Source organism: Pseudomonas sp. MF6396, assembly GCF_002018915.1.
Lineage (GTDB): Bacteria > Pseudomonadota > Gammaproteobacteria > Pseudomonadales > Pseudomonadaceae > Aquipseudomonas > Aquipseudomonas palmensis.
Genome location: NZ_MVOK01000004.1, coordinates 1 through 112,237, shown reverse-complemented (window position 1 = coordinate 112,237; position 112,237 = coordinate 1). Strand labels below are relative to the sequence as shown.

111 protein-coding genes, 2 tRNA genes and 3 pseudogenes (1 of these 116 cut by a window edge) are annotated in these 112,237 nt (G+C 63.6%); 67 read left to right on the top strand and 49 right to left on the bottom strand.

Annotated features, from left to right (window positions below; translation table 11 throughout):
- The 4 genes in view from MF6396_RS05375 to pilG are tightly spaced (at most 48 nt apart) and all read right to left on the bottom strand, a layout consistent with a single transcriptional unit that may run on beyond the window.
- Positions 1–75: the 5' end (the start) of a methyl-accepting chemotaxis protein gene (locus tag MF6396_RS05375; RefSeq protein ID WP_043862138.1), read on the bottom strand. Its footprint begins 1,974 nt before the window's first position; the window shows 75 of its 2,049 coding nt (coding positions 1–75); it begins with the start codon at positions 73–75; its stop codon lies off the left edge, out of view.
- Positions 76–90: 15 nt separating this feature from the next.
- Positions 91–645, bottom strand: a complete 555-nt coding sequence (locus MF6396_RS05370; RefSeq protein ID WP_078479846.1) for a chemotaxis protein CheW — start codon at positions 643–645, stop codon at positions 91–93.
- The gene (pilH, locus tag MF6396_RS05365; RefSeq protein ID WP_043862140.1) at positions 642–1,007 is read right to left on the bottom strand and encodes a twitching motility response regulator PilH; all 366 of its coding nucleotides are present in this window, start codon (positions 1,005–1,007) and stop codon (positions 642–644) included. The genes MF6396_RS05370 and pilH overlap by 4 nt, the downstream gene beginning before the upstream one ends.
- A 48-nt stretch (positions 1,008–1,055) precedes the next feature.
- Positions 1,056–1,466 (bottom strand): twitching motility response regulator PilG, encoded by a 411-nt coding sequence (pilG, locus tag MF6396_RS05360; RefSeq protein WP_043862141.1) that lies wholly within the window; start codon positions 1,464–1,466, stop codon positions 1,056–1,058.
- Positions 1,467–1,676: 210 nt separating this feature from the next.
- Here pilG and gshB point away from each other — a divergent pair, with 210 nt between their 5' ends.
- From gshB to MF6396_RS05290, 14 genes are all read left to right on the top strand, one after another.
- Positions 1,677–2,630 (top strand): glutathione synthase, encoded by a 954-nt coding sequence (gene gshB, locus MF6396_RS05355; protein WP_043862142.1) that lies wholly within the window; start codon positions 1,677–1,679, stop codon positions 2,628–2,630.
- A gap of 99 nt (positions 2,631–2,729) precedes the next feature.
- Complete coding sequence (locus tag MF6396_RS05350; protein WP_043862143.1) at positions 2,730–3,635, top strand: energy transducer TonB; 906 nt, start codon at positions 2,730–2,732, stop codon at positions 3,633–3,635.
- Between the two features lie 781 nt (positions 3,636–4,416).
- A complete protein-coding gene (locus MF6396_RS05345) occupies positions 4,417–4,986 on the top strand; it encodes a YqgE/AlgH family protein (RefSeq protein ID WP_043862144.1) in 570 nt (189 codons plus the stop codon).
- Positions 4,986–5,420 carry a Holliday junction resolvase RuvX gene (gene ruvX, locus MF6396_RS05340; protein WP_043862145.1) on the top strand — a complete coding sequence of 145 codons (435 nt, stop codon included), beginning with the start codon at positions 4,986–4,988 and terminating at the stop codon, positions 5,418–5,420. The genes MF6396_RS05345 and ruvX overlap by 1 nt, the downstream gene beginning before the upstream one ends.
- Positions 5,421–5,479: 59 nt before the next feature.
- Positions 5,480–5,998, top strand: coding sequence for a bifunctional pyr operon transcriptional regulator/uracil phosphoribosyltransferase PyrR (gene pyrR / locus MF6396_RS05335; protein WP_078479845.1), 519 nt, complete (start codon positions 5,480–5,482; stop codon positions 5,996–5,998).
- Between the two features lie 12 nt (positions 5,999–6,010).
- The gene (locus MF6396_RS05330) at positions 6,011–7,015 is read left to right on the top strand and encodes an aspartate carbamoyltransferase catalytic subunit (protein ID WP_078479844.1); all 1,005 of its coding nucleotides are present in this window, start codon (positions 6,011–6,013) and stop codon (positions 7,013–7,015) included.
- Positions 7,012–8,283, top strand: coding sequence for a dihydroorotase (locus MF6396_RS05325; protein ID WP_078479843.1), 1,272 nt, complete (start codon positions 7,012–7,014; stop codon positions 8,281–8,283). The genes MF6396_RS05330 and MF6396_RS05325 overlap by 4 nt, the downstream gene beginning before the upstream one ends.
- 143 nt (positions 8,284–8,426) lie before the next feature.
- Entirely contained in the window at positions 8,427–8,957 is a 531-nt protein-coding gene (hslV, locus tag MF6396_RS05320; RefSeq protein WP_078479842.1) for an ATP-dependent protease subunit HslV, read from the top strand.
- Positions 8,958–9,034: 77 nt separating this feature from the next.
- Complete coding sequence (gene hslU, locus MF6396_RS05315) at positions 9,035–10,372, top strand: ATP-dependent protease ATPase subunit HslU (protein ID WP_054915767.1); 1,338 nt, start codon at positions 9,035–9,037, stop codon at positions 10,370–10,372.
- A 101-nt stretch (positions 10,373–10,473) separates the two neighbouring features.
- Positions 10,474–10,851, top strand: coding sequence for a gamma-butyrobetaine hydroxylase-like domain-containing protein (locus MF6396_RS05310; RefSeq protein WP_078479841.1), 378 nt, complete (start codon positions 10,474–10,476; stop codon positions 10,849–10,851).
- A 350-nt stretch (positions 10,852–11,201) separates the two neighbouring features.
- Positions 11,202–12,881, top strand: coding sequence for a class II poly(R)-hydroxyalkanoic acid synthase (gene phaC, locus MF6396_RS05305; RefSeq protein ID WP_078479840.1), 1,680 nt, complete (start codon positions 11,202–11,204; stop codon positions 12,879–12,881).
- Between the two features lie 57 nt (positions 12,882–12,938).
- Positions 12,939–13,790 carry a poly(3-hydroxyalkanoate) depolymerase gene (gene phaZ / locus MF6396_RS05300; protein ID WP_043862152.1) on the top strand — a complete coding sequence of 284 codons (852 nt, stop codon included), beginning with the start codon at positions 12,939–12,941 and terminating at the stop codon, positions 13,788–13,790.
- 118 nt (positions 13,791–13,908) lie between these two features.
- The gene (gene phaC, locus MF6396_RS05295) at positions 13,909–15,591 is read left to right on the top strand and encodes a class II poly(R)-hydroxyalkanoic acid synthase (protein WP_078479839.1); all 1,683 of its coding nucleotides are present in this window, start codon (positions 13,909–13,911) and stop codon (positions 15,589–15,591) included.
- Between the two features lie 13 nt (positions 15,592–15,604).
- Positions 15,605–16,219, top strand: coding sequence for a TetR/AcrR family transcriptional regulator (locus tag MF6396_RS05290; protein WP_043862154.1), 615 nt, complete (start codon positions 15,605–15,607; stop codon positions 16,217–16,219).
- 142 nt (positions 16,220–16,361) lie between these two features.
- Here MF6396_RS05290 and MF6396_RS05285 read toward each other — a convergent pair whose 3' ends face one another.
- The 3 genes from MF6396_RS05285 to MF6396_RS05275 all read right to left on the bottom strand — a co-directional run bounded on the left by MF6396_RS05285 (position 16,362) and on the right by MF6396_RS05275 (position 18,054).
- Positions 16,362–17,147 (bottom strand): phasin family protein, encoded by a 786-nt coding sequence (locus MF6396_RS05285; protein WP_054915768.1) that lies wholly within the window; start codon positions 17,145–17,147, stop codon positions 16,362–16,364.
- Between the two features lie 10 nt (positions 17,148–17,157).
- A complete protein-coding gene (locus tag MF6396_RS05280) occupies positions 17,158–17,580 on the bottom strand; it encodes a phasin family protein (RefSeq protein ID WP_043862156.1) in 423 nt (140 codons plus the stop codon).
- Positions 17,581–17,778: 198 nt separating this feature from the next.
- A complete protein-coding gene (locus MF6396_RS05275) occupies positions 17,779–18,054 on the bottom strand; it encodes a polyhydroxyalkanoic acid system family protein (RefSeq protein ID WP_043862157.1) in 276 nt (91 codons plus the stop codon).
- 125 nt (positions 18,055–18,179) lie between these two features.
- Here MF6396_RS05275 and ubiE point away from each other — a divergent pair, with 125 nt between their 5' ends.
- The 14 genes and pseudogenes from ubiE (at position 18,180) to MF6396_RS29405 (ending at position 30,396) form a co-directional block, all read left to right on the top strand.
- Positions 18,180–18,950 (top strand): bifunctional demethylmenaquinone methyltransferase/2-methoxy-6-polyprenyl-1,4-benzoquinol methylase UbiE, encoded by a 771-nt coding sequence (ubiE, locus tag MF6396_RS05270; RefSeq protein WP_043862158.1) that lies wholly within the window; start codon positions 18,180–18,182, stop codon positions 18,948–18,950.
- Positions 18,950–19,573, top strand: a complete 624-nt coding sequence (locus MF6396_RS05265; RefSeq protein WP_078479838.1) for a ubiquinone biosynthesis accessory factor UbiJ — start codon at positions 18,950–18,952, stop codon at positions 19,571–19,573. The genes ubiE and MF6396_RS05265 overlap by 1 nt, the downstream gene beginning before the upstream one ends.
- Complete coding sequence (gene ubiB / locus MF6396_RS05260; RefSeq protein WP_043862160.1) at positions 19,570–21,174, top strand: ubiquinone biosynthesis regulatory protein kinase UbiB; 1,605 nt, start codon at positions 19,570–19,572, stop codon at positions 21,172–21,174. The genes MF6396_RS05265 and ubiB overlap by 4 nt, the downstream gene beginning before the upstream one ends.
- Before the next feature lie 72 nt (positions 21,175–21,246).
- Positions 21,247–21,639 (top strand): phosphoribosyl-AMP cyclohydrolase, encoded by a 393-nt coding sequence (hisI, locus tag MF6396_RS05255; protein ID WP_043862161.1) that lies wholly within the window; start codon positions 21,247–21,249, stop codon positions 21,637–21,639.
- A 1-nt stretch (position 21,640) separates the two neighbouring features.
- Positions 21,641–21,976 carry a phosphoribosyl-ATP diphosphatase gene (locus MF6396_RS05250; RefSeq protein ID WP_043862162.1) on the top strand — a complete coding sequence of 112 codons (336 nt, stop codon included), beginning with the start codon at positions 21,641–21,643 and terminating at the stop codon, positions 21,974–21,976.
- 23 nt (positions 21,977–21,999) lie between these two features.
- Complete coding sequence (locus MF6396_RS05245; RefSeq protein WP_043862163.1) at positions 22,000–22,269, top strand: twin-arginine translocase TatA/TatE family subunit; 270 nt, start codon at positions 22,000–22,002, stop codon at positions 22,267–22,269.
- Positions 22,270–22,273: 4 nt separating this feature from the next.
- Positions 22,274–22,690, top strand: a complete 417-nt coding sequence (gene tatB / locus MF6396_RS05240; RefSeq protein ID WP_043862164.1) for a Sec-independent protein translocase protein TatB — start codon at positions 22,274–22,276, stop codon at positions 22,688–22,690.
- Positions 22,687–23,472 carry a twin-arginine translocase subunit TatC gene (gene tatC, locus MF6396_RS05235; RefSeq protein ID WP_043862165.1) on the top strand — a complete coding sequence of 262 codons (786 nt, stop codon included), beginning with the start codon at positions 22,687–22,689 and terminating at the stop codon, positions 23,470–23,472. Before tatB ends, tatC begins: the two co-directional genes overlap by 4 nt.
- The gene (locus tag MF6396_RS05230; protein WP_043862166.1) at positions 23,469–24,176 is read left to right on the top strand and encodes a 16S rRNA (uracil(1498)-N(3))-methyltransferase; all 708 of its coding nucleotides are present in this window, start codon (positions 23,469–23,471) and stop codon (positions 24,174–24,176) included. Before tatC ends, MF6396_RS05230 begins: the two co-directional genes overlap by 4 nt.
- 139 nt (positions 24,177–24,315) lie before the next feature.
- Positions 24,316–25,377 (top strand): annotated as a pseudogene (locus tag MF6396_RS29420) (methyl-accepting chemotaxis protein); the annotation flags it as partial.
- Positions 25,360–26,232, top strand: coding sequence for a methyl-accepting chemotaxis protein (locus MF6396_RS29415; protein WP_411269358.1), 873 nt, complete (start codon positions 25,360–25,362; stop codon positions 26,230–26,232). The pseudogene MF6396_RS29420 and the gene MF6396_RS29415, both read left to right, overlap by 18 nt.
- A 176-nt stretch (positions 26,233–26,408) precedes the next feature.
- The gene (locus MF6396_RS05220) at positions 26,409–28,325 is read left to right on the top strand and encodes a methyl-accepting chemotaxis protein (RefSeq protein WP_078479836.1); all 1,917 of its coding nucleotides are present in this window, start codon (positions 26,409–26,411) and stop codon (positions 28,323–28,325) included.
- Between the two features lie 139 nt (positions 28,326–28,464).
- A pseudogene (locus tag MF6396_RS29410) lies at positions 28,465–29,541 on the top strand (methyl-accepting chemotaxis protein); the annotation flags it as partial.
- On the top strand, positions 29,524–30,396 hold the full coding sequence (locus MF6396_RS29405; RefSeq protein ID WP_373874881.1) for a methyl-accepting chemotaxis protein: 873 nt from the start codon (positions 29,524–29,526) through the stop codon (positions 30,394–30,396). The pseudogene MF6396_RS29410 and the gene MF6396_RS29405, both read left to right, overlap by 18 nt.
- 85 nt (positions 30,397–30,481) lie before the next feature.
- Here the strand turns inward: MF6396_RS29405 and MF6396_RS05210 are convergent, their stop codons facing one another.
- The 14 genes from MF6396_RS05210 to hutC all read right to left on the bottom strand — a co-directional run bounded on the left by MF6396_RS05210 (position 30,482) and on the right by hutC (position 47,610).
- On the bottom strand, positions 30,482–31,216 hold the full coding sequence (locus tag MF6396_RS05210; RefSeq protein WP_043862229.1) for an amino acid ABC transporter ATP-binding protein: 735 nt from the start codon (positions 31,214–31,216) through the stop codon (positions 30,482–30,484).
- Positions 31,209–32,171 (bottom strand): amino acid ABC transporter permease, encoded by a 963-nt coding sequence (locus MF6396_RS05205; RefSeq protein WP_043862170.1) that lies wholly within the window; start codon positions 32,169–32,171, stop codon positions 31,209–31,211. Before MF6396_RS05205 ends, MF6396_RS05210 begins: the two co-directional genes overlap by 8 nt.
- Before the next feature lie 76 nt (positions 32,172–32,247).
- On the bottom strand, positions 32,248–33,048 hold the full coding sequence (locus MF6396_RS05200; protein ID WP_043862230.1) for a transporter substrate-binding domain-containing protein: 801 nt from the start codon (positions 33,046–33,048) through the stop codon (positions 32,248–32,250).
- A 175-nt stretch (positions 33,049–33,223) separates the two neighbouring features.
- Positions 33,224–35,797, bottom strand: a complete 2,574-nt coding sequence (gene mdoH / locus MF6396_RS05195; RefSeq protein WP_043862171.1) for a glucans biosynthesis glucosyltransferase MdoH — start codon at positions 35,795–35,797, stop codon at positions 33,224–33,226.
- Positions 35,790–37,505: a glucan biosynthesis protein G gene (locus MF6396_RS05190; RefSeq protein ID WP_078479895.1), complete on the bottom strand. Its 1,716-nt coding sequence runs from the start codon at positions 37,503–37,505 to the stop codon at positions 35,790–35,792. The genes mdoH and MF6396_RS05190 overlap by 8 nt, the downstream gene beginning before the upstream one ends.
- 262 nt (positions 37,506–37,767) lie before the next feature.
- Positions 37,768–38,205 carry a D-aminoacyl-tRNA deacylase gene (dtd, locus tag MF6396_RS05185; protein ID WP_078479834.1) on the bottom strand — a complete coding sequence of 146 codons (438 nt, stop codon included), beginning with the start codon at positions 38,203–38,205 and terminating at the stop codon, positions 37,768–37,770.
- The gene (gene pip / locus MF6396_RS05180; RefSeq protein WP_078479833.1) at positions 38,202–39,173 is read right to left on the bottom strand and encodes a prolyl aminopeptidase; all 972 of its coding nucleotides are present in this window, start codon (positions 39,171–39,173) and stop codon (positions 38,202–38,204) included. Before pip ends, dtd begins: the two co-directional genes overlap by 4 nt.
- A 171-nt stretch (positions 39,174–39,344) precedes the next feature.
- Positions 39,345–40,148: an N-formylglutamate deformylase gene (gene hutG, locus MF6396_RS05175; protein WP_078479832.1), complete on the bottom strand. Its 804-nt coding sequence runs from the start codon at positions 40,146–40,148 to the stop codon at positions 39,345–39,347.
- Positions 40,133–41,365, bottom strand: a complete 1,233-nt coding sequence (hutI, locus tag MF6396_RS05170) for an imidazolonepropionase (RefSeq protein WP_058541645.1) — start codon at positions 41,363–41,365, stop codon at positions 40,133–40,135. Before hutI ends, hutG begins: the two co-directional genes overlap by 16 nt.
- Positions 41,366–41,380: 15 nt before the next feature.
- The gene (locus tag MF6396_RS05165; protein WP_058541646.1) at positions 41,381–42,775 is read right to left on the bottom strand and encodes an amino acid permease; all 1,395 of its coding nucleotides are present in this window, start codon (positions 42,773–42,775) and stop codon (positions 41,381–41,383) included.
- 93 nt (positions 42,776–42,868) lie between these two features.
- Positions 42,869–44,401, bottom strand: coding sequence for a histidine ammonia-lyase (hutH, locus tag MF6396_RS05160; protein WP_058541647.1), 1,533 nt, complete (start codon positions 44,399–44,401; stop codon positions 42,869–42,871).
- Positions 44,402–44,465: 64 nt separating this feature from the next.
- A complete protein-coding gene (gene hutU / locus MF6396_RS05155) occupies positions 44,466–46,142 on the bottom strand; it encodes a urocanate hydratase (protein WP_043862179.1) in 1,677 nt (558 codons plus the stop codon).
- A gap of 188 nt (positions 46,143–46,330) precedes the next feature.
- Positions 46,331–46,903, bottom strand: a complete 573-nt coding sequence (locus tag MF6396_RS05150) for a HutD/Ves family protein (RefSeq protein WP_058541648.1) — start codon at positions 46,901–46,903, stop codon at positions 46,331–46,333.
- A complete protein-coding gene (gene hutC / locus MF6396_RS05145) occupies positions 46,900–47,610 on the bottom strand; it encodes a histidine utilization repressor (RefSeq protein WP_162484873.1) in 711 nt (236 codons plus the stop codon). The genes MF6396_RS05150 and hutC overlap by 4 nt, the downstream gene beginning before the upstream one ends.
- Positions 47,611–47,753: 143 nt before the next feature.
- Here hutC and MF6396_RS05140 point away from each other — a divergent pair, with 143 nt between their 5' ends.
- Positions 47,754–49,118 (top strand): formimidoylglutamate deiminase, encoded by a 1,365-nt coding sequence (locus MF6396_RS05140; protein WP_078479831.1) that lies wholly within the window; start codon positions 47,754–47,756, stop codon positions 49,116–49,118.
- A 93-nt stretch (positions 49,119–49,211) separates the two neighbouring features.
- Here the strand turns inward: MF6396_RS05140 and MF6396_RS05135 are convergent, their stop codons facing one another.
- On the bottom strand, positions 49,212–49,787 hold the full coding sequence (locus MF6396_RS05135) for a lipocalin family protein (RefSeq protein ID WP_043862183.1): 576 nt from the start codon (positions 49,785–49,787) through the stop codon (positions 49,212–49,214).
- Positions 49,784–50,038: an outer membrane protein assembly factor BamE domain-containing protein gene (bamE, locus tag MF6396_RS05130; RefSeq protein WP_043862184.1), complete on the bottom strand. Its 255-nt coding sequence runs from the start codon at positions 50,036–50,038 to the stop codon at positions 49,784–49,786. The genes MF6396_RS05135 and bamE overlap by 4 nt, the downstream gene beginning before the upstream one ends.
- 229 nt (positions 50,039–50,267) lie before the next feature.
- On the opposite strand from bamE, the pseudogene MF6396_RS29400 reads away from it, so the two are divergent.
- A pseudogene (locus tag MF6396_RS29400) lies at positions 50,268–51,302 on the top strand (HAMP domain-containing protein); the annotation flags it as partial.
- Positions 51,300–52,160 carry a methyl-accepting chemotaxis protein gene (locus tag MF6396_RS29395; protein WP_370409076.1) on the top strand — a complete coding sequence of 287 codons (861 nt, stop codon included), beginning with the start codon at positions 51,300–51,302 and terminating at the stop codon, positions 52,158–52,160. The pseudogene MF6396_RS29400 and the gene MF6396_RS29395, both read left to right, overlap by 3 nt.
- 86 nt (positions 52,161–52,246) lie before the next feature.
- Here MF6396_RS29395 and MF6396_RS05120 read toward each other — a convergent pair whose 3' ends face one another.
- The 3 genes from MF6396_RS05120 to MF6396_RS05110 form a co-directional block, all read right to left on the bottom strand.
- Positions 52,247–52,843, bottom strand: coding sequence for a DUF924 family protein (locus tag MF6396_RS05120; protein ID WP_043862186.1), 597 nt, complete (start codon positions 52,841–52,843; stop codon positions 52,247–52,249).
- A 3-nt stretch (positions 52,844–52,846) separates the two neighbouring features.
- The gene (locus MF6396_RS05115) at positions 52,847–53,857 is read right to left on the bottom strand and encodes a class 1 fructose-bisphosphatase (protein ID WP_043862187.1); all 1,011 of its coding nucleotides are present in this window, start codon (positions 53,855–53,857) and stop codon (positions 52,847–52,849) included.
- A 141-nt stretch (positions 53,858–53,998) separates the two neighbouring features.
- Positions 53,999–56,449: a glycogen/starch/alpha-glucan phosphorylase gene (locus tag MF6396_RS05110; RefSeq protein ID WP_058541651.1), complete on the bottom strand. Its 2,451-nt coding sequence runs from the start codon at positions 56,447–56,449 to the stop codon at positions 53,999–54,001.
- A 200-nt stretch (positions 56,450–56,649) separates the two neighbouring features.
- Between MF6396_RS05110 and MF6396_RS05105 the strand changes: the two genes are divergently transcribed.
- Entirely contained in the window at positions 56,650–57,054 is a 405-nt protein-coding gene (locus tag MF6396_RS05105) for a YkgJ family cysteine cluster protein (protein WP_043862189.1), read from the top strand.
- A 157-nt stretch (positions 57,055–57,211) separates the two neighbouring features.
- Here the strand turns inward: MF6396_RS05105 and typA are convergent, their stop codons facing one another.
- Both typA and thiI read right to left on the bottom strand, forming a co-directional pair.
- Positions 57,212–59,032 carry a translational GTPase TypA gene (gene typA, locus MF6396_RS05100; protein WP_043862190.1) on the bottom strand — a complete coding sequence of 607 codons (1,821 nt, stop codon included), beginning with the start codon at positions 59,030–59,032 and terminating at the stop codon, positions 57,212–57,214.
- Between the two features lie 128 nt (positions 59,033–59,160).
- Positions 59,161–60,615 (bottom strand): tRNA uracil 4-sulfurtransferase ThiI, encoded by a 1,455-nt coding sequence (gene thiI, locus MF6396_RS05095; protein ID WP_043862191.1) that lies wholly within the window; start codon positions 60,613–60,615, stop codon positions 59,161–59,163.
- 331 nt (positions 60,616–60,946) lie between these two features.
- On the opposite strand from thiI, the gene glnA reads away from it, so the two are divergent.
- The 3 genes from glnA (at position 60,947) to ntrC (ending at position 65,256) form a co-directional block, all read left to right on the top strand.
- Positions 60,947–62,353: a glutamate--ammonia ligase gene (gene glnA / locus MF6396_RS05090; RefSeq protein ID WP_043862192.1), complete on the top strand. Its 1,407-nt coding sequence runs from the start codon at positions 60,947–60,949 to the stop codon at positions 62,351–62,353.
- 384 nt (positions 62,354–62,737) lie between these two features.
- Positions 62,738–63,823, top strand: coding sequence for a nitrogen regulation protein NR(II) (gene glnL / locus MF6396_RS05085; protein WP_043862193.1), 1,086 nt, complete (start codon positions 62,738–62,740; stop codon positions 63,821–63,823).
- Positions 63,820–65,256, top strand: a complete 1,437-nt coding sequence (gene ntrC, locus MF6396_RS05080; protein WP_058541652.1) for a nitrogen regulation protein NR(I) — start codon at positions 63,820–63,822, stop codon at positions 65,254–65,256. Before glnL ends, ntrC begins: the two co-directional genes overlap by 4 nt.
- 271 nt (positions 65,257–65,527) lie before the next feature.
- Here ntrC and MF6396_RS05075 read toward each other — a convergent pair whose 3' ends face one another.
- Positions 65,528–65,965, bottom strand: a complete 438-nt coding sequence (locus MF6396_RS05075; protein ID WP_043862195.1) for a hypothetical protein — start codon at positions 65,963–65,965, stop codon at positions 65,528–65,530.
- Between MF6396_RS05075 and MF6396_RS05070 the strand changes: the two genes are divergently transcribed.
- On the top strand, positions 65,964–66,419 hold the full coding sequence (locus tag MF6396_RS05070; RefSeq protein ID WP_043862196.1) for a tRNA (cytidine(34)-2'-O)-methyltransferase: 456 nt from the start codon (positions 65,964–65,966) through the stop codon (positions 66,417–66,419). The genes MF6396_RS05075 and MF6396_RS05070 overlap by 2 nt on opposite strands.
- Before the next feature lie 49 nt (positions 66,420–66,468).
- Here MF6396_RS05070 and secB read toward each other — a convergent pair whose 3' ends face one another.
- Genes secB through MF6396_RS05055 form a run of 3 tightly spaced genes read right to left on the bottom strand, consistent with a single transcriptional unit; the run spans position 66,469 to position 67,664 of the window.
- The gene (gene secB / locus MF6396_RS05065) at positions 66,469–66,957 is read right to left on the bottom strand and encodes a protein-export chaperone SecB (RefSeq protein ID WP_043862197.1); all 489 of its coding nucleotides are present in this window, start codon (positions 66,955–66,957) and stop codon (positions 66,469–66,471) included.
- 34 nt (positions 66,958–66,991) lie between these two features.
- A complete protein-coding gene (grxC, locus tag MF6396_RS05060) occupies positions 66,992–67,246 on the bottom strand; it encodes a glutaredoxin 3 (RefSeq protein WP_043862198.1) in 255 nt (84 codons plus the stop codon).
- A gap of 1 nt (position 67,247) precedes the next feature.
- Positions 67,248–67,664: a rhodanese-like domain-containing protein gene (locus MF6396_RS05055; protein WP_043862199.1), complete on the bottom strand. Its 417-nt coding sequence runs from the start codon at positions 67,662–67,664 to the stop codon at positions 67,248–67,250.
- A gap of 214 nt (positions 67,665–67,878) precedes the next feature.
- Between MF6396_RS05055 and gpmI the strand changes: the two genes are divergently transcribed.
- The 4 genes from gpmI (at position 67,879) to MF6396_RS05035 (ending at position 73,060) form a co-directional block, all read left to right on the top strand.
- Positions 67,879–69,414, top strand: a complete 1,536-nt coding sequence (gpmI, locus tag MF6396_RS05050) for a 2,3-bisphosphoglycerate-independent phosphoglycerate mutase (RefSeq protein WP_078479830.1) — start codon at positions 67,879–67,881, stop codon at positions 69,412–69,414.
- Positions 69,415–69,591: 177 nt separating this feature from the next.
- Positions 69,592–70,878 carry a murein hydrolase activator EnvC family protein gene (locus MF6396_RS05045; protein ID WP_043862201.1) on the top strand — a complete coding sequence of 429 codons (1,287 nt, stop codon included), beginning with the start codon at positions 69,592–69,594 and terminating at the stop codon, positions 70,876–70,878.
- A gap of 89 nt (positions 70,879–70,967) precedes the next feature.
- Entirely contained in the window at positions 70,968–72,287 is a 1,320-nt protein-coding gene (locus MF6396_RS05040) for a S41 family peptidase (protein WP_043862202.1), read from the top strand.
- Positions 72,287–73,060, top strand: coding sequence for a divergent polysaccharide deacetylase family protein (locus MF6396_RS05035; RefSeq protein ID WP_078479829.1), 774 nt, complete (start codon positions 72,287–72,289; stop codon positions 73,058–73,060). Before MF6396_RS05040 ends, MF6396_RS05035 begins: the two co-directional genes overlap by 1 nt.
- Positions 73,061–73,065: 5 nt before the next feature.
- Here MF6396_RS05035 and MF6396_RS05030 read toward each other — a convergent pair whose 3' ends face one another.
- The 8 genes from MF6396_RS05030 to MF6396_RS04995 form a co-directional block, all read right to left on the bottom strand.
- On the bottom strand, positions 73,066–77,706 hold the full coding sequence (locus tag MF6396_RS05030; protein WP_078479828.1) for a hypothetical protein: 4,641 nt from the start codon (positions 77,704–77,706) through the stop codon (positions 73,066–73,068).
- 95 nt (positions 77,707–77,801) lie between these two features.
- Positions 77,802–78,542: a substrate-binding periplasmic protein gene (locus MF6396_RS05025; protein ID WP_054915786.1), complete on the bottom strand. Its 741-nt coding sequence runs from the start codon at positions 78,540–78,542 to the stop codon at positions 77,802–77,804.
- A 124-nt stretch (positions 78,543–78,666) separates the two neighbouring features.
- A complete protein-coding gene (gene hisF, locus MF6396_RS05020; RefSeq protein ID WP_043862206.1) occupies positions 78,667–79,437 on the bottom strand; it encodes an imidazole glycerol phosphate synthase subunit HisF in 771 nt (256 codons plus the stop codon).
- Between the two features lie 10 nt (positions 79,438–79,447).
- Positions 79,448–80,185 (bottom strand): 1-(5-phosphoribosyl)-5-[(5-phosphoribosylamino)methylideneamino]imidazole-4-carboxamide isomerase, encoded by a 738-nt coding sequence (gene hisA, locus MF6396_RS05015; protein WP_043862207.1) that lies wholly within the window; start codon positions 80,183–80,185, stop codon positions 79,448–79,450.
- Between the two features lie 41 nt (positions 80,186–80,226).
- Positions 80,227–80,487: a DUF2164 domain-containing protein gene (locus MF6396_RS05010; protein ID WP_043862208.1), complete on the bottom strand. Its 261-nt coding sequence runs from the start codon at positions 80,485–80,487 to the stop codon at positions 80,227–80,229.
- Positions 80,487–81,125 carry an imidazole glycerol phosphate synthase subunit HisH gene (gene hisH / locus MF6396_RS05005; protein WP_043862209.1) on the bottom strand — a complete coding sequence of 213 codons (639 nt, stop codon included), beginning with the start codon at positions 81,123–81,125 and terminating at the stop codon, positions 80,487–80,489. Before hisH ends, MF6396_RS05010 begins: the two co-directional genes overlap by 1 nt.
- Positions 81,125–81,718: an imidazoleglycerol-phosphate dehydratase HisB gene (gene hisB / locus MF6396_RS05000; protein WP_043862210.1), complete on the bottom strand. Its 594-nt coding sequence runs from the start codon at positions 81,716–81,718 to the stop codon at positions 81,125–81,127. Before hisB ends, hisH begins: the two co-directional genes overlap by 1 nt.
- 185 nt (positions 81,719–81,903) lie before the next feature.
- The gene (locus MF6396_RS04995; protein WP_078479827.1) at positions 81,904–83,562 is read right to left on the bottom strand and encodes an OFA family MFS transporter; all 1,659 of its coding nucleotides are present in this window, start codon (positions 83,560–83,562) and stop codon (positions 81,904–81,906) included.
- A gap of 326 nt (positions 83,563–83,888) precedes the next feature.
- On the opposite strand from MF6396_RS04995, the gene MF6396_RS04990 reads away from it, so the two are divergent.
- The 11 genes from MF6396_RS04990 to MF6396_RS04940 all read left to right on the top strand — a co-directional run bounded on the left by MF6396_RS04990 (position 83,889) and on the right by MF6396_RS04940 (position 93,172).
- A complete protein-coding gene (locus tag MF6396_RS04990; protein ID WP_058541657.1) occupies positions 83,889–86,123 on the top strand; it encodes an AsmA family protein in 2,235 nt (744 codons plus the stop codon).
- Positions 86,120–87,187 (top strand): A/G-specific adenine glycosylase, encoded by a 1,068-nt coding sequence (mutY, locus tag MF6396_RS04985; protein ID WP_043862213.1) that lies wholly within the window; start codon positions 86,120–86,122, stop codon positions 87,185–87,187. Before MF6396_RS04990 ends, mutY begins: the two co-directional genes overlap by 4 nt.
- Entirely contained in the window at positions 87,184–87,456 is a 273-nt protein-coding gene (locus MF6396_RS04980) for an oxidative damage protection protein (protein ID WP_043862214.1), read from the top strand. The genes mutY and MF6396_RS04980 overlap by 4 nt, the downstream gene beginning before the upstream one ends.
- 91 nt (positions 87,457–87,547) lie before the next feature.
- A tRNA-Phe gene (locus MF6396_RS04975) sits at positions 87,548–87,623 on the top strand.
- A gap of 116 nt (positions 87,624–87,739) precedes the next feature.
- Positions 87,740–88,150 carry a hypothetical protein gene (locus tag MF6396_RS04970; RefSeq protein ID WP_054915790.1) on the top strand — a complete coding sequence of 137 codons (411 nt, stop codon included), beginning with the start codon at positions 87,740–87,742 and terminating at the stop codon, positions 88,148–88,150.
- A 99-nt stretch (positions 88,151–88,249) separates the two neighbouring features.
- Positions 88,250–88,684: a hypothetical protein gene (locus MF6396_RS04965; protein WP_043862216.1), complete on the top strand. Its 435-nt coding sequence runs from the start codon at positions 88,250–88,252 to the stop codon at positions 88,682–88,684.
- 313 nt (positions 88,685–88,997) lie between these two features.
- A complete protein-coding gene (locus MF6396_RS04960; RefSeq protein WP_054915791.1) occupies positions 88,998–89,771 on the top strand; it encodes an ABC transporter ATP-binding protein in 774 nt (257 codons plus the stop codon).
- Positions 89,772–89,784: 13 nt separating this feature from the next.
- On the top strand, positions 89,785–90,546 hold the full coding sequence (locus tag MF6396_RS04955) for an ABC transporter substrate-binding protein (RefSeq protein WP_078479826.1): 762 nt from the start codon (positions 89,785–89,787) through the stop codon (positions 90,544–90,546).
- Between the two features lie 55 nt (positions 90,547–90,601).
- On the top strand, positions 90,602–91,297 hold the full coding sequence (locus MF6396_RS04950) for an ABC transporter permease (protein WP_043862219.1): 696 nt from the start codon (positions 90,602–90,604) through the stop codon (positions 91,295–91,297).
- Complete coding sequence (locus tag MF6396_RS04945; RefSeq protein ID WP_043862220.1) at positions 91,294–91,983, top strand: ABC transporter permease; 690 nt, start codon at positions 91,294–91,296, stop codon at positions 91,981–91,983. Before MF6396_RS04950 ends, MF6396_RS04945 begins: the two co-directional genes overlap by 4 nt.
- Positions 91,964–93,172 carry a methyltransferase gene (locus MF6396_RS04940; protein ID WP_078479825.1) on the top strand — a complete coding sequence of 403 codons (1,209 nt, stop codon included), beginning with the start codon at positions 91,964–91,966 and terminating at the stop codon, positions 93,170–93,172. Before MF6396_RS04945 ends, MF6396_RS04940 begins: the two co-directional genes overlap by 20 nt.
- A gap of 227 nt (positions 93,173–93,399) precedes the next feature.
- Here the strand turns inward: MF6396_RS04940 and mdtI are convergent, their stop codons facing one another.
- Positions 93,400–93,729: a multidrug/spermidine efflux SMR transporter subunit MdtI gene (mdtI, locus tag MF6396_RS04935; RefSeq protein WP_043862222.1), complete on the bottom strand. Its 330-nt coding sequence runs from the start codon at positions 93,727–93,729 to the stop codon at positions 93,400–93,402.
- On the bottom strand, positions 93,723–94,082 hold the full coding sequence (locus MF6396_RS04930) for a multidrug/spermidine efflux SMR transporter subunit MdtJ (protein WP_043862223.1): 360 nt from the start codon (positions 94,080–94,082) through the stop codon (positions 93,723–93,725). Before MF6396_RS04930 ends, mdtI begins: the two co-directional genes overlap by 7 nt.
- 521 nt (positions 94,083–94,603) lie before the next feature.
- On the opposite strand from MF6396_RS04930, the gene MF6396_RS04925 reads away from it, so the two are divergent.
- The 8 genes from MF6396_RS04925 (at position 94,604) to MF6396_RS04885 (ending at position 98,683) form a co-directional block, all read left to right on the top strand.
- Complete coding sequence (locus tag MF6396_RS04925) at positions 94,604–95,182, top strand: hypothetical protein (RefSeq protein ID WP_043862224.1); 579 nt, start codon at positions 94,604–94,606, stop codon at positions 95,180–95,182.
- Positions 95,183–95,191: 9 nt separating this feature from the next.
- The gene (locus MF6396_RS04920) at positions 95,192–95,398 is read left to right on the top strand and encodes a helix-turn-helix domain-containing protein (protein ID WP_043862225.1); all 207 of its coding nucleotides are present in this window, start codon (positions 95,192–95,194) and stop codon (positions 95,396–95,398) included.
- A 17-nt stretch (positions 95,399–95,415) separates the two neighbouring features.
- Positions 95,416–95,796, top strand: coding sequence for a hypothetical protein (locus MF6396_RS04915; protein WP_043862226.1), 381 nt, complete (start codon positions 95,416–95,418; stop codon positions 95,794–95,796).
- A gap of 38 nt (positions 95,797–95,834) precedes the next feature.
- Complete coding sequence (locus tag MF6396_RS04910; protein ID WP_054915796.1) at positions 95,835–96,098, top strand: hypothetical protein; 264 nt, start codon at positions 95,835–95,837, stop codon at positions 96,096–96,098.
- Positions 96,099–96,193: 95 nt separating this feature from the next.
- Positions 96,194–96,269 (top strand) — tRNA-Thr (locus tag MF6396_RS04905).
- A 328-nt stretch (positions 96,270–96,597) separates the two neighbouring features.
- Positions 96,598–96,858: a DUF3077 domain-containing protein gene (locus MF6396_RS04900; protein WP_078479824.1), complete on the top strand. Its 261-nt coding sequence runs from the start codon at positions 96,598–96,600 to the stop codon at positions 96,856–96,858.
- A gap of 572 nt (positions 96,859–97,430) precedes the next feature.
- Entirely contained in the window at positions 97,431–98,411 is a 981-nt protein-coding gene (locus MF6396_RS04890) for an integrase domain-containing protein (protein WP_078479823.1), read from the top strand.
- Positions 98,408–98,683 carry a hypothetical protein gene (locus MF6396_RS04885; protein ID WP_078479822.1) on the top strand — a complete coding sequence of 92 codons (276 nt, stop codon included), beginning with the start codon at positions 98,408–98,410 and terminating at the stop codon, positions 98,681–98,683. Before MF6396_RS04890 ends, MF6396_RS04885 begins: the two co-directional genes overlap by 4 nt.
- A 174-nt stretch (positions 98,684–98,857) precedes the next feature.
- Here the strand turns inward: MF6396_RS04885 and MF6396_RS04880 are convergent, their stop codons facing one another.
- Genes MF6396_RS04880 through MF6396_RS04875 form a run of 3 tightly spaced genes read right to left on the bottom strand, consistent with a single transcriptional unit; the run spans position 98,858 to position 102,586 of the window.
- Positions 98,858–100,801 (bottom strand): AAA family ATPase, encoded by a 1,944-nt coding sequence (locus MF6396_RS04880; RefSeq protein ID WP_238596413.1) that lies wholly within the window; start codon positions 100,799–100,801, stop codon positions 98,858–98,860.
- Between the two features lie 29 nt (positions 100,802–100,830).
- Complete coding sequence (locus tag MF6396_RS28395; protein ID WP_153046063.1) at positions 100,831–101,352, bottom strand: hypothetical protein; 522 nt, start codon at positions 101,350–101,352, stop codon at positions 100,831–100,833.
- Positions 101,345–102,586 carry a hypothetical protein gene (locus MF6396_RS04875; protein WP_078479820.1) on the bottom strand — a complete coding sequence of 414 codons (1,242 nt, stop codon included), beginning with the start codon at positions 102,584–102,586 and terminating at the stop codon, positions 101,345–101,347. The genes MF6396_RS28395 and MF6396_RS04875 overlap by 8 nt, the downstream gene beginning before the upstream one ends.
- Positions 102,587–103,520: 934 nt before the next feature.
- Between MF6396_RS04875 and MF6396_RS04870 the strand changes: the two genes are divergently transcribed.
- A complete protein-coding gene (locus tag MF6396_RS04870; RefSeq protein WP_078479819.1) occupies positions 103,521–103,799 on the top strand; it encodes a type II toxin-antitoxin system RelE/ParE family toxin in 279 nt (92 codons plus the stop codon).
- Between the two features lie 12 nt (positions 103,800–103,811).
- The gene (locus tag MF6396_RS04865; protein WP_078479818.1) at positions 103,812–104,099 is read left to right on the top strand and encodes a HigA family addiction module antitoxin; all 288 of its coding nucleotides are present in this window, start codon (positions 103,812–103,814) and stop codon (positions 104,097–104,099) included.
- A 313-nt stretch (positions 104,100–104,412) separates the two neighbouring features.
- Here MF6396_RS04865 and MF6396_RS04860 read toward each other — a convergent pair whose 3' ends face one another.
- Entirely contained in the window at positions 104,413–105,240 is an 828-nt protein-coding gene (locus MF6396_RS04860) for a DUF2314 domain-containing protein (protein ID WP_078479817.1), read from the bottom strand.
- A gap of 181 nt (positions 105,241–105,421) precedes the next feature.
- Between MF6396_RS04860 and MF6396_RS04855 the strand changes: the two genes are divergently transcribed.
- Positions 105,422–105,919: an SMI1/KNR4 family protein gene (locus MF6396_RS04855; protein WP_043859806.1), complete on the top strand. Its 498-nt coding sequence runs from the start codon at positions 105,422–105,424 to the stop codon at positions 105,917–105,919.
- 143 nt (positions 105,920–106,062) lie between these two features.
- Here the strand turns inward: MF6396_RS04855 and MF6396_RS04850 are convergent, their stop codons facing one another.
- Both MF6396_RS04850 and MF6396_RS28390 read right to left on the bottom strand, forming a co-directional pair.
- Positions 106,063–106,416, bottom strand: coding sequence for a hypothetical protein (locus tag MF6396_RS04850; RefSeq protein ID WP_177346317.1), 354 nt, complete (start codon positions 106,414–106,416; stop codon positions 106,063–106,065).
- Positions 106,417–106,484: 68 nt separating this feature from the next.
- On the bottom strand, positions 106,485–106,781 hold the full coding sequence (locus MF6396_RS28390; RefSeq protein ID WP_153046062.1) for a DUF3077 domain-containing protein: 297 nt from the start codon (positions 106,779–106,781) through the stop codon (positions 106,485–106,487).
- A 450-nt stretch (positions 106,782–107,231) separates the two neighbouring features.
- Here MF6396_RS28390 and MF6396_RS04840 point away from each other — a divergent pair, with 450 nt between their 5' ends.
- From MF6396_RS04840 to MF6396_RS04830, 3 genes are all read left to right on the top strand, one after another.
- Positions 107,232–107,849, top strand: coding sequence for a LysE family translocator (locus MF6396_RS04840; protein WP_043859804.1), 618 nt, complete (start codon positions 107,232–107,234; stop codon positions 107,847–107,849).
- A 46-nt stretch (positions 107,850–107,895) separates the two neighbouring features.
- A complete protein-coding gene (locus tag MF6396_RS04835; protein ID WP_054915940.1) occupies positions 107,896–108,714 on the top strand; it encodes an AraC family transcriptional regulator in 819 nt (272 codons plus the stop codon).
- A gap of 378 nt (positions 108,715–109,092) precedes the next feature.
- Positions 109,093–110,472, top strand: coding sequence for an NAD(P)-binding domain-containing protein (locus tag MF6396_RS04830; RefSeq protein ID WP_078479816.1), 1,380 nt, complete (start codon positions 109,093–109,095; stop codon positions 110,470–110,472).
- 57 nt (positions 110,473–110,529) lie between these two features.
- On the opposite strand, the gene MF6396_RS04825 is transcribed toward MF6396_RS04830, so the two are convergent.
- The gene (locus MF6396_RS04825; protein WP_078479815.1) at positions 110,530–110,946 is read right to left on the bottom strand and encodes a hypothetical protein; all 417 of its coding nucleotides are present in this window, start codon (positions 110,944–110,946) and stop codon (positions 110,530–110,532) included.
- A 187-nt stretch (positions 110,947–111,133) separates the two neighbouring features.
- Between MF6396_RS04825 and MF6396_RS04820 the strand changes: the two genes are divergently transcribed.
- Both MF6396_RS04820 and MF6396_RS04815 read left to right on the top strand, forming a co-directional pair.
- Positions 111,134–111,319: a hypothetical protein gene (locus MF6396_RS04820; RefSeq protein ID WP_078479814.1), complete on the top strand. Its 186-nt coding sequence runs from the start codon at positions 111,134–111,136 to the stop codon at positions 111,317–111,319.
- On the top strand, positions 111,320–112,153 hold the full coding sequence (locus MF6396_RS04815) for a hypothetical protein (protein ID WP_078479813.1): 834 nt from the start codon (positions 111,320–111,322) through the stop codon (positions 112,151–112,153).
- Positions 112,154–112,237: the final 84 nt, after the last annotated feature.

The following is a 112,237-nucleotide window of genomic DNA, read 5'->3' as shown; positions in this document are numbered from 1 at the left end:
CACGATGAACAGTGCAGCGATCTGCGCGCTGCTGCGCGAGCCTTGTACCGAGGGGCGGGTCTTGAACTTGGTCACAGGTCTGGCATCCCTTTACAACGCCACATCGAGAAAGCCTGGCGCCTGGGCCAGGGCGAAGGGGCTGAAAATGCCCCAGCAGTGCTCGCGCTGAAAGTGCCCCTGCACGAAGGGGGCCGCAGCCGGCAGCAGCGGCGCCGGCGGCGACAGCTCCAGGCCGTGCAGGGCAAAGTGCTGCAGGCCCACCACTTCGTCCACCAGCAGCCCGGCGAACAGCTCCTCGTGGTCCAGCACCAGCACCCGCCGCTGCTTGCGCACCACCGACAGGCCCAGGCCGAGAAAACCGCACAGGTCCATCACCGGCAACAGCCGCCCGCGCAGGTTGGCCACCCCCGCCACCCATGGCTTGACCCCGGGAATGCGGCTGAGCCGGGGTTCCTGCAGCACCTCGGCGACCTCGCCCATGGGCGCCACGAACCAGTGTTCGGCCATGCGAAAGCCGATGCCGCTCCAGGTCTGCAGGCGGGTTTCCTGCAATGGCAGGTCGGCCGCCAGCAGGCGACAGCGCCGGTCGATTTCGAGCAACAGCTCGAAGGCGGTCAGCGATTCGCCCATGCGCCGCGTGGTCAAGCCTTGAGAACTTTGTTCAGGACCTGGATCAGGGTGTCTTCGTCCACCGGCTTGGTCAGGTAGTCGCTGGCGCCCTGGCGCTGGCCCCAGACCTTGTCGGTTTCCTGGTCCTTGGTGGTGACGATGATCACCGGGATGCCCTTGGTGACGTCGTCCTTGCTCAACTGACGGGTCGCCTGGAAACCGTTCATGCCGGGCATCACGATGTCCATCAGCACCGCATCGGGCTTTTCCTGGCGGGCCAGGGCCACGCCATCGGCGCCGTTCTCGGCCTTGAGCACCTGGTGCCCGTGCTTTTCGAGCATTCCGGTCAGTTTGTACATTTCGGTCGGCGAATCGTCGACGATCAGAACTCGGGCCATGCTGTTCCCCAATAAAGGCATGACGCCGCGGCCAGGAGGGCGGCGGCGTCAGGGTGCGGGTTGTTCTTCTGCGGCGAAACCCGGCACATGGGCGCGGATCGCATCCAGCAGTTCTTCCTTGCTGAAAGGTTTGGTCAGAAATTGATCAGAGCCCACCTGGCGGCTGAGCGCCTTGTCGAACAGGCCGTCGCGCGACGACAGCATGATCACCGGGATGTCCTTGAACGCGCTGTTCTGCTTGATCAGCAGGCAGGTTTGGTAGCCATCGAGGCGCGGCATCAGCACATCGACGAAGATGATCCCCGGGGTGTGGTCGACGATCTTGCCCAGGGCGTCGAAACCGTCGACTGCGGTGACGACTTCGCAACCGGCTTCGCCCAGCAGCTTTTCGGCAGTGCTGCGAATCGTCTTGGAGTCATCGATCACCATCACCTTCAACGCCGTGTCGGGCTGTACCATAATTGCTCTACCATCGCCTGGAAGGGCCTTGCAGGCCACGTGCCAGGCCTTTTTAGCACACTCTGGGGGTGCATTCCATCGAGCCTCGCCGCGCCCTGCGCCGATGCCTGCCGGCTGACGTTTCCCCTTGACCGCCAGCCCGCCGGGCGCCACCCTGACGCACTTCAATTCGAGCCACTGCGGCAGCACGCCGCCGAGAGGAAATACCCCATGAGCGTTCGCCTCGGGATTGTCATGGACCCCATCGCGCAGATCTCCTACAAGAAGGACAGCTCGCTGGCCATGTTGCTGGCCGCCCAGGCCCGTGGCTGGTCGCTGTTCTACATGGAGCAGCACGACCTGTACCAGAGCGAAGGCGTGGCCCGTGCCCGCATGCGCCCGCTCAAGGTGTTCGCCGACCCCGAGCACTGGTTCGAGCTGGAGGCCGAGACCGACGCCGCGCTGAGCGAGCTGGACGTGATCCTGATGCGCAAGGACCCGCCCTTCGACATGGAGTTCGTCTACAGCACCTACCTGCTGGAGCAGGCCGAGGCCGCCGGGGTGCTGGTGGTCAACCGTCCGCAGAGCCTGCGCGACTGCAACGAGAAGCTGTTCGCCACGCTGTTCCCGCAGTGCACGCCGCCAACCCTGGTGAGCCGGCGCCCGGACATCATCCGCGAATTCGCCGCCAAGCACGGCGACGTGATCCTCAAGCCGCTGGACGGCATGGGCGGCACCTCGATCTTCCGCCACCGCGTGGGCGACCCCAACCTGTCGGTGATCCTCGAGACCCTGACCGCCCTGGGCACCCAGCAGATCATGGCGCAGGCCTACCTGCCGGCGATCAAGGACGGCGACAAGCGCATCCTGATGATCGACGGCGAGCCGGTGCCGTACTGCCTGGCGCGCATCCCGGCCAGCGGCGAAACCCGCGGCAACCTGGCCGCCGGCGGTCGTGGCGAGGCCCGCGAGCTGACCGAGCGCGACCGCTGGATCGCCGCCCAGGTGGGCCCGACCCTGCGCGAGAAGGGCCTGTTGTTCGTCGGCCTGGACGTGATCGGCGAGCACCTGACCGAAATCAACGTGACCAGCCCCACCTGCATCCGCGAAATCGACAACGCCTACGGCACGCAAATCGGCGCGCAGCTGATGGACGCCATTGATCGCAAGCTCAAGGCACGCTGACCGCCGACAAGTGGCGGGCCCGCGTTGTGGGGTATCATGCCGGTCCATTCTCGACTGGCACCCCGCTGCGCCGGCCCTGCCCCGGCTGCTGGATAATCGATGACGCTTCCTGCCGACCTTCCTGCCGATTTTGCCCCGCCCCGTGTCCGCGCGGCGGACCGGCTGGGCTTTACCCTGTTCCTGGCGGCGCTGCTGCACCTGGCGCTGATCCTGGGCCTGGGGTTTACCTTCGCCAAGCCTGAAGAAATCCGCCGCACCATGGAAATCACCCTGGCCACCTTCAAGAGCGAGGCACCGCCGAAGAAGGCCGATTACCTGGCGCAGGACAACCAGCAGGGCAGCGGCACGCTGGACAAGAAGGCGGTGCCCAAAACCACCGAGATTGCCCCGTTCCAGGACAGCAAGATCAACAAGGTGACGCCGCCCCCGGCCGCGAAGCCCGAAGTGGCGCCCCAGCCGGCCCCGCCCAAGGCAGTGGTGGCCACCACCAGGCCCAAGCCGCAGAAGGTCGAGACCCGCCCCAAGGAGCAGCAGCCCAAGGTGCAACCCAAGGCGGCCACGCCGACGTTCGACAGCGCCGACCTGTCCAGCCAGATCGCCAGCCTCGAGGCGGAGCTGGCCAACGAACAGCAGCTGTATGCCAAGCGCCCGCGCATCCACCGCCTGAGCGCGGCTTCGACCATGCGCGACAAGGGCGCCTGGTACAAGGATGAATGGCGCAAGAAGGTCGAGCGCATCGGCAACCTCAACTACCCGGACGAGGCCCGCCGCCAGCAGATCTACGGCAGTTTGCGCCTGTTGGTGTCGATCAACCATGACGGTTCGCTGTACGAGGTGCTGGTGCTCGAATCTTCCGGGCAGCCGCTGCTGGACCAGGCGGCGCAGCGCATCGTGAGGCTGGCGGCGCCGTTTGCGCCGTTCACCGGGGACCTGTCGGATATCGATCGGCTGGAAATTGTTCGAACGTGGCGCTTCGCCCGTGGGGATCGGTTGTCGAGCAACTGATCGCCGAAGGTGTACTCGCCTGACATCGTCAAGCGGCTCAAGTAACACCTGTAAGTACGAGTGTTCGTAATCAAAACTACCGAAGCTGGCCAACAAAAAATGTTGTCGCGAAATTGAAGCAGGACCAGCACTTACAATAACTGCGAGGCATGCCTCAACTGCTAGACAGTGAGAAGAGTTTCAACTCGCCATGTCAGATCATTAACCTTCGAGTGGGTTGTTGACGGCAGTAGACCAGTTCAGGTTGTTGCCTACTGTGCCATCGTCTTCAAGATGCCTAACCGTAAATTGGTAGCCATGGTGAGGGTTTGGGCCAGGTGGCTTGAAGGTAATCGTGAAACACCCATTGTCGTACGTCTTACCCTTGCCGCAGTATTCTCCGGTCCCACTGACACAGACCAGATAAGCGCGATCGGGGTCACCGCGTCCTGTAAGCGTTACCTCACTAGTAAAGAAATTTCCGATTGCTTCGTTGATAGACATCCGAGTGATCATTGCACTTCTCCTTTAGATAAGCCAAATGCTCGGTTTGCGGTGAGACTATGAGTTGATCCAAACCACCTGTCACCTGACACAGTTACCAGTTGTAGGTCGCCGCGAAAAAAATGTACCCGCTTCAAAAAGCAGCGCAGTGCCGCGACATCAGCAACCGCAGGGTCACATAACTAGCGCCTCACACAGCAGCCCGTGCCGATTAGCACCGCCAAGAAACAGGCATAATCGGCCCGCAGGCTCGACACGCACCTTGTCAGCGTGGCCGCTCGCCGCCACACTAACCCCCATGAAAAACCTCAGCCCGAGTTACCTCAAGCATCAGTTCCTGATTGCCATGCCGCACATGGCCGACCCGAACTTTGCCCACACCCTGACCTACATCGTCGAGCACAATGCCAACGGTGCCATGGGGCTGGTGGTCAATCGCCCGCAGGAGCTGAACCTGGCCGATATCCTCGAGCAGCTGCGCCCGGACACCGAGCCGCCGGCCCGCTGCATCCACGTGCCTATCCATATCGGCGGCCCGGTACAGACCGACCGCGGTTTTGTGCTGCACACCAACGACAAGACCTTCCAGGCCACCGTCCAGCTCGACGGGCTGGCCCTGTCGACCTCGCAGGACGTGCTGTTCGCCATCGCCGACGGCGTGGGCCCGGCGCAGAGCCTGATCACCCTGGGCTACGCCGGCTGGGAAGCCGGGCAGTTGGAAGCGGAACTGGCCGACAACGCCTGGCTCAACTGCCCGTTCGACCCCGAGATCATCTTCGGCATGGCCTGCGAGCAACGCCTCGAAGCCGCCGCAGCCAGCCTGGGCATCAACCTCAGCCTGCTCACCAGCCAGGCGGGGCACGCCTGATGGCGGCGCTCAAACTGCTGCTGGGCTTCGACTACGGCACCAAGCAGATCGGCGTCGCCGTCGGCCAGGTGATCACCGGCCAGGCCCGCGAGCTGTGCACCCTGAAGGCGCAGAACGGCGCACCCGACTGGGCCCAGGTGGAAAAACTGTTCAAGGAATGGCAACCCGACGCGGTAGTCGTCGGCCTGCCGCTGAACATGGACGGCACGCCCAGCGAAATGAGCGCGCGCGCCGAGAAATTCGCCCGACGCCTGAACGGCCGCTTCAACGTGCCGGCCTACACCCACGACGAGCGCCTGACCACCTTCGAGGCCAAGGGCGAACGCATGGCCCGTGGCGGCCAGCGTGGCAGCTACCGCGACAACCCGGTGGACGCGATTGCCGCCGCCCTGCTGCTGCAAGGCTGGCTCGACGCCCACGCCGAACAGGCCTGAACCCGACCATCGGTTACACGCCGGGCCAGCTCTCTGCCCCGGCCTCTTGAGGAGCAAGCATGAGCCTACCCAACCCCGCCGAACTGATCCGGCAGATGGCCGTTGACCTTCGCGCCCACCTGCAACGCCGCGCCATCGCCGAACCGCGCTTCATCGGCATCCGCACCGGCGGCGTATGGGTGGCCCAGGCGCTGCTGGCCGAGCTGGGCAGCGATTCGCCGCGGGGCACCCTCGACGTGTCGTTCTACCGCGACGACTTCAGCCAGAACGGCCTGCACCCGCAGGTGCGCCCGTCCGAGCTGCCGTTCGAGATCGAAGGCCAGCACCTGGTACTGGTGGACGACGTGCTGATGAGCGGGCGCACCATCCGCGCCGCCCTCAACGAACTGTTCGACTATGGCCGCCCGGCCAGCGTGACCCTGGTGTGTCTGCTGGACCTGGATGCCGGCGAACTGCCGATCCGGCCAAACGTGGTGGGCGCCACCCTGTCGCTGCAAGCCCATGAACGGGTAAAATTGTCCGGCCCCGCGCCGCTCGAACTCGAGCGCCAGGACCTCGCTTCCGCTTCCGCCCTTTAAGAGTCCCCCGCGATGACGCCAATCGACGCCAAGCGCCCGCTGCAGCTCAATGACCAGGGCCAGCTGCGCCACTTCCTCTCGCTCGACGGTTTGCCCCGCGAACTGCTGACCGAAATTCTCGACACGGCCGACTCGTTTCTCGAAGTCGGCGCGCGTGCGGTCAAGAAAGTCCCGCTGCTGCGCGGCAAGACCGTGTGCAACGTGTTCTTCGAGAACTCCACGCGTACCCGCACCACCTTCGAACTGGCCGCCCAGCGGCTGTCGGCCGACGTGATCACGCTGAACGTGTCGACCTCCTCCACCAGCAAGGGCGAGACCCTGTTCGACACCCTGCGCAACCTTGAAGCCATGGCCGCCGACATGTTCGTGGTGCGCCACGCCGACTCGGGCGCCGCGCACTTCATCGCCGAGCACGTGTGCCCGGAGGTGGCGATCATCAACGGTGGCGACGGGCGCCACGCGCACCCCACCCAGGGCATGCTCGACATGCTGACCATTCGTCGCCACAAGGGCGGCTTCGAGAACCTCTCGGTGGCCATCGTCGGCGACATCCTGCACTCGCGGGTGGCGCGCTCGAACATGCTCGCGCTGAAAACCCTGGGTTGCCCGGACATCCGCGTGATCGGCCCCAAGACCCTGCTGCCGATCGGCATCGAACAGTACGGCGTGAAGGTCTACACCGACCTGGAGCAAGGCCTGAAGGACGTCGACGTGGTGATCATGCTGCGCCTGCAGCGTGAGCGCATGACCGGCGGCCTGCTGCCCAGCGAGGGCGAGTTCTACCGTCTGTTCGGCCTGACCACCGCACGCCTGACCGGGGCCAAGCCCGATGCCATCGTGATGCACCCCGGGCCGATCAACCGTGGCGTGGAAATCGAGTCGGCCGTGGCCGACGGCGCCCACTCGGTGATCCTCAACCAGGTCACCTACGGCATCGCCGTGCGCATGGCGGTGTTGTCCATGGCCATGAGCGGGCAGACCGCGCAACGTCAATTCGAGCAGGAGAACGCCCAGTGAGCCTGAGTATCCTCGGCGCCCGTGTCATCGACCCAACCAGCGGCCTGGACCAGGTCGGCGACCTGCACATCGACGCCGGCAAGATCGTCGCCATCGGCGCTGCCCCGGCCGGCTTCAAGCCCGCCCGTACCCTGGACGCCACCGGCCTGGTGGCCGCGCCCGGCCTGGTCGACCTGAGCGTTGCCCTGCGCGAGCCCGGCTACAGCCGCAAGGGCAGCATCGCCAGCGAAACCCGCGCCGCCGCCGCCGGTGGCGTGACCAGCCTGTGCTGCCCGCCGCAGACCCGGCCGGTGCTCGACACCTCGGCAGTCACCGAGCTGATCCTGGACCGCGCCCGTGAAGCCGGGCACAGCAAGGTGTACCCGATCGGCGCCTTGAGCAAGGGCCTGGAAGGCGAGCAACTGGCCGAGCTGATCGCCCTGCGCGATGCCGGCTGCGTGGCCTTCGGCAACGGCCTGAACAGCTTCACCAACACCCGCACCCTGGCCCGCGCGCTGGACTACGCGGCCACCTTCGACCTGACGGTGATCTTCCATTCCCAGGACCGCGACCTGGCCCAGGGCGGCCTCGCCCACGAGGGCGCGATGGCCAGTTTCCTCGGCCTGCCGGGCATTCCGGAAACCGCCGAGACCGTGGCCCTGGCCCGCGACCTGCTGCTGGTGGAACAGACCGGCGTGCGTGCGCACTTCAGCCAGCTGACCAGCGCCCGTGGCGCCAAGCTGATCGAACAGGCCCAGGCCCGCGGCCTGCCGGTGACGGCGGATGTGGCGCTGTACCAGTTGATCCTCACCGACGAGGCGCTGCGCGACTTCTCCAGCCTGTACCACGTGCAACCGCCGCTGCGCACCCGCGCCGACCGCGACGGCCTGCGTGATGCGGTCAAGCGGGGCGTGATCCAGGCGATTTCCAGCCATCACCAGCCGCATGAGCGCGACGCCAAGCTGGCGCCGTTCGGTGCCACCGAACCGGGCATCAGCAGCGTCGAGTTGCTGCTGCCGCTGGCGATGACACTGGTCGAGGACGGCCTGCTCGACCTGGCAACCTTGTTGCAGCGTTTGTCTGCAGGCCCTGCGGTGGCCCTGCGCCTGCCGGCCGGGCAGTTGCAGGTGGGTGCGGCGGCAGACCTGGTGCTGTTCGACCCGCAGGCCTCGACCGTGGCTGGCGAACAATGGCGCTCCAAGGGCGAAAACTGCCCGTTCATCGGGCACTGCCTGCCGGGTGCGGTGCGTTACACCCTGGTTGACGGGCACATCAGCCACGAAGCCTGAGTCAAACCCTTCGCCGGCAAGGCCGGCTCCTACCGATAGGAGCCGGCTTGCCGGCGAAGGGGCCGCAAAGGTTGAAATCTTTCCCCCCACCCCCATATGAGTCTGCATCAGGCATTTTCGCCTCGCTGCGTGGAGACTCTCCCTTGACCACCATCGTTTCAGTTCGTCGCCACGGCAAAGTCGTCATGGGCGGCGACGGCCAGGTTTCCCTCGGCAATACCGTGATGAAAGGCAACGCCAAGAAGGTTCGTCGCCTGTACCACGGCCCGGTCATCGCCGGCTTCCCCGGTGCCACCGCCGACGCCTTCACCCTGTTCGAGCGCTTCGAAGGCCAGCTCGAAAAACACCAGGGCCACCTCATTCGCGCCGCCGTCGAGCTGGCCAAGGAATGGCGTACCGACCGCTCGCTGAGCCGTCTGGAAGCCATGCTGGCCGTGGCCAACAAGGACGCCTCCTTGATCATCACCGGCAACGGTGACGTCGTCGAACCCGAAGACGGCCTGATCGCCATGGGTTCCGGCGGCGCCTACGCCCAGGCCGCCGCACGCGCCCTGCTGCAGAAAACCGACCTGTCGGCTCGCGAAATCGCCGAGACCGCACTGAACATCGCCGGCGACATCTGCGTGTTCACCAACCACAACCTGACCATCGAGGAGCAGGACCTGGCCGAGTAATTCAGCTGTTCTGGCGCCCGACCCCGACGGTCGGGCTTTTCCACGCTGAACACTTGCCCACAGGACCATCGACCATTATGTCCATGACCCCCCGCGAAATCGTCCACGAACTCAACCGCCACATCATCGGCCAGGACGATGCCAAGCGCGCCGTCGCCATCGCCCTGCGCAACCGCTGGCGCCGCATGCAGCTGCCCGAAGAGCTGCGCGTGGAAGTCACCCCCAAGAACATCCTGATGATCGGCCCCACCGGCGTGGGCAAGACCGAAATCGCCCGTCGCCTGGCCAAGCTGGCCAACGCGCCGTTCATCAAGGTCGAAGCCACCAAGTTCACTGAAGTGGGCTATGTGGGCCGTGACGTCGAGTCGATCATCCGCGACCTGGCCGACGCCGCGATCAAGCTGCTGCGCGAGCAGGAGATCGTGCGCGTGCGCCACCGTGCCGAAGACGCCGCCGAAGAGCGCATCCTCGATGCACTGCTGCCTCCGGCCCGCACCGGCTTCAACGAAGACCCGGTCAACAGCAGCGATTCCAACACCCGCCAGCTTTTCCGCAAGCGCCTGCGTGAAGGCCAGCTGGACGACAAGGAAATCGAGATCGAGGTGGCCGAAGCGGTCGGCGTCGACATTTCCGCGCCGCCGGGCATGGAAGAGATGACCAACCAGCTGCAGAACCTGTTCGCCAACATGGGCAAGGGCAAGAAGAAGAGCCGCAAGCTCAAGGTCAAGGAAGCGCTCAAGCTGGTGCGCGACGAGGAAGCCGGGCGCCTGGTCAACGAGGAAGAACTCAAGGCCAAGGCCCTCGAGGCGGTCGAGCAGCACGGTATCGTGTTCATCGACGAGATCGACAAGGTAGCCAAGCGCGGCAACGTCGGTGGCGCCGATGTGTCCCGTGAAGGCGTGCAGCGCGACCTGCTGCCGCTGATCGAAGGTTGCACGGTCAATACCAAGCTGGGCATGGTCAAGACCGACCACATCCTGTTCATCGCCTCCGGTGCGTTCCACCTGAGCAAGCCGAGCGACCTGGTGCCCGAGCTGCAGGGTCGTCTGCCGATCCGTGTCGAACTCAAGGCCCTGAGCCCGGAAGACTTCGAGCGCATCCTCAGCGAACCGCATGCCTCGCTCACCGAGCAGTACCGCGAGCTGCTCAAGACCGAGGGGCTGAACATCGAGTTCGCTGCCGACGGCATCAAGCGCCTGGCCGAGATCGCCTGGCAGGTCAACGAGAAGACCGAGAACATCGGTGCCCGTCGCCTGCACACCCTGCTCGAGCGCCTGCTCGAAGAGGTGTCGTTCAGCGCCGGCGACCTGGCCAGCGCCCACAGCGAAGCGCCGATCCGCATCGACGCCGAGTACGTCAACAGCCACCTGGGCGAATTGGCACAGAACGAAGATCTGTCGCGCTACATTCTGTAGCTCAGCGGCAAGCGCCAAGCGGCGAGCTGCAGGCCGGAGGTGCTGGACGCCTTCTCCTGCAGCTTGTAGCTTGCAGCTTGAAGCCCAAGAGCCTTATAGCCATGCCCCGTCTGCCTAACGCCATCAATCTGCACAAAGCCTCCAAGACCCTGAGCCTGACCTACGGGCCCGACGAGGTGTATCACCTGCCCGCCGAATTTCTGCGCGTGCACTCCCCTTCCGCCGAGGTCCAGGGCCACGGCAATCCGATCTTACAATTTGGCAAGCTCGGCGTCGGCCTGAGCCAGCTCGAGCCCGCCGGGCAGTACGCGCTCAAGCTCACCTTCGACGACGGCCACGACAGCGGCCTGTTCACCTGGGAATACCTCGAACAGCTATGCCTGCGCCAGGACCAGCTGTGGGCCGAGTACCTCGACGAACTGGCCAAGGCCGGCAAATCCCGCGACCCTTCCGAGTCGATCGTCAAGCTGATGCTCTAGCCCGGCACTCCGACGTTTTAGAGCGCATTTTCTAATTCTATTTGCTTGAATGCCCGTGCGCCGGCCAGCGATTGGCCGGCTTGCGCATTCCATGAAAGTCGGGTAACCAATGGATATGGCAAGTACCCTGCATGGGCGGGTTGATGCAGGGTCTGGCCGGTATGCCGAGGTCGCGAGCGAAAGCAGGTTGTCTTCACACGCATAAACCCGCAGGGCTCATCACCGTCGCGCATCCGGTCGCAGGACCGCAGTTCGTTATCACTGGTCACCCGAGCAGTAGTACCAGGCATTCGTCTGTGCAACGCCCACAGCCCAGCCGGTACTCGTCTCAGGACAACGGAGCGTCGTAGATGAGTAACAAGAACAACGATGACCTGCAGCGCCAAGCCTCTGAAAACACCCTGGGCCTGAGCCCCATCATTGGCCTGCGCCGAAAGGATTTGCTGTCTTCGGCCCGGATGGTGCTGCGTCAGGCCATCAAGCAACCGCTGCACAGTGCCAAGCACGTCGCGCATTTCGGCCTGCAGCTCAAGGACGTGATCTTCGGCAAGTCCGGCCTGCAGCCGGAGGGCGACGACCGCCGCTTCAGCGACCCGGCCTGGAGCCAGAACCCGCTGTACCGCCGCTACCTGCAGACCTACCTGGCCTGGCGCAAGGAACTGCACGACTGGATCGGCAACAGCAACCTGTCGGAGCAGGACATCAGCCGCGCGCACTTCGTCATCAACCTGATGACCGAGGCCATGGCCCCCACCAACAGCGCGGCCAACCCGGCAGCGGTCAAGCGCTTCTTCGAAACCGGTGGCAAGAGCCTGCTCGACGGCCTGTCGCACCTGGCCAAGGACATGGTGCACAACGGCGGCATGCCCAGCCAGGTCAACATGGACGCCTTCGAGGTGGGCAAGAACCTGGCCACCACCGAGGGCGCCGTGGTGTTTCGCAACGACGTGCTGGAGCTGATCCAGTACCGCCCGATCACCGAGCAGGTGCACGAAAAGCCGCTGCTGGTGGTACCGCCGCAGATCAACAAGTTCTACGTCTTCGACCTCAGCCCGGAAAAGAGCCTGGCGCGCTTCTGCCTGCGCTCCACGGTGCAGACCTTCATCGTGAGCTGGCGCAACCCCAACAAGTCCCAGCGCGAGTGGGGCCTGTCGACCTACATCGATGCGCTCAAGGAGGCCGTCGACGTGGTGCTGGCTATCACCGGCAGCAAGGACCTGAACATGCTCGGTGCCTGCTCCGGCGGCATCACCTGCACCGCGCTGGTGGGCCACTACGCGGCACTGGGCGAGAAGAAGGTCAATGCCCTGACCCTGCTGGTGAGCGTGCTCGACACCACCCTCGACACCCAGGTGGCGCTGTTCGTCGACGAGCAGACCCTGGAGTCGGCCAAGCGCCATTCCTACCAGGCCGGTGTGCTCGAAGGGCGCGACATGGCCAAGGTGTTCGCCTGGATGCGCCCCAACGACCTGATCTGGAACTACTGGGTCAACAACTACCTGCTCGGCAACGAGCCGCCGGTGTTCGACATCCTGTTCTGGAACAACGACACCACGCGCCTGCCCGCCGCCTTCCACGGCGACCTGATCGAAATGTTCAAGAACAACCCGCTGGTGCGTCCCGGTGCACTGGAAGTGTGCGGCACGCCGATCGACCTGAGCCAGGTCACCACCGACATCTTCAGCGTGGCCGGCACCAACGATCACATCACCCCATGGAAGTCCTGCTACAAGTCGGCGCAGCTGTTCGGCGGCAAGGTCGAGTTCCTGCTGTCCAACAGCGGGCATATCCAGAGCATCCTCAACCCGCCGGGCAACCCCAAGTCGCGCTACATGACCAGCAGCGAGATGCCGGCCCAGGCCGACGACTGGCAGGAGAACTCCACCAAGCACACCGATTCCTGGTGGCTGTACTGGCAGGCGTGGCTGGCCGAGCGCTCCGTCGCACTCAAGCCGGCACCCGCCAAGCTGGGCAACAAGGCCTACCCGAGCGCCGAAGCGTCGCCCGGCACCTACGTCCACGAACGCTGAAAACACCCGGCGCCGCCGCAGGCAAGGCGGCGCTGCTACTCACGACAGGGCTCGCGCATGCCGCAACCGTATCTCTTCAGAACCGTCGAGCTCGATGGCCAGTCCATCCGCACGGCCGTTCGCCCCGGCAAGCCGCACCTCACGCCGCTGCTGATCTTCAACGGTATCGGCGCCAACCTGGAGCTGGTGTTCCCGTTCATCGATGCGCTGGACCCGGACCTTGAAGTGATCGCCTTCGACGTGCCCGGCGTGGGCGGTTCGTCGACACCGCGCCGGCCCTACCGCTTTCCCGGGCTGGCCAAGCTGACGGCGCGCATGCTCGACTACCTCGACTACGGGCAGGTCAATGCCATCGGCGTGTCGTGGGGCGGAGCGCTGGCCCAGCAGTTCGCCCACGATTACCCCGAGCGCTGCAAGAAGCTGGTGCTGGCGGCCACCGCCGCCGGTGCGGTGATGGTGCCGGGCAAGCCACGGGTGCTGTGGCTGATGGCCAGCCCCAGGCGCTACATACAGCCGTCCCACGTGATCCGCATCGCCCCGGAAATCTACGGCGGGGCCTTTCGCCGCGACCCGAACCTGGCCGCGTCGCATGCGGCCAAGGTGCGTTCCTCGGGCAAGCTGGGCTATTACTGGCAGCTGTTCGCCGGCATGGGCTGGACCAGCATTCACTGGCTGCACAAGATCCAGCAGCCGACCCTGGTGCTGGCCGGCGACGACGACCCGCTGATCCCGCTGATCAATATGCGCCTGCTGGCCTGGCGAATTCCCAATGCCCAGCTACACATAATCGACGACGGTCACTTGTTCCTGATCACCCGGGCCGAAGCCGTTGCCCCGATCATCATGAAATTCCTGCAGCAGGAGCGCCAACGCGCCGTCATGCATCCACGGCCCGCCCCGAGCGCTTGAGCACCTCTATCGCTTGCACCCCCGGCAGGAGCGCCGGGGCATGTCAGCGCCAGTTCGGGTTGGTGTCGCTCTTGCATTGAAACATTGGTTGATGGCCTGACGACGGAGTGTTGCCTGGATGAAAGACAAGCCCGCGAAGCCCGGGGTACCGACCCCCGCTGCCTATCTCAACGTGCGCAGCGCCATCAGTGGCCTGCGCGGTCGCGACCTGCTGTCGACGGTGCACCAGCTGGGGCGCCACGGCCTGCGTCACCCGCTGCACACGGCGCGCCACCTGCTGGCGCTGGGTGGCCAGCTGGGGCGCGTGATGCTGGGCGATACCCCCTACCAGCCCTCGCCACGCGACACCCGCTTCAACGACCCGGCCTGGCAGCTCAACCCGCTGTACCGACGCGGCCTGCAGGCCTACCTGGCCTGGCAGCAGCAGACCTGCCAGTGGATCGACGAGAGCCAGCTGGACGACGATGACCGCGCCCGCGCGCACTTCGTGTTCTCGCTGCTCAACGATGCAATGTCGCCCAGCAACACCCTGCTCAACCCGGCGGCGGTCAAGGAGCTGCTGAACTCCGGCGGGCTGAGCCTGGTGCGCGGCTTGAACCACCTGCTCGACGACCTGCGCCACAACGACGGCCTGCCACGCCAGGTCAACCCGGACGCCTTCGAGGTGGGCAGGAACCTGGCCAGCACCGCCGGCGCGGTGGTGTTTCGCAACGAGCTGCTGGAGCTGATCCAGTACCGCCCGATGAGCGAAAAACAGTACGCCCGGCCCCTGCTGGTGGTGCCGCCGCAGATCAACAAGTTCTACATCTTCGACCTCAGCCCGACCAACAGCTTTGTGCAGTATGCCCTCAAGAACGGCCTGCAGACCTTCATGATCAGCTGGCGCAACCCCGACGCCCGGCATCGCGAATGGGGCCTGTCGAGCTACGTGGCGGCGGTCGAGGAAGCCATGAACGTGTGCCGCTCGATCACCGGCAGCCGCGACGTCAACCTGCTTGGCGCCTGTGCCGGCGGGTTGACCATCGCGGCCCTGCAGGGCCACCTGCAGGCCAAGCGCCAGATGCGCCGGGTGCACAGCGCCACTTACCTGGTCAGCCTGCTCGACAGCCAGTTCGACAGCCCCGCCAGCCTGTTCGCCGACGAGCAGACCCTGGAGGCGGCCAAGCGCCGCTCCTACCAGCAGGGCGTGCTGGAGGGCCGCGAGATGGCACGGGTGTTCGCCTGGATGCGCCCCAACGACCTGATCTGGAACTACTTCGTCAACAACTACCTGCTGGGCAAGGCGCCCCCGGCATTCGACATCCTGTACTGGAACAACGACAACAGCCGCCTGCCGGCCGCGCTGCACGGCGATCTGCTGGACTTCTTCAAATTCAACCCGCTGACGCACGCCGACGGCCTCGAGGTGTGCGGCACGCCGATCGACCTGCACAAGGTCACGGTGGACAGCTTCCACGTGGCCGGCAGCAACGACCACATCACCCCGTGGGACGCGGTGTACCGCTCGGCCCTGCTGCTGGGCGGCGAACGGCGCTTCGTGCTGGCCAACAGCGGGCATGTGCAGAGCATCCTCAACCCGCCGGGCCACCCCAAGGCGCATTTTGTCGAGAACCCCAGGCTGAGCAGCGACCCGCGGGCCTGGTACCACGATGCGCAGAAGGTCGAGGGCAGCTGGTGGCCGCAGTGGCTCGACTGGATACAGGCGCGCTCCGGTGCGCAGCGCGAAACCCGCCTGTCGCTGGGCAGCGCCAATTACCCTCCCATGGACCCCGCACCCGGCACCTACGTGCTGGTGCGCTGAGCAAGAAGAACGGATGAAGACCCGCGACCGTATCCTGGAGTGCGCCCTGCACCTGTTCAATCGTCAGGGCGAGCCGAATGTCTCGACGCTGGAAATCGCCAACGAGATGGGCATCAGCCCGGGCAACCTGTACTACCACTTCCACGGCAAGGAGCCGCTGGTGCTGGGCCTGTTCGAGCGTTTCGAGGAGGAGCTGACGCCCCTGCTCGACCCGCCCCTGGAGGTGCGCCTGGATGCCGAGGACTACTGGCTGTTCCTGCACCTGATCGTGGAGCGCATGGCGCAGTACCGCTTTCTGTTCCAGGACCTGTCCAACCTTACCGGGCGCCTGCCCAAGCTGGCGCGGGGCATGCGCACCCTGCTCAATGCGCTCAAGCGCACGCTGGCGGCATTGCTGGCGAGCCTCAAGGCGCATGGGCAGGTGACCAGCGATACCCGCGCACTGGGGCAACTGGTGGAGCAGATCAGCATGACCTTGCTGTTCTCGCTGGACTACCAGCGGATTCTGGCGCGCGAGGGCGAGGTCGGGATCGTGGTGTACCAGGTGATGATGCTGGTGGCGCCGCACCTGGAGGTGGAGTCACGCCTGGCGGCAGAGCAGTTGGCCTTGAGGTACCTGGAAGGCTGAAGAGCTTCGCCGGCAAGGCCGGCTCCTACAGACGGCGCGCTACCTGTAGGAGCCGGCCTTGCCGGCGATGAGGCCAGCACAGGCACTGCACATAAAAACGCCCGGCACACAGGCCGGGCGTTTTCTGTACAGCTACCTCGAGTCAGGCCTGGCTGGCCGGGCTCGAAGGTGCTGGTGCTGCCGACGCGGCTGGCGCCGCAGTGGCCGCCGGGCTTGGCGCCGGTGCCGCACTGGCACTTGGCGCTGCCGGTTTGGCCGCTGCGGGCTTGGCTGCAGCAGGCTTGGCCGGGGCTTTCTTCACCGCTGGCTTTTTCGCTGCTGCCGGCTTGGCGGCAGGTTTTGCGGCAGGTTTGGCCGCCGCTTTCGCTGCAGGCTTGGCGGCTGCGGTTTTCGCCGCGGCCGGCTTGGCTGCTGGCTTGGCCGCTGCCGGTTTGGCCGCCGCAGTTTTGGCCGCAGGCTTGGCCGCCGCTTTCGGTGCTGCCTTGGCCAGTGGCTTGGCCGGCGCCTTGGCCGAGACCGACTTGACCGAGGCACCGGTCAGTTTCTCGATCTGCTTGGTCAGGGTGTCGACCTGCTGGTGCAGTGCCTTGACCTCATTGCGGCTGGGCACGCCCAGGCGCGAGATGGCACTGTTCAGGCGCTTGTCGAAAGCCTCTTCGAGTTCGCTCCACTTGCCCAGTGCGCGGTCTTTCACGTCGCCTACGCGCGAGGTCGCAGACTTGGCACTGGCCTTGGCCGAGTTGACGCTGCCCTTGGCCTGCTTTTCAGCTTTCTCACCGTCCTTGACCAGGGTTTCGAAAAGCTTGCTGCCGTCCTGATCGATCTTGGAGTAGATACCCAAACCAGCCAGCCAGATCTTGCGGGAATACTTTTCGATCCCCCCGACCCAGGAGCTGCTCTCTTTCTCAGTTGTCTTTTTGCCAGCCATCCCGCTCTCCTTATTGTTTGCGTGCGACACGATCGAGCAACAGCGTCAGCTCTTCGAGCTTGGCAGAAAGTGCCTCCACGTCATGTTTAGACGGAATGCCGATGCGATTCAAGGCGCTGGCGACCCGTGTGTCGAAAGCCTTTTCGATTTTATCCAGCTGAACTTCGACCTTGCCCTTCACGCTGCCCAGTTCCTGCCTGGCGGACTGGATCTCGCTGTTGGCGGCATCGAGTTCGTGGTCGAGGCGTTTCTTGCCTTTTTTCTCCACGGTTTCGCCGGCCTTGACCAGCTCCTTCAGGTACTCGGCACCCTCCTGCCCGACCCGGGTGTAGGCCCCCAGGCCTGCCAGCCAGATCTTGCGCGCGTAGCCGCGCACCTCGCCCAGGGCCTTGCCCGGGGCGTCGTCGATTTTCTTCAGGGTCACTTTGGCCATGCTCTGCACCTCACGCTTGAACGGAAATGGAGTTACGCCCGTGAAAGTTGGGCTTGGGCACAAAGGTAGGGGGAAAAATTAGAATCCTCACCCTAAGGGCAGGATTTGCTGTGCAGCGAAGGCCCCTGTCGCGGATCAAGCCCGCGCCCACAGGGCCTGCAGTGAACCTGCGGGGCCGCTTGACCCTCTACAGCGGTTTCAGGCCAGGGCCTTGTCCAGGGCCCGCTCGATCTCGGCCTTGATCGTGCCGCCCATCATCGACAGCATCATCCCCAGCTTCAACTCCACCCGGATGCTGTCGTCGCCGATATCGATGCTGCCATTGGCACCGCTGCGCCTGACCTCTACCCGGTCACCGTTCCACTGCGCCTTGAGGTCGTACTCGCGGGTCAGCTTGTCCACCAGGGCTTCGGCCTTTTCCCGGGCCGCTGCGCGCCCCAGGCTGTGTTTGCGTTCGACGCTGATCTGGGTCATTCAATCAATCCTGGCTAGAAGGGCATACTCCCATTATGCCCCTGCCTCCGCCTGCGACACACCCCGCCAAGACAAATGCAGCCGCACGCCCTAGAATGGCCAGTAATTTTTTCCGGTGAAGCGATATGAACGACCAGCGCAAAGGCGAACACGCCGAACCCACCACCCACTTCGGCTACAAGGATGTCCCCGAAAGCCAGAAGGCCGAGAAAGTCGCCGAAGTCTTTCACTCGGTGGCCGCCAAGTACGACCTGATGAACGATGTGCTCTCCGGCGGCATGCACCGCCTGTGGAAGCGCTTCACCATCGAGCTGTCGGGCGTGCGCCCTGGCAACCGCGTGCTCGACATCGCCGGCGGCACCGGCGACCTGGCGCGCAAGTTCTCGCAGCTGGTCGGCCCCACCGGCCAGGTGGTACTGGCCGACATCAACGCCTCGATGCTCAAGGTCGGTCGTGACCGCCTGCTCGACAAGGGCGTGGCCGGCAACATCGAGTTCGTCCAGGCCGACGCCGAGAAGCTGCCCTTCCCCGACAACCATTTCGACTGCGTGACCATCGCCTTCGGCCTGCGCAACGTGACCCACAAGGACGACGCGATCCGCTCGATGCTGCGCGTGCTCAAGCCGGGCGGCCGCCTGCTGGTGCTGGAGTTCTCCAAGCCGACCAACAAGCTGATGTCCAAGGTCTACGATGCCTACTCGTTCGCCTTCATGCCGCTGGCCGGCAAGCTGATCACCAACGACGCGGACAGCTACCGCTACCTCGCCGAATCGATCCGCATGCACCCCGACCAGGAAACCCTCAAGGCCATGATGGTCGACGCCGGTTTCGACCGCGTCACCTACCACAACATGACCAGCGGTATCGTGGCCCTGCACCGCGGTATCAAACCCTGATGTTGCTGGCCGGGCTGCTCGCCAGCGTCGAACACGGTCTCAACCGTGTGTTGCGCATGGACAGCACTGCGCTGCCGCGCCTGGCTGCGCTCGAGGGCAAGATCATTGCCATCGACTGCCGCCAGCCGGCGCTGCAGCTGTACATCCTGCCCGGCGATGAAGGCCTGATGCTCGCCAGCCACTGGGAAACCGAGGCCGACTGCACCCTGCGTGCGCCGGCCAGCAGCCTGCTGCAACTGGCCCTGAGCCAGGACAAGCCGGCGGTGCTGCACAGCCCGCAGGTGGAACTCGAAGGCGACAGCGCGGTGCTGCTCGACCTGGTCGGCGTGCTGCAGGACCTGGAGCTGGACTGGGAGTACGAACTCTCGCGCTGGCTCGGCCCGGTCGCCACCCAGCTGATCGGCGACCACCTGCGCAGCCGCGCGCGCTGGACCCGCCAGGGCCTGGCCAGCCTCAACCAGAACCTTGGCCAATACCTGGCCGAAGAGGCCCGCACCCTGGTCGGCCAGCGCGAGGCCGAAGCGCGCTTCGCCGAGCTCGATGCCCTGAAAATCGATGTAGAACGCCTCGAGGCACGCATTGCGCGCCTTGCCCGATCCCTTGAATCCAGCGATAACGCATGAAGCTGCTTGCCGTCCGCCGTCTGTTGCGCATCCAGCGCGTCGTGATCCGCTACCGTCTCGATGACCTGCTGTTCGACCTGCCCCTGCCCTGGTGGCTGATGACCCTGCGCTTCGCCATGCCCTGGCGCTGGCTACCGCGCAAGCCGTCGCCCCTGAGCCGTGGCGCGCGCCTGCGCCTGGCGCTGCAGGACCTGGGCCCGATCTTCATCAAGTTCGGCCAGCTGCTCTCCACCCGCCGCGACCTGCTGCCCGCCGACATCGCCGACGAGCTGATGCTGTTGCAGGACCGCGTGCCGCCCTTCGACCCGCAAAAGGCCGTGGCGCTGATCGAATCGCAGCTCGGCGCCAAGGTGGGCGAGATCTTCAGCCGCTTCGACGTCGAACCGCTGGCCTCGGCCTCGGTGGCCCAGGTGCACGCGGCGCGCCTCAAGAGCGGCGAGGAGGTGGTGGTCAAGGTGGTACGCCCAGGCCTCAAGCCGATCATCGCGCAGGACCTGGCCTGGCTGTTCCTGATCGCCCGCGGCGCCGAGCGGGTGTCGGCCGATGCCCGCCTGCTGCACCCGGTCGAGGTGGTCAACGATTACGAGAAGACCATCTACGACGAGCTCGACCTGCTGCGCGAGGCGGCCAACGCCAGCCAACTGCGACGCAACTTCGAAGGCTCGGAGATGATGTACGTGCCCCAGGTGTACTGGGACCTGTGCCGGCCCAAGGTGCTGGTGATGGAGCGCATCTATGGCGTGCAGGTCACTGACCTTGCCACCCTGGCCGACCAGCGCACCGACATGAAGCTGCTGGCCGAGCGCGGCGTCGAGATCTTCTTCACCCAGGTGTTTCGCGACAGCTTCTTCCACGCCGACATGCACCCGGGCAACATCTTCGTCAGCACCGTCAAGCCGTGGAGCCCGCAGTACATCGCGATCGACTGCGGCATCGTGGGCAGCCTCACCCCCGAGGACCAGGACTACCTGGCACGCAACCTGTTCGCCTTCTTCAAGCGTGACTACCGTCGCGTGGCCCAGTTGCACATCGACTCGGGCTGGGTACCGGCGCAGACCAAGCTCAACGAATTCGAGGCGGCGATCCGCACCGTGTGCGAGCCGATCTTCGAAAAACCGTTAAAGGATATTTCCTTCGGCCAGGTGCTGATGCGCCTGTTCCAGACCGCGCGACGCTTCAACATGGAAGTGCAGCCGCAACTGGTGCTGCTGCAGAAGACCCTGCTCAACATCGAGGGCCTGGGCCGTCAGCTGTACCCTGACCTGGACCTGTGGAGCACCGCCCAGCCGTTTCTGGAGCGCTGGATGCGCGAGCGGGTCAGCCCGAAAAACGTGCTGCAGAACCTGCACAGCCAGGTCGAGCAACTGCCGCACCTGGCCGGCATGACCCGCGACCTGCTCGAACGCATGTCGCAACCGCACCTGAACGACCCGCCGCCACCCTGGCAGCAGCGCGATCGCTGGGCCCTGCGCCTGCTCGGTGCCGGCCTGCTGGCGGGCGGCGCAACCCTCGCCGCAGGCGCCGTGAGCCTCAGCGCCCCGGCAGCCTGGCCGGCCTGGCTGATGCTGGCCGGGGGCCTTTACCTGATCGTGCGCCGATAGCCAGCCTGCTGCGTGGCTGGCACACTAGCAGGTGGCATCGGTGCGGGACCGTGGCCTATTTTGGAGTCGAACATGAAAGACTGGCTGGACGAGATCAACTGGAACAGCGATGGCCTGGTACCGGCGATCGCCCAGGACCACAAGACCGGGCGCGTGCTGATGATGGCCTGGATGAACCGCGAGGCCCTGAGCCTGACTGCCGCCGAGCAGCGCGCCATCTACTGGTCGCGTTCGCGTGGCAAACTGTGGCGCAAGGGCGAAGAGTCCGGCCACGTGCAGAAGCTGCATGAAATGCGCCTGGACTGCGACGCCGACGTGATCATCCTGATGGTCGAGCAACTGGGCCACATCGCCTGCCATACCGGCCGTGAAAGCTGCTTCTACCGCGTGTACGAGAACGGCGCGTGGAAGACCGTCGACCCGGTACTCAAAGACCCGCATGCCATCTACAGCGCAGGACACTGACATGAGCGACACCCTGATCCGCCTGGCCGAAGTGCTCGAATCGCGCAAGGGCGCGGCCCCCGACACCTCGTACGTGGCCAGCCTGTACCACAAGGGCCTGAACAAGATCCTGGAAAAGGTCGGCGAGGAATCGGTCGAGACCATCATCGCCGCCAAGGACGCCGCCGTCAGTGGCGAATGCAGCGATGTCATCTACGAGACCGCCGACCTGTGGTTCCATAGCATGGTCATGCTCGCCGCCCTGGGCCAGCACCCGCAGGCCGTGCTGGACGAACTGGACCGCCGCTTCGGCCTGTCCGGGCACGACGAGAAGGCCGCCCGCCAGCCGTCGGCCTAACGAATTCAATCGAGGATTGCACCATGGGTATTTTTGACTGGAAACACTGGATCGTCCTGCTGGTGGTGGTAGTACTGGTGTTCGGTACCAAGAAACTGAAGAACCTGGGCAGCGACCTGGGCGAATCGATCAAGGGCTTCAAGAAGGCCATGAACGAAGAGGAAGACAAGCCGGAGCAGCCCACCGTACAGCCTGCCCAGCCGACCCCGCCGCCCGCCGCTGCACCGCTGAACCAGCCACAGACCTTCGATGGCCAGGCGCACAAGGTCGAAGAGCCGACCAGGAAAGAGTGAACACATGTTCGGGATCAGCTTCAGTGAGTTGTTGCTTGTCGGCCTGGTGGCCCTGCTGGTGCTCGGCCCCGAGCGCCTGCCGGGCGCTGCACGTACCGCCGGGCTGTGGATCGGCCGACTGAAACGCAGCTTCAACGCGATCAAGAACGAGGTGGAGCGCGAGATCGGTGCCGACGATATCCGGCGCCAGCTGCACAACGAGCACATCCTCTCCATGGAGCAGGAGGCCCGGCGCATCCTCAACCCGCAATCGGTACAGCCCGATCCGGCGCATACCCCCGGCGCGGAGCCAGCCGCCACCGCCACCGAGGCTGCGCCGGCGCCTGCACCAGAACCTGTGACTGCACCGACACCTGCACCTGCACCTGCCGTCGAAGCAGCACCGCCCACCGAACCGACACAGCCGCCGCGAGCCCCATGAGCGAAATCCCGGAAAACGACCAGCCGATGCCGCTGGTCTCGCACCTTACCGAGCTGCGCACGCGCCTGTTGCGCTGCGTCGCGGTCATCTTCGTGATCTTCGCCGGCCTGTTCGCCTTCGCCCAGCAGATCTACACCCTGGTCTCGGCACCGTTGCGCGCCCACCTGCCGGCCAACGCCACGATGATCGCCACCGACGTGGCCTCGCCGTTCCTCACGCCATTCAAGCTGACCATGATCGTCTCGCTGTTCCTGGCGATCCCGGTGATCCTGCACCAGATCTGGGGGTTCATCGCCCCCGGCCTGTACCGCCATGAAAAACGCATCGCAGTGCCGTTGCTGGTGTCGAGCATCTTCCTGTTCTATGCCGGCATGGCCTTCGCGTACTTCCTGGTATTCCCGCTGATCTTCGGTTTCTTCGCCAGCGCCACGCCCGAAGGCGTGTCGATGATGACCGACATCGCCAGCTACCTCGACTTCGTCATGACCCTGTTCTTCGCCTTCGGCGTGGCCTTCGAGATCCCGGTGGCGGTGATCCTGCTGGTGTGGATCGGCGTGGTCGACGTGAAGTACCTGAAGAAGATCCGCCCCTACGTCATCATCGGCTGCTTCGTGGTCGGCATGGTGCTGACCCCGCCGGACATCTTCTCGCAGACCCTGCTGGCCGTGCCGATGTGGTTGCTGTTCGAAGTCGGCGTGCTGTTCGGCGGGCTCATCCGCAAGCGCAGTGCCCCGGTGCAGGCCGACGAGCCTGACGACCAGCCGCCAGCCACCCAGCCGTGAACCTGCTGCTGCTCGAGGAGGCCGACTTCGTCGCGGCCGACCGTGTGGTGCTGGGCGACCGGCGCTTTACCCACATGCAGGAGATCCACCGCGTGGCGGTGGGCGACACCCTGCGCGTGGGACGCCTGGGGGGGCTGATGGGGCAGGCCGTGGTGCTGCGCCTGGAGGGCCATGAAGCCGAACTGTCGGTCGAGTTCACCCAGCCGCCGCCAGCCAAGCTGCCGCTGACCCTGGTGCTGGCCCTGCCGCGCCCGAAGATGCTGCGCCGAGTGTTCCAGACCGTGGCCACCATGGGCGTGGGCAAGCTCATCCTGGTCAACAGCTACCGGGTCGAGAAGAGCTTCTGGCAAACCCCCTTCCTGGAGCCTGCGGCAATACGCGAGCAACTGGTGCTGGGCCTGGAGCAGGCGCGCGACACCGTGCTGCCCGAGGTGGTGATCGAGAAGCGCTTCAAGCCCTTCGTCGAAGATCGCCTGCCAGCGATTGCCGAGGGTACCCTGGGCCTGGTCGGCCACCCTGGCAACCACCCCCCCTGCCCGCGCGCATTGACCGAGCCGGTGACCCTGGCGATCGGCCCGGAAGGTGGCTGGATCCCGTATGAGGTCGAGCTGCTGGGCAAGGCCGGGCTGAACCCGGTACAGCTGGGCGAGCGCATCCTGCGCGTGGAGACGGCGGTCACCGCCCTGCTGGCGCGGTTGTTCTAGCACCGCGTCCGCTGCTGTGCGTAGGAGCCGGCCTTGCCGGCGACGCCTTTCATACACACCTTCAGTTTTGTGACCCCAGGCCGATGCATTGGCCACAGACCACGCATCCGCCCCCGCCTGACCGCAATGGAGTCACCCCATGTACCGTTGGTTCGCCCACCATCTGGGCAATTTTAGCGTCACGCTCAAACTCGGCATCGGCTTCGGCACCGTGTTGCTGCTGACCCTGCTGATCGCACTCACCGGCTGGCAGGGGCTCAACGGTGTCACCCAGCGCGGCGACACCCTGGGCGAGATTTCCAGGATTCACCAGATCACCCAGGACCTGCGCATCGCCCGCCAGACCTATGAGCACAAACGCGATGCCGCCAGCGCCGACGCGGTAGAAAACGCCCTGGTAGAGCTGGATCGCCAGCTCAAGAACGTGGAACAGCACATACCGCCCAGCGAAAACGGCGACCGCCTGCAACGCCAGAACGAGGCGGTTGCCCAGTACCAGCGCGCCTTCGCCGACCTCAAGCAGGCGGCCCAGGCCCGCGAGGCCAGCCGTGCGACCATGAGCAGCAGCGCGGAAAAGACCGCCGCATCGCTGGATCAGGTAGAGCGCGGGCTGCTGCAAGGCGGCGATACCCAGACCTTCAACAGCGCCGTGCAGGCCAAGGCGCTGATGCTGCAGGCCCGCTTCCACGTGCGTGGCTACATCTTCAGCGGGCAGGCCGAGCTACAGCAGACCGCCCTGCAGGCCATCGACCAGGCCCTGCGCGTCATCCGCAGCCTGCCGGCCAAGGTGCCGGCCGAGCATGCCGATGCCCTGGCCGCCGCCACCCAGGCGCTGGCCACCTACCGCAACGCGGTGGAGCAGTTCAGCCAGTCCCAGGCCGCCAATGACGCGGCCCTGCAGCACATGGCCGAACAGGGCACGCTGCTGATCGACCTGAGCCAGCAGATGAGCCGCAGCCTCACCCAGCTGCGCGACGACGAATCGCAGCACGCCCAGTCGATGCTGGCCCTGGCCACGGCGCTGGCGCTGTTCTTCGGCATCCTCGCCTCGTGGGCCATCACCCGCCAGATCGTCGTGCCCCTGCGCCACACCCTCGGCGCCGTGGACCGCATCGCCAGCGGCGACCTGCGCCACGACCTGCGCGTGGAGCGCAGCGACGAACTCGGCCAGTTGCAGCACAGCATGCAGCGCATGACCGTGAACCTGCGCCAGCTGATCGGCGGTATCGGCGATGGTGTCACCCAGATCGCCAGCGCCGCCGAGCAGCTCTCGGCCGTCACCGAGCAGACCAGCGCCGGGGTCAACAATCAAAAGGTCGAGACCGACCAGGTGGCCACGGCCATGAACGAGATGGCCGCCACCGTGCAGGAAGTGGCGCGCAACGCCGAAGAGGCCTCGGAGGCGGCGCAGATGGCCGACCAGCAGGCCCGCGAAGGCGACCGCGTGGTGGGCGAGGCCATCGACCAGATCGAGCGCCTGGCCGCCGAGGTGGAACACTCCAGCGAAGCCATGGGTCAGCTCAAGGCCGAAAGCGCCAAGATCGGCAGCGTGCTCGACGTGATCAAGTCGGTGGCCCAGCAGACCAACCTGCTGGCCCTCAACGCCGCCATCGAGGCCGCTCGTGCCGGCGAGGCCGGGCGCGGTTTCGCGGTGGTTGCCGATGAAGTGCGCAGCCTGGCCCAGCGCACACAGCAATCGACCGAAGAGATCGAGGAGCTGATCGCCGGCCTGCAGAACGGCACCCAGCAGGTCGCCACGGTGATGGACAACAGCCGCAGCCTGACCGGCAGCAGCGTCGAGCTGACCCGCCGCGCCGGCACCTCGCTGGAAACCATTACCCGCACCGTGTCCTCGATCCAGGCCATGAACCAGCAGATCGCCGCCGCTGCCGAGCAGCAGAGCGCAGTGGCCGAAGAGATCAACCGCAGCGTGATGACGGTGCGCGATGTGTCCGACCAGACCAGCGCCGCCAGCGAAGAGACCGCCGCCTCCAGCGTCGAGCTGGCGCGCCTGGGCACCCACCTGCAGACCCTGGTCGCCCGCTTCAGCCTGTAACCCCCCACCCTGCCGGCAGCGGCGTTGATCGCTGCCGGTGTCCGGCCCCCTGTGGCCGTCGAACAAATAGCGAAAAGTCCTACAGCGTTTGCAGGTCCAGACCTTGGCGCTCCAGCCGATGCGTTCGCATTGGCGCACCCACGGGTGCGTCTGAACCTCGTACCTGGAGAGCCACCATGCTTGTGACGATGAATCGGATGCTGGGCAACCTGAGCATTCAACTGAAACTGGCCCTGGGCTTTGCCCTGGTTCTGTTGCTGACGCTGGGTATCGCCCTGATCGGCTGGACCACCCTGGAAGACCTTGCCGACCGCAGCGACAAGCTCACCGACATCGGGGCGGTGAACAAGGAGATCCAGGATGTGCGCAACCAGCGGCTGGTCTACGAGCGCAACCTTGAGCCTGCCGTCTGCCAGCAGATGGACAAGGAGCTGGACGACGTGGCCGAGCGCCTGGCCTACCTGCAGCGGCGCCTCAACGTGCCCGCCAACCTTGCCCGGGTACAACGCCAGGAAAACACCCTCGACCAGTACCGGCGCACCTTCGCCGAGCTGCAGACCACGGTGCAGGCGCGCCAGCAGGCACGCGACGCCCTGGGCAGCAGCGCCGAACGTGCGGTGGCGCTGCTGGCGCCAGTCGGGCAGGCCCTGCGCGAGCGTGCCGACTTCAGCGCCTACGCCAGCCTGGTGACGGTGGACCAGCAGATCCAGCAGGCCCGCTTTCACCTGCGCGGCTACACCTACAGCGGCCGCGCCGAATTCGAGGCACCGGCACTGGCCGCCATCGACCAGGCGGCCAGCCAGCTTGACGCACTGCCCGACAGGCTACCGAGCACCTATCGCGACACCTTGCGTGCCGCCGCGGGGGCACTGGCCGACTACCGCGCCGCCGTGCTCGACTTCAGCGCGGCGCGCAGCGCCAGCGACTCGGCCCTGCAGCACCTGGCACAGCTGGGCGACAGCCTGCTGGCGGTGAGCGACGAGCTGACCCAGTCGCAGACCGAGCTGGTCGACCAGCAGGCCCTGCAGGCACGCTACAACCTGGGCCTGGCGATCGCCGTTGCGCTGCTGCTGGGCATCGCGGCCGCGTGGGTGATCACCCGCCAGATCACCACGCCCCTGCAGCAGACCCTGCGCCTGGTCGAACGGGTGGCCGGCGGCGACCTGAGCCAGACCCTGGTGGCCGAGCGACGCGACGAGCTGGGCGAGCTGCAGCGTGCGATGCAGCGCATGACCGTGAGCCTGCGCGAGCTGGTCGGTGGCATCGGCGAGGGCGTGACCCAGATCGCCAGCGCCGCCGAGCAGCTCTCGGCCGTGACCGAGCAGACCAGCAGCGGGGTCGGCACGCAGAAGGTCGAAACCGACCAGGTGGCCACTGCCATGCATGAAATGGCCGCTACCGTGCAGGATGTGGCGCGCAATGCCGAGCAGGCCAGCGAGGCCGCCACCCTGGCCGACCAGCAGGCCGGCGAAGGCGATCGGGTGGTCAGCGAGGCCATCGACGAGATCGAGCGCCTGGCGGCGGCGGTCGACCACTCCGGCGAAGCCATGGCCCAGCTCAAGGCCGAAAGCGACAAGATCGGCAGCGTGCTCGACGTGATCAAGTCGGTAGCCCAGCAGACCAACCTGCTGGCGCTCAACGCGGCCATCGAGGCCGCCCGCGCCGGCGAGGCCGGGCGCGGCTTCGCCGTGGTCGCCGACGAGGTACGCGGCCTGGCCCGACGCACCCAGCAATCCACCGAAGAGATCGAAGGCCTGATCGCCGGCCTGCACCGCGGCACCTCCGAGGTCGCCGGGATTCTGGACAACAGCCGCGAGCTGACCCTGAGCAGCGTCGAGCTGACCCGGCGCGCCGGCACCTCGCTGGCCACCATCAGCACCACGGTGTCGTCGATCCAGGCAATGAACCAGCAGATTGCGGCCGCGGCGGAACAGCAAAGTGCAGTGGCCGAGGAAATCAACCGCAGCGTGATCAACGTGCGCGACGTGTCCGACCAGACCAGCGCCGCCAGCGAAGAGACCGCGGCCTCCAGCATCGAGCTGGCACGCCTGGGGGTTCAATTGCAGGCGCTGGTCGGGCGCTTCCAGCTCTAGGTGGAATTTTCCGCCTGCAAGATGGGAATTTTCCTACAGCATTTGCAGGTCCAGCTTGGCCTCCAGTGGCCGATGAGCACAGGTAGCTGCGCCCGACCCTATCCAGGCGCTACATCCCTCATTTCACTGGAGAACCGTCATGTTCGCACCTTTGTACCGGATGCTTGGCAACCTGAGCGTCAGGCTCAAGCTGGCCCTGGGATTTGCCAGCGTCCTGCTGCTGACGCTGGCGACCACCCTGGGCGGCTGGCATGCACTGAACGAATCCATCGACAGCTCGCAGCGCCTCACCCAGATTGCCGCGATCAACGACCTGAGCAAGGACCTGCGTGCCGAGCGCATCACCTACCGGGTGCTGGCGGACGACGAGAGCAAGCGCAGGATCAGCGCGACCCTGACCGAACTGGAGCGCCTGCTGCAGAGCATGCTGGGGCAGTTCGACGATGCGGCCGACCGCCAGGTGATCACGGCCAATCAGCAGGTGGTCGGCCAGTTCGTGCGCGACTTCGACACCTTGCAGCAGGCCGTCGGCACGCGCCATACACACGAAACCGCCCTGCGTGAACAGGAGCAGCGCCTGCTCGACGGTATCGACACGCTGGAGCAGAAGACCCTGCTGGGCGAGCGCCAGGGCAGCGAACGGCAGGCCTCGGAGCAGCGCCTGTTCGCAACGCTTGCACGACACATCGAGACCGCCGGCCAGCAAAGCCGCGCCCCGGCCTATACCTTCAGCCCGCTGAGTGCCTTCGAACAGGTGGGTGCCAGCGCGCTCGGCGCCGCCCAGGCCAGCCTGGCCGATCTGAGGCGCAACCTGCCGCCCAGCGACCTGCAGGCCACTACCGCCGCGCTCGCCAGCTATGTGCAGTTGCTGGACCGCTACCGCCAGGCCGCCATCGCGGTAGAGCAGCTTCAGGGCGGGCTGGAGACCATGGGCAACCAGCTGCGCGATGCCAGTCGCGTACTGACCCGACACCAGATCCAGCTGCGCGACGAAGAAGCCCTCGAGGCACGCAGCATGCTCAGCGTCATCGCCTTGCTGGCGCTGGTACTCGGCAGCCTGGCCGCGTGGCTGATCACGCGCCAGATCACCGAACCGCTCAGACGCACCCTGCAAGCGGCGCAATGCATCGCCAAGGGCGACCTGCGCAGCGACCTGCGGGTATCACGCCAGGATGAGCTGGGGCAGTTGCAGAACAGCATGCAGCAGATGGCCCTGAGCCTGCGCGAGCTGATCGGTGGCATCGGCCAGGGCACCGGCCAGTTGACCGCTGCGGTGGGCGAGCTGTCGAGTGTCGCCGAGCGCACCCAGGTGATGACCGGCAACCAGAAGGACGAGACCGACCAGGTGGCCACCGCGATGAACGAGATGGCCGCCACGGTACTGGAGGTGGCGCGCAACGCCGAGTTCGCCTCGGCGGCAGCCACTGCCGCAGACAGCCAGGCGCGCGAAGGCAACCAGGTGGTCAACGACGCCATCGGGCAGATCGAGCAATTGGCCAGGCAGGTGGAGGAGTCGATCCTGGCCATGCAGCAGCTGGCCCAGGAGAGCGAGCGTATCGGCAGCATCCTGGATGTGATCAAGTCGGTTTCGTCGCAGACCAACCTGCTGGCGCTCAATGCCGCCATCGAGGCTGCGCGGGCGGGCGAAGCCGGGCGTGGTTTTGCGGTGGTGGCCGATGAAGTGCGCGGCCTGGCCCAGCGTACCCAGCAGTCCACCGAGGAGATCGAGGAGCTGATCGGCAACCTGCACAGTGGTACGGCGCAGGTGGTGCACCTGCTCGACAGCAGCCGCGACCTGAGCCGCGACAGCGTCGAACTGAGCCGGCGGGCGGGCGCGGCGCTGGGGCAGATCACCGAGACAGTGTCGAGCATCCAGGGCATGAACCAGCAGATCGCCACGGCCAGCGAAGAGCAGAGCTCGGTGGCCGAGGAGATCAACCGCAATGTGATGACGGTGAGGGATATTGCCGATCAGACGACCACGGCGAGCCAGCAGACTGCGGCGTCGAGCGTGGAGCTGGCGCGACTGGGGGGGCAGTTGCAGACGTTGGTCGGGCGGTTCAGCCTGTAACGGCCTCTTCGCCAGCAAGGCTGGCTCCTGCAGGTGCGGCGAAACCCTGCAGGAGCCAGCCTCGCTGGCGAAGGCCACGCTGCGATTACAGCACCTGGCGCAGGAACGCCTGGGCTCGTGGGTCCTTCGGCGCAGTGAAGAACGCCTCCGGTGGCGAATCTTCCAGCAACTTGCCGTGGTCGAAGAACAGCACGCGGTCCGCCACTTCCCGGGCAAAGCCCATTTCGTGGGTCACACAGACCATGGTCATGCCTTCCAGGGCCAGGGTCTTCATCACGTCCAGCACCTCGCCAACCATCTCCGGGTCCAGCGCCGAGGTCGGCTCGTCGAACAGCATCACCTTCGGCTCCATCGCCAGCGCACGGGCAATCGCCACGCGCTGTTGCTGGCCACCAGACAGGCGCGAGGGAAACTCGTTGGCCTTCTGCGCAATGCCCACCTTCTCCAGCAACGCACGCGCCTTGGCCTCACGCTCGGCCTTGCCACGCTTGCGCACCACCTTCTGCGCCAGGCACAGGTTCTCCAGCACGGTCATGTGCGGGAACAGGTTGAAGTGCTGGAACACCATGCCGACTTCACGCCGGTAGGCATTCACGTCGGTCTTCGGGTCGGCCAGTTGCAGGCCGTCGATGGCCACGGTGCCCTCGTCGAAGGTTTCCAGGCCGTTGAGGCAGCGCAGGAAGGTCGACTTGCCCGAGCCCGACGGGCCCAGCACCACCAGCACTTCGCCCTTGGCCACGTCGGTACTGACGTGATCCACCGCACGCACCACCTGCCCACGGGTGTCGAAGACTTTTACCAGGTCACGGACTTCAATCACTTTGCGCAAGCCTCCGCTCGAGCCGGCTGGCGAAATGCGACAGCGGCAGGTTGATCAGCAGGTACAGCCCGGCGACGCAGAACCAGATCTCGAACGTGGAGAACGAGGTGGTGATCGCCTCGCGGCCACTCTTGGTCAGTTCGGTGATGGCGATCACCGACACCAGCGAGGTGTCCTTGACCAGGCTGATGAACTGCCCGGCCAGCGGCGGCAGCACGCGCTTGAACGCCTGCGGCAATACCACGTGGCGCATCGACTGGCCGGCGCTCAGGCCCAGCGAACGGGCCGCCTCGCCCTGGCCGCGGGCAATCGACTGCACCCCGGCGCGCACGATCTCGGCGACATAGGCGCCGGTGAACAGCGCCAGTGCCGCCACCCCGGCAAACTCGCGGGACAGGTTGAGCACGGTGCCGATGAAGAAGTAGAAGATGAAGATCTGCACCAGCAGCGGCGTGCCGCGCACCAGCTCCACATACACCGTCGACAGGTCGCGCAGGGTCGGGTTGCTGGACAACCGGCACAGGCCGGCGAACAGGCCGATCACCAACCCCAGCACCCCCGCCGCCACCGAGATCCACAAGGTGGTGAACAGGCCCCAGGCCAGCGGCCCGGCGGCCCACTGGTGGGTCACGCCGATCAGGTCGCCCTCGGCCACGTCGTCGCCACGGTCCATCTGCAGGCTGGCCTGCTCGACGTTCAGCACCTGTTCGGCGCCGCTCTCGTCACGCAAGGTGACGCGGGCCATGTCGCCCTTGCGCTCGATCGCCTCGATCACGCCGTTTTCGGCGGCGCGCTGGGCAACTTCGGCCTGATAGGCAAAGTACTGCGGCACGCGGTTCCAGCGCCACTCGTAGGAGATCACCGAGGTTGCGTAATACAGGCTCAGCGCCAGGCCGATCAGGACCAGCGCCGTCAGCCCATGCCAGGGCCACTGGGCTTTCTTGTGTTTGATCACGGGGGTACTTCCGTAAAAGCGAACGCGCAGGGCCAGCCTGCGCGTCGGGTTTCGAACCGGGCGTGGGGCCGCGGCCTTATTCCATGTCCTTCAGCCAGGCGGTGTCCTTGAACCACTTGTCGTGGATTCGATCGTAGGTGCCGTCGTGCTTGATCTGGTGCAGGAAGTTGTTGATGAAGTTCAGGCTGTCGTAGTCGCCCTTCTTCAGGCCGAAGGCCAGCGGTTCGAAGGTGAACGGCTCGTCGAGGAACAGCAGCTTGCCGGCGCCGGCCTTGTTCACTGCCACCACGTTGTACGGGGCGTCGTAGACGAAGGCGTCGGCCTTGCCGTTGACCACGTCCATCACCGCTTCCTGCTCGTTGTCGTAGCCGTGGTACTTGGCCTTGCCGATCAGCTTCTTGGCGACCATTTCACCGGTGGTGCCGAGCTTGGAAGTCAGGCGGTACTTCTCGTTGTTCAGGTCCTTGTAGGTCTTGATCTCGCCGGCCAGCTCCTTGCGGATCAGCAGGGTCTGACCGACCACGATGAAGGGTTCGCTGAAGTTGAGCTTGAGGTTGCGCTCCTGGGTCAGGGTCATGCCGCTGCCGATCATGTCGAACTTGTCGGTCATCAGGGCCGGGATGATGCCGTCGTAGGCGGTGGAGACGGTTTCCAGCTTGACGCCCATGGACTTGGCCATGGCCTTGAGGATATCGACTTCGAAGCCGATGATCTCGCCACGCTTGTTGGTCATCTGGAACGGCATGTAGGTAGGGTCCATGCCTACGCGCAAGGTGCCGCGCTTGACCGCGTCATCGATGGCGCCGGCTGCCTGTGCAGCGTTCACCGTCATCAGTGCCGCGACGCCGATCATCAGCATCGACAGATACTTTTTCATCATCACCAGATCCCCCAGCAGGAAAACTTCGAGTTTTATTATCGGGGGGGATGCTAACGCATGGGGGGCGTTGTTGGTATCAGAAAAAGGAGTGAAACATCGCCGGCAAAGCCGGCTCCTACAACGGCACGGATGACCTGTAGGAGCCAGCGTTGCTGGCGAAGGGGCCCGCAGATCAGGCCCCGGCGAGTGCGGCCTGCCCCTCGTGCTGCGGGTGCAGCGGCAACAGCGGCGAGTGCGGGTCGTTGGCAATCGACTCACGCCACACATCCAGCCAGGCGCGGTTGTCTTCGGCCCACACGCGGCTGTGCAGCCGTGCCAGGGCGACCGGGTCGCTGAGCAGCGCCAGGCGCGTGGCGCCATCCAGCGCGGCCGGGCCGACTTCCAGAGCCTTGGCGATGCGCTCGGCGCGGTTGCGCTCGACCACCTCCGCCACGCCATGGCGCGCGGTCGCCAGGGCACAGGCCAGGGCGTTCTGTTGCGGGTCGACCACGGCCCGCACAAAACCGTCCTTCAGCGCATGCCAGCGGTTTTCGTGGGTGTACTGGTCGGTGGCCAGCAGCTCCTGCGGCGTGGCGTATTCCTCAGGGATCAGGAACAGCTTCTCGTCCTTGGCGCGCAGGCCCAGGTTGGTGCGGCTGGAAATCACCGACACCGGGATCGACAGCATCAGCGAGCCCACGATCGGCACCAGCCACCACAGAAAGCTTGGGTTCAGCCACGCCACCAGCAGCGCCCAGGCCACGCCCAGCAGGGTCTGCGGGCCATGCCGGCGCACCGCTTCGCTCCACGGGGTGGAGTCGTCGTCACGCTGTGGCGAGTTCCAGGTCGCGGCCCAGCCCAGGAACGCGGCCAGCACGAAGCGGGTGTGGAAGATCATGCGTACCGGCGCCAGCAGCATGGAGAACAGCATCTCCAGCAGCATCGACAGGGTGACCTTGATGCGCCCGCCGAACTCCTTGGCGCCCTTGGCCCAGATCAGGATGATGCTCAGCAGCTTGGGCAGGAACAGCAGCACGATGGTGGTGGAGAACAGCGCGATGGCTTTTTCCGGGTGCCACTGCGGCCACAGCGGGTAGAGCTGACGCGGTTCGAGGAAGTACTGCGGCTCCATCAGGGTGTTGGTCGCCAGCAGCGCGGTCGACAGCACCAGGAAGAAGAACCACAGCGGCGCCGACAGGTACGACATCACCCCGGTGAGGAACACCGCACGGTGCACCGGGTGCATGCCCTTGACCAGGAACAGGCGGAAGTTCATCAGGTTGCCGTGGCACCAGCGCCGATCGCGCTTGAGCTCGTCGAGCAGGTTGGGCGGCAACTCTTCATAGCTGCCCGGCAGGTCATAGGCGATCCACACGCCCCAGCCGGCACGGCGCATCAGTGCGGCTTCGACGAAGTCGTGGGACAGGATCGCACCGGCGAAGGCGCCCTTGCCCGGCAACGGCGCCAGGGCGCAGTGCTCGATGAAGGGTTTCATGCGGATGATCGCGTTGTGGCCCCAGTAGTGCGATTCGCCCAGCTGCCAGAAGTGCAGGCCGGCGGTGAACAGCGGGCCGTACACCCGGGTGGCGAACTGCTGCATGCGCGCATACAGGGTATCCATGCCCGACGCCTTGGGCGCGGTCTGGATGATCCCGGCGTCGGGGTTGGCTTCCATCAGCCGCACCAGGCTGGTGAGGCATTCGCCGCTCATCACGCTGTCGGCGTCGAGTACCACCATGTAGCGGTAGTCCGCGCCCCAGCGACGGCAGAAGTCGTCGAGGTTGCCGCTCTTGCGTTTGACCCGGCGACGACGGCGACGGTAGAAGATGCGCCCGAAGCCCTTGGCCTCGCGGCATACGTCCAGCCAGGCCTGCTGTTCGGCCACGGCGATGTCGGTGTCGTTGGTGTCGCTGAGCACGAAGAAGTCGAAGCGGTCCAGGTTGCCCGTGGCCGCCACCGACTCGAAGGTCGCACGCAGGCCGGCGAACACCCGAGCCACGTCTTCGTTGCAGATCGGCATCACCAGTGCGGTTCGCGCCCCGGCCTCGATCGGTTCGTTGCCGGCGCTGCTGCCAGAGATCCGGTACTTGTCACGCCCGGTGAGCAGTTCCAGAAAGCCCATCAGCGCGGTCCAGAAACCGGCCGACACCCAGCAGAACAGAATGCCGAACAGGATCAGGATGCTGGTCTGCAGCGCATACGGCCACACCTGGGTGACGGTCTGCATGAACGACTGGTGCATGATTTCGTCGAGGTCGACGAACGACCAGCCCTGGTACGGCAGGATGCCCTTCATGTACCAGCCGGCGACCACGGTCTGGCCGAGCATCAACGCCAGCAGGATGTAGCGGCGCATCGAACCCACCCAGCGCCAGCGCGCCTTGGGCAGCTCGCGCTGTTCAGGCGCCGGCGCGTTGGTACGTCCGGTGACCCGGCGCCAGGCGCGCACCAGGATGTTGGTGCGCCATGGCTCGGGGATCACCCGGGTGCGGTGGATCGGCGGGGTGGCCTTCAGGCACACCCGGCCACTGGCGTCGAGGGCGAGCATCTCGGCCTCTTCCAGTTCCGCAGCGCTGTCCAGGGTCAGGCGGCTGCCCACCGAACCCTGTACCGAACCGTTTTCACCCACCGGCGGCTGCGCCGACAGGCGTCGGTGCAGCTCGCTGAACGAATTGCAGCTGGCCAGTTCGGCGCGCTGCTCGTCGCTCAGGGGCAGATGGGCCAGGTACTCGCCAAGCGATTCCGGCCTTTGTGAAGAGTTACTCATCGGCAGGCAACTGATAGCTCCAGGTCTCGGTCAACACCTGTTCGGTGGTGGCCGGTGTCCCGGTGGTGGTCGCCGCATCGGCGGCTGGCGGCTGGGCAGGTTTTTCCTGCTTGGCGTGCTTGGCAGCGGCCTTGTCCTGCTTGGCAGGCTTGGCCGGCTTGGGCTGTTCGACCGGCACGTCGCGCAGCAGCGCGGCGCGCATTTCGGTGGCCTTGCTCGGGTCTTTGACCTTCAGGCGCAGGGTCAGGCGCCAGCCCTTGATCTCGGGGTTGTAGCGCAGGTTGTTCTCGACCACTTCGGCGTTGTCGTCGGTGGTCACCTGGCTGCGCACGTTGGCATCTTCCGGCAGGGCGGCCAGCACCGGGCCCTCGAAGTCGACCAGGAAGGCGATGCTGCCATCGGGCTGGCGGATCAGGTTGGACTGCTTGACGTCACCGGTGGAGCGCAGGGTCTGCTTGACCCAGCCCAGGTTCGGCGAGTGGAACTCGGACTCGTCGATGGTCCAGTGCAGGCGGTAGTTGAATTCGGATGCCACACCGGGCTCAGGCAGTTTTTCCGGGCTCCAGAAGGCCACGATGTTGTCGTTGGTCTCGTCGGCGGTCGGGATCTCGACCAGGTCGACGGTGCCCTTGCCCCAGTCGCCGCTCGGCTCGATCCAGGCGCTCGGGCGCTTCTGGTAGTTGTCGTCGAGGTCTTCGAACTGGCTGAACTCGCGCTGGCGCTGCAGCAGGCCGAACCCACGCGGGTTCTCGACGCTGAAGTTGCTCACGGCCAGGTGCTTGGGGTTGTTGAGCGGGCGCCACAGCCATTCGCCGTTGGCCGCATGGATCGACAGGCCTTCGGAGTCGTGCAGCGCAGGGCGGTAGTTGGGCACCTTGGACGGCTGGTTGCCGCCGAACAGGAACATGCTGGTCAGCGGGGCGATGCCCAGGCGGCTGACGTGGTCACGCAGGTACACCCTGGACTTGACGTCGACGATGGTGTCGGTGCCCGGGCGCAGGGTCAGCTTGTAGGCGCCGGTGGAGCGCGGCGAATCGAGCAGCGCGTAGATCACCAGGTGCTTGTCGGTCGGCTTGGGCTTCTCGACCCAGAACTCGGTGAAGCGCGGGAACTCCTCGCCCGACGGCAGCGCGGTGTCGATGGCCAGGCCACGGGCCGACAGGCCATACACATGGCCCTTGCCGACCACGCGGAAATAGCTGGCGCCAAGCAGGGTCATGATTTCATCCTGCTTGTCGGCCTTGTTGATCGGGTACAGCACGCGAAAGCCGGCGTAGCCGAGCTTGTCGGTGGCCTTGGGGTCGAACTGCACGTCGCCGAAGTCGAAGCGGCTCGGGTCGTACTTGATCTCCTGCACCTTGTTGGCGGTGACTTCGTTGATGCGTACCGGCGTGTCGAAGTGCATGCCCTGGTGGTAGAACGACAGCTTGAACGGGGTCTTGTCCTGGGCCCACTCGGCCTTGTCCTGCAGGAAGCGGATCTTCTGGTAGTCGCCGTACTTCATGTCACGGAACACGGCCGGCAGGTTGCTCTTGGGTGCTTCGTACTTCTGCCCGGCCAGGTCTTTGGCCTTGGCTGCCACGTCGTCGAGGTTGAACGCCCAGAGCTGGCCCGCGCTGAGCAGGCAGACCAGTGCAGAGGCTGCCACGAAGGCCTTGCGCAGCCGATTGGCGGAAGTTCTTGGTGCATTACAGGGACTTACAATCACGAGCAACCCTCGCCGAAAACAGATCAAAGAACCAACGGCCAGCGACGTATGCCGGGTTGGCGAGCACTGTTCGGACTCCGAAAGGGCACAATGATTCCCCAAACGGTTCCGGACGATGCTCAAGTCAGAGTAAAACGGGCCTGCGAACGCAGGCCCACATTTCGCGCGATTATCCAGCAGGCCGCGTTACAACGCATCAGGGCCAAGCAACTATTTATGCTGAAAAGCCGCTGTTTTCATGCAAGCAGCGGCCTTTTCACCTTCATATTTGTAGCATAAATGTCACAGGGCCATCATTGACCAGGTGAACCTGCATGTCCGCACCGAAACGCCCGCTCGCCACCTTGGGGTGCTTGAGCCTCGCCTGGGCCAGCAGATAGTCGAACAGTTCGGCACCGAGTGCCGGTGGCGCGGCGGTGGAAAAGCTCGGACGCAGGCCGCTCTGGGTGTCGGCAGCCAGGGTGAACTGCGATACCAGCAGCAGGCCGCCGTCGATGTCCTTGAGCGACAGGTTCATCTTGCCCTGGTGGTCGCTGAACACCCGGTAGTTGAGCAGCTTGTGCAGCAGCTTGTCGGCGTGGGCCGGGGTGTCGCCGGGCTCGACGGCGACCAGCACCAGCAGGCCCTGGTCGATGGACCCGACGATCTCGCCGTCGACCTCTACCCGCGCGCCACGCGCGCGTTGCAGCAGGCCCTTCACGCTTCTTCCAGCGGCAGGTCGAGCAGGCGCCGGGCCATCTGGTCGGCGGCGCGCACCAGCGCATCGGTGATGCCGGGCTCGGAGGAGGCGTGGCCGGCGTCGCGAATCACTTTTAGCTCGCTGTTGGGCCAGGCCTGGTGCAGCGCCCAGGCGTTGTCCAGCGGGCAGATCACGTCATAGCGACCGTGTACGATCACCGCCGGCAGGTGGGCGATACGCGGCATGTCGCGGATCAGCTGGTCGGGCTCCAGGAACGCGTTGTTCATGAAGTAGTGGCATTCGATGCGGGCAATCGACAGGGCGCGTTGCGGCTCGGAGAAACGGTCGACCACCAGCGGGTTGGGACGCAGCGTCGCGGTGCGGCCCTCCCAGGTGGACCAGGCCTTGGCCGCATGCATCTGGGCGATCTGGTCGTTGCCGGTAAGGCGCTTGTGGAAGGCCTTGACCAGGTCGTCGCGCTCGTCGGCGGGGATCGGCGCGATGTAATCCTGCCAGTAGTCGGGGAACAGTCGGCTGGCACCCGCCTGGTAGAACCATTCGATTTCCTGCGGGCGGCACAGGAAGATGCCGCGCAGGATCAGCCCGTGCACGCGCTCGGGGTGGGTCTGGGCGTAGGCCAGGGCCAGGGTCGAGCCCCAGGAACCGCCGAACAGCACCCATTTTTCGATGTTCAGGTGCTCGCGGATACGCTCGATGTCTTCGATCAGGGCCTGGGTGGTGTTGTTCTCCAGGCTCGCGTGCGGGGTGGAGCGACCGCAGCCGCGCTGGTCGAAGGTGACGATGCGGTACAGGTTGGGGTCGAAATAGCAGCGGCTTTGCGCATCGCAGCCGGCGCCCGGGCCGCCATGAATGAACAGCACGGGCAGACCTTCCGGGGAACCGCTTTCATCGACGTACAGTACATGCGGTGCTTCCACGGCCAGATCGTGCCGGGCGTAGGGTTTGATCTGCGGGTACAAGGTCTGCATTACGCACTCCGTGTGGGGAAATAGGCTGCCGTTGGGCATCATAAACCCGAAATGCGCTTTGAGCATGTACCTGTGTTCGGCTTTCGGGCCCCTTCGCCGGCAAGGCCGGCTCCTACCGGTTCGCAACCGTCTGCAGGAGCCGGCCTTGCCGGCGAAGGCAGCGCCGCGGTCCTATGCCGGGTAACGCTCGCGCCCCCACCCCAGCATCGCCACCAGCATCTGCTCCAGCACCCGCTGGGTCGGCTGCGCCAGATCGTCGCGGTAGGTGAACGGCGCCACCTCCTCCATGTAGTTGCACTGCGCCAGTTCCATCTGCACCGCATGCACGTTGTTGGCCGGGTCGCCATAGTGACGGGTGATGTGCCCGCCCTTGAAGCGCCCGTTGAGCACATGGCTGTAGCCCTGCGCGCCGGCCGCCACCGCCCTGACCCGCTCGGCCAGCGCCGCGTCGCAGCTCGCGCCATTGAAGGTGCCGATGTTGAAGTCCGGCAACGTGCCGTCGAACAGATGAGGGATCACCGAGCGGATCGAGTGCGCATCCCATAGCAACGCATAGCCGAACTGCTCGCGCAGGCGCGCCAGCTCGCCGGTGAGGGTGTCGTGATACGGCCGCCAGATGGCCTCCAGGTAGCCCGCCCGCTCGGCCGCACTCGGCTCCAGCCCCGCCTTGAACAGCGGCTGCCCTTCGAACAGCGTGGCCGGGAACAGCCCGGTGGTGGCGCCGGCATACAGTGGCTGGTCATCCTCGGGCCGGTTCAGGTCGATGACGAAGCGCGAATACTCGCCCACCACCACGCTGGCGCCCAGCTCACGGGCAAAGGCGTACAGGCGCGGAATGTGCCAGTCGGTGTCCGGCAGGCCCCTGGCCTCGTCCACCAGCCCGGCCTCGACCGCCGGGGTCAGCCTGAGCCCGGCATGGGGAATGCTGACCAGCAGCGGCAGCGTACCCTGGTGAAAACTCACGACCTTGTCCATGCAGCCTCCCCTTTATCGGTCAGTTCAACGCCGTGGCGCACCACCCGCTTGTGCAGGTCGCCGCCCAGCCAGTAGGCCAGGTCTGCCGGCCGTTCGATGTCCCAGGCCACGAAGTCGGCCACCTTGCCGACCTCCAGCGAGCCATGGCTGTCGCCCAGCCCCAACGCCGTGGCGGCATGCACGGTGACACCGGCCAGGGCTTCTTCGGGGGTCATGCGAAACAGGGTGCAGGCCATGTTCAGCATCAGGCGCAGCGACAAGGCCGGCGAGGTGCCGGGGTTGAGGTCGCTGGCAATCGCGATCTTCACGCCGTGCCTGCGCAGCGCGTCCATCGGCGGCAGCTGGGTTTCGCGCAAGAAGTAGAAAGCCCCCGGCAGCAGCACCGCCACCGTACCGGCCTGGGCCATGGCGATGGCATCGGCCTCGTCCATGAACTCCAGGTGATCGGCCGACAGTGCCTGGTAGCGCGCCGCCAGGCTCGAACCGTGCAGCGACGACAGCTGCTCGGCATGCAGCTTGACCGGCAGGCCCAGCTCGCGGGCCTTGAGAAACACCCGCTCGACCTGCGCCGGCGAAAACGCCAGGTATTCGCAGAACGCATCCACCGCGTCCACCAGCCCTTCGCCAGCCAGCGCCGGAAGCATCTGCTCGCAGATGTGAGTGATGTAGTCGTCGGCGCGCTCGGCGTACTCGGGCGGCAAGGCATGCGCCGCCAGGCAGGTGCTGCGCACGGTCAGCGGCAGCGTTTCGCCGAGCCGGCGCGCCACCTTGAGCATCTTGCGCTCGTTGTCCAGGTCCAGGCCGTAGCCGGACTTGATCTCCAGGGTGGTCACACCATCGCGCATCAGGGCCTGCACCCGGCGCAGGGCGCTGGCATACAGCTCGTCTTCGCTGGCGGCGCGGGTGGCGCGCACGGTGCTGGCGATGCCCCCCCCCTGGGCGGCGATCTCGGCGTAGCTCACGCCCTGCAGGCGCTGTTCGAACTCGCCGCTGCGGTTGCCGCCGAACACCGCGTGGGTGTGGCAGTCGATCAGCCCGGGGGTGACCCAGGCGCCGCCCAGGTCGACCGTGCTGTCAGGCACAGGGCCTGCCAGCGCCTGGCGCGGGCCGATCCATTCGATGCGCCCGGCGCAGGTGACGATGGCCGCGTCCTCGATGATCGAGTAGGCGCCGTGCGCCATGCTTGCCACATGGCAGTGCTGCCAGAGGGTTTTCATGCACAGTCTCCGTAACTATTGAGGCGTCGACACCGGCTGCGTGACCGTGCCACGCGGCTTGCACCACAGCCAGTAGGCGGCCACCAGGAACACCACCCACACCACGCCGACGATCAACGCCGCCTGGGTGTCGGGGAAGTAGCCCAGCACACCGAACACGAACAGCATGAAGGCGATGGCTGCGGCCGGCCCATACGGCCAGAACGGTACCGGGAACTTCAGTTGCGCGACCTCTTCGCGGCTCATGCTGCGGCGCATGGCCACCTGGGTCACCAGGATCATCAGCCACACCCATACCGTAGCAAAGGTGGCAATGGAGGCGATCAGCAGGAACACGTTTTCCGGAATCAGGTAGTTGAGCACCACGCCACCGAGCAGCGCAGCGCCCATCACCAGCACGGTCATCCACGGCACGCCGTGGCGCGAGATCTTCGAGAAGCCTTTGGGCGCGTGGCCCTGCTCGGCCAGGCCGTACATCATGCGCCCGGCACCGAAGATATCGCTGTTGATGGCCGACACCGCCGCCGAGATCACCACGATGTTGAGCACCGTGGCCGCCGAACCAATCCCCAGGTTGCTGAAGATCTGCACGAACGGGCTGCCCTGGCTGCCGATCTGCGGCCAGGGGTACAGGCACATCAGCACGAACAGGGTGAGCACATAGAACAGCAGGATGCGCAGCGGCACGGCGTTGATCGCCTTGGGGATCACGCGCTGCGGGTCCTTGGCTTCACCGGCGGTGATACCGATGATCTCGATGCCGCCGAAGGCGAACATCACCACCGCGAACGAGGCGATCAGGCCGCCGACACCGTTGGGCATGAAACCGCCGTGATCGAACAGGTTGCCGATGCCCACCGTGTTGCCCGCCTCGGCATTGGCCAGGCCGAAGGCCATGATGCCGAAACCGGCCAGGATCATCGCCACGATCGCGCCGACCTTGAGCAGCGACAGCCAGAACTCCATCTCGCCGAACACCTTGACGTTGCACAGGTTGAGCCCGCCGATCAGGAACACGATGCCCAGCACCCACACCCAGCGCGCCACATCGGGAAACCAGAAGCCCATGTAGATGCCGAAGGCCGTGACGTCGGCCAGGCACACGATGATCATTTCAAAGGCGTAGGTCCAGCCCAGCACGAAGCCGGCCATGGGCCCCAGGTAGGTGCTGGCGTATTTGCCGAACGAGCCGGACACCGGGTTGTGCACGGCCATTTCACCCAGTGCACGCATCACCATGAACACCGCCGCGCCGCCGATCAGGTAGGCCAGCAACACCGCCGGGCCGGCCATCTGGATGGCCGCGGCCGAACCGTAGAACAGCCCGGTGCCGATGGCCGAGCCCAGTGCCATGAATCGAATGTGCCGGGCCGTAAGCCCGCGCTTGAGACCTTGTGCTTGAGATTGCATTTCGCGTTCCTGTTTTTTTTGTAGGCGAAAAGCAGCGCGAACCCGCCAGGGTTCGCGCGGCAGACGGCTGGCCTGCACGGCCAGCCGGTGGCGTCAGAGGCTGGGCAGCACCTTGGCCGGCAGCAGGCCGGTCAGCGTGCCCGCAGCCAGCAGGGCGATGGCCACCTCGATGTCGGGGGCGAAGAAACGGTCCTTGTCGTAGTGCGCGACCTGGCCACGCAGGGCCTGGCGCGCCTGCTCCAGCTTGGGCGAGGTCTTGAGGCCGGTGCGCAGGTCCAGGCCCTGGCAGGCGGCCAGCCATTCCACGGCCAGCACACCGCGGGTGTTCTCGGCCATTTCCCACAGGCGCTTGCCGGCGGCCGGGGCCATCGACACGTGGTCTTCCTGGTTGGCCGAGGTGGGAATGCTGTCGACGCTGTGCGGGTGCGCCAGCGCCTTGTTCTCGCTGGCCAGCGCGGCGGCGGTGACCTGGGCGATCATGAAGCCGGAGTTGACCCCGCCGTTGGCCACCAGGAACGGCGGCAACTGCGACATGTGCTTGTCCATCATCAGCGAGATGCGCCGCTCGCTCAGCGAACCGATTTCGGCGATGGCCAGGGCCATGTTGTCGGCGGCCATGGCCACCGGCTCGGCGTGGAAGTTGCCACCGGAGATCACGTCACCCTCCTTGGCGAATACCAGCGGGTTGTCGGACACCGCGTTGGCCTCCACCACCAGTACCTCGGCGGCCTGGCGCAACTGGGTCAGGCAGGCGCCCATCACCTGTGGCTGGCAACGCAGGGAGTACGGGTCCTGCACCTTGCCGCAGTTCTGGTGCGAGGCCGACACTTCGCTGCCGTCGCCCAGCAGGTCGCGGTAGCAGGCGGCCGAGTCGATCTGGCCACGCTGGCCGCGGGCCTGATGAATACGGTCATCGAAGGGCGAGCGCGAGCCCAGCACCGCTTCGACGGTGAGGCTGCCGCAAGCAACGGCGGCAGCGAACAGGTCTTCACCTTCGAACAGCCCGCGCAGCGCATAGGCGGTGGACGCCTGGGTGCCGTTGAGCAGGGCCAGGCCCTCCTTGGCGGCCAGGGTCAGCGGCTCGAGGCCGGCCACCGCCAGCGCTTCGGTGGCCGACAGCCATTGGCCCTTGTGGCGGGCCTTGCCTTCGCCCAGCAGCACCAGCGACATGTGCGCCAGCGGTGCGAGGTCGCCGGAGGCGCCCACCGAGCCCTTGAGCGGAATGTGCGGGTAGACCTCGGCGTTGATCAGGGCGATCAGCGCGTCGATCACCTTGCGCCGTATGCCGGAAAAACCACGGCTCAGGCTGTTGACCTTGAGCACCATGATCAGGCGCACCAGGGCGTCGTCCAGCGGCGCGCCGACGCCGGCGGCGTGGGACAGCACCAGCGAGCGCTGCAGGTTCTCCAGGTCGTGGCTGGCGATGCGGGTCGAGGCCAGCAGGCCGAAACCGGTATTGATGCCGTAGGCGGTGCGGTCCTCGGCAAGGATCTGCTCGACGCAGGCCACGCTGTCTTCGATCTGCTGGTCGGCGCTGGCGTCCAGTTGCAGGGTCAGCGGTTGCTGGTAGATCGCACGCAGCTGAGCCAAGGTCAGGGTGCCAGGCTTCAGGGTCAGTTGGGTCACGTTATTGCTCCGTCTCGAAAGGCGTTCACGCCCGTCATGAATTCAGTATCGACCAGGGCGCCGCTCAGCGCGTGATCATCGGCAGGTTCAGGCCCTGCTCTTTCGCACAGTCGATGGCGATCTGATAACCGGCATCGGCATGGCGCATCACGCCGGTGGCCGGGTCGTTGTGCAGAACGCGGGCAATACGCTCGGCGGCTTCGTCGGTGCCGTCGCACACGATGACCATGCCCGAGTGCTGCGAGAAGCCCATGCCCACCCCGCCGCCGTGGTGCAGCGAGACCCAGGTCGCGCCGCTGGCGGTGTTGAGCAGGGCATTGAGCAGCGGCCAGTCGGACACGGCGTCGGAGCCGTCCTGCATGGCTTCGGTTTCACGGTTGGGGCTCGAGACGGAGCCGGAGTCCAGGTGGTCGCGGCCGATCACGATCGGTGCCGACAGCTCGCCGCTGCGCACCATTTCGTTGAACGCCAGGCCCAGCTTGGCGCGCAGGCCCAGGCCGACCCAGCAGATACGTGCCGGCAGGCCCTGGAAGCTGATGCGCTCGCGGGCCATGTCCAGCCAGTTGTGCAGGTGCGCGTCGTCGGGGATCAGCTCCTTGACCTTGGCGTCGGTCTTGTAGATGTCCTGGGCGTCGCCCGACAGCGCGGCCCAGCGGAACGGGCCCACGCCGCGGCAGAACAGCGGGCGGATATAAGCAGGTACGAAGCCGGGGAAGTCGAAGGCGTTGGTCACGCCCTCTTCCTTGGCCATCTGACGAATGTTGTTGCCGTAGTCGAAGGTCGGGATGCCCTGCTTCTGGAAGTCGAGCATGGCCTGCACGTGCACGGCCATCGACTGCCTGGCAGCCTTGACCACCGCCGCCGGTTCGGTCTGCGCGCGGTCGCGGTACTGCTCCCAGGTCCAGCCGGCCGGCAGGTAGCCATTGAGCGGGTCGTGGGCGCTGGTCTGGTCGGTGACCATGTCGGGGCGCACGCCGCGCTTGACCAGCTCGGGCAGGATTTCGGCGGCATTGCCCAGCAGGGCGATGGAGATGGCCTTGCCTTCGCCCGTGTATCTGGCGATGCGCGCCAGGGCGTCGTCCAGGTCGGTGGCCTGTTCATCCACGTAGCGGCTGCTCAGGCGGAAGTCGATGCGGCTCTGCTGGCATTCGATGTTCAGCGAGCAGGCGCCGGCCAGGGTCGCGGCCAGTGGCTGCGCGCCGCCCATCCCGCCCAGGCCTGCGGTGAGCACCCACTTGCCCTTGAGGCTACCGTTGTAGTGCTGGCGGCCGGCTTCGACGAAGGTTTCGTAGGTGCCCTGCACGATGCCCTGGCTGCCGATGTAGATCCAGCTGCCGGCGGTCATCTGGCCGTACATGGCCAGGCCCTTGGCATCGAGTTCGTTGAAATGTTCCCAGTTGGCCCAGTGCGGCACCAGGTTGGAGTTGGCGATCAGTACGCGCGGGGCGTTGCTGTGGGTCTTGAACACGCCGACCGGCTTGCCGGATTGCACCAGCAGGGTCTCGTCGTCATTCAGGTGGGTGAGGCTCTCGACGATCTTGTCGTAGCACTCCCAGTTGCGCGCGGCGCGGCCGATGCCGCCGTACACCACCAGCTCCTTGGGGTTCTCGGCAACTTGCGGGTCGAGGTTGTTCATCAGCATGCGCAGCGGCGCTTCGGTCAGCCAGCTCTTGGCGGTGAGCTGGGTGCCGCGCGGGGCGCGAATTTCGACGTCACGGAATTTATTGTGCTTGTTCGTCACGTAAGGGCTCCTCGAGCGAAAGGCGAATTCGGGATGGCACTGCCATGGATGCAATACAAACATATATTTACTTGTATGTACAAGTACAGGCAACCAAAAAACAGTGTCGTCCGCTTCGCCGGCAAGGCCGGCTCCTACACGCAAAAAAAGAACAGGACCTGCAGGAGCCAGCCTTGCTGGCGAAGCCCTTAACGTTCGGTCAGCTCGATCAGGCAGATCTGCCCACTGACCTCGAACTCCAGCAACCCGTGGTTGCCGTCCAGCCGCAGGCAGTCATAGCGACCCAGCCACTGCTCGGCATGCCCTGCGACCTTGACCCGCACCCGCTCGTGCGCCGCGAACACCAGCAGCGTCTGGGCCGAGCTGTACACCCGGCTTTCACCCGGCAGCCACTGCAACCGCGCGGCAAACCGCTGCGGCGCATAGATCAGGTTGAAGTCGCGAATCGGTCCGCCCAGCAGGTTGCAGCTCACTGCACTTTCGCCGCTGAAGGCGAAGGCATCGAACGCCAGCAGATCGCGGCTGGCCTGGCCATCCACCATCAGGCGCATGCCATCGCCTTGCAGCACGCTGATCACGCGCTGATACCCGGCAAAGCTGGAGAACCCGCCCGACTCGGCGATGTCGGCAATCGACAGGCGCCAGCCAAAGCCCTCCAGGCCGGCCCCGCCATCGCGGGTGATCTCTTCGGTACTGCCGCCGCCGTTCTTCCACGGCATGCGCGGGTAGTCGGCGGCACGTAACAGGGTCAACGAACTCATTTGCTGAAGCGTCCTTCCAGGCGGTGACGGGAACCGGGGTGAATCAGGCGCGCCGCCGTGACCGGCTGGCGACCCGACCAGGTGCGCCGGCGGATCAGCAGGCACGGCTCGCCCGGCTCGATCTGCAGCAGGCGGCATTCCTCGGGTTCGGCCAGGATCGCCTCGACCACGTGCTCGCCTTCGGTCAGCGGCGCCACCTGGGACAGGTAGGCGTAGGGGGTCTGGCGGGTGAAGTCCTGCTTGAGGTAGTCCGGGGCGACCTGGGCGTTGACGAAGCGGTCCTCGATCTGCACCGGGATGCCGTTTTCGTAGTGCACGATCAGCGAATGGAACACCCGCTGCCCTTCGCGCATGTCCAGCGCCAGCGCCCGCTCCGAGCCTGCCGCCTCTTCGGTCAGGGTGATCACCTTGCAGCTGTGCTGGTGGCCGCGCGCGGCGATCTCGTCGGCGATGTTGTTGACCTCGAACAGCGCCGAGCGGCTCTTGGGCTCGGCGACGAAGGTGCCGACGCCCTGCATGCGCACCAGCAGGCCTTCGGCGGTCAGCTCGCGCAAGGCGCGGTTGATGGTCATGCGGCTGAAGCCCAGCTCGGTGACCAGTTCGCTCTCGGACGGTACGCGGTGATGCGGCGGCCAGCTGCCGTTCTGGATCTGCTGGGCGATCATCTGCTTGACCCGCGCATACAGCGGCGCCGGGCCCTCGCCCATGTGGGCAACCAACGCGGAGACAGGAGGTGTCGACACGGCAAAAATCCTTGGTGATGAGTATGACCGGTAGAGTGCCGCAGTTTACCGGGCAGGCAAACGTCTGTATATGTATATACAAATAACCAGAAAAGGGTGGCGTACCGATGTCCGTGTTCTTTGCCGAACGTGCTTTGTTGCCTACAGGCTGGGCAGAAAACGTGCGAATCGAGACAGGCCCCGACGGCCTGTTGAATAGCGTACAGCCAGGCGCCTCGGCAGATGGCGCCGAGCGCCTGGCCGGGCCGTTGCTGCCGGGCATGCCGAACCTGCACTCGCACGCCTTCCAGCGCGCCATGGCCGGCCTGGCGGAAGTGGCCGGCAACCCCAACGACAGCTTCTGGACCTGGCGCGAGCTGATGTACCGGCTGGTGGGCCGGATCAGCCCCGAGCAACTGGGCATCATTGCGCGCCAGCTGTACATCGAGATGCTCAAGGCCGGCTACACCTCGGTGGCCGAATTCCATTACGTGCACCATGACGCCCAGGGCAAGGCCTATGCCGACCCGGCCGAACTGTCGCTGCGCATCAGCCAGGCCGCCGCCGACACCGGCATCGGCCTGACCCTGCTGCCGGTGCTGTACAGCCACTCGGGTTTCGGCGGGCAGGCGCCCAATGACGGGCAACGTCGCTTCATCAACGGCACCGAGCAGTACCTGCACCTGCACACGCAACTGGCGCCGCTGCTCGCCCAGCAACCGGCGCAGCGCCTGGGGCTGTGCTTTCACTCCCTGCGCGCGGTCACCCCGCAGCAGATCGCCCAGGTCATGGCTGCCGGCGACAAGGCCTGCCCGGTGCATATCCACATTGCCGAACAACAGAAGGAAGTCGACGACTGCCTGGCCTGGAGTGGCCGCCGGCCATTGCAGTGGCTGTATGAAAACGTCGATGTCGACCAGCGCTGGTGCCTGGTGCACGCCACCCACGCCGAGCCCGACGAAGTCAGCACCATGGCGCGCAGCAAGGCGGTGGCCGGCCTGTGCCTGACCACCGAGGCCAACCTGGGCGACGGCATCTTCCCTGCCGTCGACTACCTGGCCCAGGGCGGGCGCATGGGCATCGGCTCGGACAGCCATGTGTCGCTGAGCGTGGTGGAGGAATTGCGCTGGCTCGAATATGGCCAACGCCTGCGCGACCAGCGGCGCAACCGGTTGCATGGGGCCGATCAGCCGATGGTGGGGCGCACCCTGTTCGATGCGGCCCTGGCCGGTGGTGCGCAGGCGCTGGGGCAGCCGGTTGGCGAACTGGCGGTGGGCAGGCGGGCCGACTGGATCGTGCTGGATGGGGCCGATCCGTATATCGCCACGGCGAGCGGGGACGGGGTTCTCAATCGCTGGCTGTTTGCCGGCGGCGACCGGCAGGTGCGCGATGTGATGGTGAATGGCAATTGGGTGGTCAAGCAGGGTCGGCATGCGGGTGAAGAACAGAGTGCGCGGGCGTTTGCCGGGGTGCTTCGCGAAGTGCTGGGCTGAGCCAGAACCACGCCGTGATTATCGCGGGTCAAGCCCGCTCCCACAGGGTTTATGCTGATCCTGTGGGAGCGGGCTTGACCCGCGAAGAGGCCCTCACTGACTGTGCGCGATGTCCCTGTCCGAAACCCGCCAGATCAGCCGCGTGGTGTCATACCCCTGCTGACGCGCCCGCGCCAGCAGGCTCTCGCGCTCCAGCGCCGGAATCGTCGGCGTGCGCGACAGTATCCACAGGTACTTGCGGTCCGGGTTGCCCACCAGTGCCGTCTGGTAGTCCTTGTCCACGTACAGCACCCAGTAATCGCCCTTCGTCACCCCCGGCAGCAACCGCGAGAACCAGTTGTCGAACTCCACCCACAGCTTGTCGGTCTTGCCCTGCACCTGTGGCGTCGCCGTACCACTGGCCTCCTCCCACTCGCCCTCGAGCGTGATGCAGCGGTTGAGCACGCCCACCGTGCCGTCCGGCTTGAGGTTGTAATGCGCTTCGCTCTGCGCGCAATTGCGCTGGAAGAACATCGGCAACCGCGCCAGCTCGAACCACTTGCCCTGGTAACGCTTGAGGTCGACGCTGTCGACGGTCTTGGGCGGCAACGGCCCGTCGTCGCGCGAATGCGCACAACCGGTCAGCAGCAGGCCGGCGCACAGGCTCAACAGCAGGGGCAGGCGTTTCATTTGAGACCCTGCCCCGAGTACATCAGCACCTTGTCGGCGGCGTACTGCACGCTGATGAAGGCTTTCTGGTCGCCCCAGGTACAACTGGTCATGCCCAGCGCGCCGGAACACTCGGTGGGGCTGCCCAGCAGTCGCTCGACCTCGGCCTTGGGCATGCCGGCCTGGAGCTTGGAATAGTTTTCCTGGTTGATCTTGCTGCATGCGGCCAGCAACACGCACAACGACAACAAGGCGAGGGAACGCAACGACATGGGGTCACTCCTGAACATGAGGGTGCAAGCACGGGGCCTGACTCGAGCTTAGAAGCAAAAACCCCTATCCGGTTCCCGGCAACCCCAATTACCTGCACGGTTATCGTTGCCATTTGTCGACTAGTCGCACATCCGCCTCATTTTTTGCCCGGCGCGGACGACACAGGAGGGCGCTGCGACGTTTCGCCGCGCCCTCCCCGTTGACCGCCTTGTGCAGACAGACCTCGCAATGACCAAAAACCTGAAGTTCAGCCACAAGATCCTGCTGGCCGCCGCCCTTGTGGTCGCGGTGGCGTTTACCTGTTTCATCCTGTTCAACGATTACCGCCAGCGCCAGTCGCTGCGCAGCAACACCGAGGCCACGATGCAGGAGCTCGGCAGCCTTACCACCAGCAACATCCAGACCTGGCTGCAGAGCCGCATCCAGCTGCAGCATTCGTTTGCCCAGCAGGTGGCCGTGGATGGCCCCGGCAAGCCGAGCCTGGACCGGCTGATGGCGTTGCCGGTGTATGCCAGCAACTTCACCCTGACCTACTTCGGCGGCCAGGACGGCAGCATGCAATCGGTGCCCACGGGCAACCGCGCCGCCGACTACGACCCGCGGGTACGCGGCTGGTACAAGGGCGCCAGCGAGGCCGGGCGCAGCATCGTTACCGAACCCTACGTCTCGGCCTCCTCGGGCAAGCTGGTGATCACCATTGCCACCCCGGTGCAGCAGGCTGGCCGCCTGATCGGTGTCAGCGGTGCCGACACCGACCTGGACACCATCAGCAGCATCATCAACTCGCTGAACTTCGACGGCCACGGCCTGGCGTTCATCGTCAATGCCGAGGGCAAGATCCTGATCCACCCGGACAGCTCGCTGACCCTCAAGCGCCTGGCCGATGCCTACCCGCAGGGCACGCCGCAGCCGGGTAGCGGCCTCAAGGAAGTCGAGCAGGACGGGCGCCGGCAGTTCATCAGCTTCACCCGCGTCAACGGCGTGCCTTCGGCCGACTGGTACGTGGCGATGGTGGTCGACCAGGACTACGCCTTTGCCATGCTCGGCGAGTTTCGGACCTCGGCCATCGTGGCCACGGCCATCGCCGTGCTGATCATCATCGCCTTGCTCGGCGTGCTGATCCGCGTCCTGATGGAGCCGCTGCATGTGATGGGCCGCGCCATGCACGATATCGCCGAAGGCGAAGGCGACCTGACCCGGCGCCTGCGCATTCATGCCCATGACGAGTTCGGCGCGCTGGGCTCCTCGTTCAACCGCTTCGTGGAACGTATCCACAACTCGATCAGCGAAGTGTCCTCGGCCACCGGTCGGGTCAATGAAGTGGCCCTGCGCGTGGTCAGCGCCTCGAACGCGTCGATCCACAATGCCGACCAGCAGTCGGGCCGCACCAGCAGCGTGGCGGCGGCGATCAACCAGCTGGGCGCCGCCGCCCATGAGATCGCCCACAACGCCGCCCTTGCCTCACAGCACTCCAGCGAAGCACGCAACCTGGCCGAGGACGGCCAGCAGGTGGTCGACCAGACCATTGCGGTGATGAACCAGCTGTCGAGCAAGATCAGCGACGCCAGCACCCATATCGAGACGCTCAACGCCAACACGGTGAACATCGGCCAGATTCTCGAGGTGATCAGCGGCATTTCCCAGCAGACCAACCTGCTGGCACTGAACGCGGCCATCGAGGCGGCACGTGCCGGCGAGGCCGGTCGCGGGTTTGCGGTGGTGGCCGACGAGGTGCGCAACCTGGCCCACCGTACCCAGGACTCGGCGCAACAGGTGCAGAAGATCATCGAGCAGTTGCAGGCCGGCGCACAGGTGGCGGTGGGCACCATGACCGAGAGTCAGCGCCAGAGCGAGCACAGCGTGGGCATTGCCAACCAGGCCGGCGAGCGCCTGGGCAGCGTGACCGTGCGCATTGGCGAAATCGACGGGATGAACCAGTCGGTGGCCACCGCCACCGAAGAGCAGACGGCCGTGGTGGAATCGATCAATGTCGACATCACCGAGATCAATACGCTGAATCAGGAAGGGGTGGAGAATTTGCAGGCGACGCTGCGGGCCTGCAATGACCTGCAGAGCCAGGTGGACAGGTTGAAGCAGCTGGTGGGCAGCTTCAGGATCTAGGGTGAAACAATCGCGGGTCAAGCCCGCTCCCACAAGGACAGCGATAGTCCTAGTGGGAGCGGGCTTGACCCGCGATTGGGTTCAGCTCAGAACCGCGAGCCCGGCTCCAGCAGAAAGTCCATCTCTTCATCGGTGCTCGGGCGCCCCAGCACCAGGTTGCGGTGCGGGAAGCGGCCAAACCGCGCAATCACCCGCTGGTGCTGCTCGGCATAGTCCAGGAAACCTTCGAACAGGCGCCGGTCACTGTCCGGCTGCGCATCCAGCAGCAACTGATAGCGCTCGATGCTGATGTTCTGCCAGTCCAGCACCTCGGCATGCTCCAGTACCAGCAGGATGAACACCCGCTGGATCGGCAGCAGCTGGTAGTCCCAGGCCTTGTCCAGGCCCTGCATCACCAGCACCTGCGCACGCCGGTCGCCATCGAAGGCGTGCTGCGTGTCGCGGTGGATCATGCGGGGCAGCTGGTCCAGCAGCAGCACCAGGCCCAGCCAGCCCTGGGGGCTTGCCAGCCATTCGTCCAGCTCGCCGGCCAGCGCCTGCGCGGCCAGCTCGCCGAAGCGCTCGCGCGCCTCGTCGTCGTGGTGCTTGCCGAACCACAGCGTACTCTTCTCGTCAGCCACGGCCTGGGGGCTGGTGCCCCAGCCGAACCACCACTCCAGCAACGGCTGCCAAGGTGCGAGCATGATTTACTCCTGGTGATAACCGGTGACGCGCTCGACTTCCTGCTTCGAACCCAGGAACACCGCCACACGCTGGTGCAGGCTCTCGGGCTGGATGTCGAGGATGCGCTGGCGACCGTCGGTGGAAGCACCGCCGGCCTGTTCGATGATGAACGACATCGGGTTGGCTTCGTACATCAGGCGCAGCTTGCCCGGCTTGGATGGCTCGCGCGCATCGCGCGGGTACATGAACAGGCCGCCACGGGTCAGGATGCGGTGCACGTCGGCAACCATCGAGGCGATCCAGCGCATGTTGTAGTTCTTTTTCAGCGGGCCGGTCTCGCCAGCCAGCAGTTCGCCCACATAGCGGGTCACCGGGGCTTCCCAGTGGCGCTGGTTGGACATGTTGATGGCGAACTCGGCGGTGGTTTCCGGCACCTGGATGTTCTCGTGGGTCAGCACGAAACTGCCCAGCTCGCGGTCCAGGGTGAAGCCCTTGACGCCGTTGCCCAGGGTCAGGATCAGCATGGTCTGCGGGCCGTAGATCGCGTAACCGGCGGCCACCTGCTTGGTGCCCGGCTGCAGGAAGGCCTGTTCGTTGAGGCTTTCGTTCTGGCTCAGGTACTCGTTGGGGCAGCGCAGTACCGAGAAGATGGTGCCGACCGAGACGTTGACGTCGATGTTCGACGAACCGTCCAGCGGGTCGAATACCAGCAGGTAGGCACCCTTGGGGTACTTGCCCGGGATCTGGTAGGCATTGTCCATCTCTTCGGACGCCATGCCGGCCAGGTGGCCGCCCCACTCGTTGGCTTCGAGCAGGATGTCGTTGGAAATCACGTCCAGTTTCTTCTGGACTTCGCCCTGCACGTTTTCAGTGCCCATGCTGCCCAGCACGCCGCCCAGGGCGCCCTTGGACACGTTGTGGCTGATTTCCTTGCACGCACGCGCCACCACTTCGATAAGGAAGCGCAGATCGGCAGGGGTGCTGTTGCTGCGGGTCTGCTCAATCAGATAGCGACTCAGGGTAACGCGGGACATGTAAGGCTCCGGAGGATGGGGTAGAAAAAACCCACGCAGTTTACAGGGAGAGTGAAGCGCTAGCGAGCAATAGGACATGCTCGCCCGATCAGACGACACATCGGCCCGAAGGTTCACGCCCCCGGGCCCGATGCCAGGCGCCTACTCCAGCGCGTTCCAGATCTCCCCGGCGTATTCGCGAATGGTGCGGTCCGACGAGAACCAGCCCATGCGCGCGGTATTGAGCACGGCCGAGCGCCACCACTGCTGGGGGTCGTGCCACAGCTCCTCGACGCGGCGCTGGGCCTCCCAGTAGGCATCGAAGTCGGCGCACACCAGGAAGCGGTCGTACGGCACCAGTGAATCGATCAGCCCCACGTAGCGCGCCGGGTCGTCCGGCGAGAACACCCCGCCGCGGATCGCCTGGAGCACGTCGTTGAGCCGGTACGAGGCGCCGATGGCGGAGCTGGCACCGAAATCGCCGCTGCGCTTGCGCGCCTCCACCTGCTGGGAGGTCAGGCCGAAGATGAACATGTGCTCGGCCCCCACCTGCTCGCACATCTCGACGTTGGCGCCGTCCAGGGTGCCGATGGTCAGCGCGCCATTGAGGCCGAACTTCATGTTGCTGGTGCCCGAAGCCTCGTAGCCGGCGGTGGAGATCTGCTCGGACAGGTCCGCCGCCGGGATGATGCTCTCGGCCAGGCTCACGTTGTAGTTGGGCAGGAACACCACCTTGAGCAGCCCGCGCACGGTCGGGTCGTTGTTGACCACCCTGGCGATGTCGTTGGCCAGCTTGATGATCAGCTTGGCCTGGTGATAGCTGGCGGCGGCCTTGCCGGCGAAGATCTTCACCCGCGGCGCCCAGTGCGTGCCCGGCTCGGCGCGGATCGCCTGGTACAGCGCCACGGTATGCAGCAGGTTGAGCAACTGGCGCTTGTATTCGTGGATACGCTTGACCTGCACATCGAACATCGCCTCGGGGTCGACCGTGATGCCCAGGCGCTCCTGGATCAGGTTGGCCAGGGCCTTCTTGCTGTGCAGGCGCTGCTGGGCGAAGGCCTTGCGAAACGCCGGCTTGTCGGCGAACGGTTCGAGGCGCCGCAGGTGCTTCTCGGGGTCGTCCAGCACCTCGGGCCCCAGCGCCTCCACCAGCATGCGGGTGAGCGGCGGGTTGGCCTGGTACAGCCAGCGGCGGAAGGTGATGCCGTTGGTCTTGTTGTTGATCCGCTCGGGGTAGAGCTTGTGCAGTTCGGCGAACACGGTGCTGCGCATCAGCTTGGTGTGCAGCCCCGACACGCCGTTGACGCTGTGCGACCCGAGGAACGCCAGGTTGCCCATGCGCACCCGCCGGCCGTTGTCCTCCTCGATCAGCGACACCGCGCGCAGCACGTCGAAGTCATGGATGCCCTTGGCCCGCAGCGCGTCGATATGAAAGGCGTTGATCAGGTAGATGATCTGCATGTGGCGCGGCAGCATGCGCTCCATCAGCCCCACCGACCAGGTTTCCAGCGCCTCGGGCAGCAGGGTGTGGTTGGTGTAGGCCAGGGTGTCGACGGTGAGCTGCCAGGCGGTGTCCCACGGCAGTTCGTGCTGGTCCACCAGCAGGCGCATCAGCTCGGCCACGGCAATCGAGGGGTGGGTGTCGTTGAGCTGGATGGCGGCCTTTTCGTGCAGGTTGAGCAGCGTGGGGTTCATGTTCAGGTGGCGGCGCAGCAGGTCCTGCAGCGAGGCCGAGACGAAGAAGTACTCCTGGCGCAGGCGCAGCTCCTGGCCGGCCTCGGTGCTGTCGGCCGGGTACAGTACCCGCGAGATGCTCTCGGCGCGGGCCACTTCGGCTACCGCGCCCAGGTGGTCGCCGGCATTGAAACGCTCCAGGTGCAGCTCTTCCAGGGCCCGTGCGCGCCACAGGCGCAGGGTATTGACGCTGGCACCACGCCAGCCCACCACGGGCGTGTCGTAGGCCACCGCACGCACCGTTTCGGCCGGCCACCACACCTGGCGCGGCTGGCCGGATTCGTCGTGCCGGGTCTCGACGCTGCCGCCGAAACTGATCGGGTAGATCACCTCGGCACGCTCGAACTCCCAGGGGTTGCCGAAATCCAGCCAGTTTTCGGTCTGCTCCTGCTGCCAGCCGTCGACCACGGCCTGGCGAAACAGCCCGTGCTCATAGCGGATACCGTAGCCGTGGGCGGCAATGCCCAGGGTCGACATGCTCTCCATGAAGCACGCCGCCAGGCGCCCGAGGCCGCCGTTGCCCAGCGCCGCATCGGGTTCGAGCAGGCGGATGCGCTCCAGGTCCACGTCCAGCCCGGTCATTGCTTCACGGGCGATGTCCAGCAGGCCGAGGTTGCTCAGGCTGTCGTACAGCAGGCGGCCGATGAGAAATTCGAGGGAGAGGTAATAGACGCGCTTCTGGCTCTTGCGGTAGATCTGCCGCGTGTGGTCCATCCAGTGGTCGACCATGTGGTCGCGGGCGGCCAGGGCAATGGCCTCGAACCAGTCGTGGTCGAAGGCGTGCTCGGGGTCCTTGCCGACGGCATAGGTCAGTTTTTCCAGTACAGCGGTGCGAAAGGCAGCCACCTGTGCGTCACGTGCGAGTGGTTCCTGAGACATACGACGTCCTCGGGCAAGTTGACGAATGCGGATGGGGATTTCTCAGCCTAGACGGTTCGACCGGGCGCGGTAGCGCGGGTTCGTTTGTTTCTGTGCAAAAGCGGTACCGGGTTGGCACGAACCCGGCAAATGGTTGTTCACATTTTGACCAACTCCGGTATGATCGCGCGCCCACCCGACCATCTGAAAAACCGAACCTGATGAAACCGACCCTGATTGCCGCCGCCGAACTCGACCGCCTGGATACCTGGCAGAGGTATTCCAGCCACATGTGCGGGGGCTGCATGTCCAGTTGCTGCACCTTGCCGGTGGAGGTCAAGCTCACGGATCTGATCCGCATTGGCGTGGTGGACGAATTCGAACGGGGCGAGCCGCCCAAGAACATCGCCAAGCGCCTGCAGAAGGATGGGATCGTCGAGCGCTTCAACCAGAAGTCCGGGATCTTCACCTTGCAGCGCATGAGCAACGACGATTGCCTGTACCTGGACCGCAAGACGCGGTTCTGCACCATTTACGACAAGCGCCCCGACACCTGCCGCAACCACCCAAGGATCGGCCCGCGGCCGGGGTACTGCGCGTACAAGCCAAAGCCCGTGGCCCGCTGAAAAGCATCGCGGGTCAAGCCCGCTCCCACAAGGTTGTGCATTTACCTGTGGGAGCGGGCTTGACCCGCGATTCGGCCAGCGCAAGTTTCAGGCCTTGCACAAACAAAAACGCCCCCGGCCTTTCGACCGGGGGCGTTTTCATTCAGCCTGAGCTAACTCAGTTCTTGGCTTTCTTGGCAGCGCGGGTACGCTCGCCTTCGTCCAGGATCTTCTTGCGCAGACGGATCGACTTGGGGGTGACTTCGCACAGCTCGTCGTCCTGGATGAATTCCAGGGCCTGTTCCAGGGTGAAGCGAACAGGTGGTACCAGAGCGATGGTTTCGTCTTTGCCCGAAGCACGCATGTTGTCGAGCTTCTTGCCCTTGGTAGGGTTGACGCCCAGGTCGTTGTCACGGCTGTTCAGACCGACGATCTGACCGTTGTAGATCTCCTGGCCGTGCTCGACGAACAGCTTGCCGCGCGCCTGCAGGGTTTCCAGCGAGTAGGTCAGCGCCTTGCCGGTCTCTACCGATACCAGTACGCCGTTCTGACGGCCGGACATGTGGCCGGACTTCATTGGCGCGTAGCGATCGAAGATCGAGGTCAGGATGCCTGCACCGTTGGTCAGGGTCAGGAACTGGTTGCGGAAACCGATCAGACCACGGGCTGGAATGTTGTATTCCAGACGTACACGGCCCTTGCCATCCGGCACCATGTTGGTCAGGTCGCCTTTACGCAGGCCCATTTCTTCCATGACCTTGCCCTGCGAATCTTCAGGGATGTCGATGGTGACGTTCTCGAACGGCTCGTGCTTGGCACCGTCGATTTCGCGGATGATCACTTCCGGACGACCAACACCCATTTCGAAGCCTTCGCGACGCATGGTTTCGATCAGTACCGACAGGTGCAGCTCACCACGGCCCGATACCTTGAACTTGTCGGCCGAGTCGCCTTCTTCAACGCGCAGTGCAACGTTGTACAGCAGCTCCTTGTCCAGACGCTCCTTGATGTTGCGGCTGGTGACGAACTTGCCTTCCTTACCGCAGAACGGCGAGTCGTTGACCTGGAAGGTCATCGAAACGGTCGGCTCGTCGACGGTCAGCGGCTTCATCGCCTCGACTGCGTCCGGGGAGCACAGGGTGTCGGAGATGAACAGCTCGTCGAAACCGCTGATGCAGACGATGTCGCCAGCCTGGGCTTCTTCGACGTCGACGCGGTGCAGGCCGTGGTGACCCATCAGCTTGAGGATACGACCGTTGCGGCGCTTGCCGTCAACGTCGATGGCCACAACCGGGGTATTCGGCTTGACGCGACCACGGGCGATGCGGCCAACACCGATCACGCCCAGGAAGCTGTTGTAGTCCAGTGCCGAGATCTGCATCTGGAACGGACCGTCGCGGTCGACGCTTGGCGCTGGCACGTTGTCGACGATCGACTGGTACAGCGGGGTCATGTCTTCGGCCATTTCGGTGTGGTCCAGACCGGCAATGCCGTTCAGGGCCGAGGCGTAGACGACCTTGAAGTCCAGCTGTTCGTCGGTGGCACCCAGGTTGTCGAACAGGTCGAAGATCTGGTCCAGAACCCAGTCAGGACGCGCGCCCGGACGGTCGACCTTGTTGATCACCACGATCGGACGCAGGCCGGCTTCGAAAGCCTTCTTGGTCACGAAACGGGTTTGCGGCATAGGGCCGTCCTGGGCGTCTACCAGCAGCAGCACGGAGTCGACCATCGACATCACACGCTCTACTTCACCACCGAAGTCGGCGTGGCCCGGGGTGTCCACGATGTTGATGTGGTAGCCGTTCCAGTTGATGGCGGTGTTTTTCGCCAGAATGGTAATGCCGCGCTCTTTTTCCTGGTCGTTGGAGTCCATCACGCGCTCGTCGTTGAGCTCGTTGCGCTCCAGGGTGCCGGACTGACGCAGCAGTTTGTCTACCAGGGTGGTCTTGCCATGGTCAACGTGGGCGATGATGGCGATGTTGCGTAGATTTTCGATCACTTGTGTATCTCGATCAGAGGATTCGGGTTGCCGCCCAGTCTAGGCGGCGAATGTGAATGAACGGCGCTCAACGGGCTCGTCGGTCGGGAGGGCGATGGCGGATACTGCCGCCATACAACCCCGGCATCTTATGTCGGACGATAAACGCGCACATTGGCATGCCCCTCACTCAGTAGATGGTGGGCATGCAGGCGACTCATCACTCCCTTGTCGCAATACAGCAAGTACTGGCGCGTGGGGTCCAGCTCCTTGAAGCGACTGTTGAGGGCGTAGAACGGCAAGGCCTTGACCTCGATGCCGTCCAGTTCCAGAGGCTGGTCTTCCTGGGCGTCGGGGTGACGAATGTCGATCACCACCTGCCCGGCCAGCGCCTGGCTGACTTCTTCGATCTGGATATCCTGGCCCAGTTCATCGATCACGTGGTCGATGGACACCAGGCGGGCGCGTTCCAGGGCGCGCTCGAGCACGGCCATGTCGAACTGCTTCTCTTCATGGTCGACGCGGTGACGCTTGGCACAGGTGGTCGGGTTCACCGAGATCACGCCGCAGTACTCGGGCATGTGCTTGGCGAACTCGGCGGTGCCGATTTCATTGGCCTGGTCGATGATGTCCTGCTTGTGGCTGGCCAGCAGCGGGCGCAGCACCAGCTTCTCGGTGGCCGAGTCGATCACCGCCAGGTTGGGCAATGTCTGGCTGGACACCTGGGAAATCGCCTCGCCGGTGACCAGCGCGTCGATCTGCAGGCGGTCGGCGATGTTGGTGGCGGCGCGCAGCATCATGCGCTTGAGGGTCACGCCCATGTAGCTGTTGTCGACCTTGCCGAGGATCTCGCCCACCACCTCTTCGAACGGCACGCTGACGAACAGCACGCGCTGGCTGCTGCCGTACTTCTTCCACAGGTAGTGCGCGACTTCCATCACGCCCAGCTCGTGGGCACGGCCGCCCAGGTTGAAGAAGCAGAAGTGGGTCATCAGGCCGCGGCGCATCATCTGGTAGGCCGCCACGGTGGAGTCGAAGCCGCCGGACATCAGCACCAGGGTCTGCTCCAGCGCGCCCAGCGGGTAGCCGCCGATGCCCTTGTGCTGGTTGTGGATCACGTACAGGCGCTTGTCGCGGATCTCGATGCGCACTTCCACTTCGGGGTTGCGCAGGTCGATGCCGGCGGCGCCGCACTGCTGGCGCAGCTGGCTGCCGACATAGCGGTCGACGTCCATCGAGCTGAAATCATGGTGGCCGCCGCGCTTGCAGCGCACGGCAAAGTGCTTGCCGGCCAGCAGGTGGCCGAAATGCGTCTTGCACTTGGCGACGATATCGTCGAAGTCGCCCAGCGGGTACTCATCGACCTGGAGGAAATGCGCGATGCCCGGCATGCAGCTCAGGCGCTCGGTCATTTCGCGCAGCACCTTCTCGTCGTCCAGGCGGGTGACCACCTCCAGATTGTCCCAGACACCATCGACCGCGAGCGCAGGATCCAGGTCCTTGAGCACGGTGCGGATGTTGCGGCCCAGTTGACGGATGAAGCGCTTTCGAACCGGGCGGCTCTTGATGGTGATCTCTGGAAAGACTTTGACGATTAGTTTCATGAAAACAGCGCGCGCGTGGCCAGCCGAAAAAGAAGGGGCGCGGATTATAGCGGAATTCGCTCAAGCTTTGAGCAACTTTTGTACAGAAGGTTTCACGCGCACCATTTTGGGTCACTCAAACGAAAAAACGCCTCCTAAGAGTGCAGGAAAAACCCCTGAAGCGCCGTTGGCACCCGTAAACGCGTGAGAATGGGGCGAAAAACCCAACTCGGGGCACTGGCATGCAATTTGCTCCCTTGTGAGGCAGGTTGCCTTGGCCGACTATTCGCGCCCGGCATCACCCAAATTACAAGGGCTGCACAGGCACGCTCTACCCCACCCGGAGGACACCATGTCGAAGTCGGTTCAACTCATCAAAGATCATGACGTTAAATGGATTGATCTGCGCTTCACTGACACCAAGGGCACCCAGCACCACGTCACCATGCCAGCCCGTGACGCGCTGGAAGACGACTTCTTCGAAGCCGGCAAGATGTTCGACGGTTCCTCCATCGCTGGCTGGAAAGGCATCGAAGCCTCCGACATGATCCTGATGCCGGACGACTCCACCGCCGTGCTCGACCCGTTCACCGAAGAGCCGACCCTGATCCTGGTCTGCGACATCATCGAACCGTCGACCATGCAAGGCTACGACCGCGACCCGCGCGCCATCGCCAAGCAGGCCGAAGAGTTCCTGCGCTCCACCGGCATCGGCGACACCGTATTCGCAGGCCCTGAGCCTGAGTTCTTCATCTTCGACGAAGTGAAGTTCAAGTCCGACATTTCGGGCTCGATGTTCAAGATCTACTCCGAGCAGGGCTCGTGGATGTCCGACCAGGACGTGGAAGGTGGCAACAAGGGCCACCGTCCAGGCGTCAAGGGCGGCTACTTCCCGGTTCCGCCGTTCGACCACGACCACGAGATCCGTACTGCCATGTGCAACGCACTGGAAGAAATGGGCCAGGTCGTCGAAGTGCACCACCACGAAGTGGCGACTGCCGGTCAGAACGAAATCGGCGTCAAGTTCAACACCCTGGTGAAAAAAGCTGACGAAGTTCAGACCCTGAAATACGTCGTGCACAACGTTGCCGACGCCTATGGCCGCACCGCTACCTTCATGCCAAAACCGCTGTACGGCGACAACGGCTCGGGCATGCACGTGCACATGTCGATCTGGAAAGACGGCAAGAACACCTTCGCCGGCGAAGGCTATGCCGGCCTGTCCGATACCGCCCTGTACTTCATCGGCGGCATCATCAAGCACGGCAAGGCCCTGAACGGCTTCACCAACCCGTCGACCAACTCCTACAAGCGTCTGGTCCCGGGCTTCGAAGCCCCGGTCATGCTGGCCTACTCGGCACGCAACCGTTCTGCCTCGATCCGCATTCCTTACGTGTCGAGCCCCAAGGCCCGCCGTATCGAAGCGCGCTTCCCGGACCCGGCGGCCAACCCGTACCTGGCCTTCGCTGCGCTGCTGATGGCCGGCCTGGACGGCATCCAGAACAAGATCCACCCAGGCGATGCCGCCGACAAGAACCTGTACGACCTGCCGCCTGAAGAGGCCAAAGAGATCCCGCAGGTCTGTGGCAGCCTGAAGGAAGCCCTGGAAGAGCTGGACAAGGGCCGTGCGTTCCTGACCAAGGGCGGCGTGTTCTCCGACGAGTTCATCGATGCCTACATCGCCCTGAAAAGCGAAGAAGAAATCAAGGTGCGCACCTTCGTACACCCACTGGAATACGAGCTGTACTACAGCTGCTAAGCCAGTGACGCTCGCTCACGCGGCGTAACGAGAGAGGCCTCCCATTCGGGAGGCCTTTTTTTTGCGCTGACTTCATCGCGGGTCAAGCCCGCTGCCACAAACCAGTGGGAGCGGGCTTGACCCGCGATGAAGTCAGCAGTGCTCTACAATGGTGCACAAGGCAGCGCTACCCCTGCACCAACAGCCCATTTTGGTTCAAAAACAGCCTGCAACCTGTTAACCCAGTCATTTTTTGCGCAGCCAAGGCCCGGTTTCAGGGAATTGCGCTTCTTTTCGGAGCCTTGGTTTGGTTCTTGCATTTTCCTGGCATCAGCCGATTACCAGCGCGCGCCACCCTGGCCCCGATCAGGGCGGTACTGTGCCAAAAGAGGTCAACGACGCCCCATGACCATCAGCGATGCACTGCACCGACTGCTACTGGACAACCTGACCACTGCCACCATTCTGCTCAATGCCGAATTGCGCCTGGAGTACATGAACCCGGCAGCGGAAATGCTCCTGGCCATCAGCGGCCAGCGCAGCCACGGGCAGTTCATCAGCGAGCTGTTCACCGAATCGACCGAAGCGCTCAACTCGCTGCGCCAGGCCGTAGAGCACGCGCACCCGTTCACCAAGCGCGAAGCCATGCTCACCGCCCTCACCGGCCAGACCCTGACCGTCGACTACGCCGTCACCCCGATCCTCAACCACGGCCGCACCCTGCTGCTGCTCGAAGTGCACCCGCGCGACCGCCTGCTGCGCATCACCAAGGAAGAGGCGCAGCTGTCCAAGCAGGAAACCACCAAGATGCTGGTGCGCGGCATGGCCCACGAAATCAAGAACCCGCTGGGCGGCATCCGTGGCGCCGCGCAGCTGCTGGCCCGCGAACTGCCCGACAACGGCCTCAAGGACTACACCAACGTCATCATCGAAGAGGCCGACCGCCTGCGTAACCTGGTCGACCGCATGCTCGGCTCCAACAAACTGCCGTCGCTGGCCATGACCAACATCCACGAAGTGCTCGAGCGCGTGTGCAGCCTGGTGGAGGCCGAAAGCCAGGGCGGCATCACCCTGGTGCGCGACTACGACCCGAGCCTGCCCGACGTGCTGGTGGACCGCGAGCAGATGATCCAGGCCGTGCTCAACATCGTGCGCAACGCCATGCAGGCCATCAGCGGGCAGAACGAACTGCGCCTGGGCCGCATCACCCTGCGCAGCCGCGCCATGCGCCAGTTCACCATCGGCCACACCCGCCACCGCCTGGTGGCGCGCATCGAAATCATCGACAACGGCCCGGGTATCCCCGCGGAACTGCAGGACACCCTCTTCTATCCCATGGTCAGCGGTCGCCCGGACGGTACCGGGCTGGGCCTGGCCATCACCCAGAACATCATCAGCCAGCACCAGGGCCTGATCGAATGTGACAGCCACCCTGGCCACACCACCTTCTCGATCTTCCTGCCGCTGGAACAAGGAGCCACTTCTTCATGAGCCGAAGCGAAACCGTCTGGATCGTCGACGACGACCGCTCCATCCGTTGGGTCCTGGAAAAAGCCCTGCAACAGGAAGGCATGACCACCCAGAGCTTCGACAGTGCCGATGGGGTCATGAGCCGCCTGGCCCGCCAGCAGCCGGACGTGATCATCTCCGACATTCGCATGCCCGGTGCCAGCGGCCTGGACCTGCTGGCGCAGATCCGCGAGCAGCACCCGCGTCTGCCGGTGATCATCATGACCGCGCACTCGGACCTGGACAGCGCCGTGGCCTCGTACCAGGGCGGCGCGTTCGAGTACCTGCCCAAGCCATTCGACGTGGACGAGGCGGTGTCGCTGGTCAAGCGCGCCAACCAGCACGCCCAGGAACAGCAGGGCATGGCCGAGCCCCAGGCGCTGACCCGCACCCCGGAAATCATCGGCGAAGCGCCGGCCATGCAGGAGGTGTTTCGCGCCATCGGCCGGCTCAGCCATTCCAACATCACCGTGCTGATCAACGGCGAATCGGGCACCGGCAAGGAGTTGGTGGCCCACGCCCTGCACCGTCACAGCCCGCGCGCCGCCTCGCCGTTCATCGCACTGAACATGGCGGCGATCCCCAAGGACCTGATGGAGTCCGAACTGTTCGGCCATGAAAAGGGCGCGTTCACCGGCGCGGCCAACCTGCGCCGCGGGCGTTTCGAGCAGGCCGACGGCGGCACGCTGTTTCTCGACGAGATCGGCGACATGCCGGCCGACACCCAGACCCGCCTGCTGCGCGTGCTGGCCGATGGCGAGTTCTACCGGGTGGGCGGGCATGTGCCGGTGAAGGTGGACGTGCGCATCATTGCCGCCACCCACCAGAACCTGGAAACCCTGGTGCAGGCCGGCAAGTTCCGTGAAGACCTGTTCCACCGCCTGAACGTGATCCGCATCCACATCCCGCGCCTGGCCGACCGCCGCGAAGACATCCCGACCCTGGCCCGGCACTTTCTGGGGCGTGCGGCGCAGGAGCTGTCGGTGGAGCCCAAGCTGCTCAAGCCGGAGACCGAGGAGTTCATACGCAACCTGCCGTGGCCGGGCAACGTGCGCCAGCTGGAGAACACCTGCCGCTGGATCACGGTGATGGCCTCGGGGCGCGAGGTGCATATCGGCGACTTGCCGCCGGAGCTGCTGAACCTGCCGCAGGACGCGGCGCCGGTGACCAACTGGGAGCAGGCGCTGCGCCAGTGGGCCGACCAGGCGCTGAGCCGTGGCCAGTCGAACCTGCTGGACAGCGCAGTGCCGAGTTTCGAGCGGATCATGATCGAGACGGCGCTCAAGCACACCGCCGGGCGGCGGCGCGATGCAGCGGTGCTGCTGGGCTGGGGGCGCAACACCCTGACGCGCAAGATCAAGGAACTGGGCATGAAGGTCGACGGCGGGGACGACGAGGGCGACGACGAGGCATGACTCAGGGGCCTCTTCGCCGGCAAGGCCGGCTCCTACAAACGCCGCCATACCTGTAGGAGCCGGCCTTGCCGGCAAAGGGCTTGCCCCATTGCTGCACCATGCCTGCCCCCGCTGCACCGCCTGAAGGCAAAAACACCCCTCACAACCGCATCAAACCCTGCAAAACCCCTGGTTCCATTGCCCCAGGCCAACTTGGCACACCCCCTGCATATACCTAAGCACAACCCAGTTTTGGGGACCTTGGTACAGGCAGGCCGGGGAATCCCCTCTTTTATTCGTGCAGTTTCACCTGCACCCTCCAGCGGCCCTGCAGCGGCTCGCCGGCCCAGTCGCCGCGCAGCGGCCGGGCCGCCACCAGGCTCAGCAACAGGCCCTGGTCGCTGTTCTGCAGGCGCCAGCTCACGGGCTTGCCCGCCAACTGCAACTGACCCTTCTGGCTCCGCCCACTGGCCTGGAACACCAACGCCAGCGTGCCCTCGACCTCCTCGCCATGCAGTTGCGGCTCTTCGTTGAACCACAGGTTCAGGCCATCGGCCACCACCTCCACCCGCTCCAGTACCCGTGGTTCAGGCGCGGTGAGGCGGCCGATCATCAGGCCCACCAGCATGCCGAACAGGGCCATGGAGAACAGCACCCGCGGCCACAGTTTCGAACGCGGGTCCGGTTCGGGGGTAGAATGCTCGTCATCTTTATGCTCGGAGCCGTGCATGTTTCACGTCATCCTTTTTCAACCGGAAATTCCACCGAATACCGGCAACATTATACGGCTGTGCGCCAACAGCGGCTGCCAGCTGCACCTGATCGACCCGATCGGCTTCGAACTGGACGACAAGCGCCTGCGCCGTGCGGGCCTGGATTACCACGAGTACGCCACCCTCAAGCGCCACAGCGACCTGCCCAGCTGCCTCGAGAGCCTGGGCAACCCGCGCCTGTTCGCCTTCACCACCAAGGGCTCGCGGCCGTTTCACGACGTGGCCTTCGCCCCCGGCGACGCCTTTCTGTTCGGCCCTGAAAGCCGTGGCCTGCCGCCCGAAGTGCTCGACCCGCTGGGCAGCGACCAGCGCCTGCGCCTGCCCATGCGTGAAGGCTGCCGCAGCCTGAACCTGTCCAACACCGTGGCCGTGGCGGTGTACGAAGCCTGGCGCCAGCAAGGTTTTGCCTGAGGCATGAAAAAAGCGCCCCGAAGGGCGCTTTCAACGTACCGCAGTCAGCTTACTGCAGCGAAGGCGCTTCGCCTGCTTCCTGCATGCGCTGCATCTCTTGCGCGTACAGGGCATCGAAGTTCACCGGCGACAGCATCAGGGCCGGGAACGAACCACGGGTCACCAGGTTGTCCAGCGCTTCACGCGCATACGGGAACAGGATGTTCGGGCAGAACGCGCCCAGGGTGTGGCTCATCGAAGCCGGGTCGAGGTTCTTGATCAGGAAGATACCCGCCTGCTGAACTTCGGCGATGAAGGCAACCTCTTCACCGTTCTTGACCGTGACCGACAGGGTCAGCACGACCTCGTGGAAGTCGCCTTCCAGGCCTTTCTGCTTGGTGTTCAGGTCCAGCGCGACGCTCGGTTCCCACTGCTGGCGGAAGATCGCCGGGCTTTTCGGCGCTTCGAACGACAGGTCACGCACATAGATGCGCTGCAGGGAGAATTGCGGGGAGCTTTCGTCGGCTGCCGCAGCGCCGTTGTTCTGTTCTTCAGTCATGACAGATCCTTCTTTGCAGGGTCTTGTAGGGAATTCAGGCCTTGAGCAGCGCGTCGAGCTTGCCGGCGCGCTCAAGGGCAAACAGGTCGTCGCAACCGCCGACGTGGGTGCTGCCGATCCAGATCTGCGGCACCGAGGTGCGGCCGGCCTTCTGGCTCATCTCTGCGCGCAGCTGGGGCTTGCCATCGACCTTGATCTCTTCGAAGGCCACACCTTTGCTGGACAGCAGCTGCTTGGCACGCGAGCAGTAAGGGCAGTAGTCGCTGGAGTAGACGATGACGTTGCTCATGTCACTTCACCAGCGGCAGGTTGTCGGCCTTCCAGCTCGACACACCGCCCGACAGCTTGGCGGCGTTGAAGCCGGCCTTGAGCAGGTCGCGGCACACGGCGCCGGCATGCTGGCCCAGGTTGTCGACCACGATCAGGGTCTTGGTCGCCTTGTGCTTTTCCAGCTCGCCGATACGCGCGGCGAACTTGTCCTGCGGGATGTTCAGCGCACCGACGATGTGCCCGGCGGAGAACTCCTTGCTGGCACGGATATCGATGACCAGGCCCTTGTCGGCGTTGACCAGCGCGGTCAGTTCGCCGTTGCTCAGGCTGCGGCCGCCCTTGCGCGCTTCGGTGACGATCAGCAGGACCAGCAGAACGACGAAGATACCAACCAGCAGATAGTGAGATGTCGCGAATTCGATCAGGTGAGCAACCATCAGAGGGTTCCGGGCCGTTAAAAATGATGGGCAGTATACACAGCACCCAAGGCCGGCCAAAGCCCACCGGCACTGGTTGTCGACAGTAATTCTCATTGCCGGGCTGCTACCCGTCGGGCGGCAATGGCGGGCGCGCAAGGTTAATTCGTCACTGCTGACCAATTTGCCCTAAAATGCGGGTCTTTATCACCTGACAAAAGCGCGAGTGGGATAGATGACTAGCACGCCAAAACCCTTGGTCCTGATCATCCTGGATGGTTTCGGTCACAGCGAAAGCCACGAATACAACGCCATCTATTCGGCCACCACGCCGGTTTACGACCGCCTGCGCGCCACCCAGCCGCACGGCCTGATCTCGGGCTCGGGCATGGACGTGGGCCTGCCCGACGGGCAGATGGGCAACTCCGAAGTCGGCCACATGAACCTGGGTGCAGGGCGCGTGGTGTACCAGGATTTCACCCGCGTGACCAAGGCCATCAAGGATGGCGAGTTCTTCCAGAACCCGGTGCTGTGCGACGCCGTGGACAAGGCTGCCGGTGCCGGCAAGGCCGTGCACATCCTCGGCCTGCTGTCCGACGGTGGCGTGCACAGCCACCAGGACCACCTGGTGGCCATGGCCGAACTGGCCGCGCAACGTGGCGCCGAGAAGATCTACCTGCACGCCTTCCTCGACGGCCGCGACACCCCGCCCAAGAGCGCACAGTCTTCCATCGAACTGCTCGACGCCACCTTCGCCCGCCTGGGCAAGGGCCGCATCGCCAGCCTCATCGGCCGTTATTTCGCGATGGACCGCGACAACCGCTGGGACCGTGTCAGCGCCGCCTACAACCTGATCGTCGACAGCACCGCCGAATTCAGCGCCAGCACCGCCACCGCCGGCCTTGAAGCCGCCTATGCACGCGGCGAGAGCGACGAGTTCGTCAAGGCCACCCGCGTGGGCGAGGCCGTCAGGGTCGAGGACGGCGACGCGGTGATCTTCATGAACTTTCGCGCCGACCGCGCCCGCGAGCTGTCGCGGGTATTCGTCGAGCCGGACTTCAACGAGTTCCCGCGGGCACGCCTGCCCAAGCTGGCCGCCTACATCGGCCTGACCCAGTACTCGGCCAAGATCGCCGCCCCGGCGGCGTTCGCCCCAGGCAGCCTGAACAACGTACTGGGCGAGTACCTGGCCAAGAAGGGCAAGACCCAGCTGCGCATCGCCGAAACCGAAAAGTACGCCCACGTCACCTTCTTCTTCTCCGGCGGGCGCGAAGAACCGTTCGAAGGCGAAGAGCGCATCCTGATCCCGTCGCCGAAGGTCGCCACCTACGACCTGCAGCCGGAAATGAGCGCGCCGGAGGTCACCGACCGCATCGTCGAGGCCATCGAACAGCAGCGCTATGACGTGATCGTGGTCAACTACGCCAACGGCGACATGGTCGGCCACAGCGGCGTGTTCGACGCTGCGGTCAAGGCCGTGGAGGCCCTGGACCTGTGCGTGGGCCGCATCGTCGAGGCCCTCGACAAGGTGGGTGGCGAAGCGCTGATCACCGCCGACCACGGCAACGTCGAGCAGATGGAAGACGAGTGCACCGGCCAGGCCCACACCGCCCACACCACCGAGCCGGTGCCGTTCATCTATGTCGGCAAGCGCAACCTCAAGGTGCGTGAAGGCGGCGTGCTGGCAGACGTGGCGCCGACCATGCTCAAGCTGCTGGGCCTGGAAAAACCGGCCGAAATGACCGGTACTTCGATTCTCGTAGACGTCTGAACTGCACGCCCCACGCTGCACGGTTCAAGCTGCAGGAGCCAGCGCCACGTGCGCTGCGCCTCTTGCGGCGTGCAGCTTGAAACAGGCAGCTGAATCGCATCCCGCTTGAAGGTCGTTTTTTTTGATCGCCATGGCGGGCATACTAGGCCAGTCTCCATCCTGGGTTCCGCCTACTCCATGCTTCGCGCACTTATCCTCATAGCCCTGACCTGCCTGTTCGGCCCGGCATTCGCCGACGAGCGCGCGCAAACCCAGCAGCAACTGGACGCCACGCGCCAGGACATTGCCGAGCTGAAAAAACTGCTTGGCCAGTTGCAGCAGGAAAAGTCCGGCGTGCAGAAAGACCTGCGCGGCACCGAAACCGAAATCGGCAAGCTGCAAAAGCAGGTGGAGGCCCTGCAGCAGGAACTAAAAAAGACTGAAGGCGAGCTGGAGCGCCTCGACAAAGAGAAAAAAAAACTCCAGAGCGCCCGCGTTGAACAGCAACGCCTGATCGCCATCCAGGCCCGTTCGGCCTACCAGAACGGTCGCGAGGAATACCTCAAGCTGCTGCTAAACCAGCAGAACCCCGAGAAGTTCGCGCGCACCCTCACCTATTACGACTACCTGAGCCAGGCCCGCCTGGAGCAGCTGCGCAGCTTCAACGAGACCCTGCGCCAGCTGGCCAATGTGGAAAAGGACATCGCCCTGCAGCAGGCCCAGTTGCTGGCCCAGCAAGGCACCCTCGAAACCCAGCGCCAGGACCTGGAAAAGGTCCGCGCCGAGCGCCAGCAGGTGCTGGCCAAGCTCAACAGCGACGTCAAGGCGCGCGACCAGAAGCTGGCCGCCCGCGAACAGGACCAGGCCGACCTCGCCCAGGTGCTCAAGACCATCGAGCAGACCCTGGCACGCCAGGCGCGCGAAGCCGAAGAGGCACGTCAGCGCGCCCTGCTGGCCGCGCAGGAAGCCGAGAAGCAGCGCCAGCGCGAAGCCCTGGCCGCCAACCAGGACGCCACCCCGAAAAAGCCCAGGGCAGTGCCCGGGCCGCTGGTTTCCAGCGACGGCGCCACCTTCGGCGGCGCTTTTTCTGCAGCACGGGGCAAACTTCCATGGCCGGTCAATGGTCGATTGCTGGCACGTTTTGGTGAAACCCGCGGCGACGACTCGCGAGCCAAGTGGGACGGGGTGATGATCAGCGCCTCCGCCGGCAGCCAGGTACATGCGGTGCATGGCGGGCGCGTGGTGTTCGCCGACTGGTTGCGCGGCGCCGGACTTCTGGTCATTCTCGACCATGGCAACGGCTACCTGAGCCTGTACGGGCACAACCAGAGCCTGCTCAAGAATGCCGGCGACGTGGTCAAGTCGGGCGAGGCGATCTCCACCGTCGGCAACAGCGGCGGCCAGGACACCGCCGCCCTGTACTTCGCGATTCGCCAGCAAGGCCGCCCGAGCGACCCGACACAATGGTGCCGTGCCCAGGGATAGGGGCACATCGTTCATTTCACGCTAGCCCCGCCAACCGGTGCCAGCGACGCTCCCCCGGGGGCAAAACCAGGATCAGGAGTTCGTTCGACATGCTGCATACGCCTCGCCTTACCTCGCTGGCCCTGACCATTGCCCTGGTCATCGGCGCGCCACTGGCCCACGCGGCCGAGCCTGCCAAGCCAGCCACGGTGGCACCGACCACGGTCACTGCCCAGGCGCCGCTGCCGCTGGAAGAGCTGCGCACCTTCGCCGAGGTGATGGACCGCATCAAGGCCGCCTATGTCGAGCCGGTGGACGACAAGACCCTGCTCGAAAACGCCATCAAGGGCATGCTCAGCAACCTCGACCCGCACTCCGCCTACCTGGGCCCTGAAGACTTCCAGGAGCTGCAGGAGAGCACCAGCGGCGAGTTCGGCGGCCTGGGCATCGAAGTGGGCATGGAGGACGGCTTCGTCAAGGTGGTATCGCCCATCGACGACACCCCGGCCTCGCGTGCCGGCATCGAGGCGGGCGACCTGATCGTCAAGATCGACGGCCAGCCGACCCGCGGCCAGACCATGACCGAGGCGGTCGACAAGATGCGCGGCAAGATCGGCCAGAAGATCACCCTGACCCTGGTGCGCGACGGCGGCACGCCGTTCGACGTGACCCTGGCCCGGGCGGTCATCCAGGTCAAGAGCGTCAAGTCGCAGCTGCTCGAGGACGGCTACGGCTATATCCGCATCACCCAGTTCCAGGTCAAGACCGGCGAAGAGGTCGGCAAGGCCCTGGCCAAGCTGCGCAAGGACAACGGCAAGAAACTGCGCGGCCTGGTGCTGGACCTGCGCAACAACCCCGGTGGCGTGCTGCAGGCCGCCGTCGAAGTGGCCGACCACTTCCTGACCAAGGGCCTGATCGTGTACACCAAGGGCCGCATCGCCAACTCCGAACTGCGCTTCTCGGCCGACCCGGCCGATGCCAGCGAAGGCGTGCCGCTGGTGGTGCTGATCAACGGCGGCAGCGCCTCGGCCTCCGAGATTGTCGCCGGCGCCCTGCAGGACCAGAAGCGCGGCGTACTGATGGGCACCGACAGTTTCGGCAAGGGCTCGGTGCAGACCGTGCTGCCGCTGAACAACGACCGCGCCCTGAAGATCACCACCGCGCTGTACTACACCCCCAACGGCCGCTCGATCCAGGCCCAGGGCATCGTGCCGGACATCGAGGTGCGCCGCGCCAAGATCACCAGCGAGCAGGACAACGACAACTTCAAGGAAGCCGACCTGCAAGGTCACCTGGGCAACGGCAACGGCGGCGCCGACCGGCCTTCGGGCAAGGCCGCGAGCAAGAAGGACCGTCCGCAGGACGACGACTTCCAGCTCAGCCAGGCGCTGAACCTGCTCAAGGGCCTGAGCATCACCAGCGGCAAGTGATGCGCTATCTGCTGTTCGCCCTGCTCTGCCTGGCCGGCACCGCACACGCGGCACCGGCCAAGGCCTACCTCACGCTGATCATCGACGACCTGGGGCAGAGCCCTGCGCGAGATGCGCGCACCCTGGCCCTGCCCGGCCCGGTCACCCTCGCGATCATGCCCGATACCCCGCACGCCACCGCGTTCGCCCGCCAGGCGCACAAGGCCGGCAAGACGGTGATCCTGCACATGCCCATGGACCCGGCCACCGGCCCCTACGCCTGGCACCCGGACACCCCGCTGCCGGAGCTGGAACAACGCCTGGGCGCGGCCCTGGCCAAGGTGCCCTATGCCAGCGGCATCAACAACCACATGGGCAGCCGCATGACTGCACAGCCGCTGCCCATGGCCTGGCTGATGGGCGAGTTGCAGCGCCGCCATCTGTTCTTTGTCGACAGCCGCACCAGCGCCGCCACGGTCGCTGCGGCCAAGGCGCAGGAACAGGGGCTGGCAAGCCTGTCGCGGGATGTGTTCCTGGATGACGTGCGCACCCCCGAGGCGATTGCCGGGCCACTGCGCATCGCCGTGGAGCTGGCGCGCCGGCAGGGCTCGGCTGTACTGATCGGCCACCCCTACCCGCAAACCCTGGAGGTGCTCGAACGCGAGCTGCCTCGCCTGAAGGCGCAGGGCATCGAGTGGGTCGAGATCCACCAGATGATTGCCCTGCGCAGCAACCAGGCAATGGCGGCCCACGGTGCCGGCGGGCGCTATCGCGCCAGCGCCGGCGGCCAGTAAGGCGCCTACGCCAGGGGGCGTAGCGGAAACCAGCCCTTGATGAAGGCCGGGGTGAGGTCGGCGCGCCAGATCACGCCCATCTTGCCGGTGGTTTTCGCCTCTTCGAGCAGGTCGGCATAGCCTTTGGTGCGTTGCGCCTCCAGTTTGATGTGGCCCTTGCTGAACGCTGCCGTGGGCGTGTCCAGGGCAGGATAGTGCAGGTGCACGTACCATTTGTCGCCGCCCGCCACACGCACTTCGTACTCGTCGATGAAGTCGCCGGCCGCCAGGGCCTTGCGTGGCGCCTTGAATTCGATGTGCAGTTGCTTGCGCTCCCACAGATACAGCAGGTTGCGCGCGGTGGGCTTCTGCGCCTTGCACATGCTCAGGCGCAGGGCATCGGCTGCGTCCCTGAGCCCCTGGGCCTCCTGGCGCAGCTGGGCAACGGTGGCCTGCTCGGTATCGGGCAGGCCGCTGTGGCGCTCGAAGTCATCCGCCACGCGGATCAGCCGATCGGCCAGGATGGTCAGCGGGAACACGATATCCCCCGGTTGATGCCCGCTGCCGGACAACCCCTGCTGCTTGGCCTTGAGCGGGGCGACCTGATCGAGCACCTGGCGCGCCTCGCTGCGCAGGGCCTTGCGCGGCTTGAGGCCGACCGGCGTGGCGGGCAATACGGTCTTGATCGGGTTCCAGTCATCGCCGCCGTGCTCGCGGTAGGACGCCACGATGCGGTGGTTGGCATCCTCGATATCCACGATCGGCACCGGCTCGCCGGGCGATGGCGCCCGTACCCGCCCCACCACCACCCGGCGGGTACGCGTGACGATCACCTTGCGCTTGCGCGTCGGCCGGGGCGCCGTGCTGGTGGCCGGCACCGTGACCAGGCTGTCCAGTTCTGCCCTGGCGCTGGCATCGAGCTCGTCGAGGGTCTGCACGAACGCCGCCAGATAGTCCTTGCCGGGCACCGGCGCGAACAGGTCGCCCACATACTGGGCAACCGCCTTGGCCCGCGAGTAGCAGTGCGAGGCCTCGCGCAGCACCTGGATGCGCTCCTGGGGCGTGAACTCCTGGGCATCGATGCCCAGCTGCTCATGCGAAAGCACCCCGGCGACGATGTCCGGGTCCAGCAGCAAGTCCTTGTAGAACGGGCGCTGGTTGGCGTCCGCGATACGCGTGTCCAGGCTCATGTAGCCGAGGATTTCCAGATAGGCCGTACGGATGCGCTGGGCGCTGAACACCTTGAGCTCTTCACGCTTGGCCTCGCCATAGCGGATGATCTCGTCGGCCGTGGCCTTGACGGCCGGCTCGCGGCGAACCTCCTCGACCAGGGCGCTGCAGGCCTCGGCCTGCTCCAGGGCCAGCAGGTGGAACGTCTCGTTCTGCGTGTTGGCCTCCAGCAACGCGGAAAACGGCTGTGCGGTATCACCCAGAGTGACCTGGAACGCATTCTCGATCCAGGCATCGTGCAACGAGATCTTGAACTGCTTGCTGTGGTACTGGGCCTGCAACTGCAGGCGCGCCTGGAAGTTCATCCTGAAGTTCAGGTTCAGCGCCTTGCTGTAGTCGACCGCAGTGATATGGCCGTAGAAATCCGCCAGTTTCAGGGTTTCGCGGGCTTCGAGGGTGGTGCGCAGCAGGTCCTTGGCCACTTCGATGAAGGCGTCCTGCTCGACCTTGAGTACCTGCTCGGCCACTTGCGCACGCGTGCGTGCCTGCTTCATCGCTACCAGCCGGGTCGCCGTGCGATCGAGCTGGTACTCGCGCTGGGCCTTGAACATCGGGTCGAGCAAGGCGTTGAGCTCGTTGACCTTGGGGGTCATGGCCACAATGCGCCTGAGGCAATCCTGCTGCGCCGACTCCAGCGTGGCGTTGAGCTGCTGAAGCTGCAGCCTGTTCTGCGCCTTCTTCTCCTGCAGGCTCATGCGCTTTTTCGGCCCGCCCCCGCGCAGCCCCAGGCGCAGGTCCAGTTGCCAGCTGCCTTCGCTGCTACGCCGCAGCCACGGGCCACGGCGGCTGCTGTCGAGGGGGTCGACGATGCAGAAGCGCCCTTCCACTTCCAGCACGCGGTACCAGCGGTCATCGAGTTTTACATGCGCGTGCCCGTCGATCAGCGCCAGGCCGCGGCGCTCCCCCGTCTCGATCAGGCCGGTCGGCTCCTGGCCGGGCGTGACCTGCATCGGGCGCAGGAACGCACGCAGCTCGGGCGTCGCTTCGTTGCGCATGCCGCTCCAGGAGAAGTCCATGGCTGTCGGCAACGCACCGGCACTGCGCAGTTGCGGGCCCAGGGGCTGCTGCACCGGTACCAGCACGCCGGTCATTGGCAGCTCGCCGCGCACCGGCAACGTTTGCTGCAGCATCGAGGGCTGCACCTTGATCGGCGTCGCGCGCGCCATGCCGACCTCCCCGGCCCCGTGCATGAACACCGTGCTCAGGTTGAACAGCAGGTCGACCACGGCCTGGGCGCGCGTGGTGTCATCCCCCTCGCGCAGCGCCTTGAAGTCGCTGTCCAGGCTGCTGAGCAGTTGCACCAGCCATCCGGCGACAGCTGTCGGCCCACGCAGGTAGGGCAGCGCGATACTGAACAGCAGCCAGCCAGCCTCCTTGAAGCGCAGCCAGCGATCCTCGGCGTTGGATACCGATTGCCGGTCACCCAGGGTGATCAGCGCATCCACCGTACTGGTGTAGAAATGCGCCAGCAGGTCACCGGTCAGCGCAGCGCCGCCAAGACGCGGCACGTTCGCCCCCGGCACAGCCACCGGTTCATCCACCGTGATACCCAGGTGAGGGTTGGCAAAGCCGCCATTGGCATAGATGCGCCGGGCGTCCTGCCCCATCCAGCTCAGCACGCTGGCTTGCAGCTCGGGCTCCTCGAGGGCCTTGAACAATGCAGCCTCGCTGGCAAATTCGCGCAGCAGGGGCTCGAACAGCGGCCGGTACAGCACCCGCTCGGGCCTGCCGGGCAGGGCGAACACGAACATGTTGTCGACCACGTCGGGGCTGGCCCCTTCGCCACTGAGGAAGGTCAGCGGGCGCACCTCGACCCGGTCGGTCTGGTCGGTGCTCATGGCGTAGTCCACGCAGCGCAGGCCCTGGCGGGTGAAGCCCTGCTCGCCCCTGATCCGGTACTCCAGCGCCAGCAATGGCAGTTGTGCGCGCAGCGTGTCGGCGAACAGCTGCCGACGCTCGTCGGCCTGGCGTGCATCGGTGCGCATGGCCTGTTCGATCACTGCCAGGTAGTTGGCCCCGACATCCACGGCGGTGATGAGTGTCATCACATACTCGGCGCTCAGCCATGCGGCGATCTCGTCGCCATCGGCATGGGCAATGCTCATCGGGCCCTTGGGCAGGCCGGACAGGTTTTCCAGCGCGGCATCCACCAGCAGCAGCCTGACCGTCTCGACGAAGCCGAAGCCACCCTGGCCATAGGGCACCTGGAAGGTCAGCACCAGCTTGTAGGGGTCGTAGGTCGGCCCGCCCGGTTGATCTGCCGCCATGCGCTCGCCCAGCGCCTTGGCGGCATAGTCGCGCAGGGTCGGGATACCGTGGTCATAGGCCTTGCCGGCATTGTGCTGGTGCGCCAGCGCCATGCTCAGCCATTGCATGCGGTAGTCCAGGTAATCGGCCCCAGAAGCCTGCTTGAGCCATGCCGGCAGCTGGCCAAGCACCTGGGTGTCGGCAGGCGTCGGCACGAATGCCCGGTTGCCGGCCAGGCGCGCAGCCACATCGGACACCGTGGCAAACAACCCCTCGAGCTCAGTCACCGACTGCCCGCCCAGGCGCAGCGCCTGCACGTCGCGCAGTTGCTGATCGAGCAACGCCTCGGCCTGGACCCTGAACGGATTGCCTTCGACCTCCAGCAACTGCCACTGCAGCCCGACCAGCCGATAGGCGCCTTCGAGTTCGTCGGTCAACGCCTCGCCGAACGCCTTCAGCGAGGTGTGGGCGCTGACCTGACCTGCGGGCGTACAGCGCAGCACCTGCTCGCCGCGGACCAACACCAGATCGCTGAGCAGCATCTGCGTGCTGGTCAGGCTGGCGTCGAGCTGCAGTTGCACCAGGTACACCCGCACGGCCTGCTCGCCCTGGGCCTGACGCAGCGACCAGCGTGGCCATTGCAGCACCTGACCCAGCATCCCGGCCCAGGCCTGTTTGCCGCCGGCGTGTGGCACCAGGGCCTGGGCCAGGGTTCTGGCCAGCCAGCTCAGGCGCGGAACGCCTTCACTGCCCCTGGCCTGCCAGTAGTTCATCAGGGCCCGCTGGAACTCGGCCACGATGCCGTCGGCAAACACCTTGATCATTTCGCGCAGGGTGTCCGCATCAAGTGCATGGCCCTGCAGCTTGAGTTTCACCGCGTCGGCCTGGCCCAGAAAACCGGACAAGCCCCCCGCATGCATCTGCAACGGTTCCCAGGTGCACAGATTGTCCAGTGCAGCGTCCACCAGCGGGCGTACCTGATAGAACTGCGCGCTGCTGTCGGGCACGTACAAACGCAGCGCCTCCACATCGGCGGACAGCCCGGGGAAGTACTCGCGCAGCAAACGCTCCAGCAGCGTGACGCTGGCGCTGCGCAGGGTCGGGCGGCTGGCGAACTGCTCGGCCACCATGGCGGCGAGGGCATTGTCGGGTTCGGGCGTGGGCAGGTCTTGCAGGATATGCAGTGGCATCTAACACCTTCCATGAGTGATCGGGCTGTGCAATTCACAGCGACGATCCATCACAGCAGCCCGGTGCATGGCCGCGGCACTACATAGTTAGGCGCTTACAGGTAGCGGGCGAAGGTGGCGTCGACGAAGCCTTCGTCGCGCAACTGGTCCAGGCTGTGCTGGAGCTTTTCCACCACCGCATCGGGTACCTGGCGGTTGAGTGCCAGGTACAGCTGGGCGCCGTTGAAGCGCAGCACGGTCTTGAGCTGGGTGATACCGATCTGGCGGGCCAGGTAGCGCCCGGCGGGGTCACCGGTGGCCCACAGGTCGATCTGGCCTTCGAGCAGCTTGCGCGCGTTGTCCTGGTCGCGCAGCACGGTGATCGGCTTGAGCCCCTTGCTGCTCAGGTGCTGGGCGATGGCATCGCCTTTATAGGCACCGATCCGGTAGCCGCGCGCGTCGCCGAGGTGTTCGAGGGTGATGGGGCTGTCGGGGCGGGCCAGCAGAATCCAGTCGTCGGGGCCCAGCGGCCCGACCCACTTGAAGAGCTTTTCGCGGTCGGGTTGGCGGGCCATCACGAACACACCGTGGTTGGGGCTGTTCAGGGCCTGCTGGTACACGCGTTCCCACGGGAAGCGCAGGGTCATGCTGTAGGGGATGGCGGCGCGCTTGAACATCTCGCGAACCAGGTCGGCGGCGATGCCCTGGATCTTGTCTTCGCGGGCGAAGTTCTTGCCGTCGCTGGCCATGTTGTAGGGCGGGAAGTTTTCGGTGAGCAGCACCATCGGGTCCGCGGCGCGGACGGTGGCAGCGAGGGAGAAGAGGCTGACGAGCACGACGAGCAAGCGTGTGAACATAGGATGGACCCGATTCCCTGGCGATGTGCCTGCATTACCTTAACAGCAAATGCTTCGCCGGCAAGGCCGGCTCCTACAGGTTCGCTGCAGTGTAGGAGCCGGCCTTGCCGGCGAATGCGGCCGCTCAGCGCACGCAGATGCCGCGCTGCGCCATGTAGGCCTTGGCTTCAGGCACCGTGTACTCGCCGAAGTGGAAGATGCTGGCCGCCAGCACTGCGCTGGCATGCCCTTCCAGGATGCCGTCGGCCAGGTGCTGCAGGTTGCCCACACCACCGGAGGCGATCACCGGAATGCCCAGCGCGTCGCTGATGGCGCGGGTCACGCCCAGGTCGAAGCCGCTCTTCATGCCGTCCTGGTCCATGCTGGTGAGCAGGATCTCGCCCGCGCCCAGGCCTTCCATCTTCTTCGCCCACTCCACCGCATCCAGCCCGGTAGGCTTGCGCCCGCCGTGGGTGAAGATCTCCCAGCGCGGGGTTTCGCCCGGGCCGGAGACCTTCTTGGCATCGATGGCAACCACGATGCACTGCGAGCCGAAATGCTGCGCGGCCTCGCCCACGAACTCGGGGTTGAACACCGCTGCGGTGTTGATCGAGACCTTGTCGGCACCGGCGTTGAGCAGGTTGCGGATATCCTGCACAGTGCGCACGCCGCCGCCCACGGTCAGCGGAATGAACACCTGGCTGGCCATGCGCTCGACGGTATGCAACGTGGTGTCGCGGCCATCGACGCTGGCAGTGATGTCGAGGAAGGTGATCTCGTCGGCACCCTGCTCATCGTAGCGACGGGCGATTTCCACCGGGTCGCCGGCATCACGGATGTTCTCGAACTTGACGCCCTTGACCACTCGACCGTTGTCGACGTCCAGGCAAGGGATGATGCGTTTGGCCAGCGCCATGCCGTTCTCCTCAGCCTTTGTAGCTGTCGCAGAAGGCTTGCGCCTCGGCCACATCCAGCGTGCCTTCGTAGATCGCACGGCCGGTGATGGCGCCGATGATCCCCGGTGCCCTGGCGTCGAGCAGGGCCTTGATGTCACCCAGGTTGTGGATGCCACCGGAGGCGATCACCGGGATCTTGGTGGCGGCAGCCAGGGCGGCGGTGAACGGCACGTTGCAGCCTTGCATCATGCCGTCCTTGGCGATGTCGGTGTAGACGATCGCCGAGACGCCATCGGCCTCGAAACGCTTGGCCAGGTCGATGACCTGCACCGAGCTGACCTCGGCCCAGCCGTCGGTGGCCACGAAGCCGTCCTTGGCGTCCAGGCCCACGATCACCTTGCCGGGGAACGCACGGCAGGCTTCGGCCACGAACTCGGGTTGCTTGACCGCCTTGGTGCCGATGATCACGTAGCTGACGCCGGCCTTGACGTAGTGCTCGATGGTTTCCAGCGAGCGGATGCCGCCGCCGATCTGGATCGGCAGGTTCGGGTAGCGCTTGGCAATGGCAGTCACCACCTCGCCGTTGACCGGCTGGCCTTCGAAGGCACCGTTCAGGTCGACCAGGTGCAGGCGGCGGCAGCCACCGTCGACCCATTTGGCGGCCATGCTCACCGGGTCATCGGAAAATACCGTGGAATCTTCCATGCGGCCTTGGCGCAAACGTACGCAAGCACCGTCCTTGAGATCGATAGCGGGAATAATCAGCATCTGGGGAACCTGTCTATTCGGTAAACAGTGAGCTCGGGAAGTCAGTTCTTCTCGAGCGACCACAAGTCGCTTTCAATGCTTTCGAACCTCTCTTTGAGGTGCGCCTGCACATCGAAAATCGCCCTGTTGTAGTAATGCGGTGCAATCTCCTGGCTGAACAGCTCCAGCACTTCAGCCACCTCGAACGAACCCAGCTCAAGCTCGAAGCGGTCTTCGAGAAAACGCTTGAGCTTGGCCAGCGCCTCGCGCTCTTCTTCAGGCGCGAGGGTGAGGATCGGCCGCTTGGCGCGGGACTTGCCCATTACCGGCGACCATCCCAGCCGGCGAAGTTCTGCAGCAGCTGCAGGCCATGGGTATGGCTCTTCTCCGGGTGGAACTGCACGGCAAAGCGCGAGCCGTCGGCCAGCGCGGCGGCAAAGTCGACGCCATAGTGACCACTGCCCGCCACCTGCGCCGCGTTGGCGGCGGTGATGTAGTAGCTGTGCACGAAGTAGAAGCGCGCACGGTCGGGGATGTCGTGCCACAGCGGGTGGTCGATGGCCTGGGATACTTCGTTCCAGCCCATGTGCGGCACCTTAAGGTGCTCGCCGTCCTCGTGCAGGCCCTTGCCGAAAAAGCGCACATTGCCCGGGAACAGGCCGATGCAATCGACGCCGTCGTTCTCTTCGCTGTGGTCGAGCAGGGCCTGCATGCCCACGCAGATGCCGAGGAAGGGGCGGTCCTGGCTGACTTCACGCACCAGGCTGTCGAAGCCCAGGCGGCGAATCTCGGCCATGCAGTCGCGGATCGCGCCCACACCCGGGAACACCACGCGGTCGGCCTCGCGGATCACCGCAGCATCGCTGGTGATCAGCACCTTGCCAGCGCCCACGTGCTCCAGGGCCTTGGCCACCGAGTGCAGGTTGCCCATGCCGTAGTCGATAACGGCTACCGTCTGCATTACAGGCAGCCCTTGGTCGACGGCATCTGGCCGGCCATGCGCTCGTCCAGCTCGATGGCCATGCGCAGTGCGCGGCCGAAGGCCTTGAACACGGTCTCGATCTGGTGGTGGGTGTTGTGCCCGCGCAGGTTGTCGATGTGCAGCGAGACGTTGGCGTGGTTGACGAAGCCCTGGAAGAATTCCTGGAACAGGTCGACGTCGAAACCGCCCACGGTGGCGCGGGTGAAGGGCACGTGCATCTCCAGGCCCGGGCGGCCGGAGAAGTCGATGACCACGCGCGACAGCGCCTCGTCCAGCGGCACGTAGGCATGGCCGTAGCGGCGGATGCCCTTCTTGTCGCCGATGGCCTGGTTGAATGCCTGGCCCAGGGTGATACCGACGTCTTCGACGGTATGGTGATCGTCGATGTGCAGGTCGCCCTTGCACTCGATGTCCAGATCGATCAGCCCATGTCGGGCGATCTGGTCGAGCATGTGTTCGAGGAAAGGCACACCGATATCGAATCGGGCCTTGCCGCTGCCATCCAGGTTAATCGAGGCCTTGATCTGGGTTTCCAGAGTATTGCGCTCGACGCTAGCCGTACGTTCGACCATCACCAGCTCCGCAAAATCATTGGGCGAAAAAGGTGTCCATTATAGGCCTAGATACGCGTGGCTTGGAACGAAGAAGACAGTTGGCGGGGAATTTGCGTCAGCAGTACCGGCCTCATCGCGGGTCAAGCCCGCTCCCACACGGTCAGCAGAGATCCTTGTAGGAGCGGGCTTGACCCGCGATGCCTTTAATGGAACAGCACCGCAGTCTTCTGCAGGGTCACCCACACCCCCCACGCCAGCGGAACGCCCACCACCAGCCACGCGGCAATCACCAGCGGCCGGCTGCCCGGCGCGGCCTTCCACTCCAGCACGGTGCTGCCATTGGCGCCCTTGTCGTGCCCCAGCGCCTGTTCGGCCGCCAGTTGCGCATCGGTCATGAAGTACTTGTCGGCCACCGGCCGCACCAGCGCGTTGCACAAAAAGCCCAGCGCCAGCAGCCCGGCCAGGATGTACAGGGTCATGTCATACGCCGCCGCCCGCTCCACGCCCATCTCCAGCTGATATTCGCGCAGGTAGGTGATCAGCACCGGGCCCAGCACCCCGGCTGCCGCCCAGGCGGTCAGCAGGCGACCGTGAATGGCGCCCACCATCTGCGTGCCGAACAGGTCGGCCAGGTACGCCGGCACCGTGGCGAAGCCGCCACCGTACATCGACAGGATGATGCAGAACGCCGCCACGAACAGCGCGATGTTGCCCAGGTGGCCCATGTTCGGGATCAGCGCATACAGCGCCACGCCCAGGGCGAAGAAGGCAAAATAGGTGTTCTTGCGCCCGATGTAGTCGGAGAACGAGGCCCAGAAGAAACGCCCGCCGATGTTGAACAGGCTCAGCAACCCGGTGAAGCCGGCGGCAATGGCGGCAATCTGCGCCAGTTGCGTGGCATCCAGCTGGCTGAAGCTCAGGTCGTTGCCCAGTAGCTTGCCGGCGAACACTTCCTGCAGCAGCGGCGAGGCCATGCCCAGAATGCCGATGCCGGCCGACACGTTAAGGCACAGCACCAGCCAGATCAGCGCGAACTGCGGCGTCTTCCACGCCACGCTGACGTGCACGTGGCGGTGGGTGATCATCGCGTTGCCGGCCTTTTTCTGCGGCGCGCTCCAGCCTTCGGGCTTCCAGCCGGTGGGCGGCACGCGGTAGGCCAGGGCGCCGCCGAGCATGAACACGCAGTAGATCAGCGCCATCACCACGAAGCTCTGCCACACGCCCACCCCGTCAGGGCCGGCGAAGTGGCTCATCAGCGCCGCCGCCAGTGGCGCGCCGACCATGGCGCCGCCGCCAAAGCCCATGATCGCCATGCCGGTGGCCATGCCGCGCTTGTCCGGGAACCACTTGATCAGCGTCGATACCGGCGAAATGTAGCCCAGCCCCAGGCCGATACCGCCGATCACGCCACTGCCCAGCCACATCAGCCACAGCTGGTGGGTGTACACCCCCAGCGCCGACATCAGCAGGCCACCGCACCAGCACAGGGTCGAGACCACCCCGGCCTTGCGCGGCCCGGCATGCTCCAGCCAGCCGCCCCAGATGGCCGCCGAACAACCGAGGAACACGAAGAACAGCGTGTAGATCCAGCTCAGCATCGAGATCGGCCAGTCGCACTCGGCGGTGAACAGGCGCGCCACGAAGCTCATTTCCGGCGCACACGCCACCGGCGCACTGACACCGATGGCCTGCGACAGCGGCAGCCAGAACACCGAAAAGCCATAGGCCATGCCGATGCACAGGTGAATGGCCAGGGCCGCCGGTGGCACCAGCCAGCGGTTGAAACCGGCCCTGGCGACAATGCGTTCCTTGGACAGGAAGCCGGGCGTACTGGCGATGCCGCCCACCGTAGTGCTGCTCATTGTTGTTCCCCTCGTGATATGGATGCTCCACCGACCAGGCCTGCTGCCTGCGACTTTGGCTGCCAGGGGCAGCACGTCGTTTATCTGGCAACCGGCCCTTTGACGCGACAATCGGCCGCAACGGGACCGTGGAGGCGCGAGAGAGTACCATTCGCCGCACTCGCTGAAATTAGGCTGATACTGTGGTTTTTGCGAAAACTGATACCCCCGTGTCAGGAACTGCCCCGCCGGTTGCTGTCCAAACCCGGGTCGCGCCGCGCCCGCGCGCCCTGCACGGGGCTATACTCTGCGGCTGAATTTTACAATCGGACTACAAGGACTCGCCCATGAAAGCGTTCGGCAAAATCCTGGGGCTGGTGATACTCGGGTTGTTGCTGATCATTGTGGCGCTGGGCTTTGCCCTGACCCACCTCTTCGATCCCAACGACTACAAAGACGAGATCCGCCAGCTGGCACGCGACAAGGCCCACGTCGAGCTGACGCTCAACGGCGACATCGGCTGGAGCCTGTTCCCGTGGCTGGGGCTGGAACTGCACGAGGCGAGCATCGCCACGCTCAACAATCCCAAGGTGCCATTCGCCGACTTGCAGATGCTCGGCCTGTCGGTGCGCGTACTGCCGCTGCTGCGCCGTGAAGTGCAGATGAGCGACGTGCGCGTCGAGGGCCTTAACCTGACCCTGGCCCGCGACGAACACGGCCACGGCAACTGGGAAGACATCGGCAAGCCGCTGCCGGCCGCCACCCCGGCTGCACCGGCCGAAGGCAGCGCCGGCGCACCGGCCCCAAGCGAGGCCCCGGCCAAGCCGTCCGCCGCCGAGCGCCCGGTCAAGCTGGACATCGATAGCCTCACCGTGAACAACGCCAAGGTGCAGTACAGCGATGCGCAAAGCGGCCAGAGTTTCAGCGCCGAGAGCATCCAGCTGAGCACCGGCGCGGTTCACGAAGGGGTCAACATTCCGCTGACCATGACCGCCTTCTTCAGCGCTGGCCAGCCGGCCCTGCGCGCCCGCACCGAGCTCAAGGGCGAACTGCGCTTCGACCGTGCGCTCAAGCGCTACCAGTTCGAAGACATGAAGCTCAGCGGCGAAGCCTCCGGCGAGCCGCTGCAGGGCAAGACCATGACCTTCGCCGCCCAGGGCCAGTTGCTGGTGGACATGGCCGCGAACGTCGCCGAATGGAACGGCCTGAAGCTGTCGGCCAACCAGCTGCGCGCCCTGGGCGAGCTGAACGTGCGTGACCTGAACAGCACGCCCAAGCTCACCGGCGGCCTGTCCATCGCCCAGCTCGACCTGCGCACGTTCCTCGACAGCGTCGGCGTGGCAGTGCCACCGATGGCCGATGCCGCCACCCTGGGCAAGTTCGAGCTGGTCAGCCGCCTGGAAGGCAGCCCCACCCGCCTGGCCCTGGAAGACCTGGCAGTGAAGCTCGACGACAGCACCTTCACCGGCCGCCTGGCGGTGGATGACTTCGCCAAGCAGGCCCTGCGCGTGCAGCTAAAAGCCGACACGTTCAATGCCGACCGCTACCTGCCGGCCAAGAGCGAGGCCGCCACCGGCGCCAAGGCCGCGCGCCAGGCCGAGGTGCAGCAGAATGAAGCCGGTGCGCTGGCCGGAGCCGGCACCACACCGCTGCCGGACGCACCCACCAAGACCGCCTGGAGCACCGACAAGCTGCTGCCGGTGGACCGCCTGCGCGTACTCGACCTGCAGGCAGACCTGAGCTTCGGCGTGCTCACCCTTGAACAGCTGCCTATCCAGAACGCCGTGCTCAAGGCCCGTGGCCAGGGTGGCCTGATCACCCTGGACACCCTGCAGGGCGGCCTCTACAACGGCGACTTCGCTACCAAGGGCACCCTCGACGTGCGCCCTGCGGTACCGCAGATCGGCCTGAGTACCCAGGTCAACCGCGTACCGGTGGAGCACTTCATCAAGAGCCAGACCGACACCCCGCCGGTCAAGGGCCTGCTGACCCTGAGCAGCAACCTGACCGGCAGCGGCAACAGCCAGAAGGCGCTGATCGACACCCTCAATGGCAACGCCAGCTTCGTCATCAACAACGGTGTGCTGGTCAATGCCAACCTCGAGCAGCAGCTGTGCCAGGGCATCGCCACCCTCAACCGCAAGGCCCTGAGCGGCGAACCGCGCGGCAAGGACACCCCGTTCCAGGAACTCAAGGGCAGCCTGGTGCTGCGCAACGGCGTGGCCAGCAACCCGGACCTGAAGGTGCGCATCCCGGGCCTGACCGTCAACGGCCACGGCGACCTCGACCTGCGTGTGCTGGGCATGGACTACCGCGTGGGCGTGATCGTCGAGGGCGACAAGCGCGACATGCCCGACCCGGCCTGCCAGGTCAACGAGCGCTACGTGGGGCTGGAATTCCCGCTGCGCTGCCGTGGCCCGCTGGAGCTGGGTGCCAAGGCCTGCCGCGTGGACAAGGACGGCCTGGGCAAGCTGGCCGGCAAGGCGCTGGGCAACAAGCTGCAGGAAAAGCTCAACGAAAAGCTGGGTGACAAGGTCAGTCCCGAACTCAAAGACGCACTCAAGGGCCTGTTCAAACGATGAATCCCGAGCAGTTTTCCAGCGCCGTGCTGGAATGGTACGACCGTAACGGCCGCCACGACCTGCCCTGGCAACAGGGCATCACCCCGTACCGGGTGTGGGTGTCGGAGATCATGCTGCAACAGACCCAGGTGAGCACCGTGCTCAACTACTTCGGGCGCTTCATGCAAGCCCTGCCCAGCGTCGAGGCCCTGGCTGCGGCGCCGGAGGACGAGGTGCTGCACCTGTGGACCGGGCTGGGCTACTACACCCGCGCGCGCAACCTGCAGAAGACCGCGAAGATCGTGGTGGAGCAGTACGCCGGCCAATTCCCGCGCGATGTCGAGAAGCTCACCGAGCTGCCCGGCATCGGCCTGTCCACTGCCGGGGCAATTGCCAGCATCAGCATGGGCCTGCGTGCGCCGATCCTGGACGGCAACGTCAAGCGCGTGCTGGCCCGCTACACCGCGCAGGAAGGCTACCCGGGCGAGCCCAAGGTGGCCAAGGCGCTGTGGGCCAACGCCGAGCGCTTTACCCCCCACAGCCGAGTCAACCATTACACCCAGGCGATGATGGACCTGGGCGCCACCCTGTGCACGCGCAGCAAGCCCAGTTGCCTGCTGTGCCCGCTGGAGCGCGGCTGCGAGGCGCACATGCTCGGCCAGGAGATCCGCTACCCGATCCCCAAGCCGCGCAAGACCCTGCCCCAGCGCAGCACACTGATGCCGCTGCTGGCCAACAACGAGGGCGCCATCCTGCTGTACCGGCGCCCATCCAGCGGCCTGTGGGGCGGTTTGTGGAGCCTGCCGGAGCTGGACAGCCTCGACGACCTGCAACACCTGGCCGAGCAGCACGGGGTGAACCTGGGCGAGCCCGTGGCGCTGGACAGCCTGACCCACACCTTCAGCCACTTCCAGCTGGCGATCCAACCCTGGCTGGTGCCGGTGGCCCCCCAGGGTGACCACGTGGCCGAGGCCGACTGGCTCTGGTATAACCTCGCCACCCCGCCGCGCCTGGGCCTTGCTGCCCCGGTCAAGAAACTGCTCAAACGCGCGGCCCACGTATTGAATGCAGGAGAGTCGTCATGACCCGCACCGTAATGTGCCGCAAGTACAAAGAAGAGCTGCCTGGCCTGGAGCGCCCGCCGTATCCCGGCGCCAAGGGCCAGGACATTTTCGAGCATATCTCGCAGAAGGCCTGGGCCGACTGGCAGAAGGAACAGACCATGCTGATCAACGAGAAGCGCCTGAACATGATGAACGCCGAGGACCGCAAGTACCTCCAGGGCGAGATGGACAAGTTCTTCTCCGGCGAAGAATACGAGAAGGCCGAAGGCTACGTGCCGCCTGCCGAATAACCCCGGAAATTCGTAAGCGACGGAATTAATTTAATAAATTTTCAAAAAGTCGTTGACGCAAATCCGAAAAACGCTTTTAATGCGCCCCGTTGCCCAGATAGCTCAGTCGGTAGAGCAGGGGATTGAAAATCCCCGTGTCGGCGGTTCGATTCCGTCTCTGGGCACCACTAATACCGAAAAGCCCCAAGCGAAGTGATTCCTTGGGGTTTTTTATTGCCTGCGATTTGGTGCTCGCCAGGTCGTCACCTTCGCCGGCCAGGCCGGCGCCTACCAGGGTTCATGGATGAAAAGGCTTGTGATGACGGCGCTTGCGCTGGTGTGCCTGAACGGTTGCGTCGGCTTCAAGTCCGCCTCGCCCCAGACCCGCGTCGAAAAGACCGACACCTACCGCCAGCTGCTCGGCCGTGATATCACCCCGCACATCACCCGCACCGAACGTTCCGAAGCCACCCGGGAATGGTGCGGCATCAGCCTGTGGCTGGTGGTGCTGCCCGTGCCGCTGAAGCTGCCGGTGTGCTCGACCTACACCGAAGCCGCGTTCGGCCACGACAGGTTCGGCGACGAGCGCGTGCTGATGTACACCACCCACAGCGTCGACAAGAACCCCTACCTCAATGCCTGCGGCCCGTTCATGTTCCTGGCGCCGATCATGCACGGCTATGAAGGCAATGCGCTGTGCGGGCGGCTGCCCTAGCGGCACGCCCCTGCTGCACGCGGCGACACAGGCTTGGGTTTGCCGAGGGAGTGAGGTTCAATAGCGCCACGCATCACCTTCTTTCAAGGATTACCCGCAATGGCTTCCAGCAGCAAACAGCAAAAACGCGCCAAGCGCGCCGCCAGCAAGGCCCGCGAGAACCGCATGGTACGCAGCGGCCAGGCGGTCAAGAGCAGCGGCGAGAGCGCCAGCGCCAGCGTCGAGCAGGTGTTCACCAAGGCCATGGAATCGGGCAGCTACACCGCGCTGTTCGAAAAGATGAAACAGGCCCAGGACACCGGCCTGGCCTCGATGATTGCCGTGTTCCTGGTCGACCCGCTGCTGGCCCTGGTGCTCAAGGGGCACAAGGAAGAACACTCCACCGACTACATCTGCAAGGTGTTCTGCGCCTACCGCCACTGGCTGGACGGCACCGAAGAGGCCCAAGCGATGCAGTGGCTGGAGAGCGACGAGTTCCAGGACGCCTATGTGCAGGCGTCGGAGATCGTCTCCAAGCAGAAGAAATTCGGTTGAGCAACGACCCGGGCTGCGCCGCAGCCCAGGGCCGGCAAAACCCCCGGATGCTGTGCAACCGGTCAAAAACGGCTTTCCAGCATCGGCCAAAACTGGCACCATCGCGCCTTTTTTCATCACGGCTACGGCCCGTGGAAATGGGGCGCGCGGTCATCCGCGCGACAGTCCGCTGCATCGATGCGACACCCACCTGCCCACAGGCCCTTCGCCCCGCCCGCCGTTGTTGGCTGTCGTTCGAGCGCTATGCTAGCGTTGCGCCTCGCCAGGAAGGCCGACAACAGCAGGCACGCACCAGAACTCAAGAGGACCGCACATGGCCCAGGCCACGCCCGCGCTGGAAATCCGCAACCTGCACAAGCGCTACGGCGCGCAGGAGATTCTCAAGGGCATTTCGCTGACCGCCCGCGACGGCGACGTGATTTCGATCCTGGGGTCGTCCGGTTCCGGCAAGTCCACCTTGCTGCGCTGCATCAACCTGCTGGAAAACCCCCACGAAGGCCAGATCCTGGTCGCCGGTGAAGAGCTCAGGCTCAAGGCCGGCAAGAACGGCGAACTGGTCGCCGCCGACAACAGGCAGATCAACCGCCTGCGCAGCGAGATCGGCTTCGTGTTCCAGAACTTCAACCTGTGGCCGCACATGAGCGTGCTCGACAACATCATCGAGGCGCCGCGCCGGGTGCTCGGCCAGAGCAAGGCCGAGGCCATCGAGCACGCCGAGGCGCTGCTGGACAAGGTCGGCATCCACAACAAGCGCCACAGCTACCCGGCCGAACTCTCCGGCGGCCAGCAGCAGCGTGCCGCCATTGCGCGCACCCTGGCGATGAAGCCCAAGGTCATTCTGTTCGACGAGCCCACCTCGGCGCTGGACCCGGAAATGGTCCAGGAAGTGCTCAACGTGATCCGCGCGCTGGCCGAAGAAGGCCGTACCATGCTACTGGTTACCCATGAAATGAGCTTCGCCCGGCAGGTGTCCAGTGAAGTCATCTTCCTGCACCAGGGCCTGGTGGAAGAGCAAGGATCGCCGCAGCAGGTTTTCGAAAACCCGAACTCGGCGCGTTGTAAACAATTCATGTCCAGCAACCGCTAACGGAGCAACACGCATGCAGAACTACAAGAAATTCCTCCTGGCCGCTGCCGCCACCCTGGTGTTCTCGGCCAACGCCATGGCCGCCGAAAAGCTGAAAATGGGCATCGAAGCGGCCTACCCGCCCTTCAACAACAAGGATGCCAGCGGCCAGGTCGTAGGCTTCGACAAGGACATCGGCGACGCCCTGTGCGCCAAGATGAAGGTCGAATGCGAAGTGGTCACCTCCGACTGGGACGGCATCATCCCGGCCCTGAACGCCAAGAAATTCGACTTCCTGATCTCGTCGCTGTCGATCACCGACGAGCGCAAGCAGGCCGTTGACTTCACCGACCCGTACTACTCCAACAAGCAGCAGTTCATCGCCCCGAAAAACGTCGACTTCAAGACCGACCGCGCCTCGCTCAAGGGCAAGACCATCGGCACCCAGCGCGCCACCCAGGCCGCAACCTGGCTGGACGACAACGGCGGCATGGACGGCGACTTCAAGGTCAACCTGTACGACGGCCAGGAACACGCCTACCTGGACCTGACCTCCGGCCGCCTGGACGCCATCCTGGCCGACAAGTACGCCAACTACGACTGGCTCAAGTCCGATGCCGGCAAGAACTACGAGTTCAAGGGCGACCCGGTCAACGAGAGCGACAAGGTCGGCATTGCCGTGCGCAAGGGTGACACCCAGCTGCGCGACAGGCTGAACGCCGCCCTCAAGGAAATCGTTGCCGACGGCACCTACAAGAAGATCAACGACAAGTACTTCCCTTTCAGCATCTATTGATTCGCCCGACCGGCACCGCCCCTGCGGCGGTGCCCGTCCCTGAACAAGCCTGCCCATGAATATTGATCTCTACGGATTCGGTCCGGCCCTGGCGGCTGGCACCCTGATGACCGTGCAACTGGCGCTGTCGGCCCTGTGCCTGGGGCTGGTGCTGGGGTTGCTCGGCGCCCTGGCCAAGACCTCGCCGTACAAGCCGCTGCAGTGGCTTGGCGGTTTCTACTCGACCCTGGTGCGCGGCGTGCCCGAGCTGCTGTGGGTGTTGCTGATCTACTTCGGCACCGTCAGCCTGATGAGCAAGCTGGGCGACCTCCTGAATATTCCCGGCCTTGAGCTGAGCGCCTTTGCTGCCGGCGTGATCGCTCTGGGCCTGTGCTTCGGTGCCTATGCCACCGAAGTGTTCCGTGGCGCGATCCTGGCCATCCCCAAAGGCCACCGCGAAGCGGGCCTGGCCCTGGGCCTGTCCAAGGCGCGGATCTTCTCGCGGCTGATCCTGCCGCAGATGTGGCGCATCGCCCTGCCCGGCCTGGGCAACCTGTTCATGATCCTGATGAAGGACACCGCGCTGGTGTCGGTGATCGGCCTTGAAGAGATCATGCGCCACTCGCAGGTGGCCGTGACCGTCACCAAGCAGCCGTTCACCTTCTACATGGTGGCGGCAATCATCTACCTGGGCCTGACCATCCTTGCGATGATCGGCATGCACTTCCTGGAAAAACGCGCCGCACGCGGCTTCGCGAGGGCCAACCAATGAACTGGGAAGTGATCATCAAGTGGCTGCCACGCCTGGCCCAGGGCGCGACCCTGACCCTGGAGCTGGTGGCCATCGCGGTCATCGCCGGGCTGATCCTGGCCATCCCGCTGGGTATCGCCCGCTCCTCGCGCCACTGGTATGTGCGCGCGCTGCCGTATGGCTACATCTTCTTCTTCCGCGGCACGCCGCTGCTGGTGCAGCTGTTTCTGGTGTACTACGGCATGGCGCAGTTCGAGATCGTGCGCAACAGCGCCCTGTGGCCGTACCTGCGCGATCCGTTCTGGTGCACCGTGCTGACCATGACCCTGCACACCGCCGCCTACATCGCCGAGATCCTGCGAGGCGCGCTGCAGGCCATCCCGCGCGGGGAGATCGAGGCGGCGCGGGCGCTGGGCATGTCCCGGGCCAAGGCGCTGTTCTACATCATGCTGCCGCGCGCGGCGCGCATCGGCCTGCCGGCCTACAGCAACGAAGTGATCCTGATGCTCAAGGCCAGCGCCCTGGCCAGCACCGTGACCCTGCTGGAACTGACCGGCATGGCACGCACGATCATCGCGCGCACCTACCTGCCGGTGGAGATCTTCTTTGCCGCCGGCCTGTTCTACCTGCTGATCTCGTTCCTGTTGGTGCAGGGCTTCAAGGTGCTCGAGCGCTGGTTGCGGGTCGATGCCTGCCAGGGCCGCTGAGGTACTGCAGGGCGAGCCACTGCATAGCCGCTTCCAGGCCCTTAACAGCTTTTTGCTGGAGCACCAGGGCCTGTGGCGGCCGCGGCCGTTTACCCAGCTGCACCTGCCGTGGGAGCGCGAGCACCCCGCCCTGAGCCACTGGCTGCGCCAGCGGCCGCTGAGCGAGGCCGATACCCCGCCTGAACATGCCCCCGCGCCTTATCCACAGCTGGCCGCACAGTGCCAGGCGCTGTCGGCGGTGGGCGAGTTATCCACAATCGAGCTGGCCCCTGCCAACCCGCGCCTGAACGTGGACGTGCCAGGGCGCAAATGGCAGCAGATCGAGGCCTTTGCCGGGCGCCTTGATTTTGCCCGCCAGCCCACGCACTGGCTGGACTGGTGTGCGGGCAAGGGGCACCTGGGCCGGCGCCTGCTGGGCCCGGCGCAGCAACTGACCTGCCTGGAATACGACCCCGCGCTGGTGTTGGCCGGCGAACAGCTCAGCCAGCACCACCGCTTGCCTGCGGAGCATCGCCTGCAGGACGTGATGGCCGCCGATGCCGCCACCCAGCTGGGCAGCCAGCACACCGCCGTTGCGCTGCATGCCTGCGGCGACCTGCACGTGCGCCTGATGCAACTGGCCAGCGCTGGCGGCTGCCGTCAGCTGGCGATTGCGCCGTGCTGCTACAACCGTATCAGCGCAGCGCACTACCAACCGTTATCCACAGCCGCTCAAGCTTCGACGTTGAGCCTGTCGGTCGACGACCTGGGCCTGCCGCTGAGCGAAACCGTCACCGCCGGCAACCGCGTGCGCCGCCAGCGTGACGCGTCGATGGCGCGGCGCCTGGGCTTCGACCTGCTGCAGCGCGAGGTACGCGGCTGCGACAGCTACCTGCCCACCCCTTCGCTGCCCAGCCACTGGCTGCACAAGCCCTTCGCCCAGTACTGCCAGGACCTGGCCGAACTCAAGGGGCTGCAGGTAACGGGTGCGCCCGACTGGGCGGCACTGGAACAGGCTGGCTGGGCGCGACTGGCCCGGGTGCGCAACCTTGAACAGGTGCGCAACCTGTTCCGCCGCCCGCTGGAGCTATGGCTGGTGTTGGATCGCGCACTGTACCTGGGCGAACAGGGCTTCAAGGTGCGCCTTGGCAGCTTCTGCCCCTACCCTCTCACGCCTCGGAATCTGATGCTTTTGGCAGAGCGCGGTTGACGTGCAAACCTGTGGATAAGTCTGTGCGCAACATTTTGATGAATCGCTGAAAAAGCCGCCCGACAAGGGCTGGCGACAGCTGGTCATTTTTTGTTCACCTTCTAAACCTGAGCAAAAACAGCCATTTGCGCAAAGACGAACGGGCTGGCCACTGGCGATGCACTACGCGCCGAGTTGGCATGCAGCTTGTGCATAAGCATTTTCGCGAATGGCTCTAAGGGCTGCGATCAGGCCAGTTTCAGCAGGCCCATGCCGCCCAGCAGAAGCAGCAGGCCAAGCCAGCCGCGGCCGGCCAGGCGCTGACCGAACAGGGCCCAGCCCATGGCCACGGTGGCAAGAATGCCGAAGCCGCCCCAGATGGCGTAGGCCATCGACAGGGGGATGTCCTTGACCGCCTGGGCCAGCGCCGTGAAGGCAGCCAGCACGCAGACGATCGACGCCGCCGCGACCCAGCGCTTGCGCAGGCCGTCGGAGTACTTGAGCAGCAGGTTGGCGAGCACTTCGAGCACGATGGCCAGTGCCAGCCAGGCAAAGGGGATCACTTGCAGGCTCAGCATGGCAGGGCCTCCCCGGTGGTTTCACGGCGGGCGCTGCGGGTACCGGACTTGATCAGCAGGATACCCGCGATCATCACGCCCAGGCCCAGGGCCTTGAGCAGGCCGATGCTTTCACCTAGCCAGGTGACGCTGACCACGGTGATCAGCACGATGCCGATGCCTTCCCACAGGGCGTAGGCCACACCCAGCGGCACGCGCTTCACGGCGAGCGCGAGAAAGCCGTAGGACAGGCCGATCATGGCGTACATGAGGGCGTGACCGAGAATCGGCGAATGATCGGCGGCGAATTTCATCGACGTGGTACCGATCACTTCGGCCACGATGGCGATGAACAGATAGATCCAGGAACGCATGGTGCCCTCCCATGGGCATTACGAAAAACGCGAGGGGCTGACGGCGGCGTCAGCAAAAAAGCCGGGGTTTGGGAGGGTGGCGCTAGAGGTCGCCGGTCCAGTGACGTTCACGGGAAACCAGGCGGGAGGTGAGGAGCGGCAACGCTTTAGTGTTCAACATAATGCACAACAAATTAGCTGAGGGCATTGTGGAAGTCAAATCGATAGAGAATGACTAATGAATTTTGCTGCGGATTATTCGTTATTTGGTGAAAGCCCCTGAAAGCTGGCTGCAAGGCCCGTAAATTATAATTCCCAAATCTGGCGTAGCCTGTAAGGCCCAATCGCGGGTCAAGCCCGCTCCCACAAGGTTGGCGGCGATCCCTGTGGGAGCGGGCTTGACCCGCGAAGGCCGCAACGCTGACCCCGCCCCCCCTGCGAGTCAAATCGCCACACCACCTCATCTCACATCAATTAATTATTGTACTGCGATAATTTTTGCTCAATAATCCGCCCCGTTCAAACCAGACCAAGGAAAAACCATGAACAGCAAAACAGTGGCCTACGCACGCTCGCGTCTGCGTGCAATCGGTGCCTTTGCGGCGTTGCTGGCGTGGGGTACGGCGCTAGCCGAATTTGGCTGCAATGCCTGGTTCTGGCTTTTCGACCGGCACGACGTGCTGGCCGCCTACCTGCAAAGCTTCGCCGACCAGATGCCCCTGCTGGTGGCGCCGGGCTTCCAGCCCAGCGTCCTGGCCCAGGCACTGGTCATCACCCTGGACATGATCCCGGCCAGCCTGTCGGTACTGGCCCTGTACCTCACCGGCCTGTTCTTCATCCGCCTGTCACGCGGGCAGACGTGGACGGCCTCCAACATCAAGCTGCTGTGGTGGGTGGGCCTGCTGTGCATCGGCCTGCCGTTGCTGTGGCCGGTGATCGCCACCTTGCAGGGCCTGGCCTTCTGCATCGACCTGCCGCCAGGCGAAAGGAGCTTCAGCGTGGGGATCGGTGTATCATCCGCGGCGGTTTACGAGATCATGAAGGGCATATTGCTGTGTGCCTTCTCCCTCCTCATGCGTGACGCCAAGACCATCAGCGATGAACACAACTGTTATGTCTAGCCTAGCCCCATGCCGATAATCATCAGGCTCGACGTCGTGATGGCCCGGAACAAGATCCGTTCCAAGGACCTGGCCGAGATTATTGGCATTACCGAAGCTAACTTATCGTTGCTGAAGAACGGCAAGATCAAGGGTTTCAAGATCGAGACCCTGGAGAAGCTGTGTCGCGCGCTGAAGTGCCAGCCGGGAGACCTGCTGGAATTCAGCGAGGACTGAACAAGGAACACCCTCTCGTGAGCATCACCTTTCACTGGCGCGCAGCGCTGCTGCTGGCCGCCGGCCTGCTGGGCGGCTGTGGGCCGAGCTACACCTATCGCTATTCGCCACCGCCGAGCCAGCACGGCATGCAGTGCATCAGCGCGTGCTCGCAGCAGCGCAACTACTGCGGGCAACTGGCACGCATGCAGGACAACGCCAACCAGGCCCTGTACCAGTCCGAGATGCGCAGTTACCAGTACTGCCAGCAGGGCAAGAGCAAGAAGGATGCGAGGCGCAGTTGCTACTACCCGAGCTACCCCTACAGCGCGGGGCTGTCGAGTGATTGCGGGCGCGAGTACGACCAGTGCTACCAGGGTTGTGGCGGCACGATTCACCGGATATTGAACAAGGACTGACGGCTTGCGGGCCGCATGATGCAATCGGGAAAACACACATGACCATGAACACCTTCAACACCATCGCCCTGGTGGCCTTTGCCCTGCTGCTGGGTGGCTGTGCCGGTGGGCACGCCAGCCGCGGCGACAGCCTTGCGGGCTGGGACATGCCGCAGATGCAGGTGCTGGGCGACAACGGCCTGCCGGCCCAGCCGCATCGCTACGTGAAATGCGGCAAGCGTGGCTGCCATGAACAGAAGCCGATGCTGTTCGACCCGGCCAAGGCCGAACCGACGGCCGAAAGCCTGCATCGCGGGTGGTAGTAGAAGGGCTGCAGGCCACGTGAACCGTGGCCTTGCGCAAGATTGAGCGGAAGTGGTTTACAGAACCAAACCGATCGCTATAATAGCGCCCCTATGCCGGTATAGCTCAGTTGGTAGAGCAACTGACTTGTAATCAGTAGGTCCCGGGTTCGACTCCTGGTGCCGGCACCATATAAGACGAAGCCCTCGCAGAAATGCGAGGGCTTTGTTGTTTTTGGGTGATTACTTTCTGCTGCTATCAACGCAAGGGACCAGCGCCTATCTCCCGCCCCGCTTGCCCTCTCCAATCACATCTCTTTACAGCTTTAACCCACCAGCGGTTGCCCCCACTTACCCTCCCGGCTAACCTTCCAGCGCCGCTGCCAAATCATCGGCCGGGCGTAGGAACCCGAATCAGTCAAGGTGCGACAGCGCCTACCAACCAGTGCAGGCGCTTCTTTTGTGTAGTCAAGGAGCTAGCCAATGCAGATTCGCACCCCACACCTCCCCGGAGGTGCCCATGCCTGACCTTCATACCCTCACTACTCCCGGCCTTACGACCTTTGCCGGCCAGGGCGAGCAGGCGTTGTTTCGGGTTAATGCCGGCGTACCGATCAACGAGGCATTGGCCCACGTTTCCGACCTGTTGCACCTGGCCAAGCGACTGGCCGAGGATGCCACGCAAGAGCGCGATACAGGCCGACATGCCTGGGCTTCGCATTACTTGCAAGAGATGAGTAAGGCTGTGGTCGATGATGTGCTGGTTGCATTGGGCGCCTAGGGCTGGCGCAACTTAGTAAAGCCTATGCCTTCAATCTGAATGATCCGATTGTTCACGCGGCCCATCCAAACCGGGCTGCAAGCGTTGATAGCAAACCAACCGCTTAGCCACTTGCTTGTACCCGTCTCTTTTCTTCGGGAAGAGACGGGCGCTCACACTTCTGCAGCCCCGATCGTATATGGCTTTGCGGCCAGTCCCCCTCATGACAATCGGCGCGACAATCGCCGATGTCACCAGCAACAGCCATGCAGATGATGGTACCGCAGACCAGGGAATGGACTGCACCTGACTGACAGTCAGGCATGCCCCGGTCATGGCATTGCTGCGTTCACCCGGCTCAGGATCTTCAGGCGCTGGTCTCGTCAGCCAGTGCTGCCTCCACCCGCCCACCGGTAACGGTGTTTAGGAGGACAGATCATGAGACGCCCTTGCTCCCGGACGTAAGGAGCCGCCAGTCCCGCGTAGAGGACATTCCCCACAGGTCGCAGGGGCCTTGATTCCTGATAACACTCAACATCCTTGGCGGGATGACGTGGGGCGAGGATCGGAGATCGGAAAATGAGGTGGCCGACATGGCATTGGTGGGTAAACGCGATGGCCGCAATTTCGGTTACGGCAGGCAATTGAGCTATGCAGGACCGCAGGCGTTGAAAGACATGTTCGGCGGCGGCCACTACGGCACGGTGAAGGCACACTGCGATCGGTGGCAGGCATTCGTGAAGTGGTGCCGCTCCGATCAGGGCCCCGATTTCAATGATGCGCGGCAGATTGATCGGAAGGTGTTGACCGACTATGCGACGTATCTGCGTGGCTTGGTTGGGCGCGGCGATCTCGCCGTAAGCACCGCCCAAAACCTGCTGTCCAGCGTCAACAGGACTATGGCGGCGCTTCGCGGTGATCAGTACGTGAAATTGCCCAGCCCGAGCAAGGCGTTGGGTATGCAGCGCACCGGGATTCGCCAATCAGTGCCGCAGGGCCAAGACCGCGAACAGGTTAAGCAGATCGTCGATGCGCTTTGCAGCCAACATCGACTGCGGGCCGCCGCGATCGTTCTGTTGGCGCGAGCCACCGGCATGCGATTGCGCGAGGCAATCCTTGCGGACCTGCCACGGCTATGCCGGGAGGCCGACGACCTGGGAAAGATCAACATCCAGGAAGGCACCCAAGGTGGCCGCGCCGGCGCTTCGGCGCCACGTTGGATTACCATGGATGACCGGATTAGTTATGCGCTTGGGTTTGCGCTGCAGGTGTCGCCGGCTGGTAGCCGCAACCTGATTGCGCCACACGAAAGCTACTTATGTCTTCTACAAGAAATCATCCGCCCTGCGCGGGACATCCTGCATGCACACAACCTTAAAGGCTTCCATGAGCTACGAGCGGCGTATGCATGTCAGCGCTACGAGCAAATCACCAAGTACCGTGCACCTATCAACGGCGGCCAATGTTACCTGGTAGACAGGAGCCTTGATCGTGAGGCCCGGAGACAAATCAGCTATGAACTGGGGCACGGTCGGATCGATGTGGTTGCGGCCTACATTGGAGAACGGACATGAGCAAGCCGTTCGATATGGAGTTGTTCTTGGCTGGCGTGCTAACCGGGTCGCATGCGACACGGCAACGCCATTTGCGGCAGGCGACGCTGATCCAAGCTGAAATTGCAGAGCGCTGGCAGAGATCGACGCCTTGGGCCTGGCAGAGGAAGCATGTGATTTGGTTTCTCGAGAATCGCACAAATCAGCTCACTAAGAATACTCAGTATTACTACCTACTCACAGTCCGGCTACTCACTCGGCGGCTTGGAAAGCCTTGGGCGTTCAATATATAACTAGAAGCCTATCCTAGTTTTAATGAAGATTTTTACACTCCAGCGGCGCTAGAAAACTTGTAGAAAAAAGCTAGCAGAAGTTGCATAGATAGATGCATCCTCATTAAAACTTTTGAGAACAATAGAAATAGGAGCTTCAGCGGCCACTAAGGACCGCTAAACACGCTTACATCCTCAACGTAATTTCAATAATGCTTGAGACTTATCAGGAAAATACATAACTCTATATTTTTCCAACTCAGGCGGGTACTTTTGCAGACCAGTGGTCAGTATAACTTGGAAATCAATGCTTGCATCTTTTTTTATTTCTTCTATTTTGCCAAGGCAGGTTCTAAGCTTGTCGAGTTCAATCCCCGCAGTTTCCGGCGTATCAATGAGTAAAAATCTTGGGAAAGGCATTGAAGTATCATTCAGAGACATCTGCAATAGTGTCAAGTAATACATAAGGCGCATTGAGACGCCGGAGCTATGTTCCTTATATTCACCCTCATCAAGCACAGGCAAATAAGTATCACTATTGATTCTCGCGGTTCTACATTCAGCCAAGGTCTCTGTCATTAGCTTCTTGTAAATATCACTAAAGCAAGTAACCTTTTCACTAATATCTATTTTGACTTGAGCATCAAGGCGCTTAAGCCCAAGTTCCGACTTTTGGTACGCAGCCCTTTTGTCATCAAAATCTTTTTGAAATCCATTTAGCCTTGATTCAATATCTATGAGCTGATGAAGCCTACTCAGATCTTCTCGTAGATCTAGAATTTTATCGTCTATGCTGTTAATTGTCTCAAGATCTATAGGCTCATCTATACCCGAAAGCTGGGTGTGTAGATTTTTGATCAACAAAGGTAATTCAGCTTCAAATTCGGAAATTTTCCGTTTAACATCTAGAATATCAGAATTGCAATCCGTAATTGCCAAGCCTATGGTTTCAAACGACTTCATCTTTGACTTAAGAATATTCTTATATTCAAAAGATGTGTACGAAAATCGCTCATACTGAACCTCATCGATCTCAGAACCGCACACGCAATGGCCCGCAGTTCGATCAACCTTATTTAAACAATAAGGACAACTATCAGACGAAAATAAGTTTAGCTGGTCATGGGAGTGGATAATTTTTGAAACTTGATCTATTTCTCTGATCGCATTTTCCCTTATCACCGCAAGCTTATACTTCTCATCCAGCAGATAAACTAATTCTTCCTTGCTTTCGCTAAGCTCAAGTTGCTTCCTTATGAGCGTTTCTTTAGTGCTAGCAATGGTAGACTCAAGAGCAGAATCGACAGAGCGATTCCTCTTAAACTGCAACCTCGCACCATGCAGCTTCTCTAGCTGCTGCTCTTTTTCTGTAAGCTCAGAGGCCAAAAATGTTATATTACGTGGTGCATCGCTTCCACTTAACTCGCTGGCAAGTCTCTTGTATTCTTGCAAAAGTCCATTGGCAACATTTTTCTGCTTCTCAAGAAGCTTAGTATTAATAATCGCGTCATAGTACTCAGAAAACGACTTCCCCACAAGCAACTCAAATATTGCGCGACGAAGAACCATCGAGTCAGATACATAGTTATCTTTTTTATCTGGCCTTTTATAAATTTGCTTTGTATCGGAACGCTGATCCATGTAAATCAGCCGAAACAAATCTGCAGAGTTTATCTTAAATGACCCGATACCCTGATAGATATCAACGACAGATATCCCCAGCCTCCCAAGGAGCCAGTCTGAAAAAGTTTCTGGATTGGATTGCGACCGATTCACCGGAAGAATCTTTAACGATTTAACGTCCAATTCAACCCTAAACTCACCTCCCTCCTCACATTCCACGCCATCATCACGCAGATCTGGACGCACAACTTTATAGGGAGTTATAGTTACATCACCATCATCTATAAAACGAACAATCTGATAGCTTTCACCACTGATACTAACATACAGCTCAACAAAGTTATCTTTATCACCAGTAATTTCTTTGTGTCGTTCCTTCTCATCTCTCAAAAATTCTGTAACCCTGCCGCCCAAAGCATAATAAATCAGGTTACAAAAAGTCGTTTTCCCCGTTCCGTTGTCGCCCTCTATGAGAATAATATCTTGGTCAAATACCGGGGACTCATAGTGGTACAAATTACCACTATAGTTTAGTTTGTTTATCCTTAAATATCCCAAGTTTTGATCCCCCTAACCTCATACATTTTACTAAGTGTAGTACTCAAAGTCAGTCGCGTGAGCTGCTTTACAGCCAAAGCCAGCCTACCTACATTTGAATATTCCTGAGCAAAAATCGACTTATCAAAAAACTCAGCGGGCACATCGTTTGAAAGAGACACATCAACTAATGAATGAGTGTCCCCCTTCCTCAAAATCACCAATCCCGATTTTTCAAGCCGAAAAAGTATCTTTAGAACTTCGCTTCGACGACCAAGCCCATTCGTATAGCTTTTGAAAAGATGTTCAGTATCAAGACGACTAAGACGCTTATCTACTGGATGCTCCAGAATTTTTAATAGTCGCTCATCAGTGGTAAACTCGATAAGAAATCCAAGCTTTCTATAGTCTTTTAAAAATCTCCCTTTTTTACATCCGGAAGCGTCGAGAGTGATTAGAATTGCATAGGTTAGGAAATAGAAATCATCCACCGTAGCAAACATAATTCTTTTCTTTACCGCATCAATCATTGCTCACCCCTTTATCAAAAGAGGCGAAACATTCGTCGTATAAATTATAAATTATTCGCTCAATGGTCACACCATTTGAAGCCGAGTACTTGTAATCACTCTTTAGCTCCTTGATATTTACCTCGGCTATCGCCTTAATCGCATGAATCACAGGTTTGATTTCATCAATACTGACCGCAGCTTCAATTAATGGCTCTTCGCTGTAGTATTGATCGCACGCTTCAAAGACTCTATACTTCAGAGATTTAAAACTTCTGTTACTTTCGCTTTCTTCGTGCTTAGACAAGCTTGCCATCCGTGCGTACCGACCAACCTTTTGAGCATCATAGTCCAAGCAGACCGCTCGAATTTTTTCCTCTAAATTCCTTTTGTCAGAGATCTTAGCCTGCTGCTTCTTCAATTCAATCCAAGCAGGGTCAGTATTGTAGTCAAGTGGCTCTGATTCAACCTCTTTGAATACTAACTTGACATCTGAACGATAGACAAATCTATCAACTAAATTGGGAAGATTTTGACGCTCATCCAAACGCTCCATCAGGAGTGAAAATACTATCTCCTCCTTCTTCTCGGTCTGGATATTCTGCAGCGAACTGTTTCTAATAAGTTCAATAACGCTGTCTTTTAGAGTTTTTTCATCTTCCTGACCAAAAAACCACTGAATACGAGACAAAAACTTGGAAAGATCAGCTGGAGAAAGAGATTTTATATTTTCAAGATTCCCTTTACCTGGTAAATCCTTGTATTGTTCCTCATACTCTTCTAGCAAAGCAGACTTGATAGTACTAAGCGTTGCATCAGACAATTCCTTTTTATCTCTAAGAAGCTCTAAAACAGGGTCGCTAGGAAGTGTCACTTTCACTTCATTTTTAAGTGTAGTCTTGCGTTCTTTCCCGATACCTGCGGTAGTATAAAAGCCGAATACAAGCCCTTCACTTTCCTGCCACTTAGAAAAGTATATATCCGAAAAACTGACCAATGTATTTAGAACAGAATCAGAAAACAAGGTAAAATTCTTATTTTCATCATAATTCTTATCTTCTTCAAGGTATGTAGATGTTTCTTCATCGCCAATTTTAAAAATAGATACGTCTTCCTGAACTTCAATCGACGCATAGAACATAACATTTTTGGGGTTTTCAATTTCATCGAGCATATGCTTTATAGCTCGAATCTTTTGCAGTCGAAAACCTTTGGTTTTGTCGGATGCGTCGCGATCAATAATGTGCTGCGTCATACGGCCCGTATTCCATTACTAGCATTGCGAGGTCAAGGTGGGAAGCGGCAGGTTGTTACTCTACTCAGAAACAGGAACGATGTCGATTGGCCATCAAGACAATTTTCGTGCCACCCGCGTTTTATGACGAATGGCAGCGTGTGACCACGCACTGCTTGGTTTCGCATCAATCTTCAGAAGAGATTTTTCCGGCTTAACATATCCAACCAGACGCACTACCGCGCTAATGATGTACGCGTCAACGTAATGCCAATGAAATCTTACTGTCTTTTGTGCAAGACAAGTTCAGGCCATAGTACCGGCTCGCCGCGCATGATAGTTTCTGTTCGTCTGCTGCCGGTGCATATGGTCCCTGCCTGAGATGCGACAGCCCACATGGAAGTCGCGGGGAATCTCTCACCTATTAGATTGACTCCCCCTTACCTGAAACTAGTGTGTGCATGCTTAAGGATATTTTTAGAGATAGAGCTTACTCAAGAAAGACTTAAAGTTTTTTATAGTCATATCGTTATTGAGTTTTTCGACTCCTGGTGCCGCACCATCACAAGATTGCAAAGACAGCTTCCAGTGTTTCTGAAGTCACCGACGGTTCGATACACAGTGTAGTTTTGGCCTCCGTCAAAGCTGGCAGGCGAACCACCGGCTGGCTGGGTGCCGTCAGCGATGCTTGCGGTATGGCAATGCGCTCATCGACATAAAAAGGAAAGCGCCGACCCCAGGGCATCTACCGCACCGAAAAGCGCTGCTCAACCGTATCACCGGCACAGGCCATTTCAGGCACGTCGGCGCAGCTCACCCATGGGCCGCAGCCTCTCTCGTGCACGGCTACTGGGTAGTCGTCCTGAACCGGAGCCCAAATTGAAGCGAATTTCTCTTTGTGCCTTGATATTGCAGGGCGATTGTAGAGTGTGATGTAATGCATCACACTTTATCGATGATAAAGAGCTTTCAACACAAAGGCCCCAAGGCGTTTTACGAAACCGGCTCGACTCGAGGGATCCGGGCCGACCATGCCAAGCGGCTTGCGCGCCTGCTTCCATTTCTGGATCGCGCAACCTGTGCGGGCGACATCGACATGCCCGGTTGGAGGCTCCACCCGCTCAAAGGCGACTTGACCTTGTATTGGTCAGTGACCATCAGCGGAAACTGGAGGGTAATTTTCCGATTCGACGGCACAGACGTTGAACTGGTTGATTACCTCGACTACCACTGAGGAGTTTCCCAAATGGCCATGTTCACCCCCCCGCACCCAGGCGAAACCTTGCGCGAAGATGTGTTGCCCGCCCTGGATATCAAGGTGGCCGAGTTTGCACGTCGGCTCGGTTACGCCAGAGAAACACTGTCTCGAATCCTTCACGGCCATGCACCTGTCAGCCCGGACCTCGCCGTCCGGCTTGAGCGGGCCGGCATCGGCAAGGCTCGAACCTGGCTGGCCATTCAGGCTGACTGGGATCTGTGGCAGGCCGAGCATCGCGAACAACCTGTGATCGAGCGCTTTACGTCTATCGCGTGATACTGAAAAAGCCGACGACGATGGTTTTTCAGTTATCCACAAGCATGGCGCTCGAGCGCACGCTCAAGGTCAGCCAACTCAACACCTGCCCCCTCGCCGCATCTCGCGACACGCCCCGCGCAATCAACCCTCACCCGTAACCCTTCCCCTGTCAGATGCCCTGGATACTTTCCCAACATCAGCTCGACCTACGTATCGCTCATGGGGTGGCAGCTGTACGCGAGTTGGCGGGCCTCTTCGCCGGCAAGGCCGGCTCCTACAAAGGACCACGCCGTCGGTAGGAGCCAGCCTTGCTGGCGAATGGCACCCCACGCTAGTGGGCGCTCTGCCCTTCAAGCAACGCCAGAATCCGCGGCCAACCGGCAATGCCTGCCAACGCCAGCGAAGTCTGGCCGTTGCCGTTGGGCAGCAACGGGTCAGCGCCATGACGCAACAGCGCATCCACCACCGTGTAATTGCCCGCCAGCACCTCGCGGTGCAGCATCAGCCATCCCTCGTCATCCGGGTCTCGGGCCACCTGCGGCTGTGCGCTCACGCCCTCCTCGATCTTGTCGCGCATGTTCAAGGCCATCGGGTGCTCGGTGCATTCCAGCACCGCCAGCGTCTGCTGGTCTTGAGCACGGTTCAACGTACGGGAGAGCAGCCAAGGCTGCTGACCTTCTGCAGCCGGGACGACTTCGACCAAACCCGGCTCACCGAAATCCATACCCCAGGCCTCATCGTGCTCCAGGCGCTCGTCTTCGGGCATGGCCGCGCGTATCGCATCGACGGTGAAGCCGCCGTATACATGGCCCTGGCGCACATACATCCAGTCGTTCAGCAAGGCCAACGGCAGCGTCACAGGCTCCCAGGCCTTGAACGAGGTGGCCCAGCTTGGCTCATTCATCAGCACGCCGGTGATGGACTGCCCATCGAACTCGATCTCGCTCACCCACATGTTCTCGACGCTGGGTACCTCGGGGTCGTCGCTCTCGATGGGGAAGGACATTTTCACAGCAGCCATGTCCAGGCCCTTCACGATCCTGCGTGCCTCCCACGACAGCTCTCGCCAGAAGTACTTGAACGTCGCCTGAGCACTGGCCACGGCGGCCTTGAACTCGTCGCTTTCGCCTTCAACACCGTAGATGATCTGTTCGGTCATAGGTAAATCGTTCCATCGCCTGGTTCACTGAAATGCTCAAGCCAGAGCACTTGCGGCCTGTGCCGCCACTTGAAAAACGGGAGCAGGATAACCTGATCCAGTGAACGTGGCAGCCTTGCCCCCAAGCCCCCGTTACGCTAAAAACCTGCACCCTTGGATACCACGCAAAAGGACAGGCCCAATGTTTGAAAACATCACTGTTACCGGCAGCCCGCTGGTGCTGTCCACAGACGCCGAAGTGGACCAGGCACAAGCTGTGCTGGGGACCCGCTTCCCCACTGGCTACCGCGAGTACGTCACGCAGTTCGGCGAAGGCATTCTTGGCGGCGTGTACGTGCGCATCTACCCGCCCCATCAACTGCTGCACGGCGAAAACAGCCAGGCCCAGTGGGTTGAGCGCATCAACCAGTACTGGTTCTGGGACGACGACAAGGAGCTGATGCCCAAGGAAAAGGCCTTGCAGTGCATCATCATTGGCGACACCTACGACGGCGACGAACTCATCATTCACCCCAGCGACCCGGAGCGCATCTATGTGCTGCCACGTCACAGTGAAGCCGCCCTCGTCGCGGGTAACGGGCTGGTGGAAGCGATCGAATGGCTGTGCAGTTCGAATGTGCTGACCGAAGCGTTCACCGAGCGCGACTTCGAACCGTTCGACAGCCGTGTACAGCCCTGACATGAAACGAATACCCAGGCGCACCCACGCCGGGTACTCGCCCGAACAACGAAATCCCGGTCGTCATCAATAAATACCCAACGTCCGGCCTTGGCTTGACCGGGCCCTGCACTTCGAATCGCTGGTAGCCGATGGTTTTTCAGTTACCCACAAGCATGGCGCTCGAGTGCAGTCTCAAGGTCAGCCAATTCAACACCTGCACCCTCACCGCACCTCGCGACACGCCCCGCGCAATCAACCCTCACCCGTAACCCATGCCCTGTAAGTTGCCCTGGATACTTGCGCAACATCAGCTCGACCTGCGTATCACTCAACCATGCCGCGCGGTCCAGGGACCAGCGCGGGTCCTGGAACTCGAACAGGCAGGCACCCGACACGGCATCGATAATCCGTGGCGGATACACCCAGTGCGAGTTGCCGGCTTCCCACGGCGCAGCCTCGATGCGATAGCGGCCGTCGGGTGAGGTGGATTGGGTTTCAAATGGGATCATCGGCATTGCGCTCCGTGCATGATCGGAAAGTCTGTCACAACAGGGGCTGAACAGGTCGGCCCCTGTCGCTTCCTCTACGCAGTGGCCTTGCGATTGCCCATGCCGTCGAGCACCGCATCCACCAGCACCTTGGCTAATTCCGTCGAATGCAACGAGACCCACAGCAGAACTTTGCTGGTGGAGTCCTCGGGGTGCAAACAGGCTTTCTGGAGGGTGTCGAAGATGCCTCTGAGCAACAGCGAGGCATGCATCAGGGCGTCTTCTTCGGGTATGTCTGCGCGTACCAGGAAGAATGGCGAGTGTTCGATACGAGGATCAACGCTGGGCTCACCCAGCAGAGCAGTCGGCGGATCAGGAACGATTTTTTTCATGGCGATCACTTTTTGTGGAGTGAAGCTGCCACTGCTCGCGACCAAGCAAGTTGGGTGGCAGCTGTACGCGAGTTGGTCGACCGGGACAAAAAGATCAAAACCCGGCAGGCACGAGGCCTCCCGCGTACAACCGCCATAGGCGGCGCCGAAGCGTGATTTTTTGTCAACGGGCGACCAAACCCGATCGCTGATGCTCAGCGACCGCAGGAGCCTAACGGCCTGCCTGAACCCCAGCAAGGCGCACCGCCCACGCAAAATCTGTCCGCATATTACAGTCCTTCAGACGTGTCTGGCCAAGCGTGTGTAAACGCAGCCCTACGCCGCAGTGGACGGCCTCTTCGCCGGCAATGCCGGCTCCTGCAGGGTGGCACCCACAAACGTACAAGCCAGCCAAAGGCTGGCCGTTTAACGTCACCTGCACACCACCTACCCACACTCGCAGGGGACACAATGGAAATCTTTCTCTACGCCTTCAGCGTGATGTACAGCCCCGGCCCGGTGAACGTGATGGGCCTGAACGCCGGCCTTACAGGCCAGTTCCGCCGCACCGCAGGCTTCTTCGTCGGCGTGGGCGGCGCAATGTTCGTGCTGTTCATCCTGTTCGGCTACACCGGCGAAGCCATCATCTCCAAGGCCGCGCTGCCCTACCTCGCCCTGGCCGGCGGGCTCTACACCAGCTACCTGGCCTTCAAGGTCTACACCGCCAGGGTCCAGCTCACCCAATCGTCCGATGCCCCCGCCAAGGCGCTGACCTTCTGGAACGGCTTTCTGATCCAGGCCCTCAACCCCAAGGGCATGATGGTGGTGCTGCCGATCACCAGCGTGATGTTCCCCGCCGCGCACCTCAGCGGCGCCAGCATCGCCGCCGTGTCGGCGCTAATAGCCCTGGGCGCTGCCGGCGCGCCGGGCCTCTACGCCTTGCTGGGCGCCGTGCTGGGCAAGCGCATCAGCAAAGAGGTGTACTTCAACCTGTTCAACCGCCTGATGGGCATCGCCCTGGCCGTGTGCGCCGCCTTCATGTTCCATGATTTCTACATTCACATTCAGGCAAACGCCGGCACGCTGTAACCTGTGTTGTCGCCGGCCTGACTCTATCGCTCGAAAGGTGAGCAGAATGCTCGATCTACCGTCACCGCAAGACTGGGTGAAACACGCCCCACCGTCCCCCAGGGTCGAACGCCTGGAGGCCTTCTTCAGCGCCCACGGTTTCGACCCGCACCGCCACGATACCTATGCCATCGGCCGCACCCTGGCCGGGGTGCAGAGCTTCAGCTACCGCGGCGCCAGCCGGCACAGCCTGCCGGGGGAGATCCTGGTGCTGCACCCGGACGAGGTGCACGACGGGCATGCGGGCTCGGCGTCGGGGTTTCGCTATCGCATGCTCTACCTCACCCCGGCGCTGGTGCAGGAGGTGCTCGGGGGCCAGCCGTTGCCGTTTCTCAAGGGCGGCATCTCCCGCGACCCGCGCCTGGCGGCCGCCACCCACGCGATGCTCGCGAGCATGGACGACAGGCTAGACCCGCTCGAAGAGGACGACGCGCTGCTGGGCCTGGTAAGCGCGCTGCAGGCCGTGTGCGGGCGCCCGGCATCAAGGCAGGCCCACGACTACGCCGCCGCCCGGCGTGCCCGCGAGTACATGGATGACAGCCTGGAGCAGCCCATCACCCTGGATGACCTGGCCGCCTGCGCCAACCGCGACCGCTGGAGCCTGTCCAAGGACTTTCGCGCCTACTTCGGCACCAGCCCCCACCGCTACCTGACCCTGCGCCGCCTCGACCGCTTCAAGGCCTCGGTGTTCGCCGGTCAGTGCCTGGCGGACGCAGCCGTAGAGGCCGGTTTCTTCGACCAGAGCCATATGTCCAGGCACTTCAAGAACGCCTACGGCATCACGCCCTCGCGCTGGTGCAAACCCCTGCTCGGGCGCCTTGATTGAGTTTGCGCACTGTCGGGTGGTGGGGTCGCCGACCTTGATATCCCCACCCCCATCCGTTATAGATAAAAAGGAAACCATAACGAAAAGAGGCCATTCCAGCCCCCCATGAACGAGATCACACGCATCTTTCGCCCTTCAGGCCCCCATTTTGCGCCCTGCGCTGATGGCTACGGGCCGAACACCGTCACCCCTTCCCCGCTCTCGACCCTGTTCCACGCACTGTCGATTCCGCCAGGCAACATCCTGCTGGCCCAGATGCGCAAGCGTCCCGTCCCTCCACCTGCACCGTAGCGCCTGAATTCCACCACCCTCGGCTTTTGCCGCTCGGGGTTGGGGAGCCTTTGCATTTTTTCAGCGTTCAACTGTTCAGGAATCTCTATGACTCTTCGTGTAGCCATCATCGGTGCCGGCCCGTCCGGCCTTGCGCAACTGCGTGCCTTCCAATCCGCCCATGCCCAGGGCGCCCCCATGCCCGAAATCGTCTGCTTCGAAAAGCAGGCCGACTGGGGCGGCATGTGGAACTACACCTGGCGCACCGGCCTCGACCAGCACGGCGAACCGGTGCACGGCAGCATGTACCGCTACCTGTGGTCCAACGGCCCCAAGGAATGCCTTGAATTCGCCGACTACAGCTTCGACGAACACTTCGGCCGGCCGATCTCCTCGTACCCGCCGCGCGAAGTGCTGTGGGACTACATCCAGGGCCGCGTGAAAAAGGCCGGGGTGCGCGACTACATCCGCTTCAACACCGCGGTCAAGAACGTCAGCTTCGATGAAACCACCCGCGAGTTCACCGTCAGCGCCTACGACTACAGCGCCGGGCAGGGCATCGAGCAGGTGTTCGATTACGTGGTGGTCGCCAGCGGGCACTTCTCTACGCCGCACGTACCGGAATTCGAAGGGTTCGAGCGCTTCGCCGGGCGCATCCTGCACGCCCACGACTTTCGCGAGGCGATGGAGTTCAAGGGCCAGGACCTGCTCATCGTCGGCAGCAGCTACTCGGCCGAAGACATCGGCTCGCAGTGCTACAAGTACGGCGCGCGCTCGATCACCACGGCCTACCGCACCCAGCCGATGGGCTACAAATGGCCCAAGGGCTGGGAGGAGCGCCCGCAGCTGGTGCGTGTCGAGGGCAACCTGGCGTTCTTCGCCGACGGCTCGAACAAGCGCGTGGATGCGATCATCCTGTGCACCGGCTACCAGCATCACTTCCCGTTCCTGCCCGACGAACTGACCCTCAAGACCAACAACCGCCTGTGGCCAACCGGCCTGTACCAGGGCGTGGTGTGGGAGCAGAACCCGCAGTTGATCTACCTGGGCATGCAGGACCTGTGGTACAGCTTCAACCTGTTCGACGCCCAGGCCTGGTTCGCCCGCGACTACATGCTGGGGCGCATCAAGCTGCCGGCCAAGGCCGACATGCAGGCCGACAGTGCCCGCTGGCGCGCCGATGAAGAGGCCCTGGACACCACCGCCTCGATGTACGAATTCCAGGGCCGCTACATCAAGCACCTGATCGCGCAGACCGACTACCCCAGCTTCGATATCGATGCCGTGAACCGCATCTTCCTCAAGTGGAAGAGCGACAAGAAGAGCGACATCATGGGCTATCGCGACAAGTCGTACCGTTCGGTGATCACCGGCACGGCAGCGGTGCCGCACCATACGCGGTGGCTGAAGGCGATGGACGATTCGCTGGAGGAGTACCTGCGCGAAACGGACGGCAAGAAGGGCGAAGTGAAGGCACTGCGCGGGTAGCCCCGCCGACGCCCGAAACCGGTGCCCCCACAAGACCGGCCCTTGCCGGCGCGGCCTCTACTGCGGGCACTGGTAACCGGTTTTCCCCCGCTGCAGGCCGATGACCTCGCGATGCACCTGGCTGGGCCCGTAGTCGGCATTCCAGCCACGGCGTTCGGCCACCGGGTGCGGCGCATAGCCGTCCTTGCAGGCCAGCAGGTTGAGCATCACGTTCGCCTCGCCCATCAGCGGCTCCAGCTTGAGGGTGCGCCTGGGCGCCAGTTGTACCCTCCCCTGCGCGTCGCTGCGGGCCACCACCACCCCTGCATCAAGAATGCTCACCCCGGCCAGTGGCTGCCGGGTGTGCTGATCGACGACCGTGGTGTCGAGCCCGTCGTGCACGATCACCGAGCGCGGCATGCAGCCTTGCAGCAGTAGCACGGGCAGCGCGGCGCAGCAAAGCCAGCGACTCACGCAGCAGTATCGACGTGCCATGGATCACTCCTGAAAATGCCTGAAACAATGATAAAAGCCACGGCCTACCTGGGCCCCTTGCCGCAGTCTGCCCCCAGCCCGCAGGCATCACTGGCAGGACCGCCCGAACCTTGCTATCTATAAGGGCATCGGCGATGATCGCCGCCCCTCGCGGCATCACCAGGGGCGCCACACAAAGGAGGTCTGCATGTTTGGCTTGCTGTTCTCAAAACGCACCGAGCGCGAAAAACAACTCGCTGACTCGATTCGCTCGCTGAAGACCCTACGCGTTAGCCTCAACGGTTTGATCAGCGTCGATCCTGATGAAATCGTGAACGACGAAAAATTCATGTCCGCTCGCGAATCGGTCAAGAAAATACTGAAGACCGCCTGAATGGGCCTGTTTCTGATTCTGCCTATCCTGGTCTGTGGCTATATCTACTGCAACGGCAGTTTCTACCGACAGGCCACCATCAACAAGTACCAGGGTCAGCTCCTTTATCTGCTGGTTGCCAAACTGGGGCTTTACATTTTTCTCCTCGCCTGTGCCGTCAGCCTTGCCCTGATCTTCCTCAGCAAACATGCCTACTTTTCCATCTCACTGCCTGGCAGCGGCGTCGAGTGGAGTTTCAATCTTGATTACATCAAGTACCTCAAGGCTTTTCTCATACGAAACAGGATTCTTGCTGAAGGCTCGGTATCGGCATGGGTGTTCTTCGGCCAAGCGTCGATCATCGCGTTCTATCTCGCCAGCCTGCTTTCCTCATTGGAGGTCAAGCTGGTAATGCGGCGGTTCAACCTGAACGCTGACCAGGCCCGCGCCTATATCCTCTACGAAAACGTACCCAACGGGCTTTTTACCAAACAGCTGCTGTCATCGATGCAAGATCGCGATGCGCAATACATGTTCTCGATGGAAGACCGCAAAGTGTATGTCGGCAGAGTTTCATCGGTGGGCGCCCCCGATGAAACCAAGGGAGTGGATGAGGATTTCGCGATTGTGCCGGTCAGTAGCGGCTATCGAGACAAAGATACCCTGGAGCTTAAATTCACCACTTACTACGATGACGTAGTCGAACAGATGAAAGGCGTCGACAAACACATTGGCTTTTCCATCGTACTGTCGCAGAAGAACCTGGTTTCCGTCTCCAAATTCGAAAAAGACATCTGGGAGAAATTTCGCAAGCCACCCGCAGCACAGGGCAAGGCTTGTCACTGGCTGCCCTGATCAATACGTTCTCGGTGGTACAGCCCCGTTCCGTCGCCCGTGGCGCTCACGTATCATCCGCCCCCTGCCCCGGCCCCCATGGAC

Bases quoted from the DNA above. Each gene is read 5' to 3' on its own strand.
- MF6396_RS04990 (WP_058541657.1), top strand. From the start codon at position 83,889: ATGAAAGCGTTCGGCAAAATCCTGGGGCTGGTGATACTCGGGTTGTTG.
- MF6396_RS05010 (WP_043862208.1), bottom strand. From the start codon at position 80,487: ATGGGCAAGTCCCGCGCCAAGCGGCCGATCCTCACCCTCGCGCCTGAA.
- tatC (WP_043862165.1), top strand. From the start codon at position 22,687: ATGAGCGAAATCCCGGAAAACGACCAGCCGATGCCGCTGGTCTCGCAC.
- pilG (WP_043862141.1), bottom strand. From the start codon at position 1,466: ATGGTACAGCCCGACACGGCGTTGAAGGTGATGGTGATCGATGACTCC.
- MF6396_RS05280 (WP_043862156.1), bottom strand. From the start codon at position 17,580: ATGGCCAAAGTGACCCTGAAGAAAATCGACGACGCCCCGGGCAAGGCC.
- phaC (WP_078479839.1), top strand. From the start codon at position 13,909: ATGAAAGACAAGCCCGCGAAGCCCGGGGTACCGACCCCCGCTGCCTAT.
- MF6396_RS04920 (WP_043862225.1), top strand. From the start codon at position 95,192: ATGCCGATAATCATCAGGCTCGACGTCGTGATGGCCCGGAACAAGATC.
- MF6396_RS04870 (WP_078479819.1), top strand. From the start codon at position 103,521: ATGATAAAGAGCTTTCAACACAAAGGCCCCAAGGCGTTTTACGAAACC.
- MF6396_RS05165 (WP_058541646.1), bottom strand. From the start codon at position 42,775: ATGCAATCTCAAGCACAAGGTCTCAAGCGCGGGCTTACGGCCCGGCAC.
- bamE (WP_043862184.1), bottom strand. From the start codon at position 50,038: ATGTCGTTGCGTTCCCTCGCCTTGTTGTCGTTGTGCGTGTTGCTGGCC.
- MF6396_RS04885 (WP_078479822.1), top strand. From the start codon at position 98,408: ATGAGCAAGCCGTTCGATATGGAGTTGTTCTTGGCTGGCGTGCTAACC.
- MF6396_RS04855 (WP_043859806.1), top strand. From the start codon at position 105,422: ATGTTTGAAAACATCACTGTTACCGGCAGCCCGCTGGTGCTGTCCACA.
- hutI (WP_058541645.1), bottom strand. From the start codon at position 41,365: ATGAAAACCCTCTGGCAGCACTGCCATGTGGCAAGCATGGCGCACGGC.
- MF6396_RS05115 (WP_043862187.1), bottom strand. From the start codon at position 53,857: ATGTCCCGCGTTACCCTGAGTCGCTATCTGATTGAGCAGACCCGCAGC.
- mutY (WP_043862213.1), top strand. From the start codon at position 86,120: ATGAATCCCGAGCAGTTTTCCAGCGCCGTGCTGGAATGGTACGACCGT.
- MF6396_RS04995 (WP_078479827.1), bottom strand. From the start codon at position 83,562: ATGAGCAGCACTACGGTGGGCGGCATCGCCAGTACGCCCGGCTTCCTG.
- MF6396_RS28395 (WP_153046063.1), bottom strand. From the start codon at position 101,352: ATGATTGATGCGGTAAAGAAAAGAATTATGTTTGCTACGGTGGATGAT.
- hisF (WP_043862206.1), bottom strand. From the start codon at position 79,437: ATGGCGCTGGCCAAACGCATCATCCCTTGCCTGGACGTCGACAACGGT.
- MF6396_RS05310 (WP_078479841.1), top strand. From the start codon at position 10,474: ATGCCCCGTCTGCCTAACGCCATCAATCTGCACAAAGCCTCCAAGACC.
- ntrC (WP_058541652.1), top strand. From the start codon at position 63,820: ATGAGCCGAAGCGAAACCGTCTGGATCGTCGACGACGACCGCTCCATC.
- MF6396_RS04890 (WP_078479823.1), top strand. From the start codon at position 97,431: ATGGCATTGGTGGGTAAACGCGATGGCCGCAATTTCGGTTACGGCAGG.
- MF6396_RS28390 (WP_153046062.1), bottom strand. From the start codon at position 106,781: ATGAAAAAAATCGTTCCTGATCCGCCGACTGCTCTGCTGGGTGAGCCC.
- hisB (WP_043862210.1), bottom strand. From the start codon at position 81,718: ATGGTCGAACGTACGGCTAGCGTCGAGCGCAATACTCTGGAAACCCAG.
- MF6396_RS05045 (WP_043862201.1), top strand. From the start codon at position 69,592: ATGCTTCGCGCACTTATCCTCATAGCCCTGACCTGCCTGTTCGGCCCG.
- MF6396_RS05245 (WP_043862163.1), top strand. From the start codon at position 22,000: ATGGGTATTTTTGACTGGAAACACTGGATCGTCCTGCTGGTGGTGGTA.
- MF6396_RS05075 (WP_043862195.1), bottom strand. From the start codon at position 65,965: ATGCACGGCTCCGAGCATAAAGATGACGAGCATTCTACCCCCGAACCG.
- hutG (WP_078479832.1), bottom strand. From the start codon at position 40,148: ATGGACAAGGTCGTGAGTTTTCACCAGGGTACGCTGCCGCTGCTGGTC.
- MF6396_RS05220 (WP_078479836.1), top strand. From the start codon at position 26,409: ATGCTTGTGACGATGAATCGGATGCTGGGCAACCTGAGCATTCAACTG.
- MF6396_RS05265 (WP_078479838.1), top strand. From the start codon at position 18,950: ATGTTGCTGGCCGGGCTGCTCGCCAGCGTCGAACACGGTCTCAACCGT.
- secB (WP_043862197.1), bottom strand. From the start codon at position 66,957: ATGACTGAAGAACAGAACAACGGCGCTGCGGCAGCCGACGAAAGCTCC.
- MF6396_RS29415 (WP_411269358.1), top strand. From the start codon at position 25,360: ATGCAGCGCATGACCGTGAACCTGCGCCAGCTGATCGGCGGTATCGGC.
- MF6396_RS04900 (WP_078479824.1), top strand. From the start codon at position 96,598: ATGCCTGACCTTCATACCCTCACTACTCCCGGCCTTACGACCTTTGCC.
- MF6396_RS04925 (WP_043862224.1), top strand. From the start codon at position 94,604: ATGAACAGCAAAACAGTGGCCTACGCACGCTCGCGTCTGCGTGCAATC.
- MF6396_RS04910 (WP_054915796.1), top strand. From the start codon at position 95,835: ATGACCATGAACACCTTCAACACCATCGCCCTGGTGGCCTTTGCCCTG.
- MF6396_RS05275 (WP_043862157.1), bottom strand. From the start codon at position 18,054: ATGACCCAGATCAGCGTCGAACGCAAACACAGCCTGGGGCGCGCAGCG.
- MF6396_RS05110 (WP_058541651.1), bottom strand. From the start codon at position 56,449: ATGTCTCAGGAACCACTCGCACGTGACGCACAGGTGGCTGCCTTTCGC.
- MF6396_RS04830 (WP_078479816.1), top strand. From the start codon at position 109,093: ATGACTCTTCGTGTAGCCATCATCGGTGCCGGCCCGTCCGGCCTTGCG.
- ubiB (WP_043862160.1), top strand. From the start codon at position 19,570: ATGAAGCTGCTTGCCGTCCGCCGTCTGTTGCGCATCCAGCGCGTCGTG.
- MF6396_RS05350 (WP_043862143.1), top strand. From the start codon at position 2,730: ATGACGCTTCCTGCCGACCTTCCTGCCGATTTTGCCCCGCCCCGTGTC.
- MF6396_RS05200 (WP_043862230.1), bottom strand. From the start codon at position 33,048: ATGAAAAAGTATCTGTCGATGCTGATGATCGGCGTCGCGGCACTGATG.
- MF6396_RS04840 (WP_043859804.1), top strand. From the start codon at position 107,232: ATGGAAATCTTTCTCTACGCCTTCAGCGTGATGTACAGCCCCGGCCCG.
- hisH (WP_043862209.1), bottom strand. From the start codon at position 81,125: ATGCAGACGGTAGCCGTTATCGACTACGGCATGGGCAACCTGCACTCG.
- MF6396_RS04940 (WP_078479825.1), top strand. From the start codon at position 91,964: ATGCCTGCCAGGGCCGCTGAGGTACTGCAGGGCGAGCCACTGCATAGC.
- MF6396_RS04965 (WP_043862216.1), top strand. From the start codon at position 88,250: ATGGCTTCCAGCAGCAAACAGCAAAAACGCGCCAAGCGCGCCGCCAGC.
- ubiE (WP_043862158.1), top strand. From the start codon at position 18,180: ATGAACGACCAGCGCAAAGGCGAACACGCCGAACCCACCACCCACTTC.
- mdoH (WP_043862171.1), bottom strand. From the start codon at position 35,797: ATGAGTAACTCTTCACAAAGGCCGGAATCGCTTGGCGAGTACCTGGCC.
- gpmI (WP_078479830.1), top strand. From the start codon at position 67,879: ATGACTAGCACGCCAAAACCCTTGGTCCTGATCATCCTGGATGGTTTC.
- MF6396_RS05070 (WP_043862196.1), top strand. From the start codon at position 65,964: ATGTTTCACGTCATCCTTTTTCAACCGGAAATTCCACCGAATACCGGC.
- phaC (WP_078479840.1), top strand. From the start codon at position 11,202: ATGAGTAACAAGAACAACGATGACCTGCAGCGCCAAGCCTCTGAAAAC.
- MF6396_RS04960 (WP_054915791.1), top strand. From the start codon at position 88,998: ATGGCCCAGGCCACGCCCGCGCTGGAAATCCGCAACCTGCACAAGCGC.
- MF6396_RS05035 (WP_078479829.1), top strand. From the start codon at position 72,287: ATGCGCTATCTGCTGTTCGCCCTGCTCTGCCTGGCCGGCACCGCACAC.
- MF6396_RS29405 (WP_373874881.1), top strand. From the start codon at position 29,524: ATGCAGCAGATGGCCCTGAGCCTGCGCGAGCTGATCGGTGGCATCGGC.
- MF6396_RS05150 (WP_058541648.1), bottom strand. From the start codon at position 46,903: ATGAGTTCGTTGACCCTGTTACGTGCCGCCGACTACCCGCGCATGCCG.
- MF6396_RS04820 (WP_078479814.1), top strand. From the start codon at position 111,134: ATGTTTGGCTTGCTGTTCTCAAAACGCACCGAGCGCGAAAAACAACTC.
- MF6396_RS05055 (WP_043862199.1), bottom strand. From the start codon at position 67,664: ATGGTTGCTCACCTGATCGAATTCGCGACATCTCACTATCTGCTGGTT.
- pilH (WP_043862140.1), bottom strand. From the start codon at position 1,007: ATGGCCCGAGTTCTGATCGTCGACGATTCGCCGACCGAAATGTACAAA.
- MF6396_RS05135 (WP_043862183.1), bottom strand. From the start codon at position 49,787: ATGAAACGCCTGCCCCTGCTGTTGAGCCTGTGCGCCGGCCTGCTGCTG.
- MF6396_RS05290 (WP_043862154.1), top strand. From the start codon at position 15,605: ATGAAGACCCGCGACCGTATCCTGGAGTGCGCCCTGCACCTGTTCAAT.
- MF6396_RS05285 (WP_054915768.1), bottom strand. From the start codon at position 17,147: ATGGCTGGCAAAAAGACAACTGAGAAAGAGAGCAGCTCCTGGGTCGGG.
- hutC (WP_162484873.1), bottom strand. From the start codon at position 47,610: ATGGGCGAGGGCCCGGCGCCGCTGTATGCGCGGGTCAAGCAGATGATC.
- MF6396_RS05345 (WP_043862144.1), top strand. From the start codon at position 4,417: ATGAAAAACCTCAGCCCGAGTTACCTCAAGCATCAGTTCCTGATTGCC.
- MF6396_RS05140 (WP_078479831.1), top strand. From the start codon at position 47,754: ATGTCCGTGTTCTTTGCCGAACGTGCTTTGTTGCCTACAGGCTGGGCA.
- phaZ (WP_043862152.1), top strand. From the start codon at position 12,939: ATGCCGCAACCGTATCTCTTCAGAACCGTCGAGCTCGATGGCCAGTCC.
- MF6396_RS05040 (WP_043862202.1), top strand. From the start codon at position 70,968: ATGCTGCATACGCCTCGCCTTACCTCGCTGGCCCTGACCATTGCCCTG.
- MF6396_RS04860 (WP_078479817.1), bottom strand. From the start codon at position 105,240: ATGACCGAACAGATCATCTACGGTGTTGAAGGCGAAAGCGACGAGTTC.
- MF6396_RS05030 (WP_078479828.1), bottom strand. From the start codon at position 77,706: ATGCCACTGCATATCCTGCAAGACCTGCCCACGCCCGAACCCGACAAT.
- hisA (WP_043862207.1), bottom strand. From the start codon at position 80,185: ATGCTGATTATTCCCGCTATCGATCTCAAGGACGGTGCTTGCGTACGT.
- hisI (WP_043862161.1), top strand. From the start codon at position 21,247: ATGAAAGACTGGCTGGACGAGATCAACTGGAACAGCGATGGCCTGGTA.
- MF6396_RS04955 (WP_078479826.1), top strand. From the start codon at position 89,785: ATGCAGAACTACAAGAAATTCCTCCTGGCCGCTGCCGCCACCCTGGTG.
- MF6396_RS04945 (WP_043862220.1), top strand. From the start codon at position 91,294: ATGAACTGGGAAGTGATCATCAAGTGGCTGCCACGCCTGGCCCAGGGC.
- MF6396_RS04825 (WP_078479815.1), bottom strand. From the start codon at position 110,946: ATGGCACGTCGATACTGCTGCGTGAGTCGCTGGCTTTGCTGCGCCGCG.
- hslU (WP_054915767.1), top strand. From the start codon at position 9,035: ATGTCCATGACCCCCCGCGAAATCGTCCACGAACTCAACCGCCACATC.
- glnL (WP_043862193.1), top strand. From the start codon at position 62,738: ATGACCATCAGCGATGCACTGCACCGACTGCTACTGGACAACCTGACC.
- gshB (WP_043862142.1), top strand. From the start codon at position 1,677: ATGAGCGTTCGCCTCGGGATTGTCATGGACCCCATCGCGCAGATCTCC.
- grxC (WP_043862198.1), bottom strand. From the start codon at position 67,246: ATGAGCAACGTCATCGTCTACTCCAGCGACTACTGCCCTTACTGCTCG.
- mdtI (WP_043862222.1), bottom strand. From the start codon at position 93,729: ATGCTGAGCCTGCAAGTGATCCCCTTTGCCTGGCTGGCACTGGCCATC.
- glnA (WP_043862192.1), top strand. From the start codon at position 60,947: ATGTCGAAGTCGGTTCAACTCATCAAAGATCATGACGTTAAATGGATT.
- MF6396_RS05330 (WP_078479844.1), top strand. From the start codon at position 6,011: ATGACGCCAATCGACGCCAAGCGCCCGCTGCAGCTCAATGACCAGGGC.
- tatB (WP_043862164.1), top strand. From the start codon at position 22,274: ATGTTCGGGATCAGCTTCAGTGAGTTGTTGCTTGTCGGCCTGGTGGCC.
- MF6396_RS04835 (WP_054915940.1), top strand. From the start codon at position 107,896: ATGCTCGATCTACCGTCACCGCAAGACTGGGTGAAACACGCCCCACCG.
- MF6396_RS04950 (WP_043862219.1), top strand. From the start codon at position 90,602: ATGAATATTGATCTCTACGGATTCGGTCCGGCCCTGGCGGCTGGCACC.
- MF6396_RS04815 (WP_078479813.1), top strand. From the start codon at position 111,320: ATGGGCCTGTTTCTGATTCTGCCTATCCTGGTCTGTGGCTATATCTAC.
- ruvX (WP_043862145.1), top strand. From the start codon at position 4,986: ATGGCGGCGCTCAAACTGCTGCTGGGCTTCGACTACGGCACCAAGCAG.
- MF6396_RS04850 (WP_177346317.1), bottom strand. From the start codon at position 106,416: ATGCCGATGATCCCATTTGAAACCCAATCCACCTCACCCGACGGCCGC.
- MF6396_RS05250 (WP_043862162.1), top strand. From the start codon at position 21,641: ATGAGCGACACCCTGATCCGCCTGGCCGAAGTGCTCGAATCGCGCAAG.
- MF6396_RS04970 (WP_054915790.1), top strand. From the start codon at position 87,740: ATGAAAAGGCTTGTGATGACGGCGCTTGCGCTGGTGTGCCTGAACGGT.
- MF6396_RS05120 (WP_043862186.1), bottom strand. From the start codon at position 52,843: ATGCTCGCACCTTGGCAGCCGTTGCTGGAGTGGTGGTTCGGCTGGGGC.
- MF6396_RS05025 (WP_054915786.1), bottom strand. From the start codon at position 78,542: ATGTTCACACGCTTGCTCGTCGTGCTCGTCAGCCTCTTCTCCCTCGCT.
- MF6396_RS04930 (WP_043862223.1), bottom strand. From the start codon at position 94,082: ATGCGTTCCTGGATCTATCTGTTCATCGCCATCGTGGCCGAAGTGATC.
- pip (WP_078479833.1), bottom strand. From the start codon at position 39,173: ATGCAGACCTTGTACCCGCAGATCAAACCCTACGCCCGGCACGATCTG.
- pyrR (WP_078479845.1), top strand. From the start codon at position 5,480: ATGAGCCTACCCAACCCCGCCGAACTGATCCGGCAGATGGCCGTTGAC.
- MF6396_RS04980 (WP_043862214.1), top strand. From the start codon at position 87,184: ATGACCCGCACCGTAATGTGCCGCAAGTACAAAGAAGAGCTGCCTGGC.
- MF6396_RS04865 (WP_078479818.1), top strand. From the start codon at position 103,812: ATGGCCATGTTCACCCCCCCGCACCCAGGCGAAACCTTGCGCGAAGAT.
- thiI (WP_043862191.1), bottom strand. From the start codon at position 60,615: ATGAAACTAATCGTCAAAGTCTTTCCAGAGATCACCATCAAGAGCCGC.
- MF6396_RS05105 (WP_043862189.1), top strand. From the start codon at position 56,650: ATGAAACCGACCCTGATTGCCGCCGCCGAACTCGACCGCCTGGATACC.
- MF6396_RS04875 (WP_078479820.1), bottom strand. From the start codon at position 102,586: ATGACGCAGCACATTATTGATCGCGACGCATCCGACAAAACCAAAGGT.